Source organism: Candidatus Pelagibacter sp. FZCC0015 (assembly GCF_007833635.1).
Taxonomy (GTDB): domain Bacteria; phylum Pseudomonadota; class Alphaproteobacteria; order Pelagibacterales; family Pelagibacteraceae; genus Pelagibacter.
On the sequence record NZ_CP031125.1, the window covers coordinates 287,277 to 402,619 of the forward strand.

The window sequence follows — 115,343 nt, forward strand, 5'->3', positions numbered from 1 at the left end:
CTGCTTTATGGTTAATTAAACAACACAATATATTAAAAGATTCTCAAATAGCCAAGTTGGTAGGCATTACTAAAAATTCTGTAACATCAATTAGAAATAAAAGTTATTGGAATTATAATAATTTAAACCCAAAAGATCCTGTTGCTTTAAATTTGTTCACTCAAAAAGATTTGGTTGAGGCTATTCAAAAAGCTGAAAGAAGAATAAAAAGAGAAAAAAAAGAAAAAGAAAAACAAAATAAATCAACCCAAGCATCTGTATAATGAATAAAATTAATAGACATAAATTTATAAAAGTGTTATCTAAGCGCTTTTTTGGAGGTAGTTATTAAAATAGAAGTTAAAGATAATAATGTTGAACAAGCTTTGAGAGTTTTAAAAAGAAAGCTTCAAAGAGATGGATTCTTTAAAGTTATTAAATTAAAGAATACTTATGAAAAACCATCAGAAAAGAAAAAGAGAATTCTTCAAGAAAATATAAAAAGAGTTAAGAAATTAAATAAACTCAAAAATAGAATTTAAAAATACCGCGGGGTGGAGCAGTCTGGTAGCTCGTCAGGCTCATAACCTGAAGGTCGGCGGTTCAAATCCGTCCCCCGCAACCAACTTAGTTATATTTTAAAATTAGATTTTCTGCTATCAACAAGGAAAGCCTTAACTGTTTCTATAGTTAACTGATTGAATGATTTTCCAAATTTTTCTATTTTCTCAATTACAGCTGGAGGAATAGTTATTATATGGCAGCCCAATTGTTTAGCTTGCAAATAGTTATACGGTTCTCTCACACTAGCCCATAAGATTTCTACATTTTTATAATTTTTTGCTAATTTTATACTTTTGACAAATTCAGGGATTGGATCTTTTCCAGTATCTCCTGCTCTTCCAGCAAAAATTGATATTATCACTTTTGTTTTTTTATTAATTAACTTAAGTATTTTTTCAGTTTGCTTTGCTGTATATACTGCTGTGATATTCAATTTAATATTATTACTATTTAGCTCTTTTATTACATTTCCTGAAAATTTATTTTTTGAATTAACCACTGGAACTTTTACATACACATTTTTACCCCAACTATTTATTTTTCTTCCTTGCTCAATCATAGAATCTTGATCATCAGCAAATACTTCAAAAGAAATAGGCTTGTTTTTACAAACTTTAAGTATTTGTTTAGAATAAGATTTATAATCTTTTGCACCAGCTTTTCTCATCAAACTTGGGTTGGTGGTAAACCCCTTTACAATTGATTTATTATTAAATTTTTTTATTGAGGATATGTCTGCAATGTCGCAAAAAATCTTTGTACTCATATGATTTACAAATTCTTAGTAATATCTTCAGTCATTTTTTTTGCATCTGCAAACAACATCAGGGTATTTTCTTTATAGAATAAATCATTGTCTATTCCTGCATATCCAGGTGATAAGCTTCTTTTTACAAACAGTACTGACTTACATTTTTCTACATCTAAAACCGGCATTCCATAAATTGGACTTTGTGGATCTGTTTTTGCAACTGGGTTGGTAACATCATTAGCACCTATAACAAAAGCAACATCTGCATTAGCAAAATCATTGTTTATCTCTTCTAATTCAAAAACTTCATCATAAGGCACATTTGCTTCTGCTAATAAAACATTCATATGTCCTGGCATCCTTCCGGCAACTGGATGTATAGCATAAGACACTTTAATGTCATTTTTCTTAAGTGTATCTACCATTTCTCTTAAAGCATGTTGTGCTTGTGCAACCGCCATTCCATATCCTGGAACAATTATAACTGAGGATGCATTTTTCATTAAAAAAGCTGCATCATCAGCATTACCACTTTTTACTGGTCTTTGTTCTTTACTTTGACCTCCAGTAGTTTGATCTGTAGCCCCAAAACCACCTAATATTACACTAAAGAATGATCTGTTCATTCCCTTACACATAATATATGAAAGGATAGCTCCAGATGATCCAACTAATGCACCTGTTATTATAAGAGCTGTGTTTTCTAAAGTAAATCCAATTCCAGCCGCAGCCCAACCTGAATAAGAATTCAACATTGATATTACAACGGGCATATCAGCACCACCAATAGGAATGATAATTAAAAATCCTATTAAAAAAGAAACTGCAATTAATATCCAAAATAAATTAGATGATTGAGTTGAACAAAGATAAAATGTTAATATTACAATCAATATTAATAATAGTGCATTTAATAAATGCTGACCTTTAAAAGTGATAGGTGCACCAGACATTATTCCTTGTAATTTTAAAAATGCAATAACAGAACCAGAAAAGGTAATTGCACCAACTGCTGCTCCTATGGCCATTTCTATTAAACTTGCAAGTTTAATATTTCCTGGTGTCCCTAAATTAAAGGCTGCAGGATTTATAAATGCTGAGATTGCAACAAATACTGCAGCAAGACCAACTAAACTATGAAAGCCAGCCACTAATTCTGGCATTGCTGTCATTGGAATACGATATGCAATAAATGCTCCTATGCTACCACCGATAGCCAAAAATATTAGAACATAAATAAATCCTGATGAAAAATTTCCAACTGAAAGAAATGTAACAGTCACGGCTATTAGCATTCCAATAATTCCGAATAAATTTCCTTGTCTTGAAGTTTCAGGAGATGATAAACCTCTTAAAGCCAAGATAAATAATACGCCTGAAATTAAATATAAAATTGCAGAAAAATTTGCAGACATAAATTATTTATCCTTTTTTTTTTTCTTATACATAGCAAGCATTCTTTGAGTAACTAAAAATCCACCAAAAATATTAACTGCCGCCAATACAATTGCTAAAAAACCATAAATGCTAGAAGATGTGAAAACTTTTCCATCCCCACTTGATAGTGCTGCAATAATTGCACCCACAATGATTACTGATGAAATTGCATTTGTTACAGACATTAAAGGTGTATGTAAGGAAGGTGTAACACTCCATACAACATAATAACCAACAAATATTGATAAAATAAATATACTTAATCTAAATATAAAAGGATCTATTTCCATAATTCTATTTTATTAAAGTTTTTTCAATAATTTCATCTTCTAAATTAATATTTAATTTATTGTTTTCTTTATCATATAAATTAGAGACAAAATTAAATACATTTTTTGCATATAAATTAGAAGCCGATACTGGTAATTTATTAAGTATATTTGCCTCACCTAGAATTTTTACCCCATCTTTATCGACAATTTTATCAACTTCAGTAAAAATAGTATTACCTCCTTGAACTGCTGCTAAATCATAAATTACTGAACCTTTTTGTAAATTTTTAAACATTTCCTCTGTAATTATTTTAGGAGCTTGTCTACCAGGAATTAATGCGGTGCAAATTACTATATCAATTTTTTTCAAAGTCTCTGCTAATAACTCCTCCTGCTTCTTTTTAAATTCATCAGATGCTTCTTTCGCATAGCCACCCTCAGTTTCTAAATTCTCAGATCCTTCAACAGTTAAGAATTTACCACCTAAACTTTCCACTTGTTCTTTGGAAGCCATTCTTACATCTGTAGCAAATACTATAGCTCCCATTCTTTTTGCTGTTGCAATTGCTTGTAATCCTGCAACTCCCGCTCCAACTACCAACACTTTTGCTGCTGGTATTGTTCCTGCTGCAGTCATCATCATTGGAATTGCTCTTTCATAAACTTGGAAAGCCTCTATCACTGCTTTGTAACCAGCAAGATTGGCTTGTGAGGATAAAATATCCATTGATTGTGCTCTCGTAATTCTTGGTAGCAATTCTAATGAAAAACAATTTATTTTTTTTGATTTTAAATGTTCTAATTTCCCTTTATTAGAAAAAGCATTTAGAGAACCTATCAATATTTGATTCTCCTGAAGTAATGATAATTTTTCTTCTTCTAGTAATCCTAATTGAATAATAATTTCAGAGTTCTTAATTATTTCTTCCTCATTATCTATTAAACTTACACCAAGATTTTTATAATCTTGATCGCTAAACCCTAAATGAGCTCCATAATTTTTTGGTAATGATAAAGTAAATCCCAAGCTTATATATTTTTTTGCTATCTCAGGAGTAATTGCTACCCTTTTTTCGATATTAAGATTTTCAGAAATTGATGCTAATTTCATTTAAATATAAGTTGTAATGTTATAATAGAAAAATTGCCATTAAAACTAGAACAGATATTACTGCAACAGTTCCCCATAAAACAAATTTAGTAAAATTATTCCAGGTATTTTTATGGTTTTCATTGTCCATAAAACTATTTCTGTCTTGCTTTAAATTTTGGGTTTGTTTTATTAATAATATAAACTCTACCTCTTCTTCTAACTAACTTAGAGTTTAGATCTCGTTTTTTAATTGATTTTAATGAGCTTTTTATTTTCATGATTTATGGGACTTAATAAAGGAACTTATGTAATCTTTCAATTGTAATTTTCCAAATTTTTGAATTATTTTGTTGTTTTTAGATATTTTTGTTAGTGCTGAGGCATATCGTTCACCTAATCTTGGTTTTAACATTACAATTTCACTATTGAACATCTTTGCAACCTCTAATATTGAATATGGTTTTTTATTACTAATACTATAATATTTACACTTATTTGCTTTAAAAGCTTTATAACAAACTTCAACTGTATCACTTATGTGAGTAAACCTTCTAGTTTGTGTCCCAGGTTTAACAACAGTTAAAGGTTTTTTATTTAAGTATTGATTTTCGAAAATGCCAATTACCGTTGCCATTTCGCCAACATTAATTTGCTTTGAACCATAAACATTATAAAAAAATATAACTTCAAACTTAAAATTAAACCATTTTTTTAAATTTTCTAATAATTCTATATTTTTTGATTTTGTGAAAGCATAAGGTGAAAGGTTTTTATCCTCTCCATAGTTTCCTAAACTTGCTGAAGTTGCAGAATATATAAGTTTAATTTTATTATCTAAACAAAATTTGAATACAGCTTTCGAACCGATTGAGTTTGATCTGTAACATTCATCAAATTTCTTAAAACTTTGGAATATTCTTGCAAATTCTCCAAAATGAAAAATTGTTTTAATATATTTTTTTTTTCTGTTAAATATTTTGCTAATATTTAATGTACTGCCATAAATGTATTTTACTCTTTTATTTTTGATATGATTTTCTTTTTTTCCAGAGGAATAGTTGTCTAAACTAATTATTTTATAATTTGTTTTTTTTAATAAATAGTCAATTAAGTTTGACCCAACAAAACCAGCACCACCTGTTACAATTATGAGATTTTTCATGTTTTAAGCCTGGCAATGTCCTACTCTTCCATGTCTTAAGACAAAGTACCATTGGCGCTGAAAGGCTTGACTTCCGAGTTCGGAATGGGATCGGGTATTACACTTTCGCAATAATTACCAGGCAAAGTTTGTTACTTTATAAAAACAACAATGTAAAGATGAATTTGTAATAAAAATTTATTTATTAAAAAAAAGTACTTAAAAACTGACAAACTTAACTAAATTGATTTATTATTTTTTCGAAAATAATGAGAAATAATTACAAAAACTGATCCAAAAGTTAAACCAAACATAATTGCAACCATAATATATAATCTAGTATTATTTAAGGATTTAGTACTTCCAAGTGAAAAATCATATTTTATCCAATTTTTTACATTATCATTTTCAATTATACTTATACTCTGCCTAAGTAATTCAGGTGATAAATCGCTTTCTACCTCAATTAATTTTGCCATTACTTTAATATACTCAGTTGTATTTAAAATTCTTTGTCTATCAGTTCGATTAAGAATTAACTCAATTTCTTTATCAATTGCCCTATAACCAAGCAAGAAATATGGCACTTCTAAAAAAGGTACTTCTATAAGATCTATCAGAGATTTATTTTTAGTAGAGTTCGACCCTTGAGTGGGTTCTAGAAATAGACTTTGTTTAGATTGACCTAACGACAAACCTTCCATATTTTGTTCTAAGTTAATTTCTTTTGCTATAGTTGATTGTTCTTTTAAATATTCAATACGTGCCATATCTTTTTCTTTCTGTGCTTTTTCTAAAAGTTCAAATTTAAGATTTAACGAATCTATCTTTCGTTGATTATTTTTTTCAATTATATTTGCTAAATTAGAAATATCTTTAATTACTGATTTTTTTACATTTTCCATAACTTTAGCCATTGCTTTGTCAAAAATTTTTTTTCCTTCTTCAATATTTTCCCAAGTAAATGACACGCTATACTTTTCACCTTGTTTGGTAGGAGTTAAAAAATTAAAAGATCTTGCTAATTTAATTAATAAATCTTGCTTTTGTTCATCAGTTCCATCAAAAGATTTCATAATTGAAATTTCATTCTCTAAAACTGAAGTTACTGCTTGGTAATTATTAAACTCAACACGGGCTTTATGAAAAATTCTTGAAGGGTTTAAAACATATTTATTAGGAATATCACGACCTTCTGTAGCAGTAAGGTCATTAAGTTTTAAGATATCATTGATAACACTATACTTTATAAATGAAGATCTATCACCATGATAAGCAACAGTTGTTAATTTATATTTTTTTGGAATAGAATTTGAATATACAAGTACTACCAAAACTGAAATTGCTGTTATTATTATAATTTTCCATTTTCCTAACCATAAAGCTTTAAGTAAATCAACTAAATCTACTTCGTAATGTGTTTTGGTTTGATTTATTTCTGACATAAAAATTAATTAATTTATTATATAACAAATTACAATACAGTAAATTCAGAATTTATCTATTTCAAAATCAGTAATTAAAAAAAAAGCAAATTAAATTCGATTTTTGATATTTAGATAGTTTAATTTATTCAATTATCTTTAGAATATATTGATTGAAGATAAAAACCTACAGGCAATGAATAAATTATAGCTAACCAATTATTAAAAAAATTACCATTTGGTGAAATAGGCCACAATGTAATTAACAAACCTGCTAACAAGCATACCTGATAGTCAGTCAAATATCGTTTTTTTTCAAAAAATATTGATTTTATTTGCTTAAAAGAAGAAAATAAAACATAACAAAGTGCAAGAAATAAAAAACTAAATCCAATAATTCCAGTCTCTGCTAACAACTGTATATAAAAATTATGGGGATGGGTATTACATGGAGATTTTCCAACAGCATATTTTGGATCCTGACATTTTATTCTAAACATTTTAGGTCCATGACCTAAAAAAGGTTTGTCTTTAAACATTTCAAATGCTGTTCTTATAAGACTATCATGAACTGGAGAAAAAATTACTGATTTCTTTTGAATTTCTAGTTCAGTGTTTTTTATAATACCCATGTCTTGAGCAGGTGATAAAATCATTCTGTTGGTTAAGCTTGCTGAATTTAAAGTTATAATTATTATACAAACAAAAGCTGTTAAAAAAGTAATTAATCTAAATATTTGATACTTTTTAATTAATATAATTATAAATATAGTAGATAAATTTAAAAAAAAGAAAGCAGCTCTTTCACCAGATAAAAAAATCAGTAGGTCAACTAAAATAAATAAAATTCCTATAAAATAAACTTCATAAGGTTTTTTTTGTTTGATTAAAAATAAGGCAAAAAATAACGGGAAAAGTCTTGATAAATAAGATCCCATTATTAACTCATCGCCAAAAAAAGATGATGGACGATTACTCATCCTCTCTAAACCAAATAAATTTTTAACATTTATATATTGATAAAATCCATCAATTACTAATGCCAAAAAACATATCAACAAAGCATAGTAAAAATAATTTAAAAATGATTTATCTTTGTCAATTAAATACCAAATAAAACAACTGAAAACTCCAATTCTTAGATAAAAAATAGAACTTTTTAAGCTAAAAAACATAAAAAAAGTTTCTTTATCAATCAAACTAGAAATAATTATAAAAATACAGAATATAAAAAATATTTTAAAAGGAGCATGATTAAAATAATAATAATTTTTATTTTTAAATGTATAAAATAGAAAAATTAAAACTGAGATACTTACAATTAAATCAGGGAAAAAAGGACCCCAAATTAAAAATGGAATTATTGAGGAAATTATTAAACTAATAATAGTTGTATTTGAAAATTTTAAATATTTCATAATAATTTTTTAACAGATATTTATTAATTTTACTTAGTATTAATCTTTATAATCTTATTTCCCTCGCGCTCGAGTATTTTAGGACTTTTATTTTCCTTTTTAAATGGTAACTGCTCTAAATAGAGATGATCAACAATCTTAGTTTCAGATTTATATGTATAAACTAATTTTTTTAACATATTTTTAATTTCAATAGCTTTATTAGATTGTAACAAATCTCTTAGTATATCTAAATCAAGTTTTAAGTCATTAAACGGAATAAAATTATCTTGGGCTTTTTTAATTTTTTCATGGTTTGTTTTTTGAGGGTTGTCTCCAATTAAAAGTTCCTCATATAATTTTTCTCCAGGTCTAAGTCCTATTACTTTGATTTCAATATCTCCTTCTGAATTATCAACATCTTTTACTGTTAAACCAGAATTTATAATCATTTGATAAATTAAATCTTTAATTTTGACGCTTTTTCCCATATCCAGGACAAAAACTTCACAATTTTGGCTCATTGCTCCCGCTTGAATCACTAATTGAGCTGCCTCTTTAGTGGTCATAAAATAACGTGTTACCTCTGGGTGAGTTAACGTAACCGGTCCACCTTCTTCTATTTGTTTTTTAAACTTTGGTATAACTGAACCAGATGACTGCAATACATTACCAAATCTTACAATAGAAAATTTAGAAAATTTATTTTTTTCATTTTCGTAAAGCGCTTGAACACATAATTCAGCAAGTCTTTTAGTTGCACCCATAATATTAGTAGGTCTTACTGCTTTGTCGCTTGAAATAAGCACAAAATTTGACACTCTTTGTTCTATCGCAGCCTGTGCAACTACAAAAGTTCCAAAAACATTATTTTGTACTCCTTCAGAAATGTTCTCTTCTACCAACGGAACATGTTTATAAGCTGCTGCATGATATACTGTTTCAACATTAAAAGTTTTAAAAATTTGATTTATTTTAGACTTATCTTGAATATTACAAATTAGAGGTATAATTTCTATTCTATTACTCAAATTTTTTAGTTCTTCAAAAATTTTATAAAGACCAAATTCATTTAATTCTAAAAGTAATAATTTTTTTGGACTATGTTTTACAATTTGGTGGCATAACTCTGAACCAATAGATCCACCCGCTCCTGTCACAAGAACCACCCTTGAGTTAATATTTTTATTTAACAAGTTATAATTTGGTGCAACTTCATCTCGACTTAATAAATCTGCAATATCTAAATCTCTTATATCAGATACTGATACTTTACCGTCTACAACATCTTGAACTCTGGGAAGTGTCTTTACAATTAATTTATGATTATTAAGCTTTTCAATAATTTTTTTCCTTGAATTTCTACTAATTGACGGAAGGGCAAGAAGGACTATGTTTACGTTTTTTAAATTTATTAAATTATCTAGTCTGGTTGGTGAAAAAACAGTCTGTCCTAACATAACTTGATTATGCAATCTAACATCATCATCTAAAAAACCAACAACTTCTAATTCGGTATTACTCTCTAAACTAGTTAATAATTGTCTGCCTGCATTCCCTGCACCATAAATCAATATCTTTTTTTTATTTTTAGAATTATTCGTTGAATTAAAAGTACTAACAATAAAATATTTTACTAGTAATCTAGATCCTGTGACAGAAAAAAATAATAATAGTGGTTGAATAATACCAATTGATCTTGGAATACCCTGAATTGCATAGATACCTACTGCTGAAAAATATATTAACGCGTAAATTAATATAGCTATTGAAATTGAGAAAAAAATAGATAAACCAGTGTATCGAAATATAGCCCTATATAATCCCAACAACCAAAAAATAGGTATAGCTAAAAACACAGAAAGTAAAGCTGCTATTAGCGTTATATCGTTAATCGTTATAAATTTTTCTAGGCGTAAATAAAATGCAAGCCATGTACATAAAATACATAAACCTATATCAAAAATTATTACAGTAATCTGTTTTGCATAACGTGGAAGTAATAATATATTTTTAATAGTTTCGTTTATTGTAAATAACATTCAGTTTTAATTATGTATTAATATTTTATAAAAGTACTATTTAAAAATACAATATAAAAAGTAATATCAATACTTAAAATCAATTAACTGCCGCTAAATTTATTTGCTGTCTAGAATAATGTTTTAAAAATGTAACAGAAATAATTAAATATATTTATTTGTTTTATCATTTTTGCGTCTGTTTCAGCTAAAAGTTTTGGGTTTTTCATAGTAATTCCTGTGACCTGTGCCAAACCTGTAATACCTGGTTTGACTTTAAACACTCCCCTTTTTTTTCTCTCACTAATTAATCTCTTTTGATTTAATAAACATGGGCGAGGACCAACTAAGCTCATATCGCCTTTTAAAACATTATATAGCTGGGGAATTTCATCTAATTTTGTATTTCTTAAAAATTTTCCAAATGTTGTTAACTTTGTATTTTTTACGAGGTGAGTTGCAACAGATAATGTATTTACTGGCATACTTCTAAATTTAAACAAAATAAATGATCTTTGATATCTTCCAATACGAGTCTGAGAAAAAAGTGGAGAGCCATTATCAAACCAGCCAATAATTAATGTTATAATCAAAATAGGTGATAAAAAAATAAGCCCTAAAATAGAAAATAATAAATCAAATATTCTTATCATTACTAGAAACCATTTTTTTTATACCTTCCGAAATATTTATTTTAGGTGACCAATTTAATGTTTTACGTGTAAATAAACTATCAACTTTCAAAGAACCTACTAATCTATCAATTTCCTCTCTTCGATTTAAAATTTTTGCAATTATTTTAAGTAAAATAATTGGAACAGGAAACAAACGAGCTGATCGTCCCATTGAAAAAGATATATGCTTTATTAAATCTGGTGTAGAAACATCTTCACCATCAGATACTAAAAAAGTTTTTCCAGCTGCTGATTGGTGATCTATACATATTAAAATTAAATCAATTAAGTTATCTAAACCAATCATAGAACGTTGATTTTTAATCATACTAAAGGGTAATGGCACGCCAGATCGAACTAACATCAAGAGACGTTTTAAATTACCTTTAACTCCTTTTCCATATACAAGAGGTAAACGTAATATATTTACTTCTAATTTAGTTTTAGCTGCAACTTCCCACAACTCTTTCTCAGCTTTCCATTTAGCTAAACCATATAAACTTTTAGGTACAGGTTTGTCTTTATAAGTAAAAATATTTTTATGTTGATTATTATTGTCTAATACTACTTCACTGGTATTATCTCCATTTACCTTTATTGAACTTAAAAATATAATTCTTCTAACTCCAGCAGCAGCAGCTTGCGTAGCCAATTGTTTGGTTCCATCTACAATTGAGGACATATAATCCTTCTCTGTAAACAAATTTTTACTTTCCATTGCATGAGCTATTCCTGCACAATGAATAATACAATCAATGTTGGACAGTAAATGCATCCAATTTGTTTCAGAGTTTATATCTCCTACTGATGCATACTCAATGTTTAAATTATTTTTAACAATGGATTCATCTCGAACTATACCGCGGACTATTTTATTTTTTTTTATTAATTTATTACAAAGCGACTGACCAATAAATCCATTAGCTCCTGTAACTAAAATTTTATTCATCTATTTATCTTTTCAAATATTGTTTTGCACGTGAAATTATTTTATTAGTAAAAAAATTGATTTTATTTATAGGTAAATTATTTTTTTTTAACGATAGAATAATTTCCTGATTTTGTATAAAAATATTTTTAAAACTTTTATTTGTTGTACCGCCCATACGCATTTTAACCCAAATTTCTGGTACATATAAACACTGAATTTTATGTACTTCCAGAAAACGGATCATTAAATCAACATCTGAAGCTATTTTTAAGTCTAAATCAAAGTTTCCATATTTTTCAAAAATGGACCTCCTTACAAAAAATGTGGGATGAGGTGGACACCATCCCTTTGAAAATAAACCTGGCTGAAATTTACTTGATTTAAAATATCTTACAGTTTTAGATGCAGTCAATTTATCTACATAAATTAAGTCCGAATAACATGCATCAATCGTAGGATTGTTCATGAAAATATTTGCTACTGTAGATAAGACCTTATTATTTGCATAGAAATCGTCAGAATTAAGAAACCCAATAATATCACCAGTTGTGATTTTAATCCCTTTATTCATAGCATCGTAGATACCATCATCAGACTCACTAATTAAAGAAGCAAAATTATTACGTTGTGACTCTAGTATTGTTAAAGTTTCGTCATCGCTTTTTCCATCAACTATAACATGTTCAATATTTTTATATTTTTGCATCCTTACCGAAGTTAAGCACTGCTGAATAACTGAAGCGCTATTTAAAGTGACGGTAATAATTGAAATTTTCAAAATATTTTATCCTTTATAATTATTAAACCAAAACATAAAATATTTTTAGTTTATTTTAATCTTAAAAATACTTCTTTTTGAGGAAAATAAAAATAGAACTCATAAAAAAATTCAAATACATGAAATTTTTTTCATATTTAAATGAGCATATTAATATAAGCTTTTTGGTGATAATAAGCACATAAATCTAAATTAAGTTTTTTTCTTACTATTTTTCTAGAAAACCTACCAAATTGCTTTCTCAACTTTGGGTCTTTTAATAATTTTATTATTTTTAAAGATAAACTATTAGCATCACCAACTTTAACTATGTATCCATTTTTACCATTTTTAATAAATTTACTTATATCGCCTACATTAGTTGAAATGACTGCATTTTCCATAGCCATAGCTTCCCATACTGCTAATGGTGATGATTCATTGCTAGAACTGCAAACATATATATCAATTTTTTTTAGTATCGGTCTTATATCTTTTCTTGAACCAATAAAATGAACATTTCTAATTTTATTCCTTCTAATTAATTTTGATAAATATTCAAAATAATTTTTTTGACTCTTATATATAGGTCCTACTATTACAAAAATAATTTCTTTTTCAAAAGATAATAGTTTGGCAGCTGTTTTTATAAAAGTTGCATGATCTTTATTGGGATTTATATTTCCAACAGTTCCTATTACAATTTTTTTTCCTATTTTTTTTTTTTTGAAAAATTTCTCAGGATTAAGTTTTATATTTGGGTTAAACAAGTTTGTATTTACTGGAGATTGTATTAAGAAATTTTTTCTTTTATTAGGTATTAATTTTGAATAATATTTTTGAGTCCTCTCTGATGCAAAAATGAAACCATTTGCTAAATGACTTGTAAATGAGAAAATTTTTTTGATAATTTTTGGAGCATGAGTATCATTTAATTCCCAAATTACCTTTACCCCAGCTAATTTAGCAGCAAAGATACCTTTATTATGCAAACTTCCACCACTTACGTGTACTAAGTCGAATTTTTTTTTTTTTAATATTAATGCTAGCTTAATAACTTCAAATGGAAATAATATTATATACATAATTACTCCAAATAAACTTTTTTTTATAGAACTAAGTGGTAATGATAAATGTTTAACGTTAAGTAAATTACATTGTTTTTTAAGATCTTTTGAGTTTTTTTTTGGAAAAATTAAAGTTATTTCAACTTTCTTTTTTTTTAATGATGAAGCAACCATCAAATTACGTATTTGAGGGCCACCAATTCTCCCCTCCTCTATAATATTAGCAACCCGCACAGTATAAATAATTTTAATTTTTATATTTTATTTTAAAGAATTTTTTTAATATCCTTCATTGCTTGATTAATATCAAATTTATTCTTCCATTTTAATTCTTTTAATGCTTTTTTAGGACTACAATAAGAAGCTGGAACATCTCCTTTTCTCTTTTTTACAAATTTAAATGGAATAGATATTCCAATTTGTTTTTCAAATACTTTTACCATTTCTAAAACACTCAAACCTTTACCTGTTCCAAAATTATAAACTTCTAATCCTTTTTTCATTCTATTATTTTTTATCATTGCTACATGACCATCAGCTAAATCCATCACATGAATATAGTCTCTGACACCAGTTCCATCTTTTGTTTTATAATTTTTTCCGTAGATCCGTAGCTCTGGTAATTTTTTTTTAGCGACGCTTATAATATAAGGAAGTAAATTGCTTGGAATACCTTTGGAATTTTCTCTTATTATCCCTGAGCTATGGTTGCTTATTGGGTTAAAATATCTTGCAATTCTAACACTCCACTTTTTATCAAAATTTGATAAATCCATTAATATCCTCTCTATAATATATTTTGAATTACCATAAGGGTTCTTTGTTTTTCCAACATTTGCCGTTTCTTTGAGTGGTAATGATTGTCCGTGATTATAAACATTCGCTGAAGAACTAAATATAATTTTAAAAACATTTCTTTCTCTCATGCAGTCTAATAAAGATAAGGTTGATCCAATATTATTATCAAAATAATTAATTGATTTTTCACAACTTTCACTCACATCTTTATAACCAGCACAATGTATTACCGCATAACAAGAATGTTTTTTGAATATTGATTTTAATTTTTTTTTATTTTTTATATCTAGATTGTAATAAATTATTTTTTTTTTTGTAATTATCTCTAATTTTTTTATTACACTTTCGTTACTATTTGAAAAATTATCAATAATTATCGGATTGTAATTATTTTTTGCTAAGGATATAACACAGTGTGATCCAATGTAACCTGCACCACCTGTAATAAAAATATTTTTCATTTTATAGTGTTTATATCCTTTTTTACATTTAAACTAATTAACGATTTATTGCATTATTATTTCGATGCTCTGTAATCATCATGCCAAATAAAAATGTTAAAATAAATGCACCTTGTGAAAATTTAAATGTTTCATGAAAAAATCCATAAATAAGCATACCTATAAAACCATAAAGAAGATCTCGATGGTGATTTTTTAGATATTTAAAAACTTGAAATAAAATTAGTAAATAAAGATAAAAACCAATAAAGCCTACTCTAAAGAGAACATCGGCATATTGATTATGAGCAGAACATTCCATATCACTAAACATGATCCAGCATCCAAGAAAACCTGATCCAATAAATGGACTTAAAGAAACATAGTGTAAAATTTTTCCCCATAGATTTATTCTAAAACCTTCTGATGAATCCACATTACCAAACCTTTCAATCAGAGAATAAAAACCATCTAAAGAGAAGTAAGTAAATAATGTTCTTGAAAAATATAAAGATGTATTTGGAAACAATTTTTCTAATAAATTTACTAAAACAATAAAAATTATTGGTATCAAGAAAATAAAAGCTAATTTAAAAAATAATTTTTTTTTTATTAAAAATATATTACTGAAATAATATAATCCAAAAGTAGAAAGAAGAGCGACAATGGTGGTTCTTGAATATGTTATAAATATACCGCCTAAAATTAATATAATGACTGAGAGTTTTAAAATTTGAATTAATTTATTAGGAGGTTTATATAACATGGTAATCCAAAATGCTAAAAGGTAAACATATCCATATCGAGAACTTCCTACATAAAATTTTAAATTTCCATAATCCTCGATCAGAGTATAAATGAAAAACTTTCCTATTTTTTGAACCGCAAAATACAAAACGATTAAAACTACAGCAATTTTGAAAGCTTCAATTTTGTGTTTGTCTATATCAATTACTACATATGAAAAAAGAGTCATGAAAATTATAAAACTTAAAAACCTTCTATCTAAGTGCTGGAAGAGATTAGACTGATAAATTGTACCTATAATAAATATTAGAAAAAAAAATACTATCGTTAAAGTAACATTATTACTCGGTTTTTTTACTTTTCCTGTAAGCAAAATAAGAAAAAGCGGAAATAAAATAAAACTATAATTTGCAGATAAACCTGAAATTGAATATGGGTATAAAAAAATAATAAAAGAAGTTATTAAGAAAAAACTAGAAATTTTTTTTTTTAAACTTAATTTTTTAATTCGAAGCATATATTCTTATAATTAATACTAATGCCTTAAAAAATACAAAAAAAACTAAAATATTTAGTAAATTCTATTATATTTTCTATTACTATACCAAGGCTCTTTGGAAAGTGTATCAAGCATTGATTTTTCCATTAAATCAATATTTTCTCTAAATTTCGGCTCTTTACCTGAAAATTGATAATATGTTTGTCCTGGAAGGTGAGTGCCTCCTCCTTCAAGAGTAATAGTTGTGATATTTGCATATTTTTTAGCAATATTTAAAAAATCTTTTTCATATTCTGGAAAATTTTTTAAAATCCCTGTGCCTTTTTCATACCAACGTTGTGCTTTTGGTTTCTCATGAGTGTAGTCACATCCAACAAGAAATATTTCACTAAAACCCATATAAACAGCCAATGCAACAGCGCACCGAAAACTACCTGCATAAATATTTAAATTGCTATAATTACATTCTTGTAAAAATTTACTATTAGGATCATTTATCATTTTATAGACCCAGCATATATTTGGATCCCAAAGAGTTGGATAATTTGAAAGATTGACAAAAAAAGTTGTGTTACGTTGTTTTTTTATAAGCTCTTTAAATTTTTTTTGAACATAATTTTTAAAAATTTGCTTTCCAGTTGTTTCTACCATCCCTGGGTCTGGATCCCAATAATAAGGATAAAAATAATATGGTTCTGTAAATGTAGTATATTTTAGATTTAAATAACTTGATTGTTTATGGTATGCAATTTTATTCAAAGAAATGACTGGTTTATTTGAAAAGATAGATAAATCAAACCATTTTATACTAATTCCATCTCCAATAATATAACAAGACTCACCTTGATGAATATTTTTTAGTTTTAGAACAGATTTTAGAACAGGTTGAGCGACCTTAAAAATAATTTTATTTATTTTAGACAAATTTTCTTCAAATTTCATATATATAATTACCTAAGATTACTTTTTTTAATAATTTATATTTTAAATTTAATTTAAAATAATAATTAAGTTTTAAACTTAAAATTATTTAAGTAAATTAACTAAATATCATTATAAATATTATTATAAATGAACGAAATTTTAAAGCTCTATTTCCATTTTTTAAAACAAAGAATAAATCTTTTCTTGCACTGATAAAATCTTTTTTTTTATAATTAAACTTACCACTCATATATTTTATATTTGCTTCAAGTTTTAAATTTTCTTTATATGTTAAAAATTTTTTAAATTCTTTCACAGCATTTTTAGTAGGAATCGACATATCTTTTTTTGAAAGATTTTGATTATGTTCAAAATAATATCCGAGATATTTTGGTAAGTAAAAAAATTTATTAGTTAATTTAGAAATTTTTAACCACATATGATAATCCTCTGCAGCAGTAAATTCTTTGCTTTCATTTAAATATCCAGTTGAAACTAAGAATTTTTTTCGAACAACTACTGTAGAATTGCTAATAATATTACCACTCAAAAGTAAATCATTTAATATTGGTTTTTTTAATTGTCGTGTTTGAAATTTTTTTCTTGTCAAGAACTGTTGTTTGTTTTTAAATAATTTCAAGTCATGATAAATCAAGTCCACTTTGTCATTATTATAAATCATGCAATTTTGTAATTTATCTGATGACCACCAATCATCAGAGTCTAAGAATGCTATCCATTCACCTCTAGCAAGTTTAATACCTTTGTTTCTTGGGTTTGCAGGACCTCCTGAATTTTTTTGCCAAAAGTAATAAATTCTTTTATCTTTAAAGGATTTAACCATCTCTTTAGTACCATCCTCAGATCCATCATCTATAATTATTATTTCATAATTATTATAAGTTTGAGAAAGAACTGAACTTAGAGCAAATTTTAATCTTTCACAACGTTGATAAGTTGGAATTATTACTGAAATCAATGGGTTCATTAAATGTTGCTATTTAATAACTTTTTTTTACACATGATTTAAAATTTAGTACTGATTTTTTATATATCGTAATAATTTTTATTTAAATAAAATACATCAGCAAAAAAAGTTAAGTTATTAAAAAGACTATTGCTATACAAATAAATCCCGACCATTCTAAAATTATTTGGTAGTAAAAATTTCTCTATATCACTAAAAGAAAAATATTTTTCATAACAATTATCAAATACAACTTCTGTTACAATAGCTTTTATCTTATTTTTACTTAAAGTTTCTATGCTTCCCTCCAAAACTTTATCCTCGTACCCTTGGGTATCTATTTTCAACAAATCAATATGATTTATATTTTCACTATTAAAATATTTATCTAATGTAGAAATTTTAACTTTAGTTAACTTTGAAAATTCATTAACTGTTGTTTTTTCTTCTTTAGATCTTACCTCTGCCCATTTTGAATTTTTATTTATTTTATTGAAAGATGAAGCTCCAGTCTGTGCTGTAATGTTAAAATTTTTTTCTCCTATACTTTCTCCAAGAGCAAAATTATTTAGTTTTACATCTTGATCATTTTTAAACTTTTCAGACATTATTTCTATTTCTGATTTTATTGGTTCAAATGAATGAATGATTGGTTTTTTAAAAATTTTTTTAAATTTTGTTACCGACTGACCCTTATTTCCTCCTACATCAAAGATCATTGGATTTTCATCTATTTTTTCTTTTAATAAATCATCAAGTGAAGGATTTTTAAATTCTTTGTCTAGCTTTTTTATATCATAACCTAAATTATTAATTATTTTTTTTACTATTTTTTTCATTTTAAACTTTATTGATGATATTCAATTGAGTTAACATATTTAGGCTATAATTAAAACGTTAAATTATTAAATATGAATAAGAATAATTTAAATTTAAAAAAAATAATATATTTTTTTATAGTGTAGTGGTAGTTAATAACAAATGAACTATTTTTTTGCTTTTAAAAACAATATTTTAAAGTCTGAACTTCAAATTCCTTTGTTTAAAAATAGATCTACCAGACCTTCAAAATTAAAACTATTTAGATGCTATCCAAAAAATAATAAATGGGTTTTAGAAGATTTATCTGAAAAAAAAATAAACGATTACTTTTATATTTTAAATAATGACAATATTTCAAATAGTGATGTTTATTTTTTAGGACAAGATGGCTTGGACATTAATTTTAAGGGTGAAAAACTTATTGATTTTAATTCTTTCACTAACACTCAACCTGAATTTAGAGCAAACTTAAAAATATATATAGATGAAGGTGGTTTCTCTTCTTACCAATCAGAATACCCATATTCTATGGTTGTTAAGAAGGGTACTATTTTGAGTTCAGTTAGTTCGTTAGCTAATTCAGAGGCAGAAAAAAACTTTATTATCATAAAGAATATTTTTGAAAAACCAATTGAGCAAAATTTTAATGCATATTTAGTTAATATAAGAACAAAAAAAATTGAGGAAATATTTGAATTAAAAACAAATAATGCAAATTTTATTGAGATTAACAGCAAATTAATCAAACCTGAAATATTTTTAACTACAAAAGAATATTTAGGAATACCTATGTTTGTTTCTATAAAAAATAAATTTTTATCATTTGAACATACTCATCCACCACATGAGTATATTCTAAGTAATGATAAATATATTAAAATTAAAGATTTAAAAAAAGAAATAAATGAAATCAGTAATTAAAAAATTAAGTAGGACAAAATTCGCATTAGCTTTAAGAAATTCATTCAATATTAAACCAATACATTTAGATGCTAAAGAAAAAGGATATTTTACTACTGTAAGTGATGCGTTTCTTTGGAGAACAGATAATGGATATAAAACAAAATTTAAATATTCAGATATTTTAAATCTTTTTTATAAAATCAATAATTCTTGGGTTGAATTCCATTTTTTTTCAAAAGAAAATGAGCTTATAAAAATTAAAAAAGTAAAATCATTGAATTTATCAAATGAACTTTTAATAACTAAGGAGTTTTTAAATAATATTGAAGATTACGGAATATTTTACATTTATCATTACTCTCAAAATGAGAGAGGTCAACATGATCGATCAATAATAAGTAATAGGTGTTATTTGGGTTACTCTCAAAATAATAACTTATATTCTTTTGTTCACGGTAATATTTTAGCTAAATATACTAGTGTTAATAAAAAAGAAAGGATTTTAAGTGATATGGTTAAAACTTCTATATTTAAAAATCAGATCTATACAATTCAAAAATATTTTAAAGATTTTAGTAAAAATGAATTATTCTTCATAAATCCTACTTCTAAAAAAATTAAATTTTCTGTTGAAAATAAAGAATATGAATTAAATTCTCATTGTGGTAAGATGTTAGAAATAAACTCGAATATTATTTCAATAAAATCAAACTGTTTATTTTTTCGTCCAACAATATTTAGTTACAAGGGTAACTACATAGATGTTCACCATTCCTAATTATTTATTTAACTAAATTTTTCTTTTTTAGTCGTAGATAAATATTTTTTGCCTCTTTGTTACTTGTATTTATTAAATTACTAATTTGTTTTAAATTATTTGAACCATCCGCATATTGTAAAAAATCCAAAATATTTGCAACTTTTTTTTCTAAAGTTTGATTGTCTGGTGTTCCTACTAATTGATAAAGTCCTCTTTTGCCTAAATTAGGTTCACATATCTTTGTTGAAATTGGAAAATCTTTATTTTTATTATAATTTTTTATTCTACCAAAATTAATTTTTTCATCTTTCATCTTAAGTATTTTGTTCAAAACATATTTGTGAATTTTAAAAGATTTACTTAAGCCCTCTACAGATACAAAATTAAAATCATCTTTTGATGTATGGTATTCTTTATATGTATTATATTTTGACCTCATCATAGATATAACTGGTAAATCAACTCCTGGGGAACTAAACTGCCTTTCGTCAGAGCCTCTATGTAAGAATGAATATTTTTTTACTTTAAATCCCATTTTTTTATAGGCTTCATTACATAATTTATCTATAGATGTATCGTTATATTTGCTTGTTAACATTGAAAAATTTTTATTATCTCCAACACAAGTTAATACGAAGCCGAAGATTATATTTTTTATTTTTTTAAAATTTAAATTTATATAAGCTATTGAACCAATAGTTTCAGGTATAAATATAAATCTAATTGATTTTTCTAATTTTTTTTTATTTTTAAAATATTTAGCTAAAGCAATACTTAATAGTGGACCAGAAAGTTCATTATTTGCCATTGATGGATGACAAATATATGTGGAAAGTAAAATTTCTTTTTTTGATTTACCTGGAATTAATAATTCACCATAATGCATACGTCCTGCTTTTTTAAAATTAGATGAAATATTTATATAAAATGTATCAGTATCTTTATAATCAGAATTGATTCTATCAAATTGATTTTTTGTTACACAAAATCCCCAATCTTTTTTATAGTAAGATGTGACGTATGGAATTGCATTTGGAAAGTCTTTTAAAAAATAAAGTTTCTTCAATAAATCTTTTTTTTTAATTTTTCTATTTTGAGGTATTGAATAATTGACGATATGTAAATTACTAATTTTAAAATCAATAATTTTTTTTAAATTTTTATCAATGATATATGCATCATTAATATTCCATTCTTGAGGAATCTTCCAATCAAATACTTTTCTTCCAGATGAAATTTTTTTTATTTCAAGGTTTTTTAAATGTTCTTTTTTAATTTCTTTTAAAGTTTTAAGTGTACCCTTACCTGTTATACTTCTACAAATAGGAAAAATTTTCTTTCCAAAATTGATTAAATCTTTCATTTGTTAACTCACTTATCAATAATTAGAAATTTTATTTAAACTTGGTTTATATTCTAGATATGTGTAAATATCATCTTGGAATAGTTTTGTTGCAACTTTAAAAAAATCTCTCATTTTAAAACTCCATATCTTCAGACCGGATTTATGTTTTATGTAATTTAATTTTTTCTGTTTTTCTAAAATATTAAAAAAATGTTCATTAAGTTTAATTTTTTTCTTTGAGTTGACTTTATTGAAAAAAACACTCTGAAAAAAATCATCTTCATAGAATTTATTTTTTATTTTTATTTTATGTTTAAACGATTTGCTATATCTATACGGAACACCAATTATTGTCTCTATATGATGAACTAACGTGACAGCTTTAGAGGGATGTATACCAATATTTACTTGCATAAAATCTAAATCTAACATTTTTGACCAAGGTGAACCATGGCCGTAAGCGTGTTTAGAAACATTTTTTAAGACCTTAGCATTATAACCAATTCCGCAAATAGACCAAAATGGATGAATTGTTCTAATAGATTTTTTTTTGTGTCTTATATATTCAGCAAAAGGTCCCATGTTATTACTCGCTGTGTTTTCAACATCAAAAATAATTTTTGAATTACAAAGATTTAAAGTTGCTGTAGGAACAAATATTGAATTATTTTTTCCCATAGATTTAGTAAGACATTTATATAACAAATCTAGTTTTGTTTGTTTTTTTATTCTGATTTTTGAAATGTCGGTCAAATTTGAAGTGATGTAAATATTTTTATTTTTATTAATTTTTAGTTTTTTAAAACAGAACAAAAACTCTTTTTCAAATTCCTGAATATTCATTTATTTTTTTTTAAAAAATTTTCAGCGCCTAAATATAAGTGTGGTGGTATAAATCTTTTACGGGATAATGAAAAGCTTTTATTTTTTGACTTATTGTTCAAATATTCTTTTATTATTTTTTTTGCGAAGACTAATTTATAGTGATGATCCTTAGAAATATTCTTGAACTTAGTTTGTTTTATTTTTTCAGGTTTTTTCATATAGTTAGTATCAATATTTACTAAACTTAAGTTTATTTCACCAATTTCTAAATTATCTTGCATAAAATTTATTGATGACCAGTATATATTTTGGGTTTCTATCAGTGGAAAAGGCGTGTGAATATATTGTTTCTTATGTTTAGAAATATTTTTTGAAATGTTATCTATAATTTCCCAGTATTCAAAATGATATGGTTCTGGAAAGGGCCAAAATCCACTATCCAAACAAAAATCATAATGTCCATAATGAACATATTGAATGATTTTATAATCTCTGTCTGCCTCAAGAATTTCATTTAGATTTTTTAAGCCCTTTTGGGTTTCAATCATTGGCACTATAGAAAAATTATTAATATTTTTCGTTAAAATTTGATCATAACAATTTTTCACCTGACTATAAGTTTCAACTTTTGGCAAAAAAATTCCTTTTATTGTAGATTTCTTTTTTAAGATTTCTGAAATTGTTTCAACATCTTTCTCGTAAAAATCAGTGTTTTGAGAATTAATTCTTACATATGTCATTGTATTTTTTAGAATATTATTGTCTGAAAGATATTTTAAACCTTCTCTAGATATTCTTTTTAAATTTTCATTATTATTTTTATCAAATAAGTCTTGTGCACTATCCTCCATATCTAAAATAATAGAAATGTTAAATTTTTTAAATTTTTTTAAAATAAGGTTAATAGCTTTATATCTAACTAGGCATATATATAAAAAAAGATTTAAGGACTTCATAAAAATATTAACTTTAAGACATATTGAGCTTAGAAAATAATAATAATATATTTTTTTAATTAAAAATAGTTTAATCTATAAATTTTAATTAATAATCTTTTAAATAATTAAGAACAAGTATTTAATAAAGCTATATTTAATTAGAACTTAAAATACTATTTTTAATTATTAATTAAATTGTATATAAGATTTCAATGATCCTAGGAATAATACCAGCAAGATTAAAATCTAAGAGATTACCAAATAAACCTCTACAAATTATTGATGGCGTGCCTCTTTTAGTGCATGTTTTAAAAAGATCTTTGATGTCTAAAAAGTTAGACAAACTAATAGTTTGTACAGATAGCATGAAAGTTGTAGATCTGGTAAAAAAATACAACCTAGATGCTTACATGACTAGTAAAAATATTAAAAATGGTACCGACAGGATTTCATTATTTCTTAAAAAAAATAAAAAAAGATTTAAAAATTTAAAATTAGTTGTTGATATACAATGTGATGAAATTTTTTTAAATCCAAGTTATTTAGATAAAGCTATTAATTTTCATATAAAAAATATAAAAAAATATGATGTAGTGATTCCACATACTTTAACTAACGAAAAAAATAATAACAATTATGTTAAGATAATTTCCAATCAAGTAAACGATATATTGTATTTAACCAGGGCTGATGCGCCTCATCCATTCAGATCAAAAAAAAAACCTTTTAAAAGACACCAAGATTTTGTGACCTTCAAACCAGATTTTATAAAAAAGTTTAAAGATTTAAAAAATAGAAATTTAGAAGAGTACGAGGGAATAGAATTGCTCAGGGTTATAGAAAATGGTTATAAAATTGGCACTCTGCAATTCAAAAATGATAGTTTTTCAATAAATACTAAAAAAGACATATTAAGATCATTATTATTAATTCAAAAAGATAGATTAAGAAAATATTATTAATGAAAGATAAAAGAAATAAATCTTTCTTAATATTTGACCTTGATGGAGTAATTTTTGACTCAAAAAAAAATATGGAGTTAGCATGGAATAAAACATCAAAAAAATTTAAATTAAAGGTAAGTTTTAAATCATATTTTCAAAAAATAGGTATGCCTTTTTTAAAAATCTTAAAAACTTTAGGCATTGAACAAAATCCTAAAATTTATAAGTGTTTTAGAGAAGAATCTTTAAAAAACATAAATTTGATTAAACCATATAAAGATGTCTTGAAAGTATTTAAATTATTTGAAAAACAGAATATTAAATTTTCTATAGTAACCTCAAAAGATTATAAAAGATCAAAATTTTTATTAAAAAAATTTAAAATAAATCCTACTTCTATTCATTGCCCAAATAAAAAAATGAGAGGAAAACCACACCCAGATCAACTAATATACTCTTTAAAAAGAAACAATTTTACTCCAAAATATTCATATTTTATTGGAGATACCAACATAGATTTTTTAGCAGCGAAAAGAGCTAAGATGAATTTTATTTTTGCTAAATATGGATATGGTAAAAATAATAAATTGTACAAAAATAAAATATCTAACTTTAAAGAAATAAAAAAATTTATAAAAAAATAATATTTAATATAATTAAATAAAAATAATAAATTTAATTATGTATTTATTTTTCAATAAACTTACGCCATAAAGAAAAATCTTCATTTAAATATAAATACTCATTTTTTTCTTCATTATTAATTTCTATTTCTGAGGTAACAATTAGTTTATTAAATATTTCAGACAAAGAAATCACATCATAAACAAAATATAAGTTTTCAGCTTTATTAATAGCGGGAATGGGTAATGTTGATAAAGAAATAAGTGATACTGTTTGTTTTTTTTTAACAACGGACTCTAATAAAACTGACGAACCATTTGCGGCATAGACTATATCTGACAATTCAAGAGCTTCAGATACTGTGCCATTAACTATTTCAAAATTAGGAAAGTTTTTAATTGATGATTTTATCATAGAACCAACTTTTAGAAGAGGGTGTTCTTTTATATATACTTTTTCAAATTTATTATTTGATAGTGCAAAATATTCTAACAATTCTTTTGTTTCATTTGGAAGTATTGAAGTAATTATCAAAATTGATTTTTTTAGCTTTGAAATTTTGTTGTAAATTCTATAACTTTTTTTTGTTAAATAGTTAAATCTTTGTGCCTCTATTTCTATTATCTGATCAGAGTCAAAACCATCATTTAATAAAAGTGATTTACTAAAGTTACTATTAACTCCAACAAATGAAGGTGTATAATGATAAGGGTGAATTAATTTAGAGTGGTAAAAATTCATCATATTTTGTCTAACAACAGAATGGATTACACCTTTCGTAATTATGCCCTTTTTTTTTGCAATTTTATTTAGCATTGCTTCCCAAGGTTGAAACTCCATTAAATAAATAATTTCATTTATTTGAGGATTTAACTTTAAAAAATTTAAAATTTTTTTTTCTAAAATCATTAATTCAATCAATAAAATTGATTTTGAAGTTATCCAATCATTTTTGATTAAATAAAAATAATCAATTTTCTCAAAAAAGAAAAGATTTTTAGTATTAATTTTTTCTAATTTTTTTTTTACTTTAAGGAAATTAAATATAATTTTTTGTAAATCTTTCGACGAAAAGAAAGCGTCTAGAAAACCAAACGTATTTATTTTATTTTTTAATTTTTCATTTTCCTTCCCAAGAGTTGAAATATTTCCTACAAATAAAAAAAGCCAACCATAAGTTTTACTTAGCAAAGATGAGGCAGCTTCATAATATTTACTATAAAATCCATTTTCACAAGATTGACCGCCTGGATAATAATAACATATTGCAACCTTTTTTGATTGGTTAATTGAAGGAAGGATCTTTTGTTTTTTTTTTTTATATTCTGAATATAAGCAATATAGAACTGAAAATACGGTATTTTTTTTTGCAAAATTTTTTATTTTTTCAATACTATTTTTTTTATTTTCAAAACTTAATATTTCGAAGTAGAAACTAAAATTATTTATATTTGAATTAAAAAAATTCTTAATTTCTTCTGATACATTAATAAGAACAACTTTAGTAAATTTTTCTTTTTTAATATATTCAATTAGTAAATATAACTTAAAAAATTGATAAATTGAGGTAGTTTTGTTAGGTGAAGCTTCAAAAAAAAGATTAGATAATATATACTTAAAATCTTCATCCTTATCTAATTCGGGTTTTATTTTTTTAAAAACTTGATCTTGAAATGACATCCATTTTTCAGTCAAAAAAATTTCCTTTTCTTTAAAATTTTTTAAAATTGAAAATTGATTTTCAAATTCCTCATTTTCTTTATCAAGAAAAACAACTTTTGAAGTTTTTATTATTTTATTTATTAATTTTAAATTATTACCTCCAATAATGTAAAGTTTTTCAGTTTCCATGTTAATTAATCAATTTTTTAATAATTATGTCTGCAACTTTATATAAACCCTCATAAGAATTTAAATTTTTATCTCTATTTAAAATTTTTTTATTATTTATCATTGAATTAAAACTGCTTATCAAAGAATTTTTACTTACGTTTTTTAATTCACCTATATACATAGCTTTACCGGTACTCGCCCATGCTTTTGACTGTTCTATTTGATTGTTAGTAGTAGAAATTATAATAAAGTGGAGGCCACATGAGTCTAGCTCGTAAGTTGTAGTGCCACCAGCTGTGACTGCAATATCACAAGATAAAAAGATACTTACTAAATCTTTTGGGTCTATATACATGTCAACTTTATTTGATCCATTATTTTCAATCCATTCGTTTATAATTTTGTTATTAGGATTATTTTGCCCTGAAACCACTACAAATTTAAAATTATTAGGTAAATGTGGTAATAAAGTAGATAAAACAAATATAATTCCACCATAATCATTGCCACCACCAAAAGTTACCAGTATTCTTTTATTTGGATTTATATTGTTATTTTTTTTTACTTTTGCAAACTCTGGTCTTAAAATCGCATATTCTGGTCCAAGCAATAATTCTGCCTTTTTGTTTTGAACAATATTTTTTAACTCATTCTCATGTATTCTAGGTATTGGATTCAAAATAATATCGGCCCAAATGGGTCGACTATTTTCTTTATGGTCAAACTGTAACCATCTTAAACCCTCTTTACGTAAATTAAGTTGATAACTTTCATTAATACGATAATCGTCTAATATTAAAAAGCATTGATGATTTTTTTTGGCGATTTTAATTAACATTTCTGAATCTTGCTCAGTTGAATTCCAATACTCAACTGGTATCCAATCTTTAAATATATATTTATCTGAATCAATTTTATATTTTTTTTGGGGCCCAACCATTATGCAACTTTGCCCCTTCGACTTTAAAGCATGAGCCAATGCACGACAGCGATTTAAATGACCAAATCCTACACTTGAACTCACATTTAATCGAAAAATAATTGTCATTTTCTTATTAAGTATTGATATAAATTATATTATTTTATCTTAAAAACTAGCTCAAACGACGGAAATCTTTATTACAAACCTCGCCCTCAAGAAATTCATTAATAGATCTACCTTGTTCACATTCAGCTATTAAATTAAAGACTTGGTCTAAAGCTTCCTCATAACCTTGAAGCACATCTTCATTATGTTCTGTACATACATAAACCGAATTACTTGCCAAATATCCACGTTTCAACATCTCTTGAGTAATTAAAGTTTTGTATTCTAAGTTTGACTCTGATTCAAATCGCATTTTAATTAAAGCAGGTAAACCATATATCGTTATAGGAAGTTTATATTTGTTTGATAATTTCTTCCAAATCGTAGAAATTTGATTTCCAATTTTAGTTATTTTTTCCCAAGATTTTTCTCTTTGCATAACCTCTAGTGTTTTTAAAGCAGCAGTTGGTCCAATTCTTTCTGTCCAAAATGTACTGCTGATAAAAGTTGTTTGAGCTGCATCCATTACTTCTTGGCGACCAATTATTGCTGTAATCGCGTATCCATTTCCTAATGCTTTACCAAACATTGCCATATCTGGCTCCACGTTATATTTTTTATGCAAACCACCAAAAGTTTCTCTAAAACCAGTCGTGCATTCGTCAAAAACAAGTACTATACCTTTATCTGTGGCTAATTGACGAACATTTTGCAAAAAATTATTTTCAGGTCCTACAGACCTAGCTACCTCCATTTTGATAACACCAATATCGTGTTTTTTAACTAACGACTCTAATTCATCTATTTGATTATAGTTGAAGGGGAAAACTGTATTTTTTAAATTTCTTGGTACACCTTTTGGCTGAAGACCAGGTAACAAATGTCCGTCTAAACCCTTATCATCACTCAAATTTGCTGATAAGTACCAATCATGCCAACCATGATAACCACAGATTGCAACTTTATCTCTACCTGAAGCAGCGCGAGCAATACGTATTGCAATTGCATTTGCTTCTCCTCCACTTCTTGCAAAACGAGCCATATCAGCCCATGGATGCATATCAATCAATTTCTCAGCTAAATAAACTTCCTCTGGACAATTTAAAGTTGACATATTTCCATTATTCACTGTTCTTTTGACCTCTTCATCTACTTCTGGATGCCCATATCCTAACGAATTAGTTCCAATACCCATAATAGACATATCTACAAGTTCATTGTCATCTAAATCCCAAACTCTACAACCTTTTGCTTTGCTAAAATAAGCTGGCCATTTTCCAGGCAAAAACATTTCTGGTCGTTTTGACAAAAGCATATTTCCACCTGGTATTATTCTTTTGGCTCTTTTATACAACTTTTGACCTGTGTTTAAAAAGGCACCCTCATTATTTTTTATTTTTTTATTAACTAAAAATAAATAAGGTTTTTGTTTTTGTAGCTCTAATATCTGAAGCCAATTGAAATTTTTATTCGGATAAAAATTTTTAAATATAGTATCAACTAAAATTAAATCTTCTGGTTCATCTACGGTCCATCTTAAATTAGATAAATCTTCTTTATATGTAAGAGAAGATTTTGTAAAACTTTTTGATCTTCGAATATAAGATGTTACATGCTCTTTATCAAAATTAGATTTTGTTTCATTATTTGCACGTTCAATAGATTTAAATGTCATAACTGATATATCCAGACCATCAGGAAAAGTTCTAGGGTCGGTATTAGAAAAATAATCTACTTTGGATTTTTTAAAACCTCTTATACATTCATCGACTAGAGCAGCATCTATTAAAGGACAATCTGCTGTAATACGAACTATTACATCAGCACCCACAACTTTAGCTGACTCATAAAATCTATTTAGTACATTTTTGTCACTTCCTCTTGTACATCTATAACCAAGAGACTCTACTAAAGATTGCAATTTATCATTTTCCACTTTTTCAGAAGTAGCAACTACAATTTCATCTAGTTGATCAGATTTCGATAATCTTTCTAAAAGTAATTCTATTAATGGCTTATCAACAATAGTTCTTAAAACTTTTCCTGGCAATCTTGTTGATCCCATTCTTGCCTGAACCAGTCCAACTATTTTCATAATTTACTCTTTGTTAATGAATTAAATAAATCAATTATACTTTTATAATGTTTCATTTTTTATGACAACAAAATCTGTTTAAGTTCAGCAGCAGGTTTTTGACTCAAATTTGAATATCGCATACAAAATTTTTTTCTCGCATTTTGTACATTTTCTTGAGACCACCAATTATTAACATCGTCCCATATAGCGTTCACTTTGTCCGCTACAGATTTTGTTGAGAAATGTACTATTCCAGCGTCAACAAGCAATTGATAATATGGTTTTGCACTATCACGCAAATGATCAAACCCATTTTGCCAAAAAGCTAAAGTAGGAACGTTTAAAGATAAAGTTTCTAGAATACCTGTTGAATCATAACTATGAACTACCAATCTACTTTGTAAAATTAAATTATTAATATTAGAAATTCCTTTATCTATTTTTATCATTTTATCATAATCAGCCCATCTTAATTCATCACACCATTCTTTACTTTGATAGTTAACATTGAATAATCTAACTATAAGTTTTTGTCTTGGTTCTTTATCAAGTTGACTTACAAATTTTTTTTGATCATTTAAATATTGAATATACTCAAACTTTCTATCATGTGTGTTATCATTTTTTGTGAAGCCTTCCTGAACTAATAACAATGAGCCCTTTGGATCAAAATTTAATTTTTTATTACCTGAAGTTTTAAAGATAAATCCAGGTGTATGTTGTGGTAATCCGTCTGTCCATCCCCATGTTATAAATTTATCTGATGTTATCTCCTCTATTCTTGGAAATTTATGTTTTTGAGTTCCATAATTGCAACCATGCTGGCCTACAAAATATTTTGTATTATCCTCTACCTTAAGTGCTGACCACAACTTGAAAACTTCATTTTGGTAAAAACTATTACTTGTAAATATAAATTTAGGTGACTTAGGCCAAGGTCTTTTTTTTACAATCTCATGAAGATCTGAAAATCCTTCAAGGTAACATTTGGGCAATAGCTCAAAAGATAATTGACGAATAACATTTTCTAAAATACCTCCTCTATTTTTAGAGAACATATTTTTTAAATTATTTCTTAATTTAACATCTGTCTGTTTCTGTGAAAATTTTGATAAATTATATCCATCTCCCTGCATTTTCCATAATTGAGGTACTTGGCCTAAAGCTAATTCTAATTTTATTTCCTCAATTGTTGGAAGATAGCTATTAATTACGAATGCATCTTTATCTCTTACAAATTTATTTGCTATTTTTCCATAGGCTCTACAGCTCCAATTAAAAATACTTTTTTTTAAACTTCCTTGCAAAACTTTTTTGCTTTTGTATTCAATACTTTCATAATCACTAACAACACTATTTGTTTTAAGAATTTCAACTGGAAAACTTACTTCTTCTATTAAACTTATAATTCGTGCATTTAGAATATTATGCCATTTATAATTATCTGGTGAGTAAAGTGCTGTAATAAAATCTGTTGATACTAGAGTATCAACATCACTTTCGTAAACAGTAGTGCCAGATATTTCATGATTTTTTAAACATTCTTTAATGGAATGTACGCGATTAAGAATGTCCCTAACTATATGCTTAAACCAATGTCCTATAATTATTCTCCAGAATCTTTGACTATAATTTTTTTGATGATGTTTATTTAACAGTCCACATAATTCAGGAAACAACTTTTCTTCTAAGATTAAAGACTCGGAATGATCAGAATTTTTCTGATGTAAAGATACACCATATGGCTCAGCAACTATCGCATCCATTGTTTGCCAGATTTCTTTTCGATTATATAATCGACACCATTCACCTAAAAAAATAACTGGACGGTCAAATTTCCAAGTTTTTTCATCAGCTGTGGTGATGAGATAACGTTTTTGATTATTCAATAATTTTTCCTTAATTTAAAAATAAAAATTTACTTATCTAAAATTATATCCCATGAGACTGGTGTACCTTTTGAAACATCAAATTTAACACGTTTGCCAAGTAACGACTCATAATATTTTGGCAACAATCCATTACCTGGTCTTACACGTCGTAAATTTTTTGGAGTAAGAATTTCACCTGATTTCATATTTTCCCCAATATAAAGAGATCGTCTTCTTGAAAGAGACCCTTTTTCTGCTTCAGTAAAACCATAGGAAATTGAACCTAAAGCCTGATGAGCTCTCTCAGTTTCAGAGACTAAAGATGCCAATTCACCTGGCTCTAAAGAAAAGGCGGAGTCAACACCTCCATCCGCACGAGATAAGGTAAAATGTTTTTCTATCACAGTAGCTCCAATTGCTACAGCAGCAACTGCAGCACCTATTCCTAGAGTATGATCTGATAAACCAACCTCGCAGGCAAATAAATCTCTCATATGTGATATGGTTTGTAAATTTGTATTTTCTGGGGATGCAGGATATGTGCTCGTACATTTAAGTAAAATTAAATCTTTACAACCTGCACTACGAGCTGCATCAACTGCCTCGGTAATTTCAGTAATCGATGCCATACCTGTAGATATAATTAATGGTTTTTTTGTACTAGCTGCTTTTTTAATTAATGGTAAATCAACACACTCAAATGAAGCAATTTTATAAGCTGGAACATTAAGTGTTTCCAAAAAATCAACAGCAGTTTCATCAAACGGTGTGCTAAAACATAATAATTTTTTAGATTTTGCATGTTCCATGATAGGTTTATGCCATTCCCATGGCGTGTAAGCTAACTTATACAAGTCGTGCATTGCTTGTCCCTTCCATAAAGATTTGGGATCATCAATATAAAACTCACCATCTTTAATATCTAAAGTCATTGTGTCTGCTGTATAAGTTTGCAATTTAATAGCATGTGCTCCTGCATTTGCTGCAGCATCAACAATTGACAATGCACGATCTAATGATTGATTGTGATTACCTGACATTTCAGCAATTATGAATGGCTTTTCTGTCTTACCAATTTTTTGTGTTTTTAAATTAATCATTTTAATTTAAAATTATATATTCATAAATTATGTGTAATAATTACAAATTGAAAATCAACTTATTTTATTACCCAATCTTATATTTAGTATTTATTTTTGAATTAATAAAGTCTTTGTTTTTCAACCACACAGATTTTTTTAAAAGAAATTCAGAAATATTATTGTTTATTTTTTTGTTAAATTTAAAGCCTAAAGATTCATGGAATCTAATTGATTCATTATTGGTTGAATATATAGATGCAAACACACCATTCATGCGCAAGTCAAAAAAAACTTTATTTAATACCCGATGCGCAAGGTAGGTACCAATACCTCTTTTAGAAAGAGGTTTTTTATATATGCTCCACTTTACTTTTTTTAGGCTTATTTTTTTTAAGTTGACTATACCAAATATGGTATTTTTTAACGATATCAAGAATGAAAAATAAGATTTATTGGACTGTATTTTTTTATACCATTTTAAGTGCTTTGCATAAGTAATGTAAGCAGTATCTAAACTAATTTCTCTAACTTTTAAACTATTTCTCCAGCTCAAAATTTTTCTTAAATCACTATAATAAATATTTCTCAAAATTTCTGAATTTTTTATCAGCCATTTCTTTCTGGTTAATTTCATTGTCTTCCATTCAATTTTATTTACACTTTCATTCTTATTTTTTAATATATTAAAACCAAGTTTTGTATTTAGTTTAATATTACTAAAATTATCTTTTAAAGTTTGTGCAAAAAAGTAATTAATTTTTGTTGATATAAAAATAAAATTTACCCATTCTTTTGTAGCTTCAGAACCCAATCCTTTACCATGATAATTTTTATAACCTATATACTTACCTAATTCGGCATAAAGAGTGTTATTTTTAAAATAAAATACAGTATTTATAATTCCAATAATTTTTTTATTTCTCTTATTTATAATTGCATAATCGACACGATTAGTTCTTTTTTTAAACCATTTAATATGAGATCTGTAATTCATTTCTTCTTCTGTCCTCATCATATTAAACACAAAATATTTGTTTCTCATTTCAAATATTTTTCGTAAATCTTTTATTGTTATAGGTCTCAAAATTAACCTTGGAGTCTCTAATTTAGTATTAGTTATATTTTTTATTATTTTAGAAAACATATTTTATAATTAAATTAACTTTATATTATTAATTTAAATTTTATAGAAATTATTTTAATGCCTATAAATCAAAATTATTGTTTTTAAGTATTTATTCTGAAGTAATTAAATCTATTTTAAATCTAAAATTTTTAGATATTTTCCCAGTTACTAGGATTAATTAACAAATTATCATTTGAAACCATAAATGATAGATCGTGATTTAAAATTTTCGATTTTGATAATTTAATTAATTTCTGAAGCTGATCTGCATTGTTTACACCAATAACAATACGATCTACTTCTGGTAATGACATTGGATATGACAAACATACTTGAGCCGCATCCAAATTATACTTTTTTAATTCTAAAAACCATCGATCAAATAAATCAGCCCATCTATTAAATTTCATAGGAATTTGATCTTGCTGCATTAACAATAAGCCTTGAAGAAATGTTGATCGTGTATGTATCTCTATATTTTTATTGTGTAATTTTTTAAGCCATCCACTTTTTTCAAGTCGCCTATCTATTATATTTAATGGAGCCTGAATAATATCTATTTTAAAAAGATTAATAATTTTATCTATTTCTGAGGGATCATAAATAGAAACACCAATTTTTTCAATTAACCCCTTCCCTTTTATTTGGTTAAGCGCATAGATCAATTTACAACCAGAATCACCTAAAAGATCCTGGGATTTATGTATTAATAATCCATAAAGGGATTTTATACCTAATCGATGTAATGATTTTTTAATCATTTCTTCAACTATTATATCTAAATCTCCGTTAATATTTGAAACTGATGGTAATTTTGAAACAAATCTAAAATCTAAAATTCCTATTTTTCCAATGGTTTTTTCACTAACACCATATGAAATAGCTGTATCAATCAAATCAATATTTTCCTCTTTTGCCAGTTTAATTATTTTTGATGCTTCTGATAAGTTAGTTTGACCATAAAAATTTGATACACCATAATTTAAACCAAATTGAACTGTTCCCAGAGCAAGCTTATTCATAAAAACTTTGTTTTCTCAATACAGAAGTAGCTCTCAATTTATCTTTATCATCTTTAATTTTATTTTCTTCTTCTGACATAATTTCATGAGATATACATTTATAAAATGGATGCCAATCAAATAATTTTCTATAATCCATTTTGTATGAAAACATACCTGGGTAATGATGATATTTTTTTTCAATTGGAGTTTCAGAAAAAAAATCGTGTATAATAATAAAACCTGAATCTTTTAAAACTCTATCAGCTTCTTTTGCAATTAAAAAAAGATCACTTCGATCACAAAGATATAAGCAAAATCCAAACACCACAAAGTCAAACTTTTTATTTTCGAAATTAAGAATATCAGCTGTTCCCTTAATTGCTTTAACCCCTTTATTATTTGCAAGTGCGATTGCTTTTTCAGACGGATCTATACCATAACAATTTAATTTATAATTTTTAGAAATCCAATGTAATCGTTTTCCTTCTCCACAACCAATTTCAAGCAATTGTTGATTTTCCATATTTTTCTTTTTATTTAAAAGATTTGACAAAATATTAATAATTGGATCTTGTGATCCCATCACACGATTTTGTATGGCTAAATGATTTCTATCAAACCAAGCATTACCTTCTTGCTCTAAAAAAATTTCTTTTTGTTTCTTCTTCATATATTTTTTAATACTGAAGCTAAAGATTGCAAAACAAAATCCTGCTGTTGATATGAAAGAGAGGGGTATATTGGGAGGCTAATTGATTCTCTATAAAATTTTTCTGCTTCAGGAAAATCTTCTTTTTTAAATCCTAAATTCTCATAATATGGATGACGGTGAACTGGAATATAATGAACATTTACTGCTATACCATTTTTCCTAAGTGTATCATAAATTTTTTTTTGTATTTCAGTGTTTTTATTTTCTTTAAAACAAGCAGAATAAAGATGAAAACTTGAATAAAACCCTGGAAGCTGTTTTTGTGTTTTAATTGATAAACTCTCAAATTCTTTGTTGTATCTTTTTGCAATGTTATGACGTTTTGTGATATAGTGGTCTAATCTTTTTATTTGACTCAATCCTAATGCAGCTTGAATATCATTCATTCGATAATTAAAGCCCAATTCGATTTGTTGGTAATTCCAAATTTCATTTTTAGGGCGTTGATGCATTGTCCCCTTATCGTATGTTATTCCATGAACTCTAAGTCTATACATTTTATCTGCAAGATCCTTCTTATTTGTAAGTGCCATACCACCCTCGCCAGTAGTTATTATTTTAACTGGATGGAAACTAAATACTGTTATATCGCTATGAACACATGATCCTACCTTAATTTCATTATATGATGCACCGATTGCGTGTGAGGCGTCTTCAATAATTTTAAAACCAAACTTTTTTGATAATTTATGTATAGCTTCCATTTCACTAGGTTGACCAGCAAAATGAACTGGTATTATAATTTTGGGTAATTTTCCTTTTTTTTCTGCTACTTTTAATTTTTCTGATAATGCTTCAACATTAATGTTGAAAGTATCCGGATTTATATCTACAAAATCTACACCCGCACCACAGTATCTAGCACAATTTGCACTAGCAACAAAGGTATTCGGTGAAGTCCATAAGTAATCACCTTTTTCCAGTCCTAAGGCTAGACATGCGATGTGCAAAGCACTAGTTGCGCTATTAACAGCGACTGCATAAGAGGCCCCACAATAATTTGCAACCACTTTTTCAAATTTTGGAACTACTGGTCCTTGGGTTAAAAAATCAGACTTTAATACTTTCTCAACTTCATCTATATCACTATCTGTAATTTCTTGACGACCGTAAGGTATCATTTATTAAATATTGTCTATAAATTTTTTGTTAGCATTAATCCAATCGTTAAGTTCTTCAATACTCATCCAGTCTGAATTATTATCACTACTATAAACAAAACCTGATGGGACTTTTTTACCTTTTTTTATCCGCGTTTTATCTTTATCCCAATCATTTATTTGAGGTAAAATTTTGTAATAATTAGAATATTCATAAGTATATTCAGAGTCTTCAACACTAATCATCTGCTCATGAAGTTTTTCACCAGGTCTTATGCCAATAATTTTATGTTTTGCTGTTGGTGCTATTGCACTTGCAATATCTATGACTTTTATTGATGGGATTTTTTTGACATATATCTCGCCACCAATCATGTCTTCAAATGCATGCCAAACAAGCTCTACACCTTGCTCAAGTGAAATCATAAAACGTGTCATTCGTTTATCAGTAATGGTCAATTCATTTTGATCTCTAGTTGATAAAAAAAATGGAATTACAGAACCTCTTGATCCCATAACATTACCATAACGAACAACAGCAAAAGATGTTTGTGTACCAGCTGCATAAGAAGAGTTACTTGCTATAAATAGTTTGTCAGATGCTAATTTACTCGCACCATAAAGATTTATTGGGCTGCTTGCCTTATCTGTTGAAAGAGCTACTACACGTTTTACACCTTGATCAATACAAACATCAATCAAGTTCATTGCGCCATTTACATTTGTTTTTATACACTCAAAAGGATTATACTCTGCTGTAGAAACTATTTTTGTTGCTGCAGCGTGCACAACGTACTCCACACCATTTAGTGCTCTACGAAGACGATCTTTATCACGTACATCACCAATAAAAAAGCCAACTCTTTTATCATCTTTAAAATGTTTTTGCATTTCCCACTGCTTCATTTCATCACGTGAAAATATTATTAAACGCTTTGGATTAAATTTTTTTAATGTAAGTGGAACAAATGACTTACCAAAAGAGCCTGTACCACCAGTAATTAAAATTGATGAATTTTTTAACATTTTGTATTATTTTAATTTTATAGTTTTAACTCAAAAATAATCCTCAGTATTTATAAATTTATTGAATTTTACTTTAACTTGAAATTTCCTTCTTTCTATTATGCAAATGCTATCACAATTATCAACAGTACTCAAACAGTGAGCTATTATTATAATATTTAAATTATTCATAAAATAATGTTTAATTTTGATCTTGAAATGTTAAAAAATTTAATAATTTTTTAAGTTTTGTTTTGTTCCTTTAGAAAACTTTTATAAGTTTTAATAATACCCTCCTCTAAGTGAACTTTTGGTTTAAAACCAATTTGATTAATTAAATGACTATCAACTAATTTTCTTGGACTTCCATCAGGCTTGCTTTTATCAAATTTAATTTTACCATTATACCCAACGACTTTTTTAATCATTTTAGAAAGTTCCATAATAGTTAACTCAAGTCCACTACCCACGTTGATGTGACTACATCTAGGTTTGCTATATTTTTCATATATTTGTTTATCTACATTCATTATTTGGATAGATGCAGAAACCATATCATCAACAAAAAGAAATTCTCTTTTAACAGCGCCTGTGCCCCAAATACTCACATTTGGTAAATTTTTAATTTTCGCTTGATGAAAACGATAAATTAATCCAGGTATAACATGACTATTTTTAGGATCAAAGTTATCACCTGGTCCATAAAGATTGGTTGGCATAAGACTACGATAGTCAATTTCATGACTTTTACCAAATTGTCGATTGTAACTTTCGCAAAGTTTAATACCAGCTATTTTAGCAATTGCATAAGGCTCGTTAGTTGGCTCTAGTAACCCGGTTAGTAGTTCATTTTCTTTCATAGGCTGATTTGCTTTTTTTGGATAAATACAACTAGATCCTAAAAATAATAATTTTTTTACTCCACTCACAAATGAGCTATGAATTATATTATTTTGTATCATTAAGTTTTGATAAATAAATTCTGCTGGATAAGTATTATTTGCATGAATACCTCCTACTCTTGCCGCCGCTAAATACACTTGATCGATTTTTTGTTTTTTAAAGAAATTTTCAACATCTGTTTGTTTAATTAGATTTAAATCTTTTTTATCTATTGTAATTAATTCTACGTTTCTTTTTTTTTTTAAAACACGAACTAAACCTGATCCGACCATTCCTTTGTGACCAGCTATATATATTTTAAGTTTAGTCATTTTTATTTATAAAAATATTGAGAAAGAATTAACTATTAGTAAGTTGCTCATTTTTTGCTATTTTCAAATCTTCTTCAACCATTTCTTGAACTAAATTTTCAAAAGAAATTTTAGCAACCCAATTTAATTTTTTTTTTGCTTTTGTTGGATCACCTAATAAATTTTCTACTTCAGAAGGTCTAAAATACCTTGGGTCTACTTTTACTACTTCTTTACCATTTAAAATTCCTTTTTCGTTTATACCTTTTCCTTTCCATTCAAAGGCCATATTTAAATTCTTTGCTGCTAAATTTATGAAATCTTTAACTGAATATTGTTTTCCTGTTGCAATAACAAAATCATCTGGTTCTTTTTGTTGAAGCATTAACCACTGGGCCTCTACATAATCTTTTGCATGCCCCCAATCTCTTAAAGCATTTAAATTACCCAAATATAAATTTTTTTGTAAACCTAATTTTATTCTAGCTAAACCTCTTGTTATTTTTCTTGTTACAAAAGTTTCCCCTCTTACAGGTGATTCATGATTAAATAGAATTCCATTACAAGCATAGATGCCATAAGCTTCTCTATAATTAACTGTAATCCAATAAGCATATAATTTTGCAACTCCATAAGGACTTCTTGGGTGAAAAGGAGTATTTTCATTTTGAGGCACCTCTTTTACTAAACCATATAATTCAGATGTTGATGCTTGATAAAATTTTGTTTTTTTTTCTAACTTAAGAATACGAATAGCTTCTAAAATTCTTAGTGCTCCTAAAGCATCAGAATTAGCTGTATATTCTGGCTGTTCAAACGAAACTGCTACATGACTTTGAGCTGCTAAATTATAAATTTCGTCAGGTTGTACCTCTTGAATAATCCTGGTTAAAGAAGTTGAGTCTGTTAAGTCCCCGTGATGTAAAATAAATTTTCGATGACTTTCAAACGGGTCTTGATATAAATGATCTATTCGATCTGTATTAATTAATGAAGTTCTTCTTTTTATGCCATGTACCTCATAATCTTTATTTAGTAAAAATTCTGCCAGATAAGACCCGTCTTGTCCTGTCACACCAGTTATAAGAGCTTTTTTCATATAATTTATTTCATTAAGTATCATCTATATAAAAAAAATTCCATAGATTTAGAGCTTATATTTTATATTAAAGGAAATCGTTAACATTTAATCTTCAATTTTTTTAATTTATCTATAAGAAATATTTAACTTAAATATTAAAATTTAATTATTTCAAAATTTTACTGAATATATTAATTTCGACTATTAACATTGATAGTTTTATTTAACTTTTTTGATAAGAACTTTCTATGAGAAGCTATATTATAAAATCATATAAAAATTAAACAAACTTTTTAATGTAAATTTATTTATTAAATTTTTTTTTTAATAAATAACTTCAAGAAGAAATAACAGACAATATATAATAAATATAAACTAAAATGAATTTTTTACATTTTCTCGAAATTGACTATCTAGATCAATCAATTCGTTAAAATTACCTTGTGCTTTAAGCTTACCTCTCTCTAAAACATAAATTTGATCACATCTTTTGACTGTACTCAAACGGTGAGCGATTATTATAATAGTAATATCCTTTCTAAGATTATTAATTGCATCCATTACAATTTTTTCAGTTGTGCCATCTAGAGCACTTGTTGCTTCATCAAAAATTAAGACTTTTGGGTCATGATATAAAGCTCGTGCAATTCCAATACGTTGACGTTGTCCACCTGATAATCTAATTCCACGTTCACCAATTGTAGTTTGGTATTTCTTTGGCAATTCATCTATTATAAATTCATGCAAACTTGCAATCTTGGAAGCTCTTTCAACAGCTAGTTGATCAATATCTTTGTGATCTATACCAAAAGCAATATTAGCAGCAACTGTATCGTCGGATAAATAAATATCTTGTGGAACAAAACCTATATAACGTTGCCAAGACTTTGTATTAAATTTTGTAATCAATTTACCGTCAATTTCCAAAGATCCATTTTGAGGTTCCAGTAATCCTAAAATAATATCAATTAATGTAGTTTTACCACTACCAGTAGCGCCTACCAATCCTACTGTAGAATTTATAGGAATGTTTATATTTATATTTTTTAAAGCTTTTATTGAAGAATTTGGATAGTTATAATCAACACTTTTTAGATTAATTGTTTTATTAAAATCTAAAATACTCTCACTCTGTTTTTCATCATGAGATTGAAGGTTTCTAAGATCATTATTTAATTCATCGATTGAAGGACCAACAAAAGTAAGCTGGGTAAAGCAAGAATACATCATTTGTAATGCTGGTAATAGACGATATCCAGCAAAAACATACACACTTATAATAGGTAAAGCATTGTTAAAACTGCCCGTATCAGACATGCTATAAAGTATTATTAATAAAACACCACCAAAACCTATACTCTCTAAAAAGAATCTAGGTATTTGAGCTATAGAAGAGACATAAGCCTGGGTTAAAGCAAAGATTTTGGAAGAAATAGAAAAATTATTAATATAGGTTTGCTCTAATCCTCCAACTTTAATTTCTTTTACTGCACCAAAGGCCTCACTAACAGCGGTAAAACGTAATTGATTATTTTTTAATGAGTCTTTTCCAATCTTTTTAAGATATTTATTTACAGAATAATAAATTAGCACATAAATTATGCTAAGTGAAAGACCAACTATTAAAGCAAGTTTTGGGTCAATTATAATCAATAAAATAATAATCGCAATCGTAACTGAGCTTTTGGCAATTAAATCCATCAAATTTGATAAACCTCTACCAGCTATTTTACCTGACTCAGATAAAATGCTTTTTCCAAGATCAGCACTATGACGACTTAAAAACCAGCTGTAAGGCTGATGCAAATATCCCTCTACAAGACGTCTACCTATGCTGTGCTCCATTAAAAAAATAAATCGAAGTTGTATGTAAGTTACAATGGCTCTGAAAATTAGTGTAAAAATTAAAATAAAAAATAACAAGACACCCAAAAAAAACATGAACTCTTGAGTATTTTGAACTCCAAATATACTTGATGCTTGAAACATATATTTTAAAAAATAGTTTGTTTCAACAATACTGGGGTTTGTTAGAACTGCTATGAAAGGCATTATAGATGCTACACCTACCATATCTAAAAATGCTAATATCAAGATCATTATTACTAATAAACTAGCTTTTTTTTTTTCTTGAGTGGAAAGTAGAAATAATAATTTCTTAAATGTTTGCATTAAATGAATATAGAGTTGTAATATGTTTTTATAAATTTTCTCATAGCTGTTTTTATATATTTAATTTTTTATTTTGCTATTTGCTAAAAAATCCACAATTGAAAGAAGCCAAGTATGATGAGTCATTTCTATCAAATTATAATTTTTGCTATTTAACCATAAATTTATATGTCCAATTTTTCTCACTTTGTTATTTTTATCAAAACCTGTCAGTGTAACAACCTTACATCCAATTTTTTTTGCAAACTTTGCACCATTTATAATATTTTTAGATTGTCCACTGCTACTTATACAAATAAGAAGATCACCTTTATCTGCATAAAAAAATATTGCTCTTTGAACCCAATTTTCATAACCATAATCATTTGAAAAGCAGGTTAATAGATCAGCTTCATTAAAATTTATTGCTCTTATTTTTGATACTTTTGTTAAATCAACACTTACGTGGCTTGCCATAGCAGCACTACCACCATTTCCTACTAAAATAACTTTTTTCTTTTTCTTTTTAATTTCTCTAATAATTTGAACAATTTTATAAAAATCTTTTTCATTATAATTTGAAAGAATCTTTGAAAATTGATTAAAATAATTTTTAAAATAATTTTTTTTCATAATAGATATATATATAGGTAAAATTTATTTTTATATAAAATATTTAATAATAAAATATTAGCCAAAATAAGATGAATATAGAAAAATATTTATTTTTGAATTACAAGTAAAAAAATTAATAAATATTGTGAATTATGAATTAAAACTATAATTTAATTAAATGAAATTAAAAATTATTTGTTTTGATATCGATAACGTTATTTGCAAAACAAACACTAAAGATTACTCAAAGTCAGTACCAATAAAAAAAAACATTAAAGTTATTAATGAAGCATATGAGAATGGATTTAATATTATATTGTATACTGCGAGATATATGGGTAGGTACAATGGAAATGTATCAAAAGTAAAAAAACACATAAAGTCTTTTACATTAAATCAATTAGAAAAATGGGGTGTGAAGTATCATAAAATTTATTTTGGAAAACCAAGTTTTGATTTATTTATTGATGATAAATCTTTATTTTTTAAAAAAAATTGGACAAAGTTATTAAAAAAAAAATTAAATATTAAATAAATATTTTAATTAAAATCTAATTAATAAATAGAGTGAACCAATTATTTTAAAAAAGTATTTACTTGGTTAAGATTTCTAATGGTTCCAATATCTTGAAAAAATTTTTTAGTTTTATAAACATAGATATAATCTTTTATAAAAGGAATTATGTCATTTGAAAAATCTTTAGCATCACTAAAATTATCAACAATAATTTTTAGCATTTCAGGAGAAATCACATAAGTTGCTCCATTCGCTAAATTTCCATTACGACCCTTCTTTTTTTCAAAATAATCAATTATAGAATTATTTTTTTCTTTTATAATTCCACAAGTTTCCGGTTTTCTAGTTTTAAATGCTACCATTGTCATTAGATATTTCTTTGGTCTATTGTTATGAAAGGAAATAATTTTACTCAAACTTTCTAAAAAATAATTATCACAATGAGCTAATAATAAATTTGAATTTAAAAAATAATTAATATTTTTTATAAGAGTTCCAGCTGTTCCTAAAAGAGTTGGCTCATATAAGATTTTTAATTTTGTATTTAATCTTTTTTTTTTTAAATAACTTTCTACTTGTTTGTGTTGATAGTGAGTATTTACATAAATTTTTTTTGCATTAATTTTAATTAAATTTTCAATCCAAATAGATATTATTGGTTTACCCTTTATTCTTACTAAGCATTTAGGTTTTGTTAAGGTAATAGGTTTTAACCTTTTACCATAGCCAGCAGATAAAATTAGTGCATTCATTTTAGTGAATTTAAAATTTCATTTTTTTTTATTGGTATATTTCCTACTTTTTGAATTTGAATAGCCGCTGCAAGTGAGCCAATATAAGAGCTAATCCACAAATTTTTATTTAAGGCAAAAGACATTGAACATGCTGATAAAAAACAATCCCCAGCTCCCGCAGGATCTCTAACAACATTAGATAAAGCTGCTATTTTATCCGTTGAAAATTTTTCTTCTCCTTCCTGAATCAGAATGCCTTCTTTATTAAGAGTAATAATTACATTTTTTGATATATTTTGAGCAATTGCTTGCAAACCTAATTCAACTAATCCAGATGAAAAATCTTTTAGTCCCAATCTTATTTCATATTCTGTAGGAGTTGTTAAATCAATGTTCGAAAACTTTGTTATATCACCAATTTGTGAAGAGCTTTGGCTATCACCAACTATTGTTAAATTTTTATTTTTTATTTTAAATTTATTAATTGTATCTACTAATTTTTTTGTAATTACTCCATAACTAAAATCTGAGAGTATTATCAAGTCAGTTTTTTTTATTTCTTTTTTAATTAAATTTAAAACTTTATTCTCAATTAAATTTGATATTGGACTTTGATCAAATTCATTAAACCTTAGCAAGGTAGTATTGCCAGATCTAAATCTTACTTTTTTTGTAGTTATTCTAGATTTATCTTTAATTAAATTAACAAATACTCCCTCTTTTTCTAAATTTTTTTTTAAAAATTTATTTTCGCCATCATCGCCTATTACACTGATAAATTTTGTTTTTGCTCCTAATGAGGATGCATGGGCAGCTAAAATTGCTGCACCACCTAAAAACCTTCTTTTTTCAATTGGCTTAACTGCTATAGATGTGTCCTCTCTAGACATTCCAATACTCTCACATGCTTGATATTCATCAATTATTGTATCGCCAATAACTATTACTTTAAGACCTTTAAATGAATTTATAGTTTTTTTAATTTTATCTTTGCTAATTTTATATCTTCTAAGATAATCATTATCAGCATTAATTTGAGTCATATAATTAGAGGAAAATTCTTTTTTTAATAAATCAGCAGATGACAAGTTTGCAGTTCCAGAGCTAAAAATTAATTTACTACCAATTTTTTCTATAATTTTTTTTTCAATATTAAATTTATTTTTGTATTCAAATCCCTTAATCACGGCATCTGGCTTGATTTTTTGAATAAAGCTCTCTATTGAATTTCTAATTAAATATACTTCATCAATTAATTTTATAGACTTAATATTTAAATATCTTATTTTATCTTTTATAAAAGCTTCATCTTTTGCTAATTTATCACTAAGAACACCTACTATTAACTTTTCTGAAATTTTTTTAGCAAACTCTAATATACGTAAGTGACCTGCGTGAATTACGTTAAATTTTCCTGTGATAATAACTTTTTTATATTTCATAATTAAAATTTAATTAATATTCTTCCATAAGATTTTTTTTGCGACATATACTTAATTGCTTTATTAATTTCAGACAATTTAAAAATTTTATTATAAAAATTATTTAAATTTATATTATTTTTTTTTATTAGTTTATAAATTAGTGGAATATCTTTAGTAGGATTAACATTACCACCAGTACTTCCAATTATTTTTTTTCCAAGAACTACTTGCAGAGTATTAAATGAAATCTTTTCTTTGAAATTTTGCACTCCTAATAATATCAATTTACTTTTTTTTAACATAAGATCGAGACCTAGTTCTATTATCCTCCCATTACCCGTTGTATCGAAAACATAGTCAAAACAATTACCTTTATTCTTATTTAAAATTTTTTCTTTAAGTTTAATGAGGTCATTATTTTTGAAAAGAACAAAATCTTTTTGCTTAAATTTTTTAATAATTTTTTTTTTATTAATATTGGAATCTACAATTATTATTTTTTTAGGCTTCATTAGACTCAAAATTTGTATTAAGCTCATTCCTATACCACCAGCTCCAAATATTAAAATTGATTTTTTTTTTTTAACTTTTGCATCATAAACCACTGCACCAAACCCGGTTGTTAGTGCACAACCAAATATCACAGCCTGTTTTTCTGAGATACCCTTAGGCATTCTAGTTATTCTATTTTCTGAAACTACTGCAAATTCATTAAATGTAGTCACTTTTCCAGCATTAATTTTTTTTTTACCTTTAAAGTAAGTTGGACAACAAGAATCGTATCCCTCACCTTTTTGCCAATGCAAAATAACTCTATCTCCTATTTTAAATTTTTTTACATATTTATTTTTATTTATAATTATGCCTGTTCCTTCATGACCTAACAAATGAGGTAAAAAATTATCTTTTCCTTTTACACCATTAATTTCTCCTATCTGAGAACCACATATGCCACTATAATACATTTTAATCAAAACCTGTCCTCTGTTTAGTTTGTCGTTAAATTTAATATTAGATATTAATAGTTTTTTTTTTAGCTGTGTTAGAATTGCTGCTTTAAAAATTAAATCTTTATTTTTATTATTTAGCATAATATAGAAAACCTTTTAAACTAAAATGTTAAATCTTACAAAACAAGAACTCGATGAAAATCTAAATTTAAAAGAGGGTTTTGTTGTAAGCTATATATCCTCCAATGATTTAGAGATAATAAGATCTATAGTAAATTCACATTGGAAAAAAGTATTACTCTCTAACTATCCTAAAAAATTTAATAATCCAGAATACCTACAAATATACGATTATCAAAAAATTTCAGATCAAATAGATCATAAAAAACTATGGCCACTGAAAAATAGAATATTATCATTTAGTGATTATAAAAAAATTTTATCAACAAATTTATTTAATGATATAAAAAGTATTTATTCTGATGCTGAAGTTTCAGATGAAAATGATATTGGTCATGGTGAAATTTACTGGCGAATTGTTAGACCTAAAAGTCCAAAAGATGTTGGATCCGTTCATGCAGATAGATGGTTTTGGGAAATTAATAATAACTATTCACCTCCGAACTCTAGAAGAATTAAGTTTTGGATATCATTATGGTGTGAAGGAAATAATGGATTGAGCGTTATACCAAATACTCAAAAATTAAAATATGATTTTGATTATGAATTTAGAGATGGGCAAAACAAACCTATTTTTTTACCTGAAAAAAAAAACCTAAAACTGTTAAAGTTAAACTCCAAGCCAGGAACATTGGTAGTTTTTCATGATAATTTGTTGCACGGAGGGTGTCTAAATGAATCAGATTTAACTCGTGTAAGTATTGAATTTACAATATTTACAAAAAATAGTTAATTAATTTTAATTAAACACAAACATATTTTAAAATTATTGTTTCATATTAAAAAAGAGTCCAGAATTAAATTAATAATTTCTGAGTTAGTTTTTTTATAATAGAATAAATCTTCTTTTTTTTTTTTAAAATCATTAATATTTTTTAATATTATCTTTTCCTTAGCAAAATATATTTCATATTTTTTTGTCAAAGCGTTTTGTAAAACTTTGATATTATCTTTTTTATCATAACAAAACTGCATAAAACTAAAAAAAACAAAACCTTTAATTTTTGGTTTGGTTTTTAATTTTTTTTTAAACAAACCAAGTTTCTTATAAGTAAAATGATTTTCTCCAGTATAAAAACTGATTTCTTTCCCATTTTTAGAAATAAAATTTTTAATTATATCTATCTGCAGAGCCTGAGGTAAGAATTTATTAAATAGCGTATCAGGATAACAAAACAGTAAATTATTTTTATTCATTTTAAATCTAATCTAATTTGAATTCATTTTTGTCATGTATGATGTATTAATTATTTCATAATAATCTAGTAAATTTCTTTGTCCATATGGAGTAAACAAATTTTTAAATCTTAAATTTAATGACCATCTTGTTAATTTTGTTGTGTTTAAAGGTATGTAGTGAAAATTATTTGCATTAAATATTAACACATTGCCAACTTTAATATTTTTTCTAACACCGTATTTTCTTGAATATTTTTCAAATAAAATTTCTTCATTTTTTTTGAATAAAGAATCAATTAAATCATGTTTATTTTTTGGTATCATTGTCATGCACATACTATCTTTACAATTAACCAAAGGTATCCAAACAACTAGTTCATGCATTGATGAAAGGGGTGTATCTTTATGCAACAATGGCCTCTCATCATCAAATGGCATTTGAATTGCTAAATTTACATTTTTTTGAACTACAACGTCAGGCCCAATCATTGAGTCAAAAAAAGGTTTTAAAGCATAGTATATATCTTTTTTTAATTTTTTTTTTGTATTAATGAAATTAATAATTTTCATTCTTGTACTATTTATGCTTTCAAAGCTATTATACTTATGAAAATTTTCAAATTTATCTCCTGCAAAAAAAACTTTGAATTTTTTATGAATTTCTTCTTTTAACTTATTAATAAACATTAATTCTTTTTTATTAATCTCGTATGATACAAATCCATTATGATAAAAATTTTTAAAAATATTATTTTTAAGGTTCATTTAAGAATGGTTTACAATAATGATAAATGTAAGTAAACAGAATTGACTATATAAGTATTTATTATGAAAACTTTTTACTTTTACTTAACTTTTAAAAAGAAAAAAATTAAATATAAAATCTCTAAATTAGTAAAAATTAGAAAAATAGATAAAGGAAATTACTTTGGATTATATGAAAAATAATATATTCATAATTGGCTCTAATTCTTTTTCAGGTTCAAATTTTATTAATTATTTATTAGATAAAAATTTTTTTGTAGTTGGTATAAGTAGGTCAAAAGAGAAAAAAAATATTTTCTTAAAATATAAAAAAAATAAAAATATAAACAATTTTAAATTTTACAGGGCAGATATAAACAAAAATTTTAATCTTATAAAAAAATTATTAAATAAATACAAACCATCTATTATTGTAAATTTTAGCTCACAAGGCATGGTAAATGAAAGTTGGAATTCACCTCTAGATTGGTACATAACTAATTTTTTATCTACCGTTAGAATTGTAAATTTTTTGTTAAAAAAAAAATATTTAAAAAAATTTATAAATTTCACCACTCCAGAGGTTTATGGAGATAATAAGAAAAAATTGAATGAAGATACAGTTTTTAATCCTTCAACACCTTATGCATTGTCTAGGGCATCGGCCGATACTCATATGAAATTAATGAATAAATACAAAAAATTTCCTATAATTTTTACTCGAGCAGCAAACGTATATGGTCCTCATCAACAGCTATATCGAATTGTTCCTAAAACAATAATGATGTTAATAAAAAGAAAAAAAGTTCCTATAGACGGAAATGGTTTAACTTTTAGATCCTTTATACATATAAACGATGTAAATAATGCACTATACAAAATATTACAATATGGGAAAATAGGTGAAACTTACCATATCTCTACAAGTAATTATATCTCGATAATAGATTTAGTAAAAAAAATAATTAAAATTTTTAAAAAAACAAAAAATCATAATAAATATATTTTTTTTAAAAAGGATAGGATAGGTAAAGACGAATTTTATAAACTTTCTTCAAAAAAAATAATTAAAAACCTAAAATGGAAACCTACTATAACAATCGAAGATGGTATTAAAGATGTTATTAAATGGATTCAAAACAACAATAAAATTTTGATAAAAAACAAACTAAAATATCAACATAAAAAATAGTTAATATTTAGAATGGACCAGAATATTCTTTATTTGGTACATCATGTAATTTATTTGTAATTTTCTTATAAATAATTCTTTTGTTAAACATTTTTTCACATTCTTGAATAATTTTTTTATAATCTGGATAAAAATTTTTTGTAAGTGAAAAGCCCGTTGGCACTGGACAATCTGGCATTGTAATTTTTATTGGGTGGAACTTTAATAATTTATAATTTCTAGTACATACTGAAGATATTATTTCATTTGCAATTGATCCAAATGAAAATCCTGAATCTAAAATAATTAGTCTTTTTGTTTTTTTTACAGATTTTTCTATTTTTTTAAAATCTAATGGCTTTATTGATCTTAGATCAATAATTTCAGCAAAAATTTTATTTTTTTGCAAAATTCTTTCTGCAATAATAGCCTCAGTGGTCATATGAGAGCTTGTAACTATAGTTAAATCTTTGCCCCTCTTCAAAATGTTTGCACTGCTAATTTTTCTTTTTATAAAACCATTTTCTACTCTACCTTTTTGTTCATGTAACCAACGGTGCTCAATATAAATTACAGGGTTGTCATCAAATATACTGCTAATTAAAAGCTTTTTTGCGTCGTTTGCGTTTGAGGGCATTACAACTTTTAAGCCAGGTATGTGTGAAAAAATTGATTGAAGAGATTGTGAATGGGTAGGACCCTGACCCCAGCCTCTTCCAACAATCATTCTTATAGTTATGGGCACTCTAATTTTTTTATTAAACATATAATAAAATTTTGAGGCATTATTGATTATTTGATCTAAAGCAAGAAGAGAAAAGTCTAATCTTTGATGAGTCATTACAACTCTGCATTTTTTTATAGCACAACCAATTCCTACGCCTGTCAGTGCATTTTCAGAGCACGGTATATCAAAAACTCTTTCGGATGAATATTTTTTTTGAAGATTTTTAGTAGTATTAAAAACTTCTTTTGGATCTGATACTCCAAGCCCATAACATAATAAATTAGGATCTTTTTTTAATGACAAATCTAAAGCTTCGTTGATAGCTTCAGCGTAAGTTATATATTTATATTTAAGCATATATTTCTTTTTCTTTAGTAGAACTTTTTGGATATTTGCTTCTTTTTGCTTTATTAAAACTTAAATTTATTTCCTCAGAGATTTTTTTATTAAAATAATCAATTTTTTTTTTATTTAAGATCTTATTGTATTTTTTTTCTAGAATAATCAAAGGATCCTTTTTTTTCCAAAAATCAATCTCTTTTTTTGGTCTATATTTTAAATTATCATCATTAAAAGGACCACAATGTTCTAGATACCTGTAAGTATTAAACTCTAAAAATATTGGTTTATTTTTTTTTTCAACATAATTTTTGGCATATAAATATTTTTGATATATTTCTATTGCATTTAAGCCATTTGAAAATATACTTTTAATACCAATCTTTTCTACCATTTTATGAATTTTTCTATTTTTAGGCTGCCTCACATCCATATTTGAATAAACAGAATATCTATTATTCTCACAAATAAAAATTATTGGTAGATTTTTAATTATTGAAAAATTTATTGTTTCATAAAATACACCCTCTTCAATTGCTCCATCTCCAAAAAAAGCTAATGCTAAACCCTTTTCTTTTTTTATTTTTTTTGATAGTGCAACACCCGCAGCCACTGGTATAGAATTTGCTACAATTGCAGTACTTAATAAAAAACCTACATCTTTATCAATCAAATGCATTGAACCTCCACGTCCTCCACTGCACCCAGTTGATTTTCCCATTATTTCAGAAACAAGTTTGAATAAGTTACCTCCTTTGCCCAAATAATGAGCGTGAGCTCTATGACTACTTAGAACTTCATATTTTTTATTTTTGAACAATATTGACAAAGGTGCAGCGATACTTTCTTGACCAATTGACAAATGAACAGGACATCTCATTTTCCATTCACTGTATTCTTTTGATATTTTAGTCTCTATTTTTCTTATTCTTAAAATTTGATAGTAAATTTGACTTATAATTTTAGATGATATTTTCATTTTTAGGGAATAAACCAATAATAATCACCTTTATATCCATTTTTTTTGAAAAAACTTACCCAATCTTTATCAGACATAATTGTTTTGGCTGTTAAGTTCCATTTAAACATTCTATCTTTTTCTTTTTTATTTTTATAAGCGTCAACTGTTATAAAACTTTTTCCTTTGGAGACCCTTGAAATTTCTTTTAATGATTTAGCGCAATCTCTTTTGTTTAAATTATGAATTGTATTAATACTAATAACTAAATCAAAAGAATTATCATCAAAAGGTAAGCTTTTACAATTAGAAACTTTTAAATATTTTTTAATTTTAAACAGGCCATTATCAATTGCATATTTTGAAATATCAACTCCATAAATATTTAATTTTGGAATTCGTTTTTTAAAATCATACAACATAAATCCTTTTCCACAACCTACGTCAAGAATTTTATAAGAAGGTTTTATTTTGTAGTATTTTATAAAATCTCCTACAACATTGTACCAAAATTTTTTATTATAATAATAGCCACCATATCCTGTTAATCTAGAGCCATCAAAGAATCGTTTATCAAATTTTCTAGCAATTTTTTGATATTTTTTTTTATTTTTTTGAATTCTTTCTAAATTTCTTTTGGTTGAAGGATATTTCTTCAATAAATTTATTTTTCTACCCATTGTATTTATTTAAAAGATAATTTTTTTAATTTTTTAATATTATAATTTTCTAGCTTATGTTTAAAATTCTTATGCTCAAAATATTTTTTTAACTCTAATATAGCATAATCAACATCAAATTTTCTTTTAAAACCCAATTTTTCTAATTTATATGAAGACAGTCGATATGACCTAGGATCATTTGACTTTTTAAATATTATTTTACATTTAATGTTTTTTTTAATTTTTTTGGCAAGGTTAAGTATTGATAAATTTTCAAAGCCTGCATTAATTATATGACCAGGTATTTTTTTTTTCAAAGAAAAATAAAAAACTCTAACTAGATCTTTGATATGAATATTCGGTCTTATCTGCTTTCCCCCTAATACAGTGATTACTTTTTTCTTATAAGCTTGGTACGTTAACATATTTACAGAAACATCCAGTCTTAATCTTTTTGAGACCCCACAAACAGTTGCTGGTCTAATGCAGACAATATCTATTTCTTTTCTATAACTAAGTAAAATTCTTTCAGCAATCATTTTTGTTTTATTATAAGTAGATATAGGCTTTAAATCTAACTCCTCAACTACATTTCTTTCTTTTTTAATTCCATAAACACTACCGGAGCTTGCAAATACAATTTTTTTAACTTTTGCTTTTATTGCAGCTTTACATATTTTGTCAGTTGCAAGTACATTTATATCCCATGATAAAGAAGGATTAAGTTCAACGGAAGGATCGTTTGCTATATTTGCTAAATGAATGATATACTCATACCCAGCGAAATCTTTATAAGATATTTTTCTTACATCTTTATTAATAATACAAATATTTTGTGATTTTTTAACAAAATTCCCATATATTTGACGATCAATAACTTTGACGTAAAAACCTTTATCCAAAAGATATTGACTCAATATTGTTCCAATATACCCACAGCCACCAAGAATAATAATTTTTTTTTTCGGAGATTTCATATAAGCATAAATAATTTAGTAAATTTAAAAGTGAATTTTTTTAAACTATATATTTTTTTTATATTAAAACACTAAATATTAAAAGCTATAAAGTATTTTAAATATATATCTATTCAATTTTATTTGACTAAAATAATTTGATCTAAATAATCATAGTAAGAAAATTAAAAAAACTCCAATTCATTGAATAAAATTTTTTCTTATAAATTTTATCTAGGTTTATTTTTAAGATTAATTAGGTTAAATTTTATTCTATCATGAATAAAAAAAAAGTATTAATAGTCGGTGGTTCCAGTGGTTTAGGTATCCATATTACGAAACTATATTTGAATAAAAATTACAGTGTTACAAGTATTTCAAGAAAGGTTAACTCTAAAATAAAAAAAAAAGTTAGACAGATAAGTTGCGATATTTCTGATTTAGAAAAATTGAAAGAAGTTTTAGAAAATCTTAAAAAAAATAAAATTTTTTTCGATATAATAATTCACAATGTTGGAGGATCTCAAAAAATTTATAACCACGATGTTGACTATAAAAGCTATGAATTTGTATGGAAAAGTAATATTGGGTATGTTGTTGAAATAAACAAACATTTTATACCCTATATGCAAAAAAAGAAATGGGGTAGGATTGTTCACGTGTCCTCTTCAGCCGCATATAATTATGTTGCACCATCTCCATACTCTTCTGCTAAGTCGGCTCTTAATACTTATGTGTCAAGTATCTCAAGAAGATTAATAAAAGATAAAATAGTAGTTTCCTGTGTTTGTCCTGGACCTATAGAATTACCAAAAAGATATATGACTATTTCTCAAAAAAAAAACAATTCATTTTGGAAAAATTACAAAAAAAATCATTTACCTATTGGTAGGTTAGCAAAACCTGTTGAGATAACCTCTGTTATATATTTCTTAACTTCTAAAGTCGCATCTTATTGTTCAGGTGCTATATGGAATGTAGATGGGTCAGAATATTAAAGTTAAAAAAATTTAAACAATTAATTAAATTGGTTAGTAAGTTGATACGGATAGTAATACTAAATAAAACTCAAAAAACGTAGAAGTGATATATAAAATAATTTAAAAAAAATAGTTTTTCTAATATTTATTTCAACTATATATAAATAAAATAATGAATAAAATTATAAGAGTATATAAGGCAATTAAACAAGAAAAATATTTAATTATTTTATTACCAATAGCACTATTATTTGTTCCAATAATTATTTTAACTAAAAATTTAATTTTATTAAGATTTGGATTAATTCACTCTGATAGAATAGGTCATTTTGTAACTGATACTGCGTTGTACCTAATTGATAAAAAAAAAATTGCTAAACAAAGAAAATTATTTGATTTTCTATACTTTCCAAACAAAATATCAAATCAGCAACTAGAAAAAATGTGGAGAAGAAAAGTATCTATTTTTTCTGTTTATTTAATTAGACCATTTTGGTTAATATTTAGTTTTTTTAACTTAAGAGAGCATTTAGCTGGTATCTCAGAAACACGCTGTAGGGATTTTAAAAATCTTTTACCAAAAAATAAAAATATTATAACATTTACGCCAGAAGAAATTGCCTACTGCAAAAATATATTGAAGATAAATAAAATTGATGAAAAAAAAATTGTTCTAGTAATATTAAGAGATAGCAATTTTTTAAAAAAGACTATGCTGATAAAAGGCAAAATGCATTTATTTAATTATCATAATTTTAGAGATCCAAATGTAAATACGTACAAAAAAGCAATTAAGTATCTTATAAAAAATAATTATCACGTAATACGAATGGGTAAATATCTTCAAAAAAAATTACCTATAAATAATAAAAAATATATTGAGTTATTTAATTGTAAATTTCATAGTGATTTATTAGAGATTTACTTAGGATCTATTTGTAAATTCTGCATATCTTCAAGTGTTGGGTACGATGAGGTTCCAAAAATTTTTAATAGACCAATTTTATACACAAATGTTTGTCCTATATCAGATATACAGGCTAATTCTAAAAATTTTATGATTATATTTCAAAGATATTTTGATGCATTATCTAAAAAAGAATTAACTTTTTCTGAAATAGTAAAAAAAAATTGTCATGAAATATATGACTCTTTTGAATTCAAGAAAAAGAGAATTTTTTTAAAAAAAAATACATCAGAAGAAATATATCAAGCAACAAAGGAATTTTTAAATAATTTTAATAAGAAAAGTTTTAAAAAAACTAAATTACAAGATTTTTTTTGGACCTCATTTAAAAAAGAAGTGGCTAATAAAAGTACATACTGTAAACATGAAGTTTTTAATGCAAAGATTAGCGAATTTTTTCTAAAAAAAATAATAAAAATTATAAAATAATAAGCAGATTACTACGTTAAATTGTGATCAATTAATATATTAAAAATAAGGGAGTAAATAACTAGACTTTGTTAAATAATTAATTTCATTATTAAAATTACAAAATTCAGGATTAAAAATTTTTAATATTTAATTGAATAAACTGTTTTTGATTTTTAATACTCCAAATTCTTTTCTGATTTAAAATTGATAAGAACTTTTTATGACTATTTCCAGTACCAAAATAATGAAGTGGCTTAAATTTGTACTTTTTAACTTTAAACTTGTTTATCAAGCTATCTATTTTTGAAAAATCATTTACAGAAATTACAGAACTTAATTTGGCTCTATTTTTTTGTCTAGAACCAAAATCAATAGTAGGCACACCATAATACGGTGCCTCCATAATTCCTGAGCTTGAGTTTCCCATTATGAAATTTGAATTTTTTAATAACGTTAAGTAATATTCAAATCTCATTGATGGTAAAATTTTTATATTTAAGAAATTTTTTTTTTTTAAAATAAAAATTTGTTCTAATATAATTTCGCTACCAAGATCATTGTTTGGTAGTAAAATTACATAATTAAATTTGCTTTTTTTAATTAACTTTAAAAATGATTTTATTTGATACTTAATTTTTTTTAACTCTGTTGTAACTGGATGGAATAAAAAAATTGCATAATTTTGGAACAAAATATTATACCTTCTCTTTACCTCGGAAATATTGGGTAGATTTTTTTTTAAAATTAAATCTACATCCGGAGATCCAATTGAAAAAATATTTTTGCTTTTTTCTCCCATTTGTAGGAGTCGTTGTTTTGCAATTTTATTTGTTACAAAGTGCAAATGTGACAGTTTAGATATAGAATGTCTTAAGATTTCATCAACAGTTCCAGAAATTTCACCTCCTTCAATATGAGCTACTTTAATATTATTTAAACAACCAGTAATTGCCCCAGCAAGAGATTCTACTCTATCACCATGTACAACTATTAAATCTGTATGATTATTTTGAATAAATTTGCTTATTCCCTTAATTGTATTAGCCAGTACTATGTCCATAGTCGCATTTTTTGACTGATTATTAAATTTATAGCAATTTTGAATCTTATCTTTTTCTATTTCATCTATAGTATGCCCGTATTTTCTAACATTATGCATGCCTGTAATTATTAAATTAGTTTTGAATTTAAACTTTTTTTTTTGTAATTCTAAAATTAATGATTTAATTTTTCCATAATCAGCCCTAGTACCAGTTATAAATGTAATAGTTTTCACTTAATATATTTTTTCTTAATTTGGATATTTTTTTTAATATCAACTACGGCTTTTTTTCCAATTAATTTACTAAAATCTTTAGAAAGAAAATCTCCATTACCAGGCCTTTTTAAACAAATATTTTTTTCGTTTAGGGAAGATCCTTTGTTTATAAAAATTTTGGAAACTACTGATGCAAATGCAAAATTCATTGTCACCTTTTCTTCCTTTAAAGGTTCCTTTTTACCAGTTATTGATTTTGGTATAAATTTTGAAGCAGAAAGTAACTCTTGCAATTGATATTTATCCATTGAACAAGACACATCTGGACCTTTTCTGTCATGTGTGTCTACATAATGTTTTTCAATTATTTTGGCCCCTAAGCTTAGTGCTACGTAAGAGGCATGTAAACCAACTGTATGATCTGAATAACCTATAATATTATTCTTAAAGGTTTTTTTCATTAAAGAAATCGAATTCAATCTACTCTTTTGCAAGGGTGTCGGATAAACATTCGTACAATGCAAGAGTGCTAGAGGAATTTTTTTGTTATTAATGTAATTTACTGTTTTTCGAAGTTCATTTAAATAACTCATGCCTGTGCTCATGATTATAGGTTTTTTAAATTTACAAACATACTTAACTAAATCTAAGTTATTCCATTCCCCTGATCCTATTTTAAATGCAGGAATACCAAATCTAATCAATCTATCTACAGCAGCCTTAGAAAAAGGTGTGCTAATAAAGATTTTTTTTTTTGATTTGATATATTTCATTAATTTCTCCTCATCAGTCTCTGAAAGCGCACACTGCTTAATAATACTATAAATTGATTTATTTGAATTACCTGGAATTGTTCTTTTAGCTTCCAATGACATTTCCTCATCAGGTATATGAGTTTGATGTTTTAAAATCTCTGCTCCTGACTTAATGGCACTATCTGCAATTGCTATAGCTTGGTCTAAATTTCCATTATGATTAATTCCTATTTCGGCGATTATAAGTGGATCTTTATTATTCCCAATCTCTCTTCCAGCAATTTTAAATTTCATTTTTTAATTTTTAAATATTTTTTACTAAGAAATTTTGCTAATTCATAATCTTCTTTATCATCTATATCAATACTATCTATTCTATTCATCAGATAATATCCAGATTTAATAAAAGATAATTTTTTATTTTTAATAAAATCACTTGCATAGAAAATATATATTGCCCCATTTGGTGAATAAATTTTCTTTAAATTTTGTCGATTATTTGTAACGTATTTATCTTCAAAAAAAGGACTTAAAGTATCCTTGTTCTTTTTAAATGACTTAAAAAAGTTTTTATTTTCATTTACACTTAATACAGATCTCAATTTTTTTTTAACCAACTTATTTATAGCTTCATCAATATGAATATTATTTCTAAAAGGTGATGTTGGTTGAAGATAAACGATTAAACAATTTTTATTATTATTTTTTAAATTATGATTTATAAAATCAAGTATCAATGAGTTTGCAGTGGCAGAGTTTGTGCTAAGTGACTTTTTTCTTTTAACTAAGTTAATTTTATATTTTTTACCTCTATTTAATATTTTTTTTGAGTCTGATGATAAATAAATTTTATTAATAAATTTTGATTTTTTTGCAGCTAAAATAGCCAATTCAAACAATGAAAAGTTATTTAATTTTTTTAAATTTTTATTTTTAAGGTCTTGTGAGTTTTTTTTAGCTGGTATAAGACCAATAATTTGAGTTCTTTTTTTATTCATTCCTAGAGTTCTATGATATAACAATTTTTTTTATTATGCGAACTATAGCAAGAATCGATATAAAAAATAATTATGTGATTAAAGGAATTAATCTTGAAGGATTAAGAAAAATTGGAGATCCCATAAATATCGCTAAAAATTATTACTCTAGTGGAATAGATGAGCTGTTAATAATTGACTCAGTGGCAAGCCTTTATGGAAGAAATAATTTATTTGATTTAATAAAAAATATTACAGAAGATATTTTTGTTCCAATCACTCTGGGAGGTGGCATTCGATCACTTAAAGACATAGAAAACGCTTTGAACTCAGGCGCTGATAAAGTAGCTATAAATTCTAAGGCTTTGGAAAATCCAGATTTTTTAAAAGAAGCAGTCTCAAATTTTGGTGAATCTACAATTTTGGTAAATATTGAGGCAAAAAAAATTTCAGAGGATAAATGGGAACCTTATAAATTTTGTGGAAGAGAAAAAACTAATCTTGATGTTAAAAATTGGATTAAGGAAATTCAGAGTAAGGGATGTGGAGAGATATTGTTAACTTCAATAGATAAAGAGGGAACCGAGACTGGTTTCGATATTGAATTAATAGAGAACGTTGAAAAAATTATAAAAAAACCATTAATTGCTTCAGGAGGTTGTGGTAGTTTAGAGCATGTTGAAAAATTAAAAACAAAATTTAAAAATATATCTGTAGCTATAGCTTCTGTTTTACACTACAAAACCTTAAAAATTTCTGAAATAAAAAAAATTTTATCATGAAATCAGTAACTATTGTTGATTATGGAATGGGCAATATAAAGAGCCTCTTCAACTGTTTAAAGTTTCTAGGGTATAACCCAGTTTTTTTTTCTGAACAAAAAAATATAAAATCAAATATATGTATTTTACCTGGTGTTGGTGCTTTTAATCAAGCGATGAAATTAATTAAAGAAAAACAAATTTTAAACGAATTAAAATCCTATACAAATAATAAAGATAATATTCTGATGGGAATTTGTTTAGGAATGCAATTATTTTTTGAAGAAAGTTCAGAGAATTATAATACAACTGGTTTAGGAATGATAAATGGAAAAGTTAAAAAATTATCTAATAGTGAAAATGATATACTCCCTAATGTTGGATGGTTTGAAACCAATATTAAACCAAATAAAACATTTGATTACCTTAAACAATTCGATAAACAAAAATTTTATTATGTTCACTCTTATATTGCTGAACCAGTAGATAGTAAAAACCAAATTGCAACTTCTGTTTATAATGATAAAAATTTTTGTGCAATGACAATAAAAAATTCTAATATCATTGGAACTCAGTTTCATCCCGAAAAAAGTTCAAAAATTGGATTGGACTTTTTAGAAACATTAATTAAAAATTCTATAAACTAAAATGTCAAAAAATTTTTCAATGTACGGATTGCCTGAAAATGTGGTGTTTTGTTCAAAATGTGTAATGAGTAATCAAAGACCTCAAAGTGTTGTTGAATTCAAGAATATTAGTAATCAAAAATCCGGTTTAAATATTGATGAAAATACTTCTGTCTGCGATGCATGTAATTATAATGAAACAAAAAAAAAAATTGATTGGGAAAAAAGAGAAAATGAATTAATTGAATTGTTAGAAAAATATAGAAAACCAACTGGTTATGATTGTATTATTCCAGGAAGTGGAGGTAAAGATAGTGCCTACACAGCACATATTCTAAAATATAAATATGGAATGAATCCATTAACCATTACATGGGCTCCACACATGTATACTGATATAGGATGGAAAAATTTTGATAACTGGATAAAAATAGGCGGCTTCGATAATATTCTTTTTACTCCAAATGGAAAAGTGCATAAACTTTTAACTAAATTAGCATTCCAAAATTTACTCCACCCATTTCAACCCTTTATTATCGGTCAAAGAATTATTGGGCCTTTAATAGCGTTAAAATTTAACATTCAACTTATTTTTTACGGGGAAAATCAAGCTGAGTATGGAAATGCAGTTGAGGAAAATGCAAACCCACAAATGGATAGCAAGTTTTTTTCCAAAAAAAATAATTCCGAAATAATACTTGGTGGAGAAAAATTGACTAATATTTTAAAAAATTTTAATTTCACATTAAATGATTTTGAGCCTTACATTGCACCTAAAATAGAAGATCTAATTGAAAAAAAAATAGAACAAAGATATTTAGGATATTATCTAAAGTGGGATCCTCAGGAATGTTATTACTATGCAGCTAAAAATACAGGCTTTAGACCAAATACGGAAAGAACTGAAGGAACTTACTCAAAATATTCTAGTATAGATGATAAAATTGATCCATTTCATTATTTCCTTACACATGTAAAATTTGGTTTAGGTAGAGCATCTTACGATGCTGCTCAAGAAATCAGAAATGATAAAATAACAAGAGATGAAGGAATTAATTTAGTTAAGAAATACGACAACGAATTTCCAAATAAATATTTTAAAGAATTCTTAGATTATATTGGAATTAATGAGGAAGAATTTTTCTCTACTATAGATAATTTCAGATCTCCACATCTTTGGAAAAAAGATGGTGAAAATTGGAAGCTTTTACAAAAAATATATTAAGGTTTTATTTAAAAATATTTAATACCAAAAATAAAAAAATTTTTTTCAGTGCATAAATCAAGCCAATTGAGCTATTAGTACTGGTCAGCTGCACGCATTACTGCGCTTCCACATCCAGCCTATCAACGTGGTGGTCTACCACGGCTCTATAGGAAGAACTAGTTTTGAGGTGAGTTTCCCGCTTAGATGCTTTCAGCAGTTATCTCGTCCATACTTAGCTACCCGGCACTGCAGCTGGCGCTACAACCGGTCCACCAGTGGTATGTTCAACCCGGTCCTCTCGTACTAGGGTCAACTCCTCTCAATTCTTCTACACGCATAGCAGATAGGGACCGAACTGTCTCACGACGTTCTGAACCCAGCTCACGTACCACTTTAATTGGCGAACAGCCAAACCCTTGGGACCTGCTCCAGCCCCAGGATGTGATGAGCCGACATCGAGGTGCCAAACACTGCCGTCGATATGAGCTCTTGGGCAGTATCAGCCTGTTATCCCCGGCGTACCTTTTATCCGTTGAGCGATGGCCCTTCCACTCAGAACCACCGGATCACTATGACCGACTTTCGTCTCTGCTCGACTTGTCAGTCTCACAGTCAGGCAGGCTTATGCCATTGCACTCTACGAACGATTTCTGACCGTTCTGAGCCTACCTTCGCACGCCTCCGTTACTATTTGGGAGGCGACCGCCCCAGTCAAACTACCCACCATACAATGTCTTGATGCCGGATAACGGCAATCAGTTAGATACCAAGAAAAACAAAAGAGGTATTTCACTGTTGACTCCACAAAAGCTGACGCCTTTGCTTCAATGTCTCCCTCCTATGCTAAATATGTTTTTCCTAATACCAATGTAAAGTTGCAGTAAAGGTGCACGGGGTCTTTCCGTCTAACTACGCGAACTCCGCATCTTCACGGAGAATTCAATTTCACTGAGTTGATGTTGGAGACAGCGGAGAAATCGTTACGCCATTCATGCAGGTCGGAACTTACCCGACAAGGAATTTCGCTACCTTAGGACCGTTATAGTTACGGCCGCCGTTTACTGGGGCTTCAGAAGTTAGCTTGCACCAACCGCATTAACCTTCCAGCACCGGGCAGGCGTCAGACCCTATACATCCACTTACGTGTTAGCAGAGCCCTGTGTTTTTGATAAACAGTCGCTTCTCCCTGGCTTGTGCCACCCTCTTATAGTTGCCTACAAAAAGGTCTTCCTTATCCCGAAGTTACGGAAGTATTTTGCCGAGTTCCTTCAACATCATTCTCTCAAGCGCCTAAATATACTCTATTAATCCACCTGTGTCGGTTTAGGGTACGGTCTAATGATGGAGCTATTTCTTGGAACCTTTTCGCGGCAAGTTCAATCCATTAAGAACTCACAACTTACAAGATCCGTCACTACCATCTGGTTAAGGAATATTAACCTTATTTCCATCGACTACGGCTTTCGCCCTCGCCTTAGGTGCCGACTAACTCTGCGCGGATTAACCTTGCGCAGAAACCCTTGGATTTTCGGCGAAGAAGTTTTTCACTTCTTTTATCGTTACTTATGTCAGCATTCGCACTTCTGATACCTTCAGGATCCCTCACGGGTATCCCTTCACAGGCTTACAGAACGTTCCGCTACCAGTTATAATTTTCGAAAAAATTATAAATCCACAGATTCGGTATATGATTTTAGCCCCGTTACATCTTCGGCGCAGAAACTCTATTAGACCGGTGAGCTGTTACGCTATCTTTAAAGGATGGCTGCTTCTAAGCCAACCTCCCGGCTGTTAAGGAATTTCCACATCCTTTCACACTTAATCATAATTTGGGGACCTTATCTGGTGGTCTGGGCTCTTTCCCTCTCGACCATGGACCTTAGCACCCACAGTCTGTCTGCTGAAGAACAACATTTAGCATTCGGAGTTTTATTAGGTTTGGTAAGAATCTCTTCCCCCTAGCCCATTTAGTGCTCTACCTCTAAATGTCTATTTATTCAACGCACTACCTAAATAGTTTTCGCGGAAAACCAGCTATCTACGAATTTGGTTGGCCTTTCACCCCTTACCACAAGTCATCCAAAGACTTTTCAACGTCAACTGGTTCGGTCCTCCGGTAAGTGTTACCTTACTTTCAACCTGCTCATGGTAAGCTCATTCGTTTTCGGGTCTAATTCATTAAACTAATCGCCCTATTAAGACTTGCTTTCGCTACGCCTACACCTAGATGGCTTAAGCTTGCTTAATAAATTAAGTCACTGACCCATTATACAAAAGGTACGCCGTCACTCTAAAAAGAGCTTCGACTGATTGTAGGCATGCGGTTTCAGGTTCTATTTCACTCCCCTAATAGGGGTTCTTTTCACCTTTCCCTCACGGTACTAGTTCACTATCGGTCACTGAAGAGTATTTAGGCTTAGAGGGTGGTCCCCCTATATTCGAGCAGGATTTCACGTGTCCCGCTTTACTCAAGAATTTTGTTAAACATTACTTTTACGGGACTATCACCCTCTATGGTTAGCATTTCCAAACTATTCAAATTTTTTCAACAAAACTACTGGCCTAGTCCGCGTTCGCTCGCCACTACTAACGGAATCTCAATTGATTTCTTTTCCTCTGGTTACTTAGATGTTTCAGTTCTCCAGGTTGTCTCTTTAAACCTATGTATTCAGTTTAAAGTACCACATAAAGTGGTGGGTTTCCCCATTCGGAAATTTTCGGATCAAAACTTACATACAGTTCCCCGAAACTTATCGCAGTATATCACGTCCTTCATCGGCTTTCAGTGCCAAGGCATCCACTACACGCCCTTAAACGCTTGATTTATGCACAGAAAAAAATTCTGTGTTGAATCAAATTTTTATTTGAACATTAGCTAATAACATTACTAATGTTCGGATATAGATATTGATATTAATTATTATTTTTATTCACAATTTTTTATAACTAAGTGTTTGGTGGAGGATAGCGGGATCGAACCGCTGACCTCCTGAATGCAAATCAGGCGCTCTCCCAGCTGAGCTAATCCCCCATGATCTTAAATTGGTGGGCCGAGAAAGACTCGAACTTTCGACCCCACCCTTATCAAGGGTGTGCTCTAACCAACTGAGCTACCGGCCCCCATGCAAGAGAAACACTACTTTAAGAAGAGAAATGAGGACGGTCAACATTACCTGTATATTATTTAGAATAAAATTTTATTTTTATTCATCCTTAGAAAGGAGGTAATCCAGCCGCAGGTTCCCCTACGGCTACCTTGTTACGACTTCACCCCAGTCGCTGACTATACCGTGGTCAAGGGTTTGAAACCTTGCCTTAAGGTAGAACCAACTCCCATGGTGTGACGGGCGGTGTGTACAAGACCCGGGAACGCATTCACCGTGGCACGCTGATCCACGATTACTAGTAATTCCAGCTTCATGCACTCGAGTTGCAGAGTGCAATCCGAACTGAGGTATCTTTTAAGGATTTGCTTAACTTCGCAGTTTTGCTTCCTGTTGTAGATACCATTGTAGCACGTGTGTAGCCCAACACGTAAGGGCCATGAGGACTTGACGTCATCCCCACCTTCCTCCAGCTTATCACTGGCAGTTCTTTCAGAGTGCCCAACTAAATGATGGCAACTAAAAGTGAGGGTTGCGCTCGTTGCGGGACTTAACCCAACATCTCACGACACGAGCTGACGACAGCCATGCAGCACCTGTGTTTCGTCCGGCCGAACCGAAAACTCTAATCTCTTAGAGTCGCGACGAACATGTCAAGTGTTGGTAAGGTTCTGCGCGTATCTTCGAATTAAACCACATGCTCCACTACTTGTGCGGGTCCCCGTCAATTCATTTGAGTTTTAACCTTGCGGTCGTACTCCCCAGGCGGTGTGTTTATCGCTTTCGCTGCGACACTGAAAATAAATTTCCAACGTCTAACACACATCGTTTACGGCATGGACTACGAGGGTATCTAATCCTCTTCGCTACCCATGCTTTCGTTCCTCAGTGTCAGTAATGATCCAGAAAGCTGCCTTCGCAATTGGTATTCTTTCTAATATCTACGAATTTCACCTCTACACTAGAAATTCTGCTTTCCTCTATCATACTCTAGCTGAAAAGTTTTGATGGCAGTTCCAGAGTTAAGCTCTGGGATTTCACCACCAACTTTTTCAACCACCTACGAACTCTTTAAGCCCAGTAATTCCGAACTACGCTAGGTCCCTTCGTATTACCGCGGCTGCTGGCACGAAGTTAGCCGGACCTTCTTATTCGGGTACAGTCATTTTCTTCCCCGACGAAAGAGCTTTACAACCCAAAGGCCTTCTTCACTCACGCGGCATCGCTGCATCAGAGTTTCCTCCATTGTGCAAGATTCCCCACTGCTGCCTCCCGTAGGAGTTTGGGCCGTGTCTCAGTCCCAATGTGGCTGATCATCCTCTCAAATCAGCTATTGATCACAGTCTTGGTAGGCCATTACCCCACCAACAAACTAATCAAGTGCAGGCTCATCCAATGGTGCATAAAGCTTTCTCCGTAAAGACTTATCCGGTATTAGCACAAGTTTCCTCGTGTTATTCCAGGCCAAAGGGCAGATACCTACATGTTACTCACCCGTCTGCCACTAAGTATTGCTACTTCGTTCGACTTGCATGTGTTAGGCGTGCCGCCAGCGTACGTTCTGAGCCATGATCAAACTCTCAAGTTTAAAAACGGCGCACACTAGCTTCCATATAAATTCTAAGAATAAAATTTATATGATGTTGAAGTGTGTACGACAAATTTTGGTAACCTTAACCGTCCACACTTCTCTTCTTAAATTTTTACGTTTTAAATAGCTAATTGAGCAAAAAAGGCTCAATAACCCTCACTAATTTATTGTTTAAACAATAATTTTATTGAGAAAGTTCAGTGCTTATAGGCTAAAATTAATGGAAATCAAGCATTTAAGAGCAAAAAAAATTACAAAAATACATTATTTTAAAGGGTTTTTTTTGATTTTTGTCTACCCCTAAACTATTAATTGAACTTCTACTATAAATAAATGCTAAAAAATTTACAAAATAAAATTAAAAAAAATTTTGAAATTTTTGGGCTAATAATCTTAATTTTTTTTACAGCTATTTTTACAAGCTATTTTAACTATAAAAAAAATTTAAATGATAAAGTTTATAATAATTTTATTGATAACATTTATTTTAAAAAAACTTTAAGTCACTTAATAGACAATCTTGAACCAAAATATAAAAAAGTTAAACATAAGATTAGAGCTGGAGAAACCTTTGATAAAATTTTAGAAAGCTATTCAATTGAAAAATCTGAAATAAATAAAATTAAAAATTCTCTTAAAAAAAAAGTTAATCTTAATAAGTTAAATACAAAACAGATAATTCAATTTAGTCTTGATAAAACAAATAATAAAATTGAAGAATTTATATATCAAATTTCAAATACTCAAAAGATTTATCTAAAAAGAAACATTCAACAAGATGATTTTGACAAGGAGGTTGTCTCGATTAAATTAGAAAAAGAAATTATTTATAAAGAAAACTTAATTGAACAAAGTTTATATAAAGCAGCCACTGATCAAAAAATACCTGCAAATATAATTATAGAATTTGCAGGAATTTATGGATTTCAAGTTGATTTTCAAAGAGATATTCGAAAAAATGATAAATTTCAAATTATGTATGAAATTTTCTTAAATGAAAAAAATGATATTGCTGAAACAGGAGAAATTCTTTTTGCAAACCTTAAGTTAAGTGGACAAGATAATAATTTATATTATTTTGACCACAAAGATAGTCAAGGCCACTATGACCAAAATGGTAAGAGTGTAAAAAAAGCTTTAATGAAAACTCCAATTAATGGAGCAAGGCTCTCTTCATCATTTGGAATGCGAAAACATCCAATAGATGGTTACAACAAAATGCATCGTGGAACAGATTTTGCTGCTCCTATGGGAACACCCATAATGGCATCAGGTGATGGAATTGTTAAAAAAGCTGGTTGGTGTGGAGGAGGCGGTAACTGTGTTAAAATCAAACACAACTCAACATATCAAACTGTTTATGCTCATATGTCAAAATTTGCTAGAGGTATAAAACCTGGGGTAAGAGTTAAACAAGGTCAAACTATTGGTTATGTTGGCTCTACAGGTAAATCAACAGGTCCACATTTGCATTATGAAGTAATTGTAAATGGAAAAAAAGTTAATTCACAAAAATTAAAACTTCCCTCAGGTAAAATCTTAAAAGGAAAAGAAAGAAAACTATTTGAAACTAAAAGAATTAAGTTAGACGTTCTTAAATCTGAAAAAATACTTGGAATAAACTAAATTATTTCTACTTGGGATTTTGTTTCTTTTTGGATTTTATTTTCATCACCAGAATTATTAACTAAATCTTTATCATGGGGTTTTTTAGAATTTTCTGTATTTTCTTCAGAAACTTCAGAATTATTTTCAGAATTGTTTTCTAAAAACTTATCTTTTCTAAAGTTCTCTCTTTCATTAAGTATTCTCGTAAAGTGATCTGCGTGCTGTAAATAATTCTCAGATAAAATTTTATCTCCATTTGATAGAGCTTCCCTTGCTAAATCATTGTATTTTTCAATTAATTTTGGTGCATTATGATTATTTCTTCCAGGAGCTTTTCTCTTGAAATTATCGTTATTTGAAAAGTTAGAATTAAATTTCGGGGTATCACCATTAGATTTAAAACTTCTAGTATTTCTTCTAAAGCTACCTCTTCTATTGTTATTGTTATTATTTCTGAATGTTACCATACTTTTATTTAGTTATATTTTTGTACTAATTATACACCTATCATTATCTGCAAGATCTTTTTGGGTACTATCTATATAAAAACCTTCTTTTTTTAATAAATTTTTAACTTTATTTTTTTGATCAAATCCTATCTCTAAAATAAGTTTACCGTTTTTTTTTATCAGTTCAGAAGATTTTTTAATTACTTTTCTGATTTCTGATAAACCATCTAATCCACCATCTAACGCTAGTCTTGGCTCAAACTCAGCAACATCTTTTTCCAAATATTTAAACTTACATGTTTTAATATAAGGAGGATTAGATACGATCAAATCATATTTACCTAAATTGAATTTGTCAACATCTGATTTATATAATTTTAATCTAGAACTAACTTTCTGAGCTATTGCATTTTTTTTACTTATAATTAAACATTTTTTACTTAAATCTATACCGGTTCCACGAAAATTTTCTCTCTCCTTTAAAATTGATACAATAATACAGCCTGAACCAACACCTATATCTAAAATATTAATTTTACTTTTTTGTTTTGTTAATCTTAATATATTTTCAACAACCAACTCAGTATCAGGCCTTGGTATTAATGCGCCTTTTGTAATAAAAAACTCTGATTTCCAAAAAGACTTTTTTTTAATTAAATATGCTACTGGGTTTCCTAAAGATCTTTGTTCAATTAACTTATAAAAATTATTTAAATCATTTTTATTAATAGAATTACTAGAATTAAGTAATATATAATTCCTATCTTTATTAATCGTTTTTGCCATCAAAATTTCAGCATCTAATAGAGGGTTGGTTATAAATTTTTTCTTTAAAATTTTTGAACCCTCATTAATAGCCAAATTAATATTCATACATTATTTTAAATTGCTAAGACTTTCCTCTTGCGCTTGTAGTGTCAAAGATTCAATCATTTCATCAAATGCCTCTCCTTCTAAAAATTCATCTAATTTATGAAGAGTTAAATTTATTCTATGATCTGTAACTCTGCCTTGAGGAAAGTTATAAGTTCTTATTCTTTCTGATCTGTCCCCTGTACCAATTTTTGTCTTTCGATCTTGAGATCTCTCTTGGTCTATTCTTGACCTTTCCAATTCATATAAACGTGCTCTTAAAATTTTCATACCTTTGGCTTTATTTTTATGTTGTGATTTTTCATCTTGTTGAGATACAGATAAACCTGTTGGTATATGAGTAATTCTAACTGCACTATCTGTTGTATTAACCGATTGTCCACCTGGACCTCCTGCTCTAAAAACATCAATTCTTAAATCTGAGTCGTTAATTTTTAAATCAACTTCCTCGGCTTCAGGTAAAACTGCTACTGTTGCTGCCGATGTGTGTACCCTACCCTGGGTTTCTGTATCTGGAACTCTTTGAACCCTATGCACTCCACTTTCATATTTTAAAGTAGAATAAATATTACTTCCTTTAATAGAAGCTATAACCTCTTTTAAACCTCCTGCATCACTTCTTGAAATTGATATTAATTCTAAAGTCCATTTTTTTTTATGACTAACTTTTTCATACATTTTAAATAAGTCAGAAGCAAATAAACTTGCCTCTAAACCACCAGTTCCTGCTCTAATTTCAATAATCGCATTTTTTTTATCTGCTTCATCTTTTGGTAATAAAAATAATTTCAATTTTTTTTCATCAATTTCATTTTGTAAATTTAAATCAGTTAATTCTGTTTCAGCCATTTTTTTTAGTTCATTATCTGATGTTTGGTCATTTAAAATTTTCTCTAATTCCTGTTTATCTTTTTCAAAAGAAATATATTTTTTTGCAACATCTATAATTTCGTTAATATCTGAATACTCTTTAGATTTTTCTGCAAACAATTTTTTATCTATTTCCCCTGAAGAAAGTTCTTTTTCTAAAACTGAATGTTTTTCAATTAGCTCTTCAATTGTTTTTGATGGAATCATTTTTTTATTTATTTTCTATTTCTGCTGCCTTTTTTTCAACTTCTGAAATTACTTTATTTATAATCTCGCTAGTTAAAACTTTTTCACTTTGGACACCTGATAAATAAAGCATATTATTTCCTTTTCCACCGCCAGTTATACCAATATCAGTCAAAGCAGCTTCGCCTGGGCCATTCACAACACAGCCTATAATAGACAGCGTTATTGGGGTTTTTATGTGGGATAATTTTTCCTCAAGTATTTTTACCGTATCAATTACTTGGAAAGCTTGCCTTGCACATGATGGGCAAGATATAATTTTCACCCCTCTGTTTCTTAATCCTAAAGACTTTAAAATTTCATTTCCAATTTTAACCTCTTTTACAGGGTCATCAGATAAAGATACCCTTATGGTGTCACCAATACCATCCAAAAGAAGTGATCCAAGACCTATAGCAGACTTAACACTGCCAGTAACAAAACCTCCTGCTTCTGTTATTCCTAAATGTAATGGATAATTCATGACCTTAGAAAGTTGTCTGTAAGCTGCAATTGATAAAAATACATCTGAAGATTTAACACTTACTTTAAAATTAAAAAAATTTTCATCCTCTAAAATTTTTATATTTCTCAAAGCACTTTCTACCAATGCCTCTGGACATGGTTCTTTATATTTTTCAAGAATATCTCTTTCTAAAGATCCAGCATTAACGCCTATTCTAATTGAACAATCATTATCTTTTGCGGCTTTTAAAACATCATAAATTTTTTTTTTATCACCAATATTTCCTGGATTAATTCTTAGACACTTCGCACCATTTTCTGCAGCTTCAATTGCTCTTTTATAATGAAAATGGATATCAGCAATTACAGGAATTTGAACATTTTTGGTGATTTCTTTTAAAGCTTTTGAAGACTCTTCATCTGGACAAGACACTCTTACAATATCGGCACCTTCCTGATGAATTTCTTGAATTTGTTTTATTGTTGCCGACACATCAGTTGTCAATGTGTTGGTCATAGATTGTACTGAAATTGGATTATCCCCTCCAACTTTTACATCACCTACATTAATTACTTTAGTTTTTTTTCTATAAATATTTCTAAAAGGCCTAAGGCTCATAAATTTAATCTAATTTAAATTCTTTGTGTAAGACCGCTACAGCTTTTTTAACACTCTTAGAGGAAATAAGTACAGAAATTTTTATTTCAGAGGTAGATATAACAAGAATATTTATTTTTTTTGAAGCTAATGCTTGAAACATCCTATAAGTTATTCCAGGTGTAGTTATCATTCCCACTCCAATAATAGAAACTTTTGATAAATCTTTATCGAAAGACAATTTTTTATATGATATTGACTTATTTTTTTTTATTAATCTCTCTGTTTTTTTTAAATCCTCAGACTTAATTGTAAATGTTAAATCAGTTTCTTTTCCATTTTGAGAAATATTTTGAACAACCATATCAACATTAATTAAATTCTTAGATAATGGCCTAAAAATTGATGCTGCTACACCAGGTCTGTCCTTGACACCAATAATTGTAATTTTAGCATCATTTTTTGTAGAAGAAATTCCAGTTATAATTTGATTGCTGAAAATCTTTTTAGACCCAGTTATCAAAGTTCCACTTTTTGAAACAAAAGAAGATTTAACTTTGATATCAATTTTATTTAACTTTGCATCCTGAACTGAAGTAGGCTGCATTACTTTTGAGCCAAGAGATGCCATTTCTAACATCTCATCATAAGAAATTTTATTAATTTTTTTTGCTTTTTTATATTGTCTTGGATCTGTAGTATAAACTCCATCTACATCTGTATAAATTATACACTCATCAGCTTTAATAAATTTTGCGAGCATAATTGCTGTTGCATCAGAACCACTTCTTCCAATAGTGGTAATTCTAAAGTCATTGCTAACACCTTGAAAACCTGTGATTATAGGTATTCCACCTAAATTTATATATTTATTTAGTTCTTTAATACCTACTGAACTAATCCTTGCACTAGAGTGAGGACCATCTGTTAAAATAGGTAGTTGCCATGATGTCCAAGATCTTGAATTAAAACCATTATGTTTTAGTCTACCAGCAATAAGTGCGCATGATACTATTTCTCCAGTCGAAACTAATGCATCATATTCTGCTCTATCAAAATTGCTACTTATCAGTTTAGATTTATTTACTAACTCATTTGTCACACCACTCATTGCCGATGAAATAACTACTACCTTATTTTTTTTCTTTTTGTAAAAAGCAATAATTTTGCATACCTTTTTAATTCTATCTATAGTTCCTACAGATGTTCCACCAAATTTTAATACGATAGTTTTCATGCTAGCTTTAATTATTAATATTTAATAAATAATGGATAAAATACATCTAAATTATTATGTCAACTATATATCACAATGACTAGCGTAAATAAAAAAGAAATAGATAAATTTTCTAAAATGGCTGATGAATGGTGGGATCCAGAGGGTAAATTCAAACCACTTCATAAATTTAATCCAACAAGAATAAAATATATAAAGGAAAATATTATTAATAACTTCAAATTAAAAAATAAATTCAGACCTTTATCAGGAATAAATATTTTAGATATTGGGTGTGGCGGAGGGTTACTATCTGAACCAATGTCAAAGATGGGAGCAAAAGTAACTGGTATCGATGCATCTGATAAAAATATAAAAATTGCAAAACTTCATTCAAAAAAAAATAAACTAAAAATCAATTATTTATGTTCGTCACCTGAAAAACTTAAAATTACAAAAAAATTTGATGTTATTTTAAATATGGAAATTGTTGAACATGTAGAGGATGTAGATTTTTTTTTAAAGTCTTGCTCAAAACTTTTAAAAAAAAATGGACTAATGTTTGTTGCAACAATAAATAAAACTTTAAAATCTTATATTTTTGCAATTGTTGGAGCAGAGTATGTTTTGAAATGGCTACCAATTGGAACACACGAATGGGAAAAATTTGTTAAACCTGAGGATCTTAAAAAAATTTTAATTAAATATGATTTATCACTCAATAAATTAGAGGGTATGAATTTTAACTTCATTAAGGATGAGTGGAGTATTTCTAGGGATTTATCTGTAAACTATATAGCAAAGTTTATTAAAAACTAATTTTCCTTTTCGTCTATCCAAGGGATCAATTGAGCGTCTATACCTTCTTCTTTTAATTCTTTTAAATCTTCTTTTGATGCACTACCATAAATACCCTTTGATTTTTTTTTACCATTATAATGTATTGATCTTGCCTCATAAGCAAAATTATCACCAACATATTTGAAATTATCTTTAATAAATTTTTGATAATCTTTTATTGTTTTTTTTACTTTATTATATTTCTCTAAATTTATTTTTTCGTCATTTTTAAAGTTTTGACTAATTAATTGAGGTGCCATAATTGTTTTTTCAACTTTGACTGAATTGCACTTATGACAGTTCAACAGTTTTTTCTTTTTTAATCTTTCATATTCATTTGAGGATGCAAACCAACTATCAAATTTTAAATCACATTCTTTACAAAAAAGTTTATATTTAATCATGATTATTAGTTAATAATACAATTTGAATTTTAAATAAGTTAACTTCTATAATCTGCATTAATTTCAATATATTTTTTAGTTAAATCCATCGTATAAGCAGTAAAGTTTTTCTTTCCCGTAAAAGTTTCAATATTTATTTCAATATTTTCTCCTTTCATATAATTTGCTGTTTGCTTTTCATCATAACTTTGATCTAATTTTCCACCCTCCACAATTTGTATAGCTCCAAACTTTATTGATAACTTATTTAGATTAATTTTAGGCCCTGCTTTACCAATTGCCATTATAATTCGCCCCCAATTTGGATCTTCTCCAGCAATTGCAGTTTTTACTAATGGAGAATTTGCAATTGATAAAGCAATTTTTTTTGCATCTATCTCATTTTTACATTTACTAACATTTATTGTAATAAATTTTGACGCTCCCTCTCCGTCTGAAACAACCCTTTTAGCTAAATTCAAAAGTACATTATTTAGTGCTTTGTCAAAATTTTTGATTTTATTTTCATTTATACTTTTCACTTGATAATTTTTAACTTCATTAGTTGCAAAAATAGTGGCCATGTCATTAGTACTAGTATCCCCGTCACATGAAATAGCGTTAAATGTATTGGTTATATTTTTCTTTAATAACTTTGCTAAAATGTCATTAGACAAAGTTGCATCTGTAAATATATATGCGAGTGTTGTTGCCATGTTTGGGTATATCATTCCTGATCCTTTAGCAATTCCATATATTTTTACTTTTTCACTTCCAATATTACATTCTTCCATTGCTAATTTTGGTTTTGTATCAGTAGTCATAATTGCAAGTGCTGCCTTCATCCAAATAAATTTATTTTGAGTATAACGAATTTTTTTAATTAAATTTGCAATATTATTTAAAATTTTTTCACATGGAAAAATTTCTCCAATAGTACCCGTACAACCAAAAATTATATTTTTTGCAGAAATTTTCTTAGGATTATCTTCATCTTCTTGTTGTTTTTTATTTAATTGTTTTGCAGTTAAATCTGCTATTTTTTTTAAACTTTCATAACCTTGTTTTCCAGTGAAAGCATTGGCATTTCTTGTATTTACAATAAGGGAATATATTTTTTTTGGTCTTTGGTTAATATTCCATTTTATATTTTCAGATACTATTTTTGACTGAGTATAAACTGAAGCATAATTAGCACCTTCTCTGAAATAGAACATTGTTAAATCATCTCTGATATCTTTATATAAATTTGCAGAAACAACTGAAATTGAAAGACCATCTAAATGATCAAGATCTTGAAAATCAATCATTTTCGTATTTTTTGATTGAGATGATAAAAAATTTGTTAAATTAATTCCCATATTGTTTAAATTATTTATTTAATACATATATTAAACAATATAAGTAAAGAATAAATCAAATAGTAATGTTTAACCCATTAAATTTAATAACAAAATTTATCAAATCTAGTAATCAAAAAGAGCTAGATAGAATTGGTAAAATTGTTGAAAAAATCAACTCACACGAGGAAGATTTTAAAAATTTAAATGACGACGACTTTCCAAAAAAAACTAATGAATTTAGAAATCAGTTAAAAGATGGAAAAACTTTAGACGAGTTACTTCCTGAAGCTTTTGCTTTAGTTAGAGAGGCTGCAAAAAGAACACGTAACGAGAGACACTTTAATGTCCAGTTAATTGGAGGTGTTGCTTTGCATGAGGGCAAAATTGCTGAAATGAGAACTGGAGAGGGAAAAACTTTAACAATAACATTAGCTGCTTACTTAAATGCCTTAAGCGAAAGAGGTGTTCATATAGTTACTGTTAATGATTATCTTGCAAAAAGAGACTCCATAGAAATGGGGGAGATATATAATTTTGTAGGTCTAACTTCCGGATTTATTAATAATTATCAAGATGATGCTGAACGTAAAAAAAATTATAATTGTGATATCACTTATGCAACTAATAGTGAATTAGGTTTTGATTACTTAAGAGATAATATGAAATTTTCTGAACAACAGATGGTTCAGAGAGATCATAATTTTTCGATAGTAGATGAGATAGATTCATGTTTGATAGATGAAGCAAGAACACCCCTGATAATTTCTGGTGCAGCTGAAGATAAAACTGCTCAATATCTAGCAATTGATAAACTAATTAAAATCTTAAATAATAAAGATTTTGAAATAGATGAAAAAGAAAAAAGTGTTTTATTAACAAATGATGGAATTAATAATGTTGAAAAACTTTTTTCTAACGCTGGTATTTTAAAAAATAATAATTTTTATGATCCAGAAAATTTACATTTAGTTCATCATGTTAATCAAGCTTTGCGAGCAAATCATTTATTTGAAAAAGGTAGAGACTATATTATTAAGGATGGAAGCCTTAAAATTATTGACGAACTTACTGGAAGAATTTTAGAGGGAAGACGTTTTGGAGATGGTTTGCATCAAGCATTAGAAGCAAAAGAAAAAATTCAAGTACAGTCTGAAAATCAAACATTAGCCTCAATTACTTATCAAAATTATTTTAAACTTTATAAAAAATTATCTGGTTGTACTGGTACAGCCGCTACAGAGTCTGAAGAGTTTTTTGAAATTTATAATCTGCCCGTTGTTGTTATTCCAACAAATAAAGAAATGATTCGAAAAGATTTCAATGATTTAATTTTTAGAACAGAAAAAGAAAAGAATGATGCAATTATAGAAAAAATAATTGAAAGAAACAAATTAGGTCAACCTATTTTAGTATTTACCTCAAGCATTAATAAATCTGAAGTTTATTCAAATTTGTTAAATCAAAAAAATATTAAACATGTAGTATTAAACGCAAAAAATCATGAAAATGAAGCAGAGATAATTGCAAATGCAGGAAAAGAAAATTCATTAATTATTACAACAAGTATTTCTGGAAGAGGAGTTGATATTCAGCTTGGTGGTAAGAAGGGCTCTATTCCAGAAGACCAACTTAAAATAGATAAAGATAAAATTAAATCATTGGGTGGTTTATTTGTAATTGGCACAGAGAGAATGGAGTCTAGAAGAGTTGATAACCAGGCTAGAGGAAGATCTGGAAGACAAGGAGATGAAGGTAGTTCAGTATTTTACGTTAGTCTAGAAGATGATTTAATGAGAATTTTTGGATCAGAGTCTATGAATAGTATGCTAGAAAAACTTGGGCTTAAAGACGGTGAAAGTATTGATCACCCATGGATTAACAAAGCATTAGAGCGAGCCCAACAGAAAGTAGAGGCTAGAAATTTTGATATAAGAAAAACACTCATCAAATTTGATAATGTTCTTAATGATCAAAGGCACGTTGTGTTTTCACAAAGAAAAAATGCAATGAATAGTGAAAATATCTTTGATTATTCAGATGAATTTTTAAAAGAAATATCTGATAATTTAATTAAGTTAAAAATTTCAAATTTATCTAATCCTAAAAGTAATGAATTTAATAATAAAACTAAGCAAATAGTTGGAAAAAGCTTTGAAGAAAACGAATTTAAGGATTTAATTGAAACTAAAGATAAAGATTTCAGAGAAAAGATTTCTAATAAATTTCAAGAAACTAGAAAGGAACGGATTAAACTTCTAGGGGAAGATCATGCAAAAGAAATTGAAAAAAGAATTTTTCTTCAATCAATTGATTTAAACTGGAAATCGCATATTCAATATTTGGAGCAATTAAGACAAGTCATAGGTCTAAGATCTTATGGTCAAAGAGATCCTTTAGTTGAATATAAAAAAGAAGCATTTGAATTGTTTTCAAATCTTTTAGAAAAATTAAAATTAGATTATGTAACTATTTTAATGAACTTAAAAGTTGTTCTTGAGTCAAACCAGGAAAATGAAAACAAACAAAACGATATTTCTAAACAAATTTCAAACAATAAAAAAATGGGAAGAAATGAACCATGTTTTTGTGGATCTGGAAAAAAATTCAAGCATTGTCATGGTGCTTTATAAATTTAAATAAATAACAGAATTAAAGAAATTAAAATTAATCCGCCAGCAATAGCTGATAATACTTTTTTTGATTTTAAAATTTTATCAAAATTATTTTTCTTAACAGTTAATGTGCTTAGATCCTCAGTACTAGTCATAAAACCATCGTTTCTTCCAATTTTAAGAAATTTATTTTTTCTCTCATTCATTATTTCTTCAGAAGATAATTCATCAAAATAATTTAAATTTTTTGTTAAAATTTCTCTCACGTTATTTAATATAATATCTCTATCTCTATGCGCACCACCTAAAGGTTCTTCAATTATTTCATCAATAACTTTTAATTTTAATAAATCTTTAGCTGAAAGTTTCATAGCTTTCGCAGCATCAAGCATTTTTTTTGGATCTCTCCATAGAATAGTTGCACATCCCTCAGGGGATATTACTGAATAAATTGCATTTTCTAGCATAAGGACTTTGTTCGATGAAGCTAATGCAATTGCTCCACCAGAACCACCCTCACCTATAATTATTGCAATTGTTGGAACTTTAAGCTCCATACAGCATTCGATTGATTTTGCAATTGCTTCGGCTTGTCCTCTCTCTTCTGCTCCTACACCTGGATATGCTCCTGGAGTATCAATAAAAGAGATTATAGGAATATTAAATTTGTTTGCTAAGTTCATTAATCTTATTGTTTTTCTATAACCCTCTGGTCTCATCATCCCAAAATTTCTCTCAATCCTACTATCTAAATCTTCTCCTTTTTCTTGACCTATTACTAAAACAGATTTTCCATTTAACTTTGCAAATCCAGTTAATACCGATTTATCCTCTCCATAATATCTATCCCCAGATAATGAAATGAAATCTTCAAACAAATTATCAATAAAAAATTTTGCTTTAGGCCTATCTTCATGACGAGCAACCATAGTAGTCTGCCAAGGATCTAGATTAGAATAAATATTTTTTAATTTTTCATCTATTTCTGTTTGAGTGCTTGAAATTTTTTGAGTATCGACTTCTGATAATCCCTCTTGATTGTAAGGATCTTTCAATTTTTCTAGTTCGTTTTCTAGATCTTTAATTTCTGTTTCAAAATTTAGATAATTTTTCATATTTTATTTATAGCGGATGGTTAAAATACAAAAAAGGCAATAAAATGATATTAAATAAGGTGTAATTCTTATTAATTGACTTAAATCATTTAACAGATACAAATTCATTATCGGGAGAGACTATTTATAGCGCCGAAGGAGCAACCACCCCGGAAACTCTCAGGCAAAAGGACCGATTAAAGCATAACACTCTGGAAAGAGATTGATTTCCGCCGAAGGAGTAAAGCTCTCAGGCAAAAATACAGATGGGGTACGAATTAAGTGCTATGCAAGAAAAATACATTAAAATTAATAATCTTCAGGTATCTGAAAAGCTATCAAACTTCGTAAATGATGAATTATTAAAAAATACAAATGTATCTTCAGAAAATTTTTGGTTAGGTCTAGAAAAAACACTCGATGAGCTTGCGCCAAAAAATAAAGAATTAATTAAATTTAGAGAAGAATTGCAGAAAGAAATAGACGATTGGCATCTCAAAAATAAAAGTAAAGAATTTAATTTAGATGAGTACAAAAAATTTTTGTTAGAAATTGGTTATTTAAAAAACGAAGGACCTGATTTTAAAATAGAAACTGAAAATGTTGATGAGGAAATTGCGAGTATAGCTGGACCTCAGTTGGTTGTGCCTGTAATGAATGCAAGGTATGCATTAAATGCTGCAAATGCAAGATGGATGAGTTTATATGATAGTCTTTATGGTACAGATGTAATTGAACAGTCTGAAGACAGCGTATCTGAACGGTATGACCCTTTAAGAGGTGAAATGGTTATAAAATATGGAAGAAATTTTTTAGATAAGTACTTTCCATTAGCTGGATTAAGTTGGAATAAAATTACAAGTTTTGCTGTAAAATATGGGAAATTAAAAGTTTTAAAAGGTGCTGATATTTTTGATTTGGAGGACGAAAATAAATTTGTTGGGCACCGAGGCGAAAGCGATAATCCGTCTGCAATTATTCTAAAGAATAATAATTTGCATATTGAAATTCTAAAAGACTCAAGAGCTTTTGCTGCTCAACAAGATCATGCGGGTATAAGTGATATTATACTAGAATCTGCAGTGTCTACAATTTGTGATAACGAAGATAGTGTAGCAGCCGTTGACTCAGAGGATAAAATTATTTGTTATCGAAATTGGCTAGGTCTAATGAAAGGAGACCTCAAGTCAAAATTTGAAAAAGAAGGAAAATTGTTTGAAAGAAAATTAAATCCACACAGAAGCTATATCTCAAAAGATGGGAAAGGCTTAAAGTTACATGGCAGAAGTCTTTTACTTGTAAGAAACGTTGGTCATCTAATGACTAACTCTTCAATTTTATTGAGTGATGGAAGTGAAATACCTGAGGGTATTATGGATGCATTTATAACCACAGCAGCTGCATTACATGATATTAAAAACAAAAATAATTCAAGAACTGGATCAGTTTATATTGTAAAGCCTAAAATGCATGGTCCAGATGAGACTGCATTTACCGATTTAATTTTTTCTAAAGTTGAGGAAGTTCTAAATTTACCTAAGTATACCTGTAAGATCGGTATTATGGATGAAGAGCGAAGAACATCTGCAAATTTAAAAGAATGTATTAGAAGTCTTAAAAATAGAGTTTTTTTTATTAATACTGGATTCTTAGATAGAACTGGTGATGAAATGCATACCTCAATGGAAGCCGGTCCTATGATTAAAAAAGGTGACATGAAATCATCTAAATGGATTACTGCATACGAAAACAACAATGTTGATATTGGTTTAAGTTGTGGATTTTCTGGTAAAGCTCAAATTGGAAAAGGAATGTGGGCAATGCCCGATAAAATGAAAGATATGATGGAGCAAAAAACAGGACACTTAAAAGCAGGTGCAAACTGTGCGTGGGTTCCTTCTCCAACAGCAGCTGCGCTACATGCTTTACATTATCATGAAATAAATATTTTTAACGAACAAAAAAAATTAATTGATAGAGAACCAGCTAAGCTTGATGATCTCTTAACAATCCCAATAGCAGATAGACCTAATTGGTCTGTAGAGGACATAAATAAGGAAATTTCAAACTCTGCACAAACTTTATTGGGATATGTTGTAAGGTGGGTAGATCAAGGTGTTGGTTGTTCTAAAGTGCCAGATATTAACAACATAGGTTTGATGGAAGACAGGGCCACTCTTAGGATTTCATCTCAGCATATAGCAAACTGGATACATCATGGAATTACAACAAAAATACAAGTAACTGAAATAATGAAAGAGATGGCAAAAATAGTAGACGATCAGAACAAAGATGATCCACTATATGTTAAAATGAGTAATGATTATGAAAATTCTATAGCATTTCAAACTGCTTGCGATTTAGTGTTTAAAGGTAAGGAGCAACCTTCAGGTTATACCGAACCATTACTTCATTTAAATAGATTGCAAAAAAAATCTAATCTGAGTTCGAAACCAAATTAGATCGATTTTTAAAAGCAGAAAATAAAGTCCCATCATCTAAACTTTCAATCTCTCCTCCAACTGGTAAACCTTGTGCTAATTTAGTAATTTTAACATCTAAATTTTTTAGACTATCTTGGATGTAGTATGCAGTTGTTTGACCTTCAACAGTTGCACTAGTTGCAAGAATTACCTCTTCGATTTTATCTCTATTAACTCTTTCAACTAATGAATTAATTAATAAATCTTCTTTTCTTTGGCCAACTGAGGAAATTGTTCCTCCTAAAATATGAAAATAGCCCTGAAAGATATTTGAATTTTCAATCGACCATTGGTCTGCAATATCCTCTACTACACAAATTTTATTATATTTTTCTTTTGTATTCTCACAATTTAGGCAACCATTTGAATTTGACTTTAATGCACCACATGAATTGCATCTAACCACATTTTTATAAACCTGTGCCAATGTATTTGCCATAGGTTTTACAAGTTCGTCACGATTATTTATTAATTTTAAAACAATTCTTTTTGCTGATTTGGGACCTAAACCAGGAAGTTTTGAAATTAATTTAATTAATTCTTCTATCTCACTGATGTTTTGCATCTATTATAAAGGCCATTTAAAACCAGGAATTCCAAAACCTCCCGTTGCTTTTGAAATTTCCTCAGTTGTTTTTGATTTAAGTTGAGATTTAGCACTATTATGTGCTGCAACAATTAAATCTTCAATAATGGTTTTGTCCTCTTTCATAATTTCATCAGATAACTTAATTGTTTGCATTTCTCCCTCTCCATCCAAAATTATCTTTACAGAGTTTGAGCCCGAAACTCCTTCAACTCTAATTTCCTTAATCTTTTGTTGGCTTTCTTTCATTTTTGCCTCAAGTTCTTTTGCTTTGTCTAAAATTTTACTAAAATCAGTCATTATCAACTTCATCTTTCTTTGAATTTACATCTATTAATTCGACATCAGGAAATTTATCCATCATACTTTTAAATATCTCAGAATTTTTCATTTCATCTATTAATTGTTTTTTTACATTTTTTTCTTTGTCTTTTACTGACATTTGCCCTTTTAATTTACTAAATGTAATAATCCATCTTTCACCAGTCCACTCAAAAAGTTTTGATGATAAATCTTTCACAAAATCTTTGTCTAAACTTTCATTAAAAGATATTTCAATTCTATTTTTTTCAAACTTTACAAGGTTAACATTTTTTTCTAACTCATATTTTAGTTTAATCTCCTTTTTTTTTGCACAGATTTCGATTAGATCATCGAATTCATTTATATTAATTTTATTTTCTGCTTTAATATCTGTTTGAACTTCTGGTTTAGTTTTTTCTTCCTGTGTTACATTCTTAATTTGATTGACTATTTTAGAGGTTAATTCAGTTTCTGTATTATTAACTAAATTTTCACTCTTCAATTCAACCTCAACTTTTTCAATTTTATTTTCTAATTTTATAGAACTTAAATGCATTAGTCTTATTAAAAACATCTCAATTGAAAGGTGTTGATTAGAAACTATGTCCATCTCTTCGAGAGAAGAGATGGTAAATTGCCAAAATAATATTAATACCTTTGAATCTATTTGATTTGATAAATTTTTAATTTTAGAAAATTCTTCGTCATTTAATGAAAAGTTTGTACTTTCTAAAGTCAATGAATTAATATTTTTAAAGTAATAAAGCAACTCTAAGAAATCATTAATAAAAACCTTTGGTTCAACACCTTGGTCATAAATTTTTCTATAAATATTTATTACCTTTGTTTCTTCACCTTTTAAAATTAGCTCAAACAAATCGATTAATTGAGATTTATCAAAATATCCAAAAATTTTCTGAGCTGAATTTAAATCTAATTCTTTTCCTTCATCCAAACTTAATAATGCTCTATCCAATAATGATAAGGCATCTCTAACAGAACCTTCTGAAATTTTTACTATAAGCTTCAAAGCATCATCTGTAACTCTTCCGTTTTCCTTATCCTTAATTTTTTTTATAAAATCTAACAATTCTGATGATTTGATTCTAGATAGATCAAATCTTTGACATCTAGATACTACTGTAATTGGAATTTTTTTAATTTCTGTAGTTGCAAAAATAAATTTTAGATATTCTGGTGGTTCCTCTAAAGTTTTTAATAAAGCATTAAATGCTTGTTTGCTTAACATATGAACTTCATCAATAATAAAGATTTTATATTTGGCCGAGGTCGGTCCATATCTTGAAAATTCTATTAAATCTCTTACGTCATCTACACCAGTTTTGCTTGCTGCATCCATTTCAAGCACATCTATATGACTAGATTCACTTATTGATTTGCAACTTTCACAAAAGTTTTCTTTACATAAATTATCGATACCATTTGAACAATTGAGTGCTTTAGCAACAATTCTTGCAGTAGTAGTTTTTCCTATTCCCCTTATTCCAGTGAACAAATATGCATTAGGTATTTTGTCAGCCTTTATCGAATTGGTAATAGTTTCCGCAACAACCTCTTGACCTATAAGATCATCAAAGTTAGCGGGTCTGTATTTTAATGCTAATACTTTTGAGTTATTATTCATGTATCTAAAAGGAGACTAGAACCTGAATAACTGTCTCTACGACTGCTTCCGTTAAGATCTGGTCGGGTTCAAGCAGCATCCACCTCTAGCCTCCATATCTATTATAGCAGTTAAAATTTCTAATCTACAAGAAAAGATTCTTATTTTTTTTGTCTCAAGTTATCTGCTTCGAAAACACCTAGAACGTGAAAATCCTCACAATGTAAGCCTAGCTCTTCAAGAGATTTCTGAACTTTTGGATCTTCTATGTGTCCATCCAAATCACACAAGAAAAAATAAGAGTCAAAACTATTTTTTTCTGGATAACTTTGTAGTTTAGTTAAATTTACACCATTAATAGCAAAACCTCCTAGTGACTGGTAGAGAGCAGCTGGCTTACTTTTCAATTTGAATAAAAAAGAAGTTATATACGTTTTATTTTTAAATTCTGGTTGAGAAATATTTTTTCCCATAACCAAAAATCTTGTCAAATTTCCACTTTCGTTTTCTATATTTTTTTTAACAACTTCTAATCCATAAATTTCAGCACTCAATGAAGATGCTATAGCTGATTGCTTAATATCTTTTGTTTTAGAAATCATTTCAGCAGATCCAGCCGTATCTGCTCTAATATGTTCTGCTAAATTATTTTCTTTTATAAATTTTGAACACTGAGACAATCCTTGAGCATGTGAGTATACTTCTTTTATATCTTTTAATTTAGCACCAGGTTGTCCTAATAAGTTGTGTTCAATTTTTTGAAAATGCTCTTTATAAATATTTAGCCTATGTTTAAATATTAAATATTCAATTCCAATATTACCAGTAATTCTATTTGACTCTGGAATTATAATTCTGCTATCTGGTTCTTCAGATGCTTTGTTAAAACACTCATCAAAAGTTTTACATGGCAAGATCTCAGACTTGGGATCAATTGAAAGAGCCGCTAAATGAGAATATGCACCAAAAGTTCCTTGAAAATAAATTTTACTCATCAATTCTTATATTCCATTATTTTTTTCAAGGCTAGATAATCTTCCTCAGTATCTACTCCTATTGGAGATGACTTAGCAAGTGAAACATTGATATCAATATTGTTATCTAATGCTCTTAACTGCTCTAATCGATTTTCTATTTCATTTTTGGATTGATCCAAGTGAACAAATTTTTCAAGACAATCTCTTGAATAACAATAAATTCCAATATGGTGATAAATATTATCTACCTGCTCAGATTTTCTTGAAAAGGAGATTGCCTTTGGAAAATGATCCTCTTCTAGGCTGTTTTCAGTGATGACCTTAACAATATTTTCATTCTTGAATTTTTTAATATCTTTTATTTTTGCGGCAAGAGTTCCTAAATTAGAATTATTTTTTACCATTTTGTCATTCAAACTTACTATATCTTGGATATCTATAGCTGGTTCATCACCTTGTAAATTCATAATAAAATCAACATCCTTAATATTTGATTTTTTAAGTGCCTCATGAATTCTATCTGTGCCTGTTTTGTGTTTATTACTAGTCATAATAGCGTTGAAACCATTTCCTTTAACATCATCAATAATTTCCTGATCCTCTGTAGCTACAATCACATCTCCAATATTGGCCTCTTCTGCTCTTTTAGATGCATGTGAAATAATTGATAAACCATTTATTTTTAGCAAAGGTTTGCCTGGAAGCCTTGTAGCGGACATCCTAGAGGGTATAATTACTAAAGTTTTCATTAAATTTTCAAATTATTATACTCATTAAACAACTATAGAGGCAAATTTATACATTAAATTTTAGCTTTTTTTTAATTTATCATGTTATACGTTCACTAAAAAATTTAGAAAAAAATGGACTCTTTCGAAATAAATAAAATAGTTGCTGCTGTATTAATGGTTGCTTTGCTTGTTATCGGTATTGGAAAATTATCTGATGTTATATTCCACGTAGAAAAACCTGAAACACCTGGTTATTCAGTCGAGGTGCAGACTGCAACTACTGTGTCCTCAACTAGCTCAAGTTCAGAAGATGAAAAAATTGATATAGCTGCTTTGATGACAATGGGAGATGTTGCAACTGGAGAAAAAGTTTTTAAAAAATGTGCTGCTTGTCATTCAATAGTAAAGGGTGGAAAGAATGCTATAGGACCCGCTCTCTATAATGTTGTAGGAAGAAAAGTTGGAGCGGTTGAAGATTATAAATATTCTAAGGCATTAGCAGCATATGATAAAGAATGGACTTTTGAAGAGTTAAACGGATTTTTAATTAAACCTGCTAAATGGATTAAAGGAACAAAGATGGCTTACGCAGGTTTAAGAAAAGAATCTGATCGTGCTTCTGTAATAAAATATCTAAATGAAAATTCAGATAGCCCTTTGCCACTACCTTAATTTCCCAAAACAATATAATAAAATACTTTTTTGTACGTGGACTCTATTGAGTGCTTGTTGCCATACGTGAGATTGTTTTCCTAAGAAAACATCATCACTCACTTCATTACCTCTAGGCAAACAATGTAAAAAAATACAACTTTTTTTTGCGTAACTCATTAATTTTTTATCAATTTTAAAATTTTTAAATGTTTGTATTTTTTTCTTTTTATTAACTTTGTCATTTAAAGAAATAACTTTATCAGAAAAAATTACATCTGCACCATACACTGCTTTTCTAGGATCATTATAAATATAAATTTTTTTATCATTTCTTTTAACCCAAGCTCTAACTTCTCCTCCTGGTTCAAATTTTTTTGGACAACCAATAGTCAGCTTGAAAGAAAATTTTACTGATGCAGCTATTAAACTATCCAAAACATTATTTGAATCACCAATCCAACAAATATTTAATTTTGAAATAGGTTTTTTCATTATTTCCTCAACTGTAAAAATGTCAGACAAAACTTGTGTAGGATGTGATGATGGGCTTAACCCATTAATAATTGGGATTGATAAATATTTTTTAAAGTCTTCTAATTTTTTATCACTATCAGTTCTCATCATAAATCCATCACCATAAGTAGAGAGAATTTTCGCAGTATCAGCAATACTTTCCCCTCCCTGACCTATATGGAGTTCATTAGATCTTAGAGTTAAAGTGCCTCCTCCGAGCTGTTTAATTGCTAAATAAAAACTAATTCTTGTTCGCGAACTTGCCTTTTCAAACATTTGAATTAAAATCTTTCCTTTAAGAGGTGCTCCTTTGTCAATCTCAAGTGTACTTAGTTTTTTTCTTAAATTTTTCCTTTTCTTAGCATCAGTAATTATCTTTCTCAGATCATTTTTAGGTATATCTTTTAAATTAATGAAATGTTTCATATTACTTTATTTGTGAACAAACTTTTTCAATAATTTTTATTGATAAGTCTATTTCATTTTTTTTAACATTCAATGGAGGCAGAATACGAACAACATTTTCTGCTGCTCGAATAGTTAACAACTGATTATCCATCAATTTTTTAATAAATTCTGCTTGATCTTTATATAACTGTATCCCAATCAAAAAACCTCTTCCTCTTATTTGCTTAATTACATTTGGATATTTTGCCTGAACTTTATTTAATTTAAGTAAAAAATATTTTGATAGATTTTTTACATTATTTAAAAATTTTTTATTCGATATAATATCCATTACTGTATTTCCAATAGACATAGCCAAAGGATTTCCTCCAAATGTTGATCCATGAGTACCTGGTGTCATACCCGATGCAACTTTTTTATTCATTAAAACTGCTCCAATAGGAAATCCTCCACCTATTCCTTTTGCAATAGGTACAATATCAGGTTTTACTTTTGATTTTTCAAAAGCAAAAAAGTTACCAGATCTTCCTATTCCACACTGAACTTCATCAAGAATTAATAATATTTTTTTCTTGTTACATAATGCTCTTAGTTCTCTTAAGCACCAATCTGGAATCACTTTTATTCCACCTTCACCCATAATTGTTTCAACCATGATAGCAGCTGTGTTTTTGTTAATTTTATTTTTAAGAGAATTATGATCTCCAAAGCTAAAGTGATCAAAACCTTTTACTTTTGGGCCAAATCCCTCTGTCATTTTCTTTGATCCACTAGCAAAAATTGCTGCTAAAGTTCTTCCATGGAAGGAGTTTTTAATACACAAAATTCTATTTTTATTTGGTTTGCCTATTGAGTAAAAATATCTTCTAGCAACTTTAATTGCTGCTTCGGTAGCTTCAGCCCCACTATTTTGAAACATTACATAATCAGCAAAAGTTTTTTTACATAACTTTTTAGCTAATGTTTCTCCTTCAGGAATTTCAAATGCATTAGATACATGCCATAATTTTTTTGATTGATCTTTTATAGTTTTTACTAATTTGGGATGTGAATGACCTAAAGAATTAACCGCTATTCCCTGTACAAAATCTAAATATTTTTTTTTATCTGTGGAATATAGATAACTACCTTTGCCATATTTGAAGGAAATTTTTTTTCTGTTATAGTTTTTTGCTAAATAACTCATAAATCCATTTTGTTTTATAAAGTTTAATTATTAATACAAGTTAGGATTGAAATCATATATATACTTAATTTTTAAATTAATGTTGATAACTCTTAATTTTTGATTGTTTAATTCAATTTTATATCAGTATATTGTTATTTTATATAAACAAGATACAACATATTGATTATGAGTTGGACTGAAGAAAAAGTAGCAAAACTAAAAGAGCTTTGGGGCAAAGGTAATACTGCAAGCCAAATTGCTGAAATAATCGGAGGTATAAGTCGAAATGCAGTTATAGGGAAAGCTCATAGACTTAATCTATCTGCAAAAATTAAAACTCGTACAGCTACTTCAAATCAAAATTTGAATAACTCAAAACACGAAAACAATATTCAACTAACAAAAAGAGGACGAAAAAGCAAATTTAGATCACTAATAATTGATAAAGATTTTGAACCAGAAAATCCAAAACAATTAGAAGAGCTCGATGAAAATTCTTGCAAATGGCCTATTGGTCATCCTGATGAAAAATTATTTTATTTTTGCGGAAGATCATCTCTTAAAGATTTTTCCTATTGCAAACTCCACCTTTTATATGCATACCAACCTAAAGGCAAAAAAGATGAAGTTGCAGAAAAAGATGAAGTTCCTGAATTTATTGAAAAGAAAATACAATCAGCCTAATTTAATTGGGCTTATTACCTAAATCATTTTTTTCAGTATATTTTACTGTAGAGAATTGTCCCCCTTCTCTCCACATGTAAGAATATTTTTTAACTTCTTCATCAAAATATCTTAAACTTGGTATACCAATATCAAAATTAGTTTTATACTTTCCAGATGCTATGTTGTTATATCTTAAAAGTCTTAACTGATCTCTTGTAAGTAGAGGATTTGGCATTATTTCAAAAAAACTTGCAGAAAATTCAGCTAATTTTAATGGAAAAGGTATAAGTAACCTTTTCTTTCCAATAGATTTCAATAATTTTTCAATTATTTCCTTAAAGGTAATTGTCTCAGGTCCTACGCATTCAATTATTTTTGAGTAAATATTTTTTGAAATAACATTGTAAATAACATCTGTTAGATCAGAACAATGAATTGGAGAAAATTTTGTGTTTCCATGATAATAAAGTGGAAAAAAGGGTAGCCTATTTAATAAAGTCATGAAATTGGTTGTAAAATTATCATCTGATGAATAAACCACAGAAGGCCTTAGAACTGAAGCAAGAGGAAAGTTTTTAAAAATATTGTTTTCACCCTCAAGCTTACTTTTAGCATAATTAGAGTCTTCTGCTTCATTAATGCCTAAAGCCGATAAATGAATAAAATGTTTTAAATTATATTCTTTAGAAAGTTTGGCTAATATTGATGGAAATAAAGAATGAATATTTTTAAAAGAATTTCCTTTTTTCTTCTCAAATAAAATACCAATTAAATTTATACAAATATCTGATTTTTTAAAAAGTTCTCTAATCTTATTTTCATCATAAATACTAGCCTCAACAATATCAATATAACCTGCATTTGCTTGTGTTTTAATAATATAACTTTTTTGGTGAATATTTCTTGTTACAACAGTTACTCTGTAGTTATTTTTGGTTAACTTTCTTATTAAGTTTCTACCTATTTGACCGCTGCCACCAAAAATTAGACAATTTTTTGCTTTCATATATAAATATTTAAATGAGTAATAAAATTCAATTACACCAAAATGATCTACCAGAAGATTTAAAATTAGGCAATATAATAGCAGTTGATGGAGAGTTTATGGGTCTAAATGTAAGGCGTGATCCCCTCTGTTTAATTCAGATATCCTCAGGTAACTCTGATGCCCATATTATTCAGCTTGATAGAAGTAGTTATAATGCACCAAATTTAATCAGATTATTACGTGACGAAAAAATTACAAAAATTTTCCATTTTGGAAGAGCCGATATGGCTTATATTAAACATTATTTAAATACCGAAACAAACAACATTCTTGACACAAAAATTGCATCAAAACTTGCAAGATCTTATTCTGATAATCATTCACTCAAAACTTTGATAAAAGAATTTATTAATGTAGATATAAGTAAGCAATTTCAAAACTCAGATTTTGGTGGAGAGCTTACCCCAGCACAACTGAAATATTGTGCAAATGATGTGATATATTTACATAAAATTCATGACGAGTTAAATAAAATATTGATTAGAGAAAATAGATTAAAACTCTATAACGATTGTCTTAAATTTTTAAAAACTAGAATTGATCTTGATCTAGCTTTGTTTAAGGATGATATCTGGTCACATTAATGAACAACAAAAAATATATAAAAACTGCTCGGGATGTAATTAATCTAGAAATCAAGGCTTTACAAAATTTAAAAAAGAATATTAACGCTTCTTTTAATCAAGCTGTAGCACAGATTGCCAAGTGTCAGTCTAAAGTTATCTTATGTGGTATGGGAAAAAGTGGTTTGATTGCTTCAAAAATTGCTGCAACCCTTGCTTCTGTCGGAACACCATCTTTTAATTTGTCAGCAAGTGAGGCTTCTCATGGTGACCTTGGAATGGTTTCAAAAAAAGATATTTTAATCTTACTCAGTAACTCAGGAGAAACAGCTGAACTTAAAAATATTATCCAATTTGCTAAAAGATGCAAAATATTACTAATAGGTATTGTATCAAAAAAAGATTCTCTTCTTTATAAAGCTGCAGATATTAAAATTTTAACCCCAAAAGTTATAGAAGCAGGTGGAATTGTGCCCACTTCAAGTACTACAGTGCAGCTTGCTTTAGGAGATGCATTATCTATAGCAAGTATGCAATATAAAAAGTTTGGAAAAATGGATTTTAAAAAATTACATCCAGCTGGAAGTTTGGGAGCACAATTAAAAACTGTTGAGGATATTATGGTAACAGGAAAAAAAATACCTTTTGTAAGTGAAAATATTCAAGTTGGAAAAGCTCTGAGGATATTAACTGAAAAAAAATTAGGTATTCTAATTATTAGAAACAAAAATAAAAAAAGTGTAGGAATAATTACCGATGGACAAATTAGAAGAATCAGTCAAAAAAAAATTAATTTTCAATCATTACAAGTAAAAGAAATTATGACAAAAAAACCTATTTTTATCGATAAAAATGAGCTTGCGGCTAAAGCTCTTAATTTGATGAATAGCAAAAAAATTACATCTCTTATAGTCAATAATAAAAAAAAGCCTCAAGTTGCAATAGGTGTTGTGCACGTTCATTCTATCTTACAATCAAATATTTCATAAATGTTTGGAAAGCAAATAGTTAAAAAAATACTATTTTTTTCACTATTTCTTGCTTTATTCTTTGTGATGTATGTTAAATTTTTTAAAAAAAATGAAATTGTAGAAACGGAAGTGCAGACATCAACAGATACTTTGTATAATTCAAATATAATCGAAAATGTGAATTATGTATCAAAAGATAATGATGGAAATGAATATATTATTAATGCTTACCAGGGTGAAATAGATTATTCAAACTCAAACATAATATATTTAACAAATGTAAAAGCTTTAATTAAGTTGAATAACTCTGAAAATATTACTATCACTTCAAATTATGGAAAATACAATTCTGAAAATTATGATACAATTTTTTCAAAAAATGTAATTATAAATTATATGGATAATAAAATTACAGGAGAATATCTTGATTTTTCTTTAGAAAGAAACTCATTAATAATTTCTAGGGATATAATTTATACAAACTTAGAAAATATTTTAAAAGCTGATGTTCTGGAAATGGATATCAAAACTAAGGATACAAAAATATTTATGTATGAAGATACTAAAAAGGTGAATATCAGAAATAAAGATTCGTATGGCAATAATTAAAAAATTTCGAATAAAATCATTTAAAAAGATTAACTCAATAATTGAACTTGAAAATGTTTCACTTTCATATGGTAATAGGCCTATTTTAGAAAACATTAGTTTTAGTATAAATGAGGGTCAAATTTTTGGGATGTTAGGCCCTAATGGAGTAGGTAAATCAACAATATTCAATCTTATTACAGGATTAATTAATCCTAGAGCTGGAAAAATAAAAATTAATGGTGAAGATGCTACAGGTTATCCAATTTATTTGAGAACAAAAAAATTTAAATTAGGATATGTACCCCAGTATGGAGGTTATTTTAATGATCTCACACTTCACGAAAATTTAAAAGCTATTAGTGAAATAGTAATTCAAAATAAAAATTACAGAAGTGAGAGAATTAATTATCTAATATCTAAATTTGAGTTAGATAACTTAAAAAATATAAAAGCAAAGTTTTTATCTGGAGGTCAAAAAAAAAAATTAGTAATTGCTCTCTCATTATTGAGTGAACCAAAAGTATTACTTCTTGATGAATGCTTTGCAGCTTTAGATGTTTTGACAATTAAGATGCTTCAAGAAATAATTGTAAGTCTCCAAAATGAAAACAAAATTACAATATGTATTTGTGACCATCAAGCAAGAGACCTTTTGGCATGTGTTGATGCTGCAATGATTTTAAGTAATGGTAAAATAGTAGCACAAGACACTCCATCCAACTTAGTAAAAAACATAAACGCTAAAAATGCTTACTTTGGTGATAATTTTAGATTCAATTAATTTTAAATGTCTAATTCAGTCATCATCAAAAAAAAAATAAACAAATTCGAAAAAGTTATATCTATCAGTGGAGATAAAAGCTTAAGTATTAGATGGGTTTTATTTTCATCTTTAGCAAACGGAATTTCAACTGCAAAAAATTTGCTTATTTCTGAAGATGTCTTATCAGCAATTAAGGCAATAAAAAAATTAGGAATTAAAACAAAAATAAAAAAAAAAGTATGCAAAATTTATGGGAGAGGAATTAATGGATATAATTATAAAAAAAATATTACACTAAATGCTGAAAATTCTGGAACATTAGGTAGGCTGATTTTAGGTCTATTAATAAATACACCCCATCCAATTAAACTTATTGGAGACAAAAGTTTATCCAAAAGAGATTTTAAAAGAGTTTCAGAACCCCTCAGCAAATTTGGAGCCAAATTTAAATTAAGAAAAAATAAAAACTTACCATTAACTATTATAGGATCATCAAAATTAAAACCTATAAAGTACTCTGAAAGAAGAGGTTCAGCACAATGCAAAAGTGCTGTAATTTTTGGTGCGATGAGGACAAATGGTACTACGATAATTAAAGCTAAGAAATCGAGAAACCACACTGAACTTTTATCCAAATACCTTAAAGTACCTTTGACTACAAAAAATAAAAAATTCTATGATGAGATTAAAATTTCTAAAGTTAAAAATATAAAACCTTTAAACTATAATATACCCTCCGATATAAGCTCAAGTGCTTTTTTTATTGGTTTGACTGCTCTAACAAATAATTCAAAATTAAAAATTAAAAACGTAAATATAAATCCTTCAAGAACTGGAATTATTTCTATTTTAAAAAAAATGGGAGTCATAATTCATTTCAAAAACAAAAGAATATATAGAGGAGAAAAAATAGCAGATATTCAAATTAAAAATCCCAAATCAATAAAACCAATAAACTGTCCAACAAAATATAATAGTCGCGCTATAGACGAATTTCTAATTATATTTTTAGTTGCAGCTAGAGCAAATGGAATTTCGTACTTCAAAAATTTAGATGAATTAAATCAAAAAGAAAGTCCTAGACTTAAATGGGGAGAATATATTTTAAATCAAATTGGTATAAAAACTATAACAACAAAAGACTCCATTAAAATCTATGGTAATCCTAATCTTATGGTTGAAAAAAAAATTGTTATTAAAAACTTTTTAAAAGATCATCGTGTATTCATGGCATGTGTAATTGCTGCTTTGTCGTTTGGAGGAGAATGGAAAATAAATGATAAAGATTCTATAAAAACCTCGTTTCCAAATTTTCTAAAAATTTTAAAAAAAATTAAAGAATGATTCAAAAAAAAGATATTTTAAAAATTGCTATCGACTCGCCAGCTGCAGCAGGAGCTGGTACTTTAGCTAAATCAATTTCAAAATATTATAATTTAATATATCTCGATACAGGTAAAATATATCGTTTAATTGCATTGTATAAGTTAAAAAATCCAAAAAAATTTAATCTTAATTTTATAAAAAAAAAAATAAAAAATTTAGAAATTAAAGATTTAAAAAATAAAAAACTTTTATCTGATGAAGTTGGTATGGAAGCTTCTATCATTGCTAAAAAAAAAAGTATTAGAAAATTAATTTACTCTTTTCAAAAAAAACTTGCCTACAACCCCCCAAAAAAATATGATGGATCCTGTTTAGATGGTAGAGACATTACCTATAATATAGTCCCAGATGCTGACTTTAAATTTTTTATAACCGCAAATGTAAAGACTAGAGCAATCAGAAGATACAAAGAATTAAAAGGACTAAAAAAGTCTGTTTCATTTAAAGAAGTCCTTAAAAGTATTAAAAATAGGGATAAAAGTGACTATAATCGTAAAATTTCTCCTTTAAAAAAAACAAAAGATTCCTTGTTGATTAACACCACAAAGTTATCTAAAAGAGCCTGTTTTTTAAAAATAAAAAAAATTATAGACAGGAAAATTAATATTTAATGGAAATTTATAAAGATATATCAAGTCCAGCTTCAGAAGAGTTTAAAAAGTTATTAAATAGTCAGTTATCTAAAATTCAAATAGAAGAAGGTAAAATAATTGAAGGCAAGATAAATAAAATTACTGAAAAATTTGTCTTTCTTTTTGTAGAAGGATTAAAGTCAGAACCAGTTATAGATATAAACGAACTAAAAAGTATGGGCTTATCTGAAAAAATAAAAATTGGTGAGACAATACCAGTATTATTAGAAAGAATTGAGGATAAGCATGGTGATGTTCTTGTTTCTGCAAGTAAAGCCCAAAAAATAAAAGGTTGGGATAAACTTGTTGAGGCTTACGAAAAAAATGAACCGATTATGGGTAAAATTACATCTAAGTGTAAAGGTGGATGTATAGTAGAACACATAGATACAGGCTCTTTAATGTTTTTACCTGGATCTCAAATCAGTGATAAACCACTAAAAGATATTAGTCATCTTATGAACGAGCCTCAAAAATTTGCCTTAATAAAATTAGATAAAGTAAGAGGTAACGCTTGTGTATCAAGAAGAGAAATTATTACATCCTTTAAAAAGGAAGATAAAGCAAAAATAGTAGAAAAATATAAAGTTGGAGACATTATTAAAGGAGCTGAAGTTAAAGGATATAGCTCATTTGGTTGTTTTTTTAATGTTAATGGTGAATTGGATGTTTTAGTTCACTTACAAGAAATTTCATATTCAAGAGTAAACCATCCGGATGAAGTTTTTAATATTGGAGAAAAACATGACTTAAAAGTTATCAGTGTTGATAAAGAAAAACTACAAGTTGGATGTTCAGTAAAACAACTATCTCCTGATCCTTTCGAGCATATAGAAAATTACGAATTAAACAAAAACTATAAGGTTAAAGTTGTAAAAATTATGGATTTTGGAGCATTCTGTGAATTAGAACCAGGATTAACAACTTTACTTCACTCAAGTGAATTGAGCTGGAATAAAAAAAACCCATCAGCAAAAAAAATGTTTAAAGTTGGTGATGAAATTGATTGTGTAATTACGGAGATTGATAAAGATAAAAGACGTGTAGCAATTTCTCATAGATTAACACAAGAAAATCCATTTGAAACTTTTGAAAAAAAATATCCTGTTGATACAATAGTTGAGGGAGAAATTATAAATAAAAATGAATATTCATTATTTGTAAAAATTGAGGAAGTAGATGCTTTTTTGCATTGCAATGATTTAACTTATAATAATAACGGAGAGGAAGAATTAACTAAGTATAAAAAGGGAGATAAAATTAAAGTTAAAGTTTTAGAGATCAAACCATCTGAACATAAAATTAGAGTTGGCCACAGACAAACTCAAACAGATCCATTTGATTGGTTTAAGGATAAATCTAAAAATCAAACAATTACAGTTAAAGTGATTGCAACAGACAACAAAGGCTTAACTGTGAGACCGGAAGGTTGTGAAATGGACTTCCAAATTAAAAAATCTGCAATAGCAATCAATGCGGCTGATGCGCGACCAAATAGATGGACTGGAGGAGAAAAGTTAGATTGTGCTATTGCTGATCTAGATTTTCCAAAAAGAAAGGTAACATTAAGTATTAAACTTTTAGAAGAGATAGAAAAAAAAGAAGCACTAGAAAAATATGGATCAGAGGGTTCTGGTAAAAATCTACCATTCTCATCATTGTCCGAAGATTTAAAGAAAAAAGAAGAAGAAAAATAATAACTAAAGAAGACTAAATTTGGCTATTGTAAAATCAAAGCTTTTAAAACAACTCTCAAATAACTATCCAAATTTCCTTAAAAAAGATCTTGAAAAATTTACAAATATCATTTTACTAGAAATTAAAAGAGCTCTTAAAAGAGGGGACAGAGTAGAATTAAGAGGTTTTGGAATTTTTTCAACTAATATACAAAAGGCTAGGATATCAAGAAATCCAAAAACTGGGGAGAAAGTTAATACGCCTGAAAAAAAAACAATTCACTTTAAAATGTCAAAGGACTTGTTTAAAAAATTAAATAATAATGAAGAATAAAACTATATTTGTTGCTTGTGATACCTCAAATCTAAAGAAAATAAAAAAAATAATTTCCCAAACTAGAACAAACAAACTTAAAATTATTCCAAAATTTGGTCTTCAGTTCTTTTATTCTAAACAGGGTAGAAAATTCTTAGAAAACATTAAAAATGACTTTTGGTTAGATTTAAAAATAAATGATATTCCACAAACAGCTTTGTCGGCAATAGATAGCTTAAAAGACTTAAAAAAATGCAGGTATATAACAGTCCATGTAAATGGTGGATTGGAAATGCTTAAATCAATAAAAAAAAAGGTAAAAAAAATAAATAAAAATTTAAAAGTTTTAGGAGTTACAATCCTAACAAGCCTTAATAATAAATCTCTTAAAGAGATAGGTCATACAAAAAACGTAAAACAATTAGTCTTAAAACAAGCAGCATTAATTAAAAAATCAGGATGCGATGGTATAGTTTGTTCTGCTCAAGAGGCTTTAATGGTTCGTAAAAAATACAAAAATTTATTGATCATAACTCCAGGAATAAGATTACCTGGTGATAGTTCAAATGATCAAATGAGAATTATGACGCCTAAACAGGCTTTTAAAAATAAGGTTTCTGGTATTGTTATTGGAAGATCTCTTACAAAAGGTAATATAAAAAATAATACTAAAAAACTTGCTGATCATTTAAACAAATGATTAAAGGTTGTAAGATATGTGGTATAAAAGATTTTAATACTTTAAATTATATTTTAAATCATTCATACCCTCCAAAATTTATTGGCTTCATTTGTAATTACCAAAAAAGCTCAAGATATGTGGAAATTAACTCTCTAAAAAAATTGTTAAATGTTAAAAAAAACAAAAGTGAATTTGTTGCTGTTTTAGTAAAACCTAACAATGAGATTTTAGAAGAAATTAAAAGTTTACCTTTTGATTATTATCAATTGTATGACTGCACTCCTGATGCAATTAAAAGTATAAAACAAAAATATCAAAAAAAGATTATTACAGCTTTGACAATCAAAGATGAGTCTGATGTTCTTAAGTATAAATCATTTGCTGAGGTAACAGATTTATATTTATTTGATAGCAAAGGTTATGAAAAAAGTCAGAGCTTTGATCATAACTTGATTAAAAATATTAAATTAAATAAGGAATTAATGCTAGCTGGTAATATAAAATTCGATGATAATCTAAAAAATTATGAGAAAATTGCTAATTATTTAGATTTATCTGGAGGCTTAGAAACTTCTGGATTAAAAGATACATCCAAAATAGATATTTTTTTAAATAATTTAAATAAATTAAAAAATGAAACTTAAAAAAAAAATTCCTCTAATTGATCAGCATGATCATAACGGTTTTTGGGGTGGAAAATTTGGAGGAAGTTTTATTCCTGAAACTTTAAAAAAACCTGTAGAGGACTTAACACGGGAATTTTCAAAATTAAGAAATAATAAGAAATTTTTAAAAAAGAGAGATTATTATTTTAAGAATTATATAGGATCACCAACATCATTAGTAAAATTGGAAAATTTATCTAATCATTTAGGCGGTGCTCAAATATGGGCTAAAGTTGTATCAGAGGCTAATGGTGGTGCCCACAAAATATACAATGCAACTGTTCATGCTTTAATTTGTAAGGCTATGGGAAAAAAATATATAGTTGGTGACACTGGTGCTGGTTATGCTGGTAAAATGTTAAGTATGGCTGCAAAGAAATTTGGTCTTAAATGTAAAATTTTCATGGGTGCAAAAGACATCAAAAGACAAAAACCAAATTGTGATGCTATGAGAAAAAATGGTGCTGAAATAGTTCCTGTATATTCAGGCAGCCAGACCTTGGTGGATGCAGTAAGTGAGTGTATGAGATATTGGGTATCAAATTGTGACACTACACATATGTGTGTTGGAAGTACTGTTGGTCCAAATATATTTGTTAAAATTTGTGGATGGAGTACGGCACAAATTTCAAGAGAATTAAAAATTCAAATCAAACAGGAATTCAAAAAAATTCCAAAAAAAATTAAATTAATTAACTGTGTAGGTGGTGGAAGTTCAGCATATGGTTTTTGGAGTGAATTTATAGATTTTAACAAATCTCAAATAGAGCTAATTGGTGTAGAGGCTGGAGGTCCAAAAAAATCAAAACTGCATGCCGCTCCTTTAAGTAGAAATGCTAAAATTGGAATTTTACATGGTGCAGCTTCTTATGTTTGTCAAAACAATGAAGGTCAAATTAATGATACTGAGTCGATTAGTGCTGGATTGGATTACCCAGGTGTAAGTCCTATACATTGTTTTTTAAAAGATACAAAAAGAGCCCGATACACTTACGCAACTGATGAAGAAGCGCTAAAAGCACATGTGATGGTAACTAAATTTGAAAAACTTAATCCAAGTTTAGAACCTAGTCATGCATTTGCTGAAGCGATAAAAATTGCACCAAAATTAAGTAAAGATACAATCATAATCGTTAACTCTTGTGGTGATGCTAAAAAAGATAGAGATATTTTAAGAGAAAGATTGGGTAAAAATTAATGAATTCGTTAATTAGCAAAGCTTTCACAGCTGCAAAAAAAGAGAACAGACCAGCTTTACTGACATATACTGTTGCTGGAGATAATACTAAAAAAAAATCTTTAGAAATATTAAAATCAATATCTAATTACGCAGATATTTGTGAATTAGGTTTTCCACATAACACTCCTATAGCTGATGGTGGACAAATACAAACAAGTGCTTACCGGGCAATTAAAAATGGTATTAAAATTAATGATGTATTTTTAATTGCAAAAAAATTTAAAAAAATAAAAAAAAATAAACCAATTATACTGATGGGCTATTACAACATGATCTATCAATATAAAGAAAATAAATTTTTAGAAAAATGCAAAAAATCAAAAGTTGATGGTTTAATAGTTGTCGATTTACCTTATCCCGAAAATAAAAGTTTTGCATCAAAATGCAAAAAGAAAGGAATAACTTTTGTTCAATTAGTTTCACCAACAACTTCACAGATAAGATTAAAAAAAATAATAAAAGATTCTCATGATATGATTTATTATATAAGTATGCTATCTACCACAGGTGGAAAGCTTAAAGTGTCTCCAAAGAAAATATTAGAGAAATACAATAAAATAAAAAAACAAAATAAATCAAAAAATATTGTCATTGGCTTTGGTATTACAGAAAAAACAATCAAATCTCTAAAAAAAGCCGATGGTTTGGTGGTTGGTAGTGCAATTTGCAAGGAAATCTCTAAATCAATTGAAAAGAGACAAAATACGGTCACAAATGTTACTAATATCGTTAAAAGATTAAAAAATAAAATTCAATGAACTGGATAACAAAAATAATTAAAGCGGGTGAAAAAATTAAAACTGCTATCCGAGATAGAGCAACTAAAGAAGATATCGCAAAAAGTGATTGGACTTCATGTTGCAGAGGCCCTATTCTTAAAACTGATTTAGAAAAAAATCTTTGGGTTTGTCCTGATTGTAATAAACATCATAGAATAAAGCCAAGACAAAGATTTGATATATTGTTTGGAAAAAACAATTACGAAATTTTCAAAACTCCAATACCAAAAGATGATCCGCTTAATTGGACAGATTCTAAACCTTACAAAGAAAGATTGAAAAGTGCTCGAAAAAAAACAGGATTAGAATGTGGAATGATGGTTGCTTCTGGAACAATAAATAATATTAAAATTACAGCTGTAGCCTCTGATTTTGATTTTTTAGGTGCTTCTATGGCTGCCGCAGAGGGAGAAGCTTTTTTATATGGGATACAACATGCAATAGAAAATCAAACACCGTTTTTGTGTATTAGTGCTGGAGGAGGAATGAGAATGATGGAAAGTTTAATTTCTTTATCTCAAATGACAAGAACAACACTTGCAATTAATGAATTAAAAAAAAACAGACTTCCATATTTGGTTTGCATAACTGATCCAACAGCAGGGGGTATTACTGCATCATACGCGATGTTAGGTGATATTCATATTGCAGAACCAGGTGCTTTAATTGCATTTGCAGGTGCAAGAGTAATTCAAGGAACTGTTAAAGAAGAACTTCCTGAGGGTTTCCAAAAAAGTGAATATGTAGAAAAAACAGGTTTTGTTGATTTAATTGTTGAGCGTAAAGAACTTGCATCAAAAATTGGAATTTTATTATCAATATTGTTAAAGAAAAATTCTGATATAAGTGCTGAACAAAATGAAAATTCGGAAGATAGTCAGTCGCTTACAAGAGCTGCATCCTAAAGAAATAGATTTAAGTCTAGATCGTATTCAAAATCTTTGCAAAAAATTAGGAAATCCTCAAGATAAAATAAAAGCAATTTCTATTGTTGGCACTAATGGAAAATATTCAACCATCCAAGCAATATTTGCGATTTTAAAGGAAGCAAATTTCAAATGCAATATCTACACTAGTCCTCATATCAAAAATATTAATGAAAGATTTGTTTTTAATAATGAAGAATTGAATAATGAAGATTTAGCAGATTTACTTGGAGAAATTGAAAATGCTAACAAAGGTGAATCAATTACTTTTTTTGAAATACTAACTGCAGCATATTTTTTAAGAGCATCACAATACCCCGATAATATTAATTTAATTGAAAGTGGATTATTTTTTAGATTTGATGCTACTAATATCTTAAAAAATAATCTTGCTAGCGTTGTAACATCTATTGGCCTTGATCATTTAGATTGGTTACCTGAAAATGAGCAAACTCTTGAAAAAATTATTTTTGAAAAAACATCAAGCCTTTTAAACTCAAATATTATAGTAGCAAAACAAAGCAATAAAAAAATCACGGATAATATTAAAAAAACAATATCAAATAATGAATCAAATAAAGTTTTTCATAATGAAAATTATAGTTTTACAATCCAAGAAAATGACTTCTTTTATTATGAAGATCAATTTGGTGGAATAAAATTACCTATGCCAAACGTTAAAGGTCAATTTCAATTAGAAAATGTTTCAACTGCTATTGCAACTCTGAGAACTTTAAAAGATTTAAATATTAAAGATGATCACATAAAAAAAGGTGTTTTAAAAATAAACAGTATTGCAAGACTACAAGAAATTAAGTCTGGAAAACTTAAAGCGCTTGTAAAAGATCACAAACTTTTTGTTGATGGATCTCATAATCCTTTGGGTGCAAAAGTTTTGAATGAATACCTAGAAAGTTTAGATTGCAATAAACATATCATTCTTGGAATGATGGCTAATAAAGATCATAATGAGTATATGAGTTTCTTTAAGGATATTGCTTCATTAACAATAATAGATATACCCAATCAACCTAATTCAATTAAAGGAAAAGAGCTTAAAGATAAGCTAAATGGCTTTTCAAATATTAATTATAAGGAAAGTATAGAGGACGCTCTCAAGTCAATTCCAGTCAAGGAAAACGATATAATACTAATTACAGGATCGTTATATCTTGCAGGTGAAGTTTTAAATTTAAATTAGATATTTTTATCTAAAAATTCTTTCATATGACTTTCAGGAACTCCACCAACTTTTCTATCTACTTCAACACCTTTTTTATAGATAATAACTGTTGGAACACCTCTAATCCCTGCAGCACTTCCAGTATTTATTCCACCATCTTCAACATCAGCATAATAAAAACCTGCCTTATCTTTGTATTCGTCTGATAATTTATCCATTACTGGTTTTAGTGCCTTACATGGACCACACCACTCAGCTGAAAACTGAATAACTGAAATATCTTCATTTTTAATTTTAGTATCAAAATCTTCATCTTTAAAATTTGTAAGCATATGTTCTTTCTATTAATTAGAGCCTTAAAGTCAACTAGGCAATTTCATATTTTTTTTCTATAGACATAATAAATTCATTTATTTCATCTAATTTTTTTAGTTCTTCTTCATCATCTCGATTTGATGCTTGATCTCTTAAGGTATCAATTTCTTGATAGGCCATTCCTATAGTTTGCCACTTTTCTCTATTTTTACTCAAAATTCTTCTGGCAATTTCGCTTTTTATATTTTTATATAAATCTGGTGGCAAAATATGTGGTGCTTCTTGATAAATAATTTTTTGACCAAACCAACTACATCTTTTATCTGTAAATTTATCTAACATTCTTAATTTATCTTCCCAAGACGAACTATGCCAAGTTTTAAACAATTGGGTATCTTTATTAGGAATAAATTTTTCATATAGAGTTTCCTCTGGTAATAAATCTTCTTGAGTTTGAGTTTGAGCTTTTTCCTCAGCTGCTTCTCTATTAATAATTTGAATATTTTTACAAAAATTTTCACTATTTCTAACCATTTTTGCTCTTTTTTGGATGGTTTCTAAATCTAAGTCTGCGTATGCCTTTTCCTTTAATGCAAACTTTTTATCTAAAACAACTGGAGCTTTGTTTGTTTTGATTACTCTAAGTGCTTTTGGACTAAACTTTTTTAAATAAACTTTAAGATCATTTACTGACAAATTTAATAATGGTTCAGGATCTCTTCTTAAATCAAATAAATATCCCCAAGATGCATATGATGGATGAAAACAATGATCTGGATGCAATGTAGAGACAAGGTACATCATATTTTTTCCTTTAACATTTTCAAATATTGAATAAATCCCCTCACTTTTTAAAATAGTTTCAACGCTATTTTTTGTCGATGTGCTTAAGAAATTTTCCCAATTATCTTTGTGTTTATCTTTAATAATTCTGAGAATTTTTAAGCTTGTGAACGCATCATGATAAGCTGTGTGTTGTTGAGATGTATCAAATCCCTGTTGTCTAGCTAAGCCTTCTAGGGCGAGACTTTCATTTCCAGCTTCTGTTAATTCAGTCTTTAATGTTTCAGGATTTAAGGTTTGAGCCACTCTTGCAACATGTAAACCATCATGTTCTTTATTTGGTGAAGAATGTGTGATGTAAGGATATCTGTTTCCTTTGAAAAAATTAAAATGAAACATTCGTCTATCAAAATTTAAATTACTCCAACCCATGAACAATGCTGGTGCAGCTTTTGAGAAGAAGTTTTCTACAGCTCCTAAAAAATCATAATGCGAGTAATTGCCTTTTGTAAGTAAATCAATACTTGTTGAGTTAACAAGTAACGCTTTGGCTGAAGGCACTTCTCCCTCAGGCATACGCCCACGAATATTTAGCTTACCAATTTCTTTTAAGTTTTTATCAACAACTACAGCACCTACCTCAATTATTGAGCCCCAAATTGTGCTATTGGTTGTTTCTGTATCGTAAATTACTATTTTATCCATAAAATCCTAAGTTAAATTCGATAGCTCATTAAATTTTTTTAATCTTCCCAAAAACAAATTTTGATAAACAATTAAATCATGCCCTTGAATTTTAAACTCTTGGAATAATTTATCTACTGTGCAAACCAAAATTACACAAGAAGTGATATTGGAGTTATACACAATGTTATGTGCTAATGAATATGCGCTTGTTTGAAGAAGCCATGAGTCGATATACTCGGCTTTTTTTGGTTTATTGCTTTGTTTAAAATCAATGATTGTTTCTTTTCCTTCATACACTCCAACACAATCAGCAGTACCTGCATACTTATCTGGGTAATAAAGAGTACACTCAACACCCCAAATTTCATCCAATCTATTTTTCAAACCTTTTTCTATAATTTCTTTAGCCATTAATTTGTATTGTTCGTTATCTTCAAAAAAACTTAAATTTTCTCTTCCAAGCAAATAAGACTCTAAATAATTATGCATTTGAGACCCTCTACTACTTGCTGCTTTTGTAATTGCCTCAGCCTCTTTTTGCCCAGTTCTTTCTCTCCAATTTGCAAGAGCTGCCTTATCTTCCTCAGAACGAGTTTGATCAAGAATACTGGTAACTGATGGAAGTTTAGCTTCTCCTAACAAATACCTTCTAATTCCGTCTACTGTTGCTCTAGAAGATTTTGGATAATCATATTTTTGATTCCACTGCATGAGAATTCTTATAGACGTTATTATGAAAAAAAAGAAATTAATTTTTAAGCTGCCTATTTCGTTCAACAAATTTTTCCACGTTTTCAGTTTGTACAGCTTTCTCAACCTGCTCGGGATCTTTAATGTTATCTAAAGTTCTTGAAATTGATCTTGCATCCGTTCCAAATTTATCAACAACTCCCATAGCATCTTCTAATTTTTTTCTAAGAACTATAATGTTGTCAAAATGTTTAGAAAATCTTGTACTGATTGTTTTCAAATGATTATAAATTTCTGTTGCTCCTTTTTGTACTTTCAATGATTGAAATCCCATATGTAAAGATTGTAGGTAAGCAGAAAGAGTATTAGGTCCACATATTACAACTTTATATTTTTTCATTAACTCTTGAGTTAATAATTCTTTTGTACTTGGATCTTGGTATTCAGTTAACTCTTTGTATAAGCTTTCTGTAGGAGCATATACAATTGCAAAATCAGTAGTTTTTGGTGGAACAATATATTTTTCATTAATACTTTTAGCTTTTGCTTTAAACGCTGAGGCTAATTTTGCTCTAGCATCTGCTACAGCCCTTTTGTCTTCCGCGTCATGACCATCGGTAATTGCTTTGAATTTTTCTACTGGAAAATGACTATCAACAGGAACTAAAACATCTCCTTGAAGCTTTATTGCAAATTCAACATTTTCACTAGTTTCCTCTTTCATTTTAACATTCGTCATGAATTGAGAGGCTGGTAGCAAATCTTTAATTAGAGCATCTAAGCTAAATTCTGCAAGAGTTCCATATTTCTTAACTCCAGCTAAAATTTTAGTTATCCCCTCTTGGCTTTGATTTAATAGTTGAACTTGTTGATTAAAATTACCAACCTTTTCCTCTACCTTAGTTAAAGTTTCAGTCATATCTTTAGTAACCCCGGTTGATAGGTTGTTAAATGAAGTCGACATTGCACCAAGTGAGCTATTGATTGTAGTGTTTAAGGTATCTTTTAAACTTGATATTTCTGATTTTAAATTAGCTATTTCCTCAGCTTCTTTGTTTTCATTTTCATCTTTTGGCTTAGTTTTTAAATTTAGGTAAAGGATAGCTAAAACACCGCCTAATAACAAAACTAGTAAAATTAACAATATATTATCCATGATTCTAATTTTTTATTTTATCGTAAATATTTGATTAATGTATTTAAATATTTAAAAATACTTTATGGAACTAATTTTAGTATTAAAAATATTCTTTATTATTTGTGTTATTGTTGCACTTTATGCAATTATTAGAAATCTAGATATTATCAAAATTATACTAATTTATTGGAAAGACTTAATTTTTAGAAAATAATTTTACTATTTTATTAAGACCCATTTTATTATTGGATGACTTAGAAATCATCATACAGGCCTCTGATCTTAATATTTCTCCATCCTTTAAAATACGTAGATTGTTTGCTTTTAAAGTTTCCCCAGTAGACGTGATATCTGTAATTATCTCCGAAGAGCCTGTGAAAGGATAAGCTTCAGTTGCACCTAAACTATCAATTAATTTAAATTGAGTAACACCCTTTGAAAACAAAAATTCCCTTGTTAAATTTGGATATTTTGTTGCAACTCTTAATCTTTTCTTTTTCTTATCTTTAAATTCAAATGCAATTTCTTCTAAATCTGCAACTGTTTGTACATCTATCCAAGGATCTGGGATTGCAACTACCAATGTAGCTTTACCAAAATCATACTTTTTAATAACATTAATTTTCTTTTGAGTATTTATTTCACTCTCTTTCAATAAATCAAAGCCGGAAAAACCTATATCCAAAGATCCGTCTCCCAGTCTTTCTATAATCTCTCTTGCATGAAGATATAAAATATTAATATTTTTAAATTGCTTTATTGATCCTAAAAGATCTCTTTCTCCTCTTTCAGAAATGAGATTTAATTTTTTTTTTTTAAAAATATTTAAAACATCTTTTCTAAGTCTACCTTTACTTGGAATTCCAATATTTAAAATATTTTTTGTCATTAGTAATTTAAATTTACAGCAGCACCAACTGCTGGGGTTTGTTTTTTTGATCCTAAGTCAGAAATTAAACCATCATAACGACCACCATTTATTATGTTTTTTAATGAGTTTTTAGATTTAATATCAATTTTAAAGACCATTCCGGTGTAATATTCTAGTTGCCTTCCAAAGGATGCTGAAAATACTACATTTAGTTTTGAAACCCTATTATTGGAAATTGGAAAATATTTTTGATCTACAGCTAAATTTATTCTGTTTTTTTTAAAAAATTTATTTAACTCTATGGCTGCTTTATTTATTGGACATTTTATATTTAGAAAATCTTTTATTATTTTTGAAACATTTTTTCCTTTACTAGCTCTTCTAGGATCTTTTATTTTCTGATCAAACCTTTTTAATATTTCATTAATTGTTCTTCCTGCCACAACATTTGATAAATCTTCTTTAAGCATTTTCACGTAACGCTTTTTATCTATTTCTACAATTGTTGGATCAACATCTGAATTAGTTTCTAATCTTTTTAACAACTCATTAAAATATTCTTCTCTCCAGAAGTGTCTGGCCAATCTTAGCTTCCATCTCTTTGGAATGTCTAATTTTGAAATTAATAAATTAAATATTTCAACATTTCCAATAGTGAGTGTTCCAGACGAATATTTGATATTTTGAAGTGATTTAATAGATGTATTTATAATTTCTTTATCGTCATTTTTCTCATCCTTAGATCCTAAAATTTCAAATCCAATTTGATTTCTTATGATTGAGTCTTTTTTATTTTGTGATTTTCGATAAGCTTGACCACTATAAAAAATTTTTTCCTTACCCTTTAAATTATTTTCTAAATATCTTAAACAAGATGCAATCGTTAAATCTGGTCTTAAGCATAACTCTCTTCCATTCTGATCCGTAAAAGAAAAGATAAATTTTCTAAAGTTTTCTCCCGATCTTTGAACAATGTGATTAGCCTCAATTACTGAAGGTAAATCAATATATTTAAAACCCTTAGATTTTACTGATCTAAGGATACTTTCAGATAAGTTTTTTGACTTCATCGATTAAATTTTCTTTTGGAAATGTTTTATTGTTTTCACCCTTAACACCTTTGAGGCTTTTTATTGTGACTGAATTTTCATTAAATTCATTTTCACCACATATTATTGCAACATCCAACTCACGTTTATTTGCTAAGGTTAGTTGTTTACCTAAATTTTTTTTTGTATCCAAAAAAATTTCAGCATTGATATTATTATTTCTTAATAGATCTAAAATTTCATAATAATTTTTAAGATATTTTTCATCCATTACACAAACTAAAACTGGTTTTTGACTATCTACTTTAATTTGATCTAATTGCATCAAAGCAAATAACAATCGATCAACTCCAAAACTAATTCCGGTGCCTGGAATATCCACACCTTTAAATCTCGAGATTAATTTTGCATAGGCTCCTCCAGAACAAATACTGCCTATATCGACCTCTTTACCTTTGTTGTTTGTAACTTTAAAATTTAGGTTTGTTTCAACAATGAAATCTGAATAATAAGCTAATCCCCTAACAATTGTAAAATTTGTTTTGACCTGGTTCAAATTTGAACTGTAACCTAATACTTCAAATACTTGTTCTAATTCCTTTATACCTTCTTGAGACAATGGATTTTTTAATGTTTCTTTTAATTCTTTTAAATCATTAATTTTTAAAAAATTAAGTATTTCAGATGCTTGTTCATCGTTTAGATCTGCACCCTTAGTGATTGCACCGCTTATATCTTTTCTCTCTTTTTTAAGGAGATCTTCAACACCTTTTAAACCAAAACCTGGTTTATCTAATTTATCAATCGCTCTAATTACTTTTACTTGCTTTTCTTTTGATATTTTTAAATCATCAATTAATCCTTGAACTATTTTTCTGTTACTAACGTTGATTGTAAATTGATCTTTTTTTAGACCACAATCTAACAAAGTACTTGATATTAAATTGCAAAGCTCTGCATTTGCTTGCGCAGAATTAACGTTTCCCACGATATCAAAATCTGCTTGCATGAATTCTCTGTACCTTCCGTTACCAGCCTTCTCATTTCTAAAGACATTTTGAATAGCATACCTTTTAAAGATTGATGGAAGCTCTTGATTATTTTGAGCAACAAATCTAGCTAGTGGGCTTGAAAGATCATACCTAAGAGTAATGCTCTTTTCTCCATCCTCAAATGAGAATACACCAGACATAGGATTGGAGTCATCTTCTGCCAAAAAAGATCCTATATTTTCACTTATCTCAAACGAAGGGGTTTCCAGAGCCTCTGCTCCAAATTTAATAAAATTATTCTCAATAGCTTTTAAAAGCTTTTTTTTGAGAAGAAGTTTTTTATCCCAACGATCTTCAAATCCTGAAGGTAATCCAGGAATTAATTTTTTTTCTTTATTCATTTTTTGGTACCCGGGCTGAGAGTCGAACTCAAACTTAAAGTTCCACAAACTTCCGTGCTAACCATTACACCACCCGGGCTTATCCTCTTTGTTTTTATCTTATTTTATGTGGATTTAAAATTATAATATAAATAAATAGCCTACTGGCTATGGAAACAGTTTCTGTGAGTACTTCTAAAAGTCTTTCTGTATGTAATATTTATATTCATGAGCAGCCTTTTAGACAAAAAAAATAAATATTCAAGGTTTAAATAAAAAAAGGACGTTTATCTAATTAATAGATAAAACGCCCTTTGAAATTTTAATATTAAATTAGTCGATTTTCTTTATGTTTACCGCAGAAGGACCTTTGGGACCATCTTCTAATGTAAATTCTAGTTTATCACCTTCATTAAGAAATCTCATACCAGCAGCTTTAACTGCTGAAGCATGTATGAACGCGTCCTTTTCTTTATCATCTCTTTCAATAAAACCGTAACCCTTTTTACCATTATACCATTTAATTTTTCCAGTAAGTGTACTCATCTTATTTCTTAGTCCTTTTGTTATTTATTTTCTCTTAAAGGTAATTTCTTTTACGATTATTTCAAGATGAAACTTTGTGGTGGTGGCTGAGGAAGGATTCGCACCTCCGACACAAGCCTTTTCAGGGCTCTGCTCTACTCCTGAGCTACTCAGCCTTATTTATCCCCTAAAGATAATTCTTCCTTTAGTAAGATCGTAAGGTGTCATTTCAACTGTTACATTATCACCTTGGAGAACTCTAATTCTGTTTTTTCTTAACTTACCAGCTGTATGGGCAGTAACAGTATGTCCATTTTCTAATTTTACTCTAAACATAGCGTTCGGAAGTAGGTCTATCACTGTACCTTTAAATTCCAGTAAGTCTTGTTTTGACAAATTTATTTTCTCCTTATTCGTTTTACTACAGATTGAGCGTGTCCAACCAACCCTTCATAATTTGCAAGTGTTATAACTGATGGTCCAAGACTTTCAATACCCTTTTTTGATAAGTTTATGTATGAAATCCTTTTATAAAATTCATTTACACTTATACCGCTTGAGTATTTTGCAGAACCATTAGTTGGCAACACATGGTTCGATCCAACATTATAATCAGTCATTGCCATCACTGCATATTTTCCTAAACATATTGATCCTGAATTTTTTATTTTTGGAACTAACGATTTATAATTTCTAATATTTAATTCTAAATGTTCTGGTGCAATTTTATTTATTACACTTATTATTTTAGCGTCTGAAGAAACATGCATAAGAATTCCATTATTAATTAAACTTCTTCTTGCAACAGAAGCTCTTGGAATTTCTTTTAATTGTTTAGTAATTTCAATTTTTACTTTATCTAGCAAATCTTTATCTTTTGAAATCAAAATACATTGTGCAAGGATATCATGTTCAGCTTGTCCAATTAAATCACTTGCAACCCACTCAGCATTCGAGAATTTGTCACAAACGACTGTAACTTCTGAAGGGCCTGCGGTCATACCTTCAATTCCAACAACACCAAAAACTTCTTTTTTTGCAGCTGCAACATAGGCGTTTCCTGGACCAACTATTTTATGAACTTTTTTAATTTTTTTAGTCCCATAGGATACTGCTGCAATAGCAGAAGGGCCCCCGATAGAATAAATTTCTTTTATATTGCATTTTTTTGCAGCGTATAATACGGCTGGATTTTGTTTTCCTTTATAGCCTGGATTAATCATAACTATTCTCTTAACGCCTGCAACAATTGCTGGAATAGCGTTCATCAATACACTTGATGGGTATGAAGCAGTAGAACCAGGAACATAAATTGCAACAGACTCCAAAGGCACATATTTATATTCAAGTTTGTTTTTTAATTTATCTGTATAAGAAATATTTTTAAATTTTTGAAGTGAATGAAATTTATAAATTCTATTATAAGCTGTATCGATTGCTTTCTTTACTTTTTTATCAAGTGAATTTATTGATTTTTTTATTTGTTTTGAGCTTGGAATAATTATGTTGTTTTGATTAAATCTTTTCTCGTATTTTAATAGGGCTTTATCACCATTTTTTTTAACTTCTTTAATTATATTTGTTACAGAGACAGAGTCTGTTTGAATTTTTTTTTTTCTCTGTGAAAGCAAATTATCTAATAATTTATCAAAATTTTTACTTTTACTATTTAGTATCTTCATATTATTTAATTTCACTTTGATCCTCTAGTCTTGCTTCAATAGTTTCTGTAGTTAAAGCAATATGCGAATTATTATTAAAAATAAGATTTATTTCATAAACATCATTATTTTTCAAATAATCTATACCTATTAGTTCTAAAACTGTTTCTTGATTTGATTGATCAATATTCTTTGATCTTACTTTATCAACAAAATCAAACCTACAAATGCTATTGATTTTTTTATCTTCCTGATCACTTTCAACCTTGGTTCTTTCAATTGATAATAAAAAAACTTTATTGGATGAGAGATATTTTATATCTGCAATTTTAACCTTTGCCCCTGAACTGCAAGCTGAAATCATTTGTAAACCTTCTTGGTCGCTTGCTATTATTTTTGCTAAATATTTATTCACTATTTTAATCTTTTAATTTTAACACCTATTTTTTTTAATTTATTCTCTATTTTTTCATAACCTCTATCTAAGTGATAAATTCTGTTAATATATGATTTACCAGTAGAAACTAAAGCTGCTAGAACCAAAGCAACAGAAGCTCTTAAATCACTAGACATTAATTCGGCACCAATGAATTTAGTATTTCCTTCTATTGTAGCGGTATTATTTTTAATATTTATTTTTGCTCCTAATCTTTGCAATTCTGCAACATGCATAAATCTATTTTCAAAAATACTTTCAGTTATTGAACTTTTGCCAACTGCTTTGCACATTAAAACCATCAATTGTGCTTGAAGGTCTGTAGGAATACCTGGAAACTCTTTAGTTTTAATACTTTTTATTGATTTTATTTTTTCAGGTCCTTTAATTAAGATTTTATTTTCACTAGTTTTAATTTTAGCACCAACTTTTTTTAGTAATTTTATTTCTGTACCAATAATTTTAGGATTTAAATTATTTATTTGTAAATTACCTTTTGCAAGTGTTGCAGCTACACAAAATGTGCCTGCTTCTATTCTATCTGCCATTACAGAATATTCAGTTTCATTTAAAGAATTTACGCCTATGATTTTACAAACTCTTCCTTTCCATTTTATTTTCGCTCCAGCTTTATTTAAAAAATTTGTAAGATCTTTAATCTCAGGTTCTATTGCGCAATTTTTTAAAACTGTTTTTCCTTTTGCTAAACATGCTGCTATTATAGAATTTTCAGTTGCCCCAACACTTATCTTTGAAAAATTTATAGTTGTTCCATTAAGTTTTCCTTTTGATTTTGCAAGAACATATCCATCTTTTAATTCATATTTCATACCAAGTTTTTTTAATGCTGATAGATGATAATTAACTGGTCTAGCACCAATTAAACATCCGCCAGGTAAAGAGATTTTAGATTTATTATATTTTGAAATAAGTGGACCTAAAACTAAAATAGAACCACGCATTGTTTTGACTAAAGAATAACTTGCAAAAGTTTTCATATTTTTTTTATTTATAATTTTTGCTGTTTTTTTATCTCTTGATAAAATTATTTTAGAACCAAGAGACTTTAATAAATTTAACATTGTATTAATGTCTCTAACTCTTGGTAAATTTTTGATAACCACAGGTTTATCAAATAATAATGTTGCAGCTAATATCGGTAGAGATGCATTCTTCGAACCTGAAATTGAAACATTACCCTTGATTTTACAAGGGCCATTAATCAGAAATTTATCCATAAATTACTTTTTAATCTTAGCAACTTGAATTGTAGTTTGACCCTGATATTTACCGTTCTTTGATTTATAAGTTGTTTCTGGCTGAGTATCTGATTTGAAAAATAAAAATTGTGCTATTCCCTCGTTTGAATAAATTTTTGCAGGATTAGGTGTTGTATTACTTAGCTCAATTACAATATTGCCCTCAAATTCATTTTCAATTGGAGTAACATTGCAGATAATTCCTGTCCTAGCATAAGTGCTTTTTCCAACACAAATACATAAAACATCTTTTGGTATTCTAAAATATTCTACTGTTTTAGCTAATACGAATGAATTTGGTGGTATAATACAGTGTGGTCCTTTTCGTTCTATAAAGTTATCATCAGAAAAATTCTTTGGATCAACCAAAGAACTATTTACATTAGTAAATATTCTATATTCATCGGAAATTCTTACATCATATCCCATACTACTTAATCCATAAGAAATTTTACCTTCAGAAACTTGATGATCCAAAAATGGCTCTATCATATTGTGCTCTTTGCACATTTTTTTTATCCAAGAATCAGGTTGAATTGACATTATTTATTTTTCTTTTTATTTTTTTTTTGGAAAATTTTTCTTTTCTTCAAATTTTTTCTAAGCGCCAAGCTTAAACGCTCATTTTTTTCTTTTGAACTCATTCTTTGTTTGGGTTAGTCAGGAAATCTAAAGAAATTGGTTTATTGGGATCTAGTGCAGGTACTTTTTCCTCTTCTTTTTTTGGGCCTTCTTTAGCTAAACGTTTAGCTTTTTTTTCAGCAAGCTTTCTTTCCCTTTTAGCTTGCTTTTCCATAAGCTTATTACCTTTAGTTGATTTGTAGTCGTAATGAATTCCCATAACATTTTCCTAAAATAGATATAAATCATATTCATCAAAAAATTAAGGCAATAATTTGAAAAAAATGCTTTATTATCAATAAAATACAATTTGTCTCTAAGCTCCTGTAGTTAAATGGTATAACAAGTCATTGGTAATGACTAGTTCCCTGGTCAGTACAGGGTGGGAGCACCACTAATTTTTATAAAAAAACTTTCTCAAAAATATTGTAATCAGAATTAAAAAAAAGAAAGCTGAAATAGGAACATATATATCAGGTGAAAATATTATATCAGTTATTCCTGGTACTTCAGCATTTTGGTCTATAATTTTTTCTAATCCACTACCAATAGAAACTGCTAAAAAAATTTGAGGAATTATTCCAATCAATGTAGCAAAGAAAAAATTTATAACCTTAACATTAAATAAGGTTGGTAAAAGACAGCTCAGCTGCCAAGGTATACCACCTATAAAACGGTAAATTAATAAATAAATAAATTCAGATTGTTTAAATCTTATTTCCAAGTTTTGAAACTTATTTAAAAACTTTTCTCTAATAAGCTGTTTTAAAAAATAATTTCCAAAAATATATAAAAAAGTAGCACCAATACTCAAGCCTAAAACAACAACAAATGTACCTATCCATTTTCCAAATATAAAACCTCCCATTAAAGCAACTGGAGATCCAAATCCTAAAAAAGGGAAAACCCAAAGAATAGTTAATGCTAAAAAAATAATAGAAATTAAAAATAAGTTAGATTTTTTAAGTTCAAAAAAATAAGATTGGTTATCTCTTAGAAAATCATAGGATGTGATTTCTGAAAGACTAAATTTTGAAAAAAAGAAATACAAAAATACACAAATAATTAATAGATAAGATAACCCAATAAATATTTTAATTTTTTTTGTATTTTCCATGATTCTTCTTATTTTAATGCTTAATCTTCTATTTGCTATTTTAATTATTACTAATATAAAGGTGCAAAAATTATAAAAAACTATATCAAATCTAATTATGAAAAGAACTTATCAACCCTCAAATAAAAAAAGAGCTCGAAAACACGGATTTCGTTCAAAAATGAAAACTAAAGGTGGTAAAAAGCTTTTGGCTAGAAGAAGAGCAAGAGGAAGAAAATCACTAACTGTTTCTGTATAGAATAATGAAAAGCAAAATACTTGCTCTTTCAAAAAACGAAGAATTTAAAAATTTACTTAAACAAAAAAAGATTTCCAATAAATACGTAAGTATTTTTTTTGGAAAATTAATAAATAAAGATAAAAAAAGACTAAATATCAGTTTTGTAACTAAAAAAAAAATTGGTAATGCAGTAAAGAGAAATAAAATTAAAAGAAGATTAAGAAACATCATGAATGAAGCAGTTAAAAAAATAGAGATAAACTTTGATTATTCATTTCTTGTTATAGCTAAGTCTTCTATGCTAAATAATGAATACAAAATTATAAAAGAAACTCTTTTTCAGGATTTTGCAAAAATAAAATAATGAACATATTTACTTTAATTTTAATT

General features: G+C 27.8%; 116 protein-coding genes, 5 tRNA genes, 3 rRNA genes and 1 riboswitch (2 of these 125 cut by a window edge). Of the genes, 38 read left to right on the forward strand and 86 right to left on the reverse strand.

Annotated features, from left to right (window positions below):
• The 3 genes from DT059_RS01515 to DT059_RS01525 all read left to right on the forward strand — a co-directional run.
• Positions 1 to 263, forward strand: partial view of a cell cycle transcriptional regulator TrcR gene (locus tag DT059_RS01515; protein WP_145596162.1) — the end only. Its footprint begins 319 nt before the window's first position; 263 of the gene's 582 nt are visible here — the last part of the coding sequence; the start codon falls outside the window, past its left edge; its stop codon occupies positions 261 to 263.
• A gap of 63 nt (positions 264 to 326) precedes the next feature.
• A complete protein-coding gene (rpsU, locus tag DT059_RS01520) occupies positions 327 to 521 on the forward strand; it encodes a 30S ribosomal protein S21 (RefSeq protein ID WP_075484443.1) in 195 nt (64 codons plus the stop codon).
• Positions 522 to 527: 6 nt separating this feature from the next.
• Positions 528 to 604, forward strand: a tRNA-Met gene (locus DT059_RS01525).
• Positions 605 to 610: 6 nt separating this feature from the next.
• Here the strand turns inward: DT059_RS01525 and DT059_RS01530 are convergent.
• From DT059_RS01530 to DT059_RS01625, 20 genes are all read right to left on the reverse strand, one after another.
• Positions 611 to 1,309 (reverse strand): transaldolase family protein, encoded by a 699-nt coding sequence (locus tag DT059_RS01530; RefSeq protein WP_145596164.1) that lies wholly within the window; start codon positions 1,307 to 1,309, stop codon positions 611 to 613.
• Between the two features lie 5 nt (positions 1,310 to 1,314).
• Complete coding sequence (locus DT059_RS01535; protein WP_145596166.1) at positions 1,315 to 2,709, reverse strand: NAD(P)(+) transhydrogenase (Re/Si-specific) subunit beta; 1,395 nt, start codon at positions 2,707 to 2,709, stop codon at positions 1,315 to 1,317.
• A gap of 3 nt (positions 2,710 to 2,712) precedes the next feature.
• Positions 2,713 to 3,021 (reverse strand): proton-translocating transhydrogenase family protein, encoded by a 309-nt coding sequence (locus DT059_RS01540; protein WP_145596168.1) that lies wholly within the window; start codon positions 3,019 to 3,021, stop codon positions 2,713 to 2,715.
• Positions 3,022 to 3,025: 4 nt separating this feature from the next.
• Positions 3,026 to 4,114 (reverse strand): NAD(P) transhydrogenase subunit alpha, encoded by a 1,089-nt coding sequence (locus DT059_RS01545; RefSeq protein ID WP_145596170.1) that lies wholly within the window; start codon positions 4,112 to 4,114, stop codon positions 3,026 to 3,028.
• A gap of 19 nt (positions 4,115 to 4,133) precedes the next feature.
• The gene (locus tag DT059_RS01550; protein ID WP_075484395.1) at positions 4,134 to 4,244 is read right to left on the reverse strand and encodes an aa3-type cytochrome c oxidase subunit IV; all 111 of its coding nucleotides are present in this window, start codon (positions 4,242 to 4,244) and stop codon (positions 4,134 to 4,136) included.
• A 4-nt stretch (positions 4,245 to 4,248) separates the two neighbouring features.
• Complete coding sequence (ykgO, locus tag DT059_RS01555) at positions 4,249 to 4,374, reverse strand: type B 50S ribosomal protein L36 (protein WP_075501769.1); 126 nt, start codon at positions 4,372 to 4,374, stop codon at positions 4,249 to 4,251.
• Complete coding sequence (locus tag DT059_RS01560) at positions 4,371 to 5,258, reverse strand: NAD-dependent epimerase/dehydratase family protein (protein ID WP_145596171.1); 888 nt, start codon at positions 5,256 to 5,258, stop codon at positions 4,371 to 4,373. The genes ykgO and DT059_RS01560 overlap by 4 nt, the downstream gene beginning before the upstream one ends.
• A gap of 7 nt (positions 5,259 to 5,265) precedes the next feature.
• Positions 5,266 to 5,380, reverse strand: a 5S ribosomal RNA gene (gene rrf / locus DT059_RS01565).
• A 96-nt stretch (positions 5,381 to 5,476) separates the two neighbouring features.
• Complete coding sequence (locus DT059_RS01570) at positions 5,477 to 6,682, reverse strand: Wzz/FepE/Etk N-terminal domain-containing protein (protein WP_145596173.1); 1,206 nt, start codon at positions 6,680 to 6,682, stop codon at positions 5,477 to 5,479.
• A 128-nt stretch (positions 6,683 to 6,810) separates the two neighbouring features.
• Entirely contained in the window at positions 6,811 to 8,079 is a 1,269-nt protein-coding gene (locus tag DT059_RS01575) for an O-antigen ligase family protein (RefSeq protein WP_145596175.1), read from the reverse strand.
• A gap of 29 nt (positions 8,080 to 8,108) precedes the next feature.
• A complete protein-coding gene (locus tag DT059_RS01580; RefSeq protein WP_145596176.1) occupies positions 8,109 to 10,100 on the reverse strand; it encodes a nucleoside-diphosphate sugar epimerase/dehydratase in 1,992 nt (663 codons plus the stop codon).
• 110 nt (positions 10,101 to 10,210) lie between these two features.
• Positions 10,211 to 10,732, reverse strand: coding sequence for a sugar transferase (locus DT059_RS01585; RefSeq protein ID WP_145596178.1), 522 nt, complete (start codon positions 10,730 to 10,732; stop codon positions 10,211 to 10,213).
• Complete coding sequence (locus DT059_RS01590; RefSeq protein ID WP_145596180.1) at positions 10,716 to 11,702, reverse strand: NAD-dependent epimerase/dehydratase family protein; 987 nt, start codon at positions 11,700 to 11,702, stop codon at positions 10,716 to 10,718. Before DT059_RS01590 ends, DT059_RS01585 begins: the two co-directional genes overlap by 17 nt.
• A gap of 4 nt (positions 11,703 to 11,706) precedes the next feature.
• Complete coding sequence (locus DT059_RS01595) at positions 11,707 to 12,462, reverse strand: glycosyltransferase family 2 protein (protein WP_145596181.1); 756 nt, start codon at positions 12,460 to 12,462, stop codon at positions 11,707 to 11,709.
• Between the two features lie 137 nt (positions 12,463 to 12,599).
• Complete coding sequence (locus tag DT059_RS01600; RefSeq protein ID WP_145596183.1) at positions 12,600 to 13,742, reverse strand: glycosyltransferase family 4 protein; 1,143 nt, start codon at positions 13,740 to 13,742, stop codon at positions 12,600 to 12,602.
• A gap of 32 nt (positions 13,743 to 13,774) precedes the next feature.
• Positions 13,775 to 14,767, reverse strand: coding sequence for a UDP-glucose 4-epimerase GalE (galE, locus tag DT059_RS01605; RefSeq protein ID WP_145596185.1), 993 nt, complete (start codon positions 14,765 to 14,767; stop codon positions 13,775 to 13,777).
• A 37-nt stretch (positions 14,768 to 14,804) separates the two neighbouring features.
• On the reverse strand, positions 14,805 to 16,010 hold the full coding sequence (locus DT059_RS01610; RefSeq protein ID WP_145596188.1) for an O-antigen ligase family protein: 1,206 nt from the start codon (positions 16,008 to 16,010) through the stop codon (positions 14,805 to 14,807).
• Between the two features lie 54 nt (positions 16,011 to 16,064).
• A complete protein-coding gene (locus DT059_RS01615; protein ID WP_145596190.1) occupies positions 16,065 to 16,934 on the reverse strand; it encodes a hypothetical protein in 870 nt (289 codons plus the stop codon).
• Positions 16,935 to 17,031: 97 nt separating this feature from the next.
• Positions 17,032 to 17,904: a glycosyltransferase family 2 protein gene (locus tag DT059_RS01620; protein WP_145596193.1), complete on the reverse strand. Its 873-nt coding sequence runs from the start codon at positions 17,902 to 17,904 to the stop codon at positions 17,032 to 17,034.
• A gap of 59 nt (positions 17,905 to 17,963) precedes the next feature.
• The gene (locus tag DT059_RS01625) at positions 17,964 to 18,722 is read right to left on the reverse strand and encodes an FkbM family methyltransferase (RefSeq protein WP_145596195.1); all 759 of its coding nucleotides are present in this window, start codon (positions 18,720 to 18,722) and stop codon (positions 17,964 to 17,966) included.
• A 142-nt stretch (positions 18,723 to 18,864) separates the two neighbouring features.
• Here DT059_RS01625 and DT059_RS01630 point away from each other — a divergent pair, with 142 nt between their 5' ends.
• Together DT059_RS01630 and DT059_RS01635 are read left to right on the forward strand one after the other, a co-directional pair.
• Entirely contained in the window at positions 18,865 to 19,626 is a 762-nt protein-coding gene (locus DT059_RS01630; RefSeq protein WP_145596197.1) for a hypothetical protein, read from the forward strand.
• Positions 19,610 to 20,386: a hypothetical protein gene (locus DT059_RS01635; protein ID WP_145596199.1), complete on the forward strand. Its 777-nt coding sequence runs from the start codon at positions 19,610 to 19,612 to the stop codon at positions 20,384 to 20,386. The genes DT059_RS01630 and DT059_RS01635 overlap by 17 nt, the downstream gene beginning before the upstream one ends.
• A gap of 4 nt (positions 20,387 to 20,390) precedes the next feature.
• Here DT059_RS01635 and DT059_RS01640 read toward each other — a convergent pair whose 3' ends face one another.
• From DT059_RS01640 to DT059_RS01650, 3 genes are read right to left on the reverse strand one after another with little or no spacing between them, the layout of a single operon-like run.
• The gene (locus tag DT059_RS01640; protein WP_145596201.1) at positions 20,391 to 21,731 is read right to left on the reverse strand and encodes a DUF4910 domain-containing protein; all 1,341 of its coding nucleotides are present in this window, start codon (positions 21,729 to 21,731) and stop codon (positions 20,391 to 20,393) included.
• 15 nt (positions 21,732 to 21,746) lie between these two features.
• A complete protein-coding gene (locus DT059_RS01645) occupies positions 21,747 to 22,556 on the reverse strand; it encodes an AAC(3) family N-acetyltransferase (RefSeq protein WP_145596203.1) in 810 nt (269 codons plus the stop codon).
• Positions 22,553 to 23,494: an aldolase/citrate lyase family protein gene (locus tag DT059_RS01650; RefSeq protein ID WP_145596205.1), complete on the reverse strand. Its 942-nt coding sequence runs from the start codon at positions 23,492 to 23,494 to the stop codon at positions 22,553 to 22,555. The genes DT059_RS01645 and DT059_RS01650 overlap by 4 nt, the downstream gene beginning before the upstream one ends.
• A 194-nt stretch (positions 23,495 to 23,688) precedes the next feature.
• Between DT059_RS01650 and DT059_RS01655 the strand changes: the two genes are divergently transcribed.
• Together DT059_RS01655 and DT059_RS01660 are read left to right on the forward strand one after the other, a co-directional pair.
• A complete protein-coding gene (locus DT059_RS01655; protein WP_145596207.1) occupies positions 23,689 to 24,438 on the forward strand; it encodes a cytidylyltransferase domain-containing protein in 750 nt (249 codons plus the stop codon).
• Entirely contained in the window at positions 24,438 to 25,064 is a 627-nt protein-coding gene (locus DT059_RS01660; RefSeq protein WP_145596209.1) for an HAD family hydrolase, read from the forward strand. Before DT059_RS01655 ends, DT059_RS01660 begins: the two co-directional genes overlap by 1 nt.
• Before the next feature lie 43 nt (positions 25,065 to 25,107).
• Here DT059_RS01660 and DT059_RS01665 read toward each other — a convergent pair whose 3' ends face one another.
• From DT059_RS01665 to DT059_RS01730, 14 genes are all read right to left on the reverse strand, one after another.
• Positions 25,108 to 26,895, reverse strand: a complete 1,788-nt coding sequence (locus DT059_RS01665; protein ID WP_145596211.1) for a hypothetical protein — start codon at positions 26,893 to 26,895, stop codon at positions 25,108 to 25,110.
• A gap of 1 nt (position 26,896) precedes the next feature.
• Positions 26,897 to 27,925, reverse strand: coding sequence for a UDP-2,4-diacetamido-2,4,6-trideoxy-beta-L-altropyranose hydrolase (gene pseG, locus DT059_RS01670; protein ID WP_145596213.1), 1,029 nt, complete (start codon positions 27,923 to 27,925; stop codon positions 26,897 to 26,899).
• A gap of 46 nt (positions 27,926 to 27,971) precedes the next feature.
• A complete protein-coding gene (locus DT059_RS01675) occupies positions 27,972 to 29,999 on the reverse strand; it encodes an aminotransferase class III-fold pyridoxal phosphate-dependent enzyme (RefSeq protein ID WP_145596215.1) in 2,028 nt (675 codons plus the stop codon).
• Between the two features lie 59 nt (positions 30,000 to 30,058).
• Positions 30,059 to 31,870 (reverse strand): LIC12162 family transferase, encoded by a 1,812-nt coding sequence (locus tag DT059_RS01680; protein WP_168189253.1) that lies wholly within the window; start codon positions 31,868 to 31,870, stop codon positions 30,059 to 30,061.
• Positions 31,871 to 31,899: 29 nt separating this feature from the next.
• Positions 31,900 to 32,952, reverse strand: coding sequence for a pseudaminic acid synthase (gene pseI / locus DT059_RS01685; protein WP_145596218.1), 1,053 nt, complete (start codon positions 32,950 to 32,952; stop codon positions 31,900 to 31,902).
• A gap of 67 nt (positions 32,953 to 33,019) precedes the next feature.
• Positions 33,020 to 34,078 carry a GNAT family N-acetyltransferase gene (locus tag DT059_RS01690; protein ID WP_145596220.1) on the reverse strand — a complete coding sequence of 353 codons (1,059 nt, stop codon included), beginning with the start codon at positions 34,076 to 34,078 and terminating at the stop codon, positions 33,020 to 33,022.
• Positions 34,079 to 34,209: 131 nt separating this feature from the next.
• Positions 34,210 to 35,082: an aldo/keto reductase gene (locus DT059_RS01695; protein ID WP_145596222.1), complete on the reverse strand. Its 873-nt coding sequence runs from the start codon at positions 35,080 to 35,082 to the stop codon at positions 34,210 to 34,212.
• Positions 35,075 to 35,734, reverse strand: a complete 660-nt coding sequence (locus DT059_RS01700) for a class I SAM-dependent methyltransferase (RefSeq protein ID WP_145596224.1) — start codon at positions 35,732 to 35,734, stop codon at positions 35,075 to 35,077. Before DT059_RS01700 ends, DT059_RS01695 begins: the two co-directional genes overlap by 8 nt.
• Positions 35,731 to 36,897, reverse strand: a complete 1,167-nt coding sequence (pseC, locus tag DT059_RS01705; RefSeq protein WP_145596226.1) for a UDP-4-amino-4,6-dideoxy-N-acetyl-beta-L-altrosamine transaminase — start codon at positions 36,895 to 36,897, stop codon at positions 35,731 to 35,733. Before pseC ends, DT059_RS01700 begins: the two co-directional genes overlap by 4 nt.
• A 3-nt stretch (positions 36,898 to 36,900) precedes the next feature.
• Entirely contained in the window at positions 36,901 to 37,902 is a 1,002-nt protein-coding gene (gene pseB, locus DT059_RS01710) for a UDP-N-acetylglucosamine 4,6-dehydratase (inverting) (protein ID WP_145596228.1), read from the reverse strand.
• A gap of 221 nt (positions 37,903 to 38,123) precedes the next feature.
• Positions 38,124 to 39,095 carry a GDP-L-fucose synthase family protein gene (locus tag DT059_RS01715; protein ID WP_145596230.1) on the reverse strand — a complete coding sequence of 324 codons (972 nt, stop codon included), beginning with the start codon at positions 39,093 to 39,095 and terminating at the stop codon, positions 38,124 to 38,126.
• 28 nt (positions 39,096 to 39,123) lie between these two features.
• Complete coding sequence (gmd, locus tag DT059_RS01720; protein ID WP_145596232.1) at positions 39,124 to 40,173, reverse strand: GDP-mannose 4,6-dehydratase; 1,050 nt, start codon at positions 40,171 to 40,173, stop codon at positions 39,124 to 39,126.
• A 357-nt stretch (positions 40,174 to 40,530) separates the two neighbouring features.
• Positions 40,531 to 42,327: an ABC transporter ATP-binding protein gene (locus tag DT059_RS01725; RefSeq protein WP_240704610.1), complete on the reverse strand. Its 1,797-nt coding sequence runs from the start codon at positions 42,325 to 42,327 to the stop codon at positions 40,531 to 40,533.
• A 60-nt stretch (positions 42,328 to 42,387) separates the two neighbouring features.
• The gene (locus tag DT059_RS01730; protein WP_145596234.1) at positions 42,388 to 42,939 is read right to left on the reverse strand and encodes an SIS domain-containing protein; all 552 of its coding nucleotides are present in this window, start codon (positions 42,937 to 42,939) and stop codon (positions 42,388 to 42,390) included.
• A gap of 160 nt (positions 42,940 to 43,099) precedes the next feature.
• Between DT059_RS01730 and DT059_RS01735 the strand changes: the two genes are divergently transcribed.
• The gene (locus DT059_RS01735; RefSeq protein ID WP_145596236.1) at positions 43,100 to 43,456 is read left to right on the forward strand and encodes a phosphoheptose isomerase; all 357 of its coding nucleotides are present in this window, start codon (positions 43,100 to 43,102) and stop codon (positions 43,454 to 43,456) included.
• Between the two features lie 41 nt (positions 43,457 to 43,497).
• Here DT059_RS01735 and DT059_RS01740 read toward each other — a convergent pair whose 3' ends face one another.
• Genes DT059_RS01740 through DT059_RS01750 form a run of 3 tightly spaced genes read right to left on the reverse strand, consistent with a single transcriptional unit; the run spans position 43,498 to position 46,687 of the window.
• Complete coding sequence (locus DT059_RS01740) at positions 43,498 to 44,190, reverse strand: nucleotidyltransferase family protein (protein WP_145596238.1); 693 nt, start codon at positions 44,188 to 44,190, stop codon at positions 43,498 to 43,500.
• Positions 44,187 to 45,614: a PfkB family carbohydrate kinase gene (locus DT059_RS01745; protein ID WP_145596240.1), complete on the reverse strand. Its 1,428-nt coding sequence runs from the start codon at positions 45,612 to 45,614 to the stop codon at positions 44,187 to 44,189. Before DT059_RS01745 ends, DT059_RS01740 begins: the two co-directional genes overlap by 4 nt.
• 2 nt (positions 45,615 to 45,616) lie before the next feature.
• Complete coding sequence (locus DT059_RS01750; RefSeq protein ID WP_145596242.1) at positions 45,617 to 46,687, reverse strand: MDR/zinc-dependent alcohol dehydrogenase-like family protein; 1,071 nt, start codon at positions 46,685 to 46,687, stop codon at positions 45,617 to 45,619.
• Between the two features lie 25 nt (positions 46,688 to 46,712).
• On the opposite strand from DT059_RS01750, the gene DT059_RS01755 reads away from it, so the two are divergent.
• Positions 46,713 to 47,459, forward strand: a complete 747-nt coding sequence (locus tag DT059_RS01755; protein WP_145596245.1) for a phytanoyl-CoA dioxygenase family protein — start codon at positions 46,713 to 46,715, stop codon at positions 47,457 to 47,459.
• 41 nt (positions 47,460 to 47,500) lie between these two features.
• Here DT059_RS01755 and DT059_RS01760 read toward each other — a convergent pair whose 3' ends face one another.
• Together DT059_RS01760 and DT059_RS01765 are read right to left on the reverse strand one after the other, a co-directional pair.
• Positions 47,501 to 47,923 (reverse strand): hypothetical protein, encoded by a 423-nt coding sequence (locus tag DT059_RS01760; protein WP_145596247.1) that lies wholly within the window; start codon positions 47,921 to 47,923, stop codon positions 47,501 to 47,503.
• 12 nt (positions 47,924 to 47,935) lie between these two features.
• On the reverse strand, positions 47,936 to 48,670 hold the full coding sequence (locus tag DT059_RS01765) for a sporadic carbohydrate cluster 2OG-Fe(II) oxygenase (RefSeq protein ID WP_145596249.1): 735 nt from the start codon (positions 48,668 to 48,670) through the stop codon (positions 47,936 to 47,938).
• 172 nt (positions 48,671 to 48,842) lie between these two features.
• Here DT059_RS01765 and DT059_RS01770 point away from each other — a divergent pair, with 172 nt between their 5' ends.
• The gene (locus DT059_RS01770) at positions 48,843 to 49,841 is read left to right on the forward strand and encodes a GDP-mannose 4,6-dehydratase (protein ID WP_145596251.1); all 999 of its coding nucleotides are present in this window, start codon (positions 48,843 to 48,845) and stop codon (positions 49,839 to 49,841) included.
• 7 nt (positions 49,842 to 49,848) lie between these two features.
• Here DT059_RS01770 and DT059_RS01775 read toward each other — a convergent pair whose 3' ends face one another.
• From DT059_RS01775 to DT059_RS01790, 4 genes are read right to left on the reverse strand one after another with little or no spacing between them, the layout of a single operon-like run.
• On the reverse strand, positions 49,849 to 50,904 hold the full coding sequence (locus tag DT059_RS01775) for an alpha-ketoacid dehydrogenase subunit beta (protein WP_145596253.1): 1,056 nt from the start codon (positions 50,902 to 50,904) through the stop codon (positions 49,849 to 49,851).
• Positions 50,897 to 51,865 (reverse strand): thiamine pyrophosphate-dependent dehydrogenase E1 component subunit alpha, encoded by a 969-nt coding sequence (locus tag DT059_RS01780; protein WP_145596255.1) that lies wholly within the window; start codon positions 51,863 to 51,865, stop codon positions 50,897 to 50,899. Before DT059_RS01780 ends, DT059_RS01775 begins: the two co-directional genes overlap by 8 nt.
• A gap of 2 nt (positions 51,866 to 51,867) precedes the next feature.
• Positions 51,868 to 52,524, reverse strand: coding sequence for a class I SAM-dependent methyltransferase (locus DT059_RS01785; protein WP_145596257.1), 657 nt, complete (start codon positions 52,522 to 52,524; stop codon positions 51,868 to 51,870).
• 5 nt (positions 52,525 to 52,529) lie between these two features.
• On the reverse strand, positions 52,530 to 53,483 hold the full coding sequence (locus DT059_RS01790) for an SDR family oxidoreductase (RefSeq protein ID WP_145596259.1): 954 nt from the start codon (positions 53,481 to 53,483) through the stop codon (positions 52,530 to 52,532).
• Positions 53,484 to 53,740: 257 nt separating this feature from the next.
• Between DT059_RS01790 and DT059_RS01795 the strand changes: the two genes are divergently transcribed.
• Positions 53,741 to 54,460, forward strand: coding sequence for an SDR family oxidoreductase (locus tag DT059_RS01795; RefSeq protein ID WP_145596261.1), 720 nt, complete (start codon positions 53,741 to 53,743; stop codon positions 54,458 to 54,460).
• A 154-nt stretch (positions 54,461 to 54,614) separates the two neighbouring features.
• Entirely contained in the window at positions 54,615 to 55,838 is a 1,224-nt protein-coding gene (locus tag DT059_RS01800; protein WP_145596263.1) for a TIGR04372 family glycosyltransferase, read from the forward strand.
• A gap of 112 nt (positions 55,839 to 55,950) precedes the next feature.
• Here DT059_RS01800 and neuC read toward each other — a convergent pair whose 3' ends face one another.
• The 3 genes from neuC to DT059_RS01815 are packed head-to-tail and all read right to left on the reverse strand — an operon-like array spanning position 55,951 to position 58,831.
• Positions 55,951 to 57,096, reverse strand: a complete 1,146-nt coding sequence (gene neuC / locus DT059_RS01805; RefSeq protein ID WP_145596265.1) for a UDP-N-acetylglucosamine 2-epimerase — start codon at positions 57,094 to 57,096, stop codon at positions 55,951 to 55,953.
• Positions 57,093 to 58,127, reverse strand: a complete 1,035-nt coding sequence (locus DT059_RS01810) for an N-acetylneuraminate synthase family protein (protein ID WP_145596266.1) — start codon at positions 58,125 to 58,127, stop codon at positions 57,093 to 57,095. The genes neuC and DT059_RS01810 overlap by 4 nt, the downstream gene beginning before the upstream one ends.
• Positions 58,124 to 58,831: an acylneuraminate cytidylyltransferase family protein gene (locus DT059_RS01815; RefSeq protein WP_145596268.1), complete on the reverse strand. Its 708-nt coding sequence runs from the start codon at positions 58,829 to 58,831 to the stop codon at positions 58,124 to 58,126. Before DT059_RS01815 ends, DT059_RS01810 begins: the two co-directional genes overlap by 4 nt.
• 35 nt (positions 58,832 to 58,866) lie before the next feature.
• Between DT059_RS01815 and hisF the strand changes: the two genes are divergently transcribed.
• From hisF to DT059_RS01830, 3 genes are read left to right on the forward strand one after another with little or no spacing between them, the layout of a single operon-like run.
• Positions 58,867 to 59,592: an imidazole glycerol phosphate synthase subunit HisF gene (gene hisF, locus DT059_RS01820; RefSeq protein ID WP_145596270.1), complete on the forward strand. Its 726-nt coding sequence runs from the start codon at positions 58,867 to 58,869 to the stop codon at positions 59,590 to 59,592.
• Complete coding sequence (hisH, locus tag DT059_RS01825; RefSeq protein WP_145596272.1) at positions 59,589 to 60,218, forward strand: imidazole glycerol phosphate synthase subunit HisH; 630 nt, start codon at positions 59,589 to 59,591, stop codon at positions 60,216 to 60,218. Before hisF ends, hisH begins: the two co-directional genes overlap by 4 nt.
• A 1-nt stretch (position 60,219) precedes the next feature.
• Complete coding sequence (locus tag DT059_RS01830) at positions 60,220 to 61,422, forward strand: N-acetyl sugar amidotransferase (RefSeq protein WP_145596274.1); 1,203 nt, start codon at positions 60,220 to 60,222, stop codon at positions 61,420 to 61,422.
• Between the two features lie 53 nt (positions 61,423 to 61,475).
• Here the strand turns inward: DT059_RS01830 and DT059_RS01835 are convergent.
• The 4 genes from DT059_RS01835 to DT059_RS01850 all read right to left on the reverse strand — a co-directional run bounded on the left by DT059_RS01835 (position 61,476) and on the right by DT059_RS01850 (position 66,096).
• Positions 61,476 to 64,228, reverse strand: a 23S ribosomal RNA gene (locus DT059_RS01835).
• A 131-nt stretch (positions 64,229 to 64,359) separates the two neighbouring features.
• Positions 64,360 to 64,435 (reverse strand) — tRNA-Ala (locus tag DT059_RS01840).
• 12 nt (positions 64,436 to 64,447) lie between these two features.
• Positions 64,448 to 64,524 (reverse strand) — tRNA-Ile (locus DT059_RS01845).
• Positions 64,525 to 64,621: 97 nt separating this feature from the next.
• Positions 64,622 to 66,096, reverse strand: a 16S ribosomal RNA gene (locus DT059_RS01850).
• Together the 16S and 23S rRNA genes with 2 tRNA genes alongside form the textbook arrangement of a ribosomal RNA operon.
• Positions 66,097 to 66,432: 336 nt before the next feature.
• Between DT059_RS01850 and DT059_RS01855 the strand changes: the two genes are divergently transcribed.
• Complete coding sequence (locus DT059_RS01855; protein WP_145596276.1) at positions 66,433 to 67,725, forward strand: M23 family metallopeptidase; 1,293 nt, start codon at positions 66,433 to 66,435, stop codon at positions 67,723 to 67,725.
• On the opposite strand, the gene DT059_RS01860 is transcribed toward DT059_RS01855, so the two are convergent.
• The 5 genes from DT059_RS01860 to DT059_RS01880 are packed head-to-tail and all read right to left on the reverse strand — an operon-like array spanning position 67,722 to position 72,424.
• Positions 67,722 to 68,174 (reverse strand): DUF4167 domain-containing protein, encoded by a 453-nt coding sequence (locus DT059_RS01860; protein ID WP_145596277.1) that lies wholly within the window; start codon positions 68,172 to 68,174, stop codon positions 67,722 to 67,724. The two genes, DT059_RS01855 and DT059_RS01860, sit on opposite strands and share 4 nt — an antisense overlap.
• A gap of 12 nt (positions 68,175 to 68,186) precedes the next feature.
• Positions 68,187 to 69,029: a peptide chain release factor N(5)-glutamine methyltransferase gene (gene prmC / locus DT059_RS01865; protein ID WP_145596279.1), complete on the reverse strand. Its 843-nt coding sequence runs from the start codon at positions 69,027 to 69,029 to the stop codon at positions 68,187 to 68,189.
• 3 nt (positions 69,030 to 69,032) lie between these two features.
• Positions 69,033 to 70,106: a peptide chain release factor 1 gene (gene prfA, locus DT059_RS01870; RefSeq protein WP_145596281.1), complete on the reverse strand. Its 1,074-nt coding sequence runs from the start codon at positions 70,104 to 70,106 to the stop codon at positions 69,033 to 69,035.
• Between the two features lie 4 nt (positions 70,107 to 70,110).
• Positions 70,111 to 71,208: a flavodoxin-dependent (E)-4-hydroxy-3-methylbut-2-enyl-diphosphate synthase gene (ispG, locus tag DT059_RS01875; RefSeq protein ID WP_145596283.1), complete on the reverse strand. Its 1,098-nt coding sequence runs from the start codon at positions 71,206 to 71,208 to the stop codon at positions 70,111 to 70,113.
• A 4-nt stretch (positions 71,209 to 71,212) separates the two neighbouring features.
• Entirely contained in the window at positions 71,213 to 72,424 is a 1,212-nt protein-coding gene (locus tag DT059_RS01880) for an aspartate kinase (RefSeq protein WP_145596285.1), read from the reverse strand.
• 75 nt (positions 72,425 to 72,499) lie between these two features.
• On the opposite strand from DT059_RS01880, the gene ubiG reads away from it, so the two are divergent.
• Positions 72,500 to 73,222: a bifunctional 2-polyprenyl-6-hydroxyphenol methylase/3-demethylubiquinol 3-O-methyltransferase UbiG gene (gene ubiG, locus DT059_RS01885; protein ID WP_145596288.1), complete on the forward strand. Its 723-nt coding sequence runs from the start codon at positions 72,500 to 72,502 to the stop codon at positions 73,220 to 73,222.
• On the opposite strand, the gene DT059_RS01890 is transcribed toward ubiG, so the two are convergent.
• Together DT059_RS01890 and argJ are read right to left on the reverse strand one after the other, a co-directional pair.
• Positions 73,219 to 73,647, reverse strand: a complete 429-nt coding sequence (locus tag DT059_RS01890; protein WP_145596290.1) for a DUF1178 family protein — start codon at positions 73,645 to 73,647, stop codon at positions 73,219 to 73,221. The genes ubiG and DT059_RS01890 overlap by 4 nt on opposite strands.
• Before the next feature lie 38 nt (positions 73,648 to 73,685).
• The gene (gene argJ / locus DT059_RS01895) at positions 73,686 to 74,987 is read right to left on the reverse strand and encodes a bifunctional glutamate N-acetyltransferase/amino-acid acetyltransferase ArgJ (protein ID WP_145596292.1); all 1,302 of its coding nucleotides are present in this window, start codon (positions 74,985 to 74,987) and stop codon (positions 73,686 to 73,688) included.
• A gap of 65 nt (positions 74,988 to 75,052) precedes the next feature.
• On the opposite strand from argJ, the gene secA reads away from it, so the two are divergent.
• Entirely contained in the window at positions 75,053 to 77,599 is a 2,547-nt protein-coding gene (gene secA / locus DT059_RS01900) for a preprotein translocase subunit SecA (RefSeq protein ID WP_145596294.1), read from the forward strand.
• 2 nt (positions 77,600 to 77,601) lie between these two features.
• Here the strand turns inward: secA and DT059_RS01905 are convergent, their stop codons facing one another.
• Positions 77,602 to 78,696, reverse strand: coding sequence for an acetyl-CoA carboxylase carboxyltransferase subunit alpha (locus DT059_RS01905; RefSeq protein WP_145596296.1), 1,095 nt, complete (start codon positions 78,694 to 78,696; stop codon positions 77,602 to 77,604).
• A gap of 101 nt (positions 78,697 to 78,797) precedes the next feature.
• Positions 78,798 to 78,881, forward strand: a riboswitch (glycine riboswitch).
• 60 nt (positions 78,882 to 78,941) lie between these two features.
• Here DT059_RS01905 and DT059_RS01910 point away from each other — a divergent pair.
• Positions 78,942 to 81,137 carry a malate synthase G gene (locus tag DT059_RS01910; RefSeq protein WP_145596298.1) on the forward strand — a complete coding sequence of 732 codons (2,196 nt, stop codon included), beginning with the start codon at positions 78,942 to 78,944 and terminating at the stop codon, positions 81,135 to 81,137.
• Here the strand turns inward: DT059_RS01910 and recR are convergent.
• From recR to kdsB, 5 genes are all read right to left on the reverse strand, one after another.
• Positions 81,112 to 81,723 (reverse strand): recombination mediator RecR, encoded by a 612-nt coding sequence (recR, locus tag DT059_RS01915; protein WP_023854366.1) that lies wholly within the window; start codon positions 81,721 to 81,723, stop codon positions 81,112 to 81,114. The two genes, DT059_RS01910 and recR, sit on opposite strands and share 26 nt — an antisense overlap.
• A gap of 3 nt (positions 81,724 to 81,726) precedes the next feature.
• On the reverse strand, positions 81,727 to 82,044 hold the full coding sequence (locus DT059_RS01920; protein WP_145596300.1) for a YbaB/EbfC family nucleoid-associated protein: 318 nt from the start codon (positions 82,042 to 82,044) through the stop codon (positions 81,727 to 81,729).
• Positions 82,037 to 83,692 (reverse strand): DNA polymerase III subunit gamma/tau, encoded by a 1,656-nt coding sequence (gene dnaX / locus DT059_RS01925; RefSeq protein WP_145596302.1) that lies wholly within the window; start codon positions 83,690 to 83,692, stop codon positions 82,037 to 82,039. Before dnaX ends, DT059_RS01920 begins: the two co-directional genes overlap by 8 nt.
• Before the next feature lie 140 nt (positions 83,693 to 83,832).
• Positions 83,833 to 84,666, reverse strand: coding sequence for a prephenate dehydratase domain-containing protein (locus DT059_RS01930; protein ID WP_145596303.1), 834 nt, complete (start codon positions 84,664 to 84,666; stop codon positions 83,833 to 83,835).
• A complete protein-coding gene (gene kdsB, locus DT059_RS01935; RefSeq protein WP_145596305.1) occupies positions 84,666 to 85,397 on the reverse strand; it encodes a 3-deoxy-manno-octulosonate cytidylyltransferase in 732 nt (243 codons plus the stop codon). Before kdsB ends, DT059_RS01930 begins: the two co-directional genes overlap by 1 nt.
• 114 nt (positions 85,398 to 85,511) lie before the next feature.
• Between kdsB and DT059_RS01940 the strand changes: the two genes are divergently transcribed.
• Positions 85,512 to 86,051, forward strand: coding sequence for a c-type cytochrome (locus tag DT059_RS01940; protein ID WP_145596307.1), 540 nt, complete (start codon positions 85,512 to 85,514; stop codon positions 86,049 to 86,051).
• Here DT059_RS01940 and argF read toward each other — a convergent pair.
• Both argF and DT059_RS01950 read right to left on the reverse strand, forming a co-directional pair.
• Positions 86,043 to 86,972, reverse strand: coding sequence for an ornithine carbamoyltransferase (gene argF, locus DT059_RS01945; RefSeq protein ID WP_145596309.1), 930 nt, complete (start codon positions 86,970 to 86,972; stop codon positions 86,043 to 86,045). The genes DT059_RS01940 and argF overlap by 9 nt on opposite strands.
• 1 nt (position 86,973) lies before the next feature.
• A complete protein-coding gene (locus tag DT059_RS01950; RefSeq protein ID WP_145596311.1) occupies positions 86,974 to 88,140 on the reverse strand; it encodes an aspartate aminotransferase family protein in 1,167 nt (388 codons plus the stop codon).
• Positions 88,141 to 88,308: 168 nt separating this feature from the next.
• Between DT059_RS01950 and DT059_RS01955 the strand changes: the two genes are divergently transcribed.
• Positions 88,309 to 88,806 (forward strand): GcrA family cell cycle regulator, encoded by a 498-nt coding sequence (locus DT059_RS01955; RefSeq protein ID WP_145596313.1) that lies wholly within the window; start codon positions 88,309 to 88,311, stop codon positions 88,804 to 88,806.
• Between the two features lies 1 nt (position 88,807).
• On the opposite strand, the gene DT059_RS01960 is transcribed toward DT059_RS01955, so the two are convergent.
• Positions 88,808 to 89,794: a complex I NDUFA9 subunit family protein gene (locus DT059_RS01960; RefSeq protein WP_145596314.1), complete on the reverse strand. Its 987-nt coding sequence runs from the start codon at positions 89,792 to 89,794 to the stop codon at positions 88,808 to 88,810.
• Between the two features lie 14 nt (positions 89,795 to 89,808).
• Here DT059_RS01960 and DT059_RS01965 point away from each other — a divergent pair, with 14 nt between their 5' ends.
• From DT059_RS01965 to DT059_RS02030, 14 genes are read left to right on the forward strand one after another with little or no spacing between them, the layout of a single operon-like run.
• Complete coding sequence (locus DT059_RS01965) at positions 89,809 to 90,420, forward strand: ribonuclease D (protein ID WP_145596315.1); 612 nt, start codon at positions 89,809 to 89,811, stop codon at positions 90,418 to 90,420.
• Positions 90,420 to 91,388, forward strand: a complete 969-nt coding sequence (locus DT059_RS01970) for a KpsF/GutQ family sugar-phosphate isomerase (RefSeq protein WP_145596317.1) — start codon at positions 90,420 to 90,422, stop codon at positions 91,386 to 91,388. The genes DT059_RS01965 and DT059_RS01970 overlap by 1 nt, the downstream gene beginning before the upstream one ends.
• Entirely contained in the window at positions 91,389 to 91,979 is a 591-nt protein-coding gene (gene lptC, locus DT059_RS01975; RefSeq protein ID WP_145596319.1) for an LPS export ABC transporter periplasmic protein LptC, read from the forward strand.
• Positions 91,966 to 92,742, forward strand: coding sequence for an ATP-binding cassette domain-containing protein (locus tag DT059_RS01980; protein ID WP_145596322.1), 777 nt, complete (start codon positions 91,966 to 91,968; stop codon positions 92,740 to 92,742). The genes lptC and DT059_RS01980 overlap by 14 nt, the downstream gene beginning before the upstream one ends.
• Before the next feature lie 6 nt (positions 92,743 to 92,748).
• Complete coding sequence (gene aroA / locus DT059_RS01985) at positions 92,749 to 94,068, forward strand: 3-phosphoshikimate 1-carboxyvinyltransferase (protein WP_145596324.1); 1,320 nt, start codon at positions 92,749 to 92,751, stop codon at positions 94,066 to 94,068.
• On the forward strand, positions 94,065 to 94,721 hold the full coding sequence (gene cmk, locus DT059_RS01990; protein ID WP_240704611.1) for a (d)CMP kinase: 657 nt from the start codon (positions 94,065 to 94,067) through the stop codon (positions 94,719 to 94,721). Before aroA ends, cmk begins: the two co-directional genes overlap by 4 nt.
• Entirely contained in the window at positions 94,721 to 96,439 is a 1,719-nt protein-coding gene (locus tag DT059_RS01995) for a S1 RNA-binding domain-containing protein (protein WP_145596325.1), read from the forward strand. The genes cmk and DT059_RS01995 overlap by 1 nt, the downstream gene beginning before the upstream one ends.
• A gap of 19 nt (positions 96,440 to 96,458) precedes the next feature.
• The gene (locus DT059_RS02000; RefSeq protein ID WP_145596326.1) at positions 96,459 to 96,752 is read left to right on the forward strand and encodes an HU family DNA-binding protein; all 294 of its coding nucleotides are present in this window, start codon (positions 96,459 to 96,461) and stop codon (positions 96,750 to 96,752) included.
• Positions 96,742 to 97,434 (forward strand): orotidine-5'-phosphate decarboxylase, encoded by a 693-nt coding sequence (pyrF, locus tag DT059_RS02005; protein WP_145596328.1) that lies wholly within the window; start codon positions 96,742 to 96,744, stop codon positions 97,432 to 97,434. Before DT059_RS02000 ends, pyrF begins: the two co-directional genes overlap by 11 nt.
• Positions 97,431 to 98,060: a phosphoribosylanthranilate isomerase gene (locus DT059_RS02010; RefSeq protein ID WP_145596329.1), complete on the forward strand. Its 630-nt coding sequence runs from the start codon at positions 97,431 to 97,433 to the stop codon at positions 98,058 to 98,060. Before pyrF ends, DT059_RS02010 begins: the two co-directional genes overlap by 4 nt.
• Positions 98,050 to 99,279, forward strand: coding sequence for a tryptophan synthase subunit beta (gene trpB / locus DT059_RS02015; protein WP_145596330.1), 1,230 nt, complete (start codon positions 98,050 to 98,052; stop codon positions 99,277 to 99,279). Before DT059_RS02010 ends, trpB begins: the two co-directional genes overlap by 11 nt.
• Positions 99,279 to 100,079 (forward strand): tryptophan synthase subunit alpha, encoded by an 801-nt coding sequence (gene trpA / locus DT059_RS02020; RefSeq protein WP_145596332.1) that lies wholly within the window; start codon positions 99,279 to 99,281, stop codon positions 100,077 to 100,079. Before trpB ends, trpA begins: the two co-directional genes overlap by 1 nt.
• Positions 100,076 to 101,005, forward strand: a complete 930-nt coding sequence (locus DT059_RS02025; protein ID WP_145596333.1) for an acetyl-CoA carboxylase carboxyltransferase subunit beta — start codon at positions 100,076 to 100,078, stop codon at positions 101,003 to 101,005. The genes trpA and DT059_RS02025 overlap by 4 nt, the downstream gene beginning before the upstream one ends.
• On the forward strand, positions 100,959 to 102,227 hold the full coding sequence (locus DT059_RS02030) for a bifunctional folylpolyglutamate synthase/dihydrofolate synthase (RefSeq protein ID WP_145596335.1): 1,269 nt from the start codon (positions 100,959 to 100,961) through the stop codon (positions 102,225 to 102,227). Before DT059_RS02025 ends, DT059_RS02030 begins: the two co-directional genes overlap by 47 nt.
• On the opposite strand, the gene DT059_RS02035 is transcribed toward DT059_RS02030, so the two are convergent.
• From DT059_RS02035 to DT059_RS02120, 17 genes are all read right to left on the reverse strand, one after another.
• The gene (locus DT059_RS02035) at positions 102,224 to 102,541 is read right to left on the reverse strand and encodes a thioredoxin family protein (protein WP_145596337.1); all 318 of its coding nucleotides are present in this window, start codon (positions 102,539 to 102,541) and stop codon (positions 102,224 to 102,226) included. The two genes, DT059_RS02030 and DT059_RS02035, sit on opposite strands and share 4 nt — an antisense overlap.
• A gap of 34 nt (positions 102,542 to 102,575) precedes the next feature.
• Entirely contained in the window at positions 102,576 to 104,012 is a 1,437-nt protein-coding gene (locus DT059_RS02040; protein WP_145596338.1) for an exodeoxyribonuclease I, read from the reverse strand.
• Between the two features lie 6 nt (positions 104,013 to 104,018).
• A complete protein-coding gene (locus tag DT059_RS02045) occupies positions 104,019 to 104,705 on the reverse strand; it encodes a hypothetical protein (RefSeq protein WP_145596340.1) in 687 nt (228 codons plus the stop codon).
• Between the two features lie 37 nt (positions 104,706 to 104,742).
• Positions 104,743 to 105,840 carry a DNA recombination protein RmuC gene (locus tag DT059_RS02050; protein ID WP_145596341.1) on the reverse strand — a complete coding sequence of 366 codons (1,098 nt, stop codon included), beginning with the start codon at positions 105,838 to 105,840 and terminating at the stop codon, positions 104,743 to 104,745.
• A 178-nt stretch (positions 105,841 to 106,018) separates the two neighbouring features.
• A complete protein-coding gene (gene hisG, locus DT059_RS02055; protein WP_145596342.1) occupies positions 106,019 to 106,711 on the reverse strand; it encodes an ATP phosphoribosyltransferase in 693 nt (230 codons plus the stop codon).
• On the reverse strand, positions 106,711 to 107,763 hold the full coding sequence (locus DT059_RS02060; protein WP_145596344.1) for an ATP phosphoribosyltransferase regulatory subunit: 1,053 nt from the start codon (positions 107,761 to 107,763) through the stop codon (positions 106,711 to 106,713). Before DT059_RS02060 ends, hisG begins: the two co-directional genes overlap by 1 nt.
• A complete protein-coding gene (gene hisS / locus DT059_RS02065) occupies positions 107,741 to 109,135 on the reverse strand; it encodes a histidine--tRNA ligase (protein ID WP_145596346.1) in 1,395 nt (464 codons plus the stop codon). The genes DT059_RS02060 and hisS overlap by 23 nt, the downstream gene beginning before the upstream one ends.
• A 4-nt stretch (positions 109,136 to 109,139) precedes the next feature.
• Positions 109,140 to 109,214 (reverse strand) — tRNA-His (locus DT059_RS02070).
• Positions 109,215 to 109,447: 233 nt separating this feature from the next.
• Positions 109,448 to 109,660, reverse strand: a complete 213-nt coding sequence (locus DT059_RS02075) for a cold-shock protein (protein ID WP_145596348.1) — start codon at positions 109,658 to 109,660, stop codon at positions 109,448 to 109,450.
• An 80-nt stretch (positions 109,661 to 109,740) separates the two neighbouring features.
• Positions 109,741 to 109,815 (reverse strand) — tRNA-Phe (locus DT059_RS02080).
• A 4-nt stretch (positions 109,816 to 109,819) separates the two neighbouring features.
• Positions 109,820 to 110,035 carry a translation initiation factor IF-1 gene (gene infA / locus DT059_RS02085; protein ID WP_023854397.1) on the reverse strand — a complete coding sequence of 72 codons (216 nt, stop codon included), beginning with the start codon at positions 110,033 to 110,035 and terminating at the stop codon, positions 109,820 to 109,822.
• Positions 110,036 to 110,037: 2 nt separating this feature from the next.
• Positions 110,038 to 111,321 carry a histidinol dehydrogenase gene (gene hisD, locus DT059_RS02090; protein WP_145598033.1) on the reverse strand — a complete coding sequence of 428 codons (1,284 nt, stop codon included), beginning with the start codon at positions 111,319 to 111,321 and terminating at the stop codon, positions 110,038 to 110,040.
• A gap of 1 nt (position 111,322) precedes the next feature.
• Positions 111,323 to 111,715: a DUF2948 family protein gene (locus DT059_RS02095; protein WP_240704613.1), complete on the reverse strand. Its 393-nt coding sequence runs from the start codon at positions 111,713 to 111,715 to the stop codon at positions 111,323 to 111,325.
• On the reverse strand, positions 111,715 to 112,974 hold the full coding sequence (murA, locus tag DT059_RS02100; protein WP_145596351.1) for a UDP-N-acetylglucosamine 1-carboxyvinyltransferase: 1,260 nt from the start codon (positions 112,972 to 112,974) through the stop codon (positions 111,715 to 111,717). Before murA ends, DT059_RS02095 begins: the two co-directional genes overlap by 1 nt.
• 3 nt (positions 112,975 to 112,977) lie before the next feature.
• Positions 112,978 to 113,538, reverse strand: coding sequence for a dCTP deaminase (gene dcd / locus DT059_RS02105; RefSeq protein WP_023854401.1), 561 nt, complete (start codon positions 113,536 to 113,538; stop codon positions 112,978 to 112,980).
• 97 nt (positions 113,539 to 113,635) lie between these two features.
• Positions 113,636 to 113,836, reverse strand: a complete 201-nt coding sequence (locus DT059_RS02110) for a hypothetical protein (protein ID WP_145596354.1) — start codon at positions 113,834 to 113,836, stop codon at positions 113,636 to 113,638.
• A gap of 174 nt (positions 113,837 to 114,010) precedes the next feature.
• Entirely contained in the window at positions 114,011 to 114,733 is a 723-nt protein-coding gene (locus DT059_RS02120; protein ID WP_145596356.1) for a TVP38/TMEM64 family protein, read from the reverse strand.
• A 97-nt stretch (positions 114,734 to 114,830) separates the two neighbouring features.
• Between DT059_RS02120 and rpmH the strand changes: the two genes are divergently transcribed.
• The 3 genes in view from rpmH to yidD are tightly spaced (at most 4 nt apart) and all read left to right on the forward strand, a layout consistent with a single transcriptional unit that may run on beyond the window.
• Positions 114,831 to 114,971, forward strand: coding sequence for a 50S ribosomal protein L34 (gene rpmH / locus DT059_RS02125; protein WP_023854404.1), 141 nt, complete (start codon positions 114,831 to 114,833; stop codon positions 114,969 to 114,971).
• A gap of 4 nt (positions 114,972 to 114,975) precedes the next feature.
• Positions 114,976 to 115,317: a ribonuclease P protein component gene (rnpA, locus tag DT059_RS02130; RefSeq protein ID WP_145596358.1), complete on the forward strand. Its 342-nt coding sequence runs from the start codon at positions 114,976 to 114,978 to the stop codon at positions 115,315 to 115,317.
• On the forward strand, positions 115,317 to 115,343 hold the beginning of the coding sequence (gene yidD / locus DT059_RS02135) for a membrane protein insertion efficiency factor YidD (RefSeq protein ID WP_023854406.1). 225 nt of this gene lie beyond the right edge of the window; only the first 27 of its 252 coding nucleotides appear in the window; the start codon lies at positions 115,317 to 115,319; the stop codon falls past the right edge of the window. The genes rnpA and yidD overlap by 1 nt, the downstream gene beginning before the upstream one ends.

Excerpts from the sequence above, each read along its gene's own strand:
- pseI (WP_145596218.1), bottom strand. The coding sequence starts at position 32,952 with ATGATTAATTTAAAAACACAAAAAATTGGTAAGACAGAAAAGCCATTC.
- DT059_RS02110 (WP_145596354.1), bottom strand. The coding sequence starts at position 113,836 with ATGGGAATTCATTACGACTACAAATCAACTAAAGGTAATAAGCTTATG.
- DT059_RS01570 (WP_145596173.1), bottom strand. The coding sequence starts at position 6,682 with ATGTCAGAAATAAATCAAACCAAAACACATTACGAAGTAGATTTAGTT.
- DT059_RS01675 (WP_145596215.1), bottom strand. The coding sequence starts at position 29,999 with ATGAAAATAGTTGGACTGGTTCAGGCAAGAATGGGATCAACAAGATTG.
- DT059_RS01960 (WP_145596314.1), bottom strand. The coding sequence starts at position 89,794 with ATGAAAGCAAAAAATTGTCTAATTTTTGGTGGCAGCGGTCAAATAGGT.
- DT059_RS02060 (WP_145596344.1), bottom strand. The coding sequence starts at position 107,763 with ATGAAGTCAAAAAACTTATCTGAAAGTATCCTTAGATCAGTAAAATCT.
- DT059_RS01735 (WP_145596236.1), top strand. The coding sequence starts at position 43,100 with ATGAAATTAAAAATTATTTGTTTTGATATCGATAACGTTATTTGCAAA.
- DT059_RS01795 (WP_145596261.1), top strand. The coding sequence starts at position 53,741 with ATGAATAAAAAAAAAGTATTAATAGTCGGTGGTTCCAGTGGTTTAGGT.
- dnaX (WP_145596302.1), bottom strand. The coding sequence starts at position 83,692 with ATGAATAATAACTCAAAAGTATTAGCATTAAAATACAGACCCGCTAAC.
- DT059_RS02035 (WP_145596337.1), bottom strand. The coding sequence starts at position 102,541 with ATGCTTACAAATTTTAAAGATGAAGATTTTGATACTAAAATTAAAAAT.
- DT059_RS01970 (WP_145596317.1), top strand. The coding sequence starts at position 90,420 with ATGAACAACAAAAAATATATAAAAACTGCTCGGGATGTAATTAATCTA.
- kdsB (WP_145596305.1), bottom strand. The coding sequence starts at position 85,397 with ATGAAAACTTTAGTAATTATACCCTCTAGGATGTCCGCTACAAGGCTT.
- hisG (WP_145596342.1), bottom strand. The coding sequence starts at position 106,711 with ATGACAAAAAATATTTTAAATATTGGAATTCCAAGTAAAGGTAGACTT.
- murA (WP_145596351.1), bottom strand. The coding sequence starts at position 112,974 with ATGGATAAATTTCTGATTAATGGCCCTTGTAAAATCAAGGGTAATGTT.
- DT059_RS01625 (WP_145596195.1), bottom strand. The coding sequence starts at position 18,722 with ATGAAAAAAATAGTAAAAAAAATAATTAATAATTTAGGTTATGATATA.
- rpmH (WP_023854404.1), top strand. The coding sequence starts at position 114,831 with ATGAAAAGAACTTATCAACCCTCAAATAAAAAAAGAGCTCGAAAACAC.
- DT059_RS01810 (WP_145596266.1), bottom strand. The coding sequence starts at position 58,127 with ATGAAATTTAAAATTGCTGGAAGAGAGATTGGGAATAATAAAGATCCA.
- DT059_RS01715 (WP_145596230.1), bottom strand. The coding sequence starts at position 39,095 with ATGACTAAACTTAAAATATATATAGCTGGTCACAAAGGAATGGTCGGA.
- DT059_RS02030 (WP_145596335.1), top strand. The coding sequence starts at position 100,959 with ATGAAAATTCGGAAGATAGTCAGTCGCTTACAAGAGCTGCATCCTAAA.
- DT059_RS01620 (WP_145596193.1), bottom strand. The coding sequence starts at position 17,904 with ATGAACCCATTGATTTCAGTAATAATTCCAACTTATCAACGTTGTGAA.
- hisH (WP_145596272.1), top strand. The coding sequence starts at position 59,589 with ATGAAATCAGTAACTATTGTTGATTATGGAATGGGCAATATAAAGAGC.
- DT059_RS01860 (WP_145596277.1), bottom strand. The coding sequence starts at position 68,174 with ATGGTAACATTCAGAAATAATAACAATAACAATAGAAGAGGTAGCTTT.
- DT059_RS01615 (WP_145596190.1), bottom strand. The coding sequence starts at position 16,934 with ATGAAATTTGAAGAAAATTTGTCTAAAATAAATAAAATTATTTTTAAG.
- DT059_RS02045 (WP_145596340.1), bottom strand. The coding sequence starts at position 104,705 with ATGCAGTGGAATCAAAAATATGATTATCCAAAATCTTCTAGAGCAACA.
- DT059_RS01665 (WP_145596211.1), bottom strand. The coding sequence starts at position 26,895 with ATGGAAACTGAAAAACTTTACATTATTGGAGGTAATAATTTAAAATTA.
- DT059_RS01535 (WP_145596166.1), bottom strand. The coding sequence starts at position 2,709 with ATGTCTGCAAATTTTTCTGCAATTTTATATTTAATTTCAGGCGTATTA.
- DT059_RS01905 (WP_145596296.1), bottom strand. The coding sequence starts at position 78,696 with ATGAAAAATTATCTAAATTTTGAAACAGAAATTAAAGATCTAGAAAAC.
- DT059_RS01755 (WP_145596245.1), top strand. The coding sequence starts at position 46,713 with ATGTTAAATCTTACAAAACAAGAACTCGATGAAAATCTAAATTTAAAA.
- DT059_RS01530 (WP_145596164.1), bottom strand. The coding sequence starts at position 1,309 with ATGAGTACAAAGATTTTTTGCGACATTGCAGACATATCCTCAATAAAA.
- DT059_RS01910 (WP_145596298.1), top strand. The coding sequence starts at position 78,942 with ATGGGGTACGAATTAAGTGCTATGCAAGAAAAATACATTAAAATTAAT.
- argJ (WP_145596292.1), bottom strand. The coding sequence starts at position 74,987 with ATGGGAATTAATTTAACAAATTTTTTATCATCTCAATCAAAAAATACG.
- DT059_RS01540 (WP_145596168.1), bottom strand. The coding sequence starts at position 3,021 with ATGGAAATAGATCCTTTTATATTTAGATTAAGTATATTTATTTTATCA.
- DT059_RS01585 (WP_145596178.1), bottom strand. The coding sequence starts at position 10,732 with ATGATAAGAATATTTGATTTATTATTTTCTATTTTAGGGCTTATTTTT.
- DT059_RS01800 (WP_145596263.1), top strand. The coding sequence starts at position 54,615 with ATGAATAAAATTATAAGAGTATATAAGGCAATTAAACAAGAAAAATAT.
- cmk (WP_240704611.1), top strand. The coding sequence starts at position 94,065 with ATGATTCAAAAAAAAGATATTTTAAAAATTGCTATCGACTCGCCAGCT.
- DT059_RS01725 (WP_240704610.1), bottom strand. The coding sequence starts at position 42,327 with ATGCAAACATTTAAGAAATTATTATTTCTACTTTCCACTCAAGAAAAA.
- DT059_RS01760 (WP_145596247.1), bottom strand. The coding sequence starts at position 47,923 with ATGAATAAAAATAATTTACTGTTTTGTTATCCTGATACGCTATTTAAT.
- DT059_RS01775 (WP_145596253.1), bottom strand. The coding sequence starts at position 50,904 with ATGCTTAAATATAAATATATAACTTACGCTGAAGCTATCAACGAAGCT.
- hisF (WP_145596270.1), top strand. The coding sequence starts at position 58,867 with ATGCGAACTATAGCAAGAATCGATATAAAAAATAATTATGTGATTAAA.
- DT059_RS01640 (WP_145596201.1), bottom strand. The coding sequence starts at position 21,731 with ATGAAAGATTTAATCAATTTTGGAAAGAAAATTTTTCCTATTTGTAGA.
- rnpA (WP_145596358.1), top strand. The coding sequence starts at position 114,976 with ATGAAAAGCAAAATACTTGCTCTTTCAAAAAACGAAGAATTTAAAAAT.
- aroA (WP_145596324.1), top strand. The coding sequence starts at position 92,749 with ATGTCTAATTCAGTCATCATCAAAAAAAAAATAAACAAATTCGAAAAA.
- DT059_RS01650 (WP_145596205.1), bottom strand. The coding sequence starts at position 23,494 with ATGAAGTCCTTAAATCTTTTTTTATATATATGCCTAGTTAGATATAAA.
- DT059_RS02075 (WP_145596348.1), bottom strand. The coding sequence starts at position 109,660 with ATGAGTACACTTACTGGAAAAATTAAATGGTATAATGGTAAAAAGGGT.
- DT059_RS01890 (WP_145596290.1), bottom strand. The coding sequence starts at position 73,647 with ATGATTAAATATAAACTTTTTTGTAAAGAATGTGATTTAAAATTTGAT.
- DT059_RS01780 (WP_145596255.1), bottom strand. The coding sequence starts at position 51,865 with ATGAAAATATCATCTAAAATTATAAGTCAAATTTACTATCAAATTTTA.
- secA (WP_145596294.1), top strand. The coding sequence starts at position 75,053 with ATGTTTAACCCATTAAATTTAATAACAAAATTTATCAAATCTAGTAAT.
- trpA (WP_145596332.1), top strand. The coding sequence starts at position 99,279 with ATGAATTCGTTAATTAGCAAAGCTTTCACAGCTGCAAAAAAAGAGAAC.
- DT059_RS01655 (WP_145596207.1), top strand. The coding sequence starts at position 23,689 with ATGATCCTAGGAATAATACCAGCAAGATTAAAATCTAAGAGATTACCA.
- DT059_RS01635 (WP_145596199.1), top strand. The coding sequence starts at position 19,610 with ATGAAATCAGTAATTAAAAAATTAAGTAGGACAAAATTCGCATTAGCT.
- argF (WP_145596309.1), bottom strand. The coding sequence starts at position 86,972 with ATGAAACATTTCATTAATTTAAAAGATATACCTAAAAATGATCTGAGA.
- DT059_RS01855 (WP_145596276.1), top strand. The coding sequence starts at position 66,433 with ATGCTAAAAAATTTACAAAATAAAATTAAAAAAAATTTTGAAATTTTT.
- recR (WP_023854366.1), bottom strand. The coding sequence starts at position 81,723 with ATGCAAAACATCAGTGAGATAGAAGAATTAATTAAATTAATTTCAAAA.
- DT059_RS01695 (WP_145596222.1), bottom strand. The coding sequence starts at position 35,082 with ATGAATAAGCTTGCTCTGGGAACAGTTCAATTTGGTTTAAATTATGGT.
- DT059_RS01815 (WP_145596268.1), bottom strand. The coding sequence starts at position 58,831 with ATGAATAAAAAAAGAACTCAAATTATTGGTCTTATACCAGCTAAAAAA.
- dcd (WP_023854401.1), bottom strand. The coding sequence starts at position 113,538 with ATGTCAATTCAACCTGATTCTTGGATAAAAAAAATGTGCAAAGAGCAC.
- DT059_RS01790 (WP_145596259.1), bottom strand. The coding sequence starts at position 53,483 with ATGAAATCTCCGAAAAAAAAAATTATTATTCTTGGTGGCTGTGGGTAT.
- DT059_RS02120 (WP_145596356.1), bottom strand. The coding sequence starts at position 114,733 with ATGGAAAATACAAAAAAAATTAAAATATTTATTGGGTTATCTTATCTA.
- DT059_RS01950 (WP_145596311.1), bottom strand. The coding sequence starts at position 88,140 with ATGAGTTATTTAGCAAAAAACTATAACAGAAAAAAAATTTCCTTCAAA.
- DT059_RS01645 (WP_145596203.1), bottom strand. The coding sequence starts at position 22,556 with ATGAATATTCAGGAATTTGAAAAAGAGTTTTTGTTCTGTTTTAAAAAA.
- ispG (WP_145596283.1), bottom strand. The coding sequence starts at position 71,208 with ATGAGCCTTAGGCCTTTTAGAAATATTTATAGAAAAAAAACTAAAGTA.
- DT059_RS01550 (WP_075484395.1), bottom strand. The coding sequence starts at position 4,244 with ATGGACAATGAAAACCATAAAAATACCTGGAATAATTTTACTAAATTT.
- DT059_RS01765 (WP_145596249.1), bottom strand. The coding sequence starts at position 48,670 with ATGAACCTTAAAAATAATATTTTTAAAAATTTTTATCATAATGGATTT.
- pseG (WP_145596213.1), bottom strand. The coding sequence starts at position 27,925 with ATGACAATTATTTTTCGATTAAATGTGAGTTCAAGTGTAGGATTTGGT.
- DT059_RS01690 (WP_145596220.1), bottom strand. The coding sequence starts at position 34,078 with ATGTTTTCTAAAATAATAAAAAATATAACTAATACTAAATTAGAGACT.
- DT059_RS01770 (WP_145596251.1), top strand. The coding sequence starts at position 48,843 with ATGAAAAATAATATATTCATAATTGGCTCTAATTCTTTTTCAGGTTCA.
- pseC (WP_145596226.1), bottom strand. The coding sequence starts at position 36,897 with ATGATACCTTACGGTCGTCAAGAAATTACAGATAGTGATATAGATGAA.
- hisD (WP_145598033.1), bottom strand. The coding sequence starts at position 111,321 with ATGAAGATACTAAATAGTAAAAGTAAAAATTTTGATAAATTATTAGAT.
- gmd (WP_145596232.1), bottom strand. The coding sequence starts at position 40,173 with ATGAAAAAAGCTCTTATAACTGGTGTGACAGGACAAGACGGGTCTTAT.
- DT059_RS01580 (WP_145596176.1), bottom strand. The coding sequence starts at position 10,100 with ATGTTATTTACAATAAACGAAACTATTAAAAATATATTATTACTTCCA.
- DT059_RS01610 (WP_145596188.1), bottom strand. The coding sequence starts at position 16,010 with ATGCTTCGAATTAAAAAATTAAGTTTAAAAAAAAAAATTTCTAGTTTT.
- DT059_RS01750 (WP_145596242.1), bottom strand. The coding sequence starts at position 46,687 with ATGCTAAATAATAAAAATAAAGATTTAATTTTTAAAGCAGCAATTCTA.
- DT059_RS01745 (WP_145596240.1), bottom strand. The coding sequence starts at position 45,614 with ATGAAATATAAAAAAGTTATTATCACAGGAAAATTTAACGTAATTCAC.
- DT059_RS01545 (WP_145596170.1), bottom strand. The coding sequence starts at position 4,114 with ATGAAATTAGCATCAATTTCTGAAAATCTTAATATCGAAAAAAGGGTA.
- ykgO (WP_075501769.1), bottom strand. The coding sequence starts at position 4,374 with ATGAAAATAAAAAGCTCATTAAAATCAATTAAAAAACGAGATCTAAAC.
- DT059_RS01660 (WP_145596209.1), top strand. The coding sequence starts at position 24,438 with ATGAAAGATAAAAGAAATAAATCTTTCTTAATATTTGACCTTGATGGA.
- DT059_RS01740 (WP_145596238.1), bottom strand. The coding sequence starts at position 44,190 with ATGAATGCACTAATTTTATCTGCTGGCTATGGTAAAAGGTTAAAACCT.
- DT059_RS01980 (WP_145596322.1), top strand. The coding sequence starts at position 91,966 with ATGGCAATAATTAAAAAATTTCGAATAAAATCATTTAAAAAGATTAAC.
- DT059_RS01700 (WP_145596224.1), bottom strand. The coding sequence starts at position 35,734 with ATGAAGAAGAAACAAAAAGAAATTTTTTTAGAGCAAGAAGGTAATGCT.
- prmC (WP_145596279.1), bottom strand. The coding sequence starts at position 69,029 with ATGAATATTAATTTGGCTATTAATGAGGGTTCAAAAATTTTAAAGAAA.
- DT059_RS02010 (WP_145596329.1), top strand. The coding sequence starts at position 97,431 with ATGATTAAAGGTTGTAAGATATGTGGTATAAAAGATTTTAATACTTTA.
- DT059_RS01830 (WP_145596274.1), top strand. The coding sequence starts at position 60,220 with ATGTCAAAAAATTTTTCAATGTACGGATTGCCTGAAAATGTGGTGTTT.
- trpB (WP_145596330.1), top strand. The coding sequence starts at position 98,050 with ATGAAACTTAAAAAAAAAATTCCTCTAATTGATCAGCATGATCATAAC.
- ubiG (WP_145596288.1), top strand. The coding sequence starts at position 72,500 with ATGACTAGCGTAAATAAAAAAGAAATAGATAAATTTTCTAAAATGGCT.
- lptC (WP_145596319.1), top strand. The coding sequence starts at position 91,389 with ATGTTTGGAAAGCAAATAGTTAAAAAAATACTATTTTTTTCACTATTT.
- DT059_RS01930 (WP_145596303.1), bottom strand. The coding sequence starts at position 84,666 with ATGAGTAAAATTTATTTTCAAGGAACTTTTGGTGCATATTCTCATTTA.
- DT059_RS01575 (WP_145596175.1), bottom strand. The coding sequence starts at position 8,079 with ATGAAATATTTAAAATTTTCAAATACAACTATTATTAGTTTAATAATT.
- pyrF (WP_145596328.1), top strand. The coding sequence starts at position 96,742 with ATGAAGAATAAAACTATATTTGTTGCTTGTGATACCTCAAATCTAAAG.
- DT059_RS01940 (WP_145596307.1), top strand. The coding sequence starts at position 85,512 with ATGGACTCTTTCGAAATAAATAAAATAGTTGCTGCTGTATTAATGGTT.
- DT059_RS01630 (WP_145596197.1), top strand. The coding sequence starts at position 18,865 with ATGAACTATTTTTTTGCTTTTAAAAACAATATTTTAAAGTCTGAACTT.
- DT059_RS01965 (WP_145596315.1), top strand. The coding sequence starts at position 89,809 with ATGAGTAATAAAATTCAATTACACCAAAATGATCTACCAGAAGATTTA.
- DT059_RS01920 (WP_145596300.1), bottom strand. The coding sequence starts at position 82,044 with ATGACTGATTTTAGTAAAATTTTAGACAAAGCAAAAGAACTTGAGGCA.
- hisS (WP_145596346.1), bottom strand. The coding sequence starts at position 109,135 with ATGAATAAAGAAAAAAAATTAATTCCTGGATTACCTTCAGGATTTGAA.
- DT059_RS01590 (WP_145596180.1), bottom strand. The coding sequence starts at position 11,702 with ATGAATAAAATTTTAGTTACAGGAGCTAATGGATTTATTGGTCAGTCG.
- galE (WP_145596185.1), bottom strand. The coding sequence starts at position 14,767 with ATGAAAAATATTTTTATTACAGGTGGTGCAGGTTACATTGGATCACAC.
- DT059_RS01730 (WP_145596234.1), bottom strand. The coding sequence starts at position 42,939 with ATGAAAAAAAATTATTTTAAAAATTATTTTAATCAATTTTCAAAGATT.
- DT059_RS01560 (WP_145596171.1), bottom strand. The coding sequence starts at position 5,258 with ATGAAAAATCTCATAATTGTAACAGGTGGTGCTGGTTTTGTTGGGTCA.
- pseB (WP_145596228.1), bottom strand. The coding sequence starts at position 37,902 with ATGTTAAAAAATTCATCAATTTTAATTACTGGTGGTACAGGCTCTTTT.
- DT059_RS01995 (WP_145596325.1), top strand. The coding sequence starts at position 94,721 with ATGGAAATTTATAAAGATATATCAAGTCCAGCTTCAGAAGAGTTTAAA.
- DT059_RS02025 (WP_145596333.1), top strand. The coding sequence starts at position 100,076 with ATGAACTGGATAACAAAAATAATTAAAGCGGGTGAAAAAATTAAAACT.
- DT059_RS02050 (WP_145596341.1), bottom strand. The coding sequence starts at position 105,840 with ATGGATAATATATTGTTAATTTTACTAGTTTTGTTATTAGGCGGTGTT.
- DT059_RS01785 (WP_145596257.1), bottom strand. The coding sequence starts at position 52,524 with ATGGGTAGAAAAATAAATTTATTGAAGAAATATCCTTCAACCAAAAGA.
- DT059_RS02040 (WP_145596338.1), bottom strand. The coding sequence starts at position 104,012 with ATGGATAAAATAGTAATTTACGATACAGAAACAACCAATAGCACAATT.
- DT059_RS01880 (WP_145596285.1), bottom strand. The coding sequence starts at position 72,424 with ATGAAAACTATCGTATTAAAATTTGGTGGAACATCTGTAGGAACTATA.
- prfA (WP_145596281.1), bottom strand. The coding sequence starts at position 70,106 with ATGATTCCATCAAAAACAATTGAAGAGCTAATTGAAAAACATTCAGTT.
- DT059_RS01955 (WP_145596313.1), top strand. The coding sequence starts at position 88,309 with ATGAGTTGGACTGAAGAAAAAGTAGCAAAACTAAAAGAGCTTTGGGGC.